Below are 111,556 nucleotides of genomic sequence, written 5' to 3'. Positions count from 1 at the left end.
CTGGTGAGGGCGGCCCTGCCACAGGCGCGGGTCGTGCCTGACCTGGTTTTCGTTGGCCTGGCAATGGCCTGCCCATTGGATTGAGGTGCCTATGCGCTGGTTGTTTCTGCTGTTACTGGTGCTCAACGTCTTTTACTACGTATGGCATCAGCAGGAAGCCCCGCTGAAGGTCAAGGAAGTCGCCCCATTGTCGCTGTACAAGGGGAATCAGCAAGAAATCCGTCTGTTGCGTGAGACAGGTGTGTCGGCACCGCCCAAGCGTCGTGATGAATGCCTGGTAGTCGGAGGCGTGAAGGGGCAGGAGCAGTTGGATGCGCTGCGTCAACGCCTGCTGAGTCTGGATATTGCCACCTCGCCGGTTGCAGGACAGCTGCCTGGGGCGGATGGTCGCTGGCTCAAGGTTGCTCCAGAAAGCGAGCGTTTGTTGGACCAAACGGTGCTCTTGGCTCTTTCCAATGATTTCAAAGACTTAAAACATAAAATTATTTTCTGCCAGGGTATTGCAACTGGCGAATAGCTTGATAGAATGGCGCCCGCTTCACAGGGAACACCACTCAGGTGGTAGAGCTGGAAGCGGTGTCAAAGCAGCTAAGTTTCAGATTTGATTGAAAAAATTTGAAAAAACGCTTGACACTAGGGCGGCAGACAAATAGAATGCCGGCCACATCTGGAGGGATTCCCGAGCGGTCAAAGGGGACGGACTGTAAATCCGTTGCGAGAGCTTCGAAGGTTCGAATCCTTCTCCCTCCACCAGTTTTAGCGAGAGCCGCAAGCTCCGCGGGTATAGTTTAGTGGTAGAACCTCAGCCTTCCAAGCTGATGATGCGGGTTCGATTCCCGCTACCCGCTCCAAGTTTGCTGGATTTTGCACAAAGTGTTTCGCTCTTGTAGCTCAGTTGGTAGAGCACACCCTTGGTAAGGGTGAGGTCAGCGGTTCAAGTCCGCTCAAGAGCTCCATATAAACAAGGCAGATATGAAAATATCTGCCTTTGTTTTATCAGCGCAAGACTATTTCTTCTGCGGAGGATTGTATCGATGGCTAAGGAAAAGTTTGATCGTTCCCTTCCCCACGTTAACGTCGGCACTATCGGCCACGTTGACCACGGTAAGACCACTCTGACCGCAGCTCTGACTCGCGTTTGCTCCGAAGTTTTCGGTTCGGCAATCGTTGAGTTCGACAAGATCGACTCGGCTCCGGAAGAAAAAGCGCGCGGTATCACCATCAACACCGCTCACGTTGAGTACAACTCGACCATTCGTCACTACGCTCACGTTGACTGCCCAGGTCACGCTGACTACGTGAAGAACATGATCACCGGTGCTGCCCAGATGGACGGCGCGATCCTGGTTTGCTCGGCCGCCGATGGTCCGATGCCACAAACCCGTGAGCACATCCTGCTGTCCCGTCAGGTAGGCGTTCCGTACATCGTGGTCTTCCTGAACAAGGCTGATCTGGTGGACGACGCTGAGCTGCTGGAACTGGTCGAGATGGAAGTTCGCGACCTGCTGTCCACCTATGACTTCCCAGGCGACGACACCCCGATCATCATCGGTTCGGCTCGTATGGCGCTGGAAGGCAAAGACGACAACGAAATGGGCACTACCGCTGTTAAGAAGCTGGTAGAAACTCTGGACAGCTACATTCCTGAGCCAGTTCGTGCTATCGACCAGCCGTTCCTGATGCCGATCGAAGACGTGTTCTCGATTTCGGGTCGTGGTACCGTTGTTACCGGTCGTATCGAGCGTGGTATCGTCCGCGTTCAGGATCCGCTGGAAATCGTTGGTCTGCGTGACACCACCACCACCACCTGCACCGGTGTTGAGATGTTCCGCAAGCTGCTGGACGAAGGTCGTGCTGGCGAGAACTGCGGCGTTCTGCTGCGTGGCACCAAGCGTGACGACGTTGAGCGTGGTCAGGTTCTGGTCAAGCCAGGTTCGGTCAAGCCGCACACCAAGTTCACCGCAGAAGTCTACGTCCTGTCGAAGGAAGAAGGCGGCCGTCACACTCCGTTCTTCAAAGGCTACCGTCCACAGTTCTACTTCCGTACCACTGACGTGACCGGTAACTGCGAACTGCCGGAAGGCGTTGAAATGGTAATGCCAGGTGACAACATTCAGATGACTGTTACCCTGATCAAGACCATCGCAATGGAAGACGGTCTGCGCTTCGCTATCCGTGAAGGCGGTCGTACCGTCGGCGCCGGTGTCGTAGCAAAAATTATTGAATAAGTAGTTGATTTACTTGATCAGGCCGGTATAATGGCCGGCCTGATACAGCGTTACAGGTCAGTAGCTCAATTGGCAGAGCGACGGTCTCCAAAACCGTAGGTTGGGGGTTCGATTCCCTCCTGACCTGCCATTTCACCTCGGTGTGATGGCTTTCTTCTTACAGGATCCTCCTCGATGACCCCCAAAACTGAAGCCCAAGAATCGCGTTTTGATCTGTTCAAGTGGCTGGCTGTAGTGGCTTTGGTGGTTGTTGGTGTCGTGGGTAATCAATATTACTCCGCCTCTCCAATCCTGTATCGCGTTCTTGTGCTTCTCGTCCTTGCTGCTGTCGCGGGCTTTGTAGCTCTGCAGACTGCGAAGGGCAAGTCGTTCTTTGCGTTGGCGAAGGAAGCTCGTACCGAGATTCGTAAAGTCGTGTGGCCGACCCGCCAGGAAACCACCCAGACCACGCTGATTGTCGTGGCTGTCGTGCTGGTTATGGCACTGCTGCTGTGGGGGCTCGACTCCCTGCTCGGCTGGGCGGTCTCCTTGATCGTTGGCTAAAGGTGTCCCGTGGCTAAGCGTTGGTATGTTGTGCATGCTTACTCGGGTTACGAGAAGCATGTAATGCGCTCCCTCATCGAGCGCGTCAAGCTGGCTGGCATGGAAGACGGTTTCGGCGAGATCTTGGTCCCGACCGAAGAAGTCGTCGAAATGCGCAATGGCCAGAAGCGCAAGAGTGAGCGTAAATTCTTCCCTGGCTATGTGCTGGTCCAGATGGAGATGAATGAAGGGACTTGGCACTTGGTCAAGGACACCCCTCGCGTGATGGGCTTTATCGGCGGTACTGCTGACAAGCCTGCGCCGATTACCGATAAAGAAGCTGAGGCCATCCTGCGTCGCGTTGCCGACGGTAGCGATAAGCCGAAGCCCAAGACGCTGTTCGAGCCAGGTGAAGTGGTTCGAGTCATTGATGGTCCGTTCGCTGACTTCAATGGTAGTGTCGAAGAAGTTAACTACGAAAAGAGTCGCCTGCAGGTTGCGGTGCTCATTTTCGGTCGCTCTACTCCGGTGGAGCTCGAGTTCAGCCAGGTCGAAAAGGTCTAGGCGGACGAAGCATCCCATACCCCGCAGCCCTGTGTGCTGCGGGGTTTTGTCGTCACTGGGATAAAACGCAAGTCATCCGGGGAGCCATCAGGCGTTCGTACCCGATTTTGGAGTAGCTCATGGCTAAGAAGATTCAGGCTTACATCAAGCTGCAAGTTAAGGCCGGCCAGGCCAACCCAAGCCCACCCGTTGGTCCAGCTCTGGGTCAACATGGTGTGAACATCATGGAATTCTGCAAGGCCTTCAACGCCCGTACCCAGGGTCAAGAAGCCGGCCTGCCGACTCCAGTGATCATCACTGTCTACAGCGACCGTAGCTTCACCTTCGAGACCAAGAGCACCCCTGCCTCGGTTCTGCTGAAGAAAGCTGCTGGCCTGACCAGTGGTTCGGCTCGCCCGAACACCGTTAAAGTCGGTACCGTTACCCGTGCTCAGCTGGAAGACATCGCGAAAGCCAAACAGGCTGACCTGACTGCCGCTGACCTGGACGCTGCTGTACGCACCATCGCTGGCTCTGCCCGCAGCATGGGCCTGAACGTGGAGGGTGTGTAATGGCTAAGCTGACCAAACGCCAAAAGGCAATCGCCGAGAAAATCGAAGCAGGCAAGGCCTACAACTTCGAAGAAGCGGCAACTCTGCTGGCCTCGCTGCCTGCTGCCAAGTTCGTCGAGTCCTACGACATCGCTGTTAACCTCGGTGTTGACCCGCGTAAATCCGACCAGGTCGTACGTAGCGCTACCGTGCTGCCACACGGCACTGGCAAGACCGTTCGCGTTGCTGTCTTCACCCAGGGTCCAGCTGCTGAAGCTGCTCTGGCTGCCGGCGCTGATCGCGTAGGTATGGACGATCTGGCTGCCGAAATGAAAGGCGGCGACCTGAACTATGACGTCGTTATCGCATCGCCTGATGCCATGCGCGTTGTAGGTCAGCTGGGTCAGGTTCTGGGTCCTCGCGGCCTGATGCCTAACCCGAAAGTTGGTACCGTGACCCCAGACGTAGCCACTGCCGTGAAAAACGCCAAGGCTGGTCAGGTTCGCTACCGTACCGACAAAAACGGTATCATCCACACCTCCGTTGGCAAGATCGGCTTTGAAGCTGACAAGCTGAAGGAAAACGTTGAAGCCCTGATCGCTGACCTGAAGCGTATCAAGCCAGCTTCCTCGAAAGGTATCTACGTTAAGCGCGTTACCCTGAGCACCACCATGGGCCCAGGTCTGGTCATCGATCAGAGCTCGCTGAACGTGTAAGAACATGGCGGCGCGACCAGTCGCGCCACCAGCAAAAATTGGGGTCCCTGCCTGGCGGGGGCTATCCAAGACCGTAGGCGGCGCAAGCCTTAAAATATCAGCCCACGCAGATGGTGCTCCCGATTCGTTACCGAATCAGACACCAAAACGACATCCGGCCTCGGCCAGATGAAACGGTAAAAACCAGGAGTAAACCCGTGGCAATTAAACTCGAAGACAAGAAGGCCATCGTCGCTGAAGTCAACGAGGCTGCCAAAGTCGCTCTGTCCGCTGTCGTGGCTGATGCCCGTGGTGTGACTGTAAGCGCAATGACCGGACTCCGTAAAGAGGCCCGCGAAGCTGGCGTATACGTACGTGTAGTGCGTAATACCCTGCTCAAGCGCGCTGTTGAAGGCACCGAATTCTCGATCCTCAACGACGCGTTCAAAGGCCCGACCCTGATTGCTTTCTCCAACGAACACCCGGGCGCTGCTGCTCGTCTGTTCAAAGAGTTCGCCAAGGGTCAGGACAAGTTCGAGATCAAGGCAGCTGCGTTTGACGGCAATTTCATTGCAGCGAACCAGATCGACGTGTTGGCTACCCTGCCGACCCGCGACGAAGCTATTGCACGACTGATGAGCGTTATTCAAGGCGCCACCAGCAAGCTGGCTCGTACTCTGGCAGCCATTCGCGACCAGAAAGAAGCTACCGCCGCCTAAGGCGTGCGAACTCTTTCAAAATCATACGTTTAATTTGATGGCTGCGTAGGCTGTCACCCCAATACAGGATTGAGTCATGTCTCTGACTAACGAACAAATCATCGAAGCAATCGGCCAGAAAACCGTTCTGGAAGTTGTTGAGCTGATCAAAGCAATGGAAGAAACCTTCGGCGTTACCGCTGCTGTTGCCGCTGCTGGCCCAGCTGCTGCTGCTGCCGTTGTTGAAGAGCAGACCGAGTTCAACGTTGTTCTGGTTGAAGCCGGCGACAAGAAAGTGAACGTGATCAAAGCCGTTCGCGAACTGACCGGTCTGGGCCTGAAAGAAGCCAAAGAGAAAGTCGATGGCGCTCCTCAGGTTGTAGCTGAAGGCGTTTCGAAAGAAGCCGCTGAAGACGCTAAGAAGAAGCTGGAAGAAGCAGGCGCTAAAGTCGAGCTGAAGTAATCTCGACCTTGCGATGCCAGCCTGAGCGTTGAGCGAAAGGCTGATGGCTGGTGGCTTATGCCACCGGCCTTTTTCCGTTATTGGTGGCCGGTCAGGCCGGTCCCGATAACGAGCTGCAAGACACCCATGTGGGTGGCGCAAACCAAGGGGTTTGCACGATTTTCTGGCTGCTCCCGCCGGGAGAAGCCAAACAAGCAGGTGACCAAGCTGGGGAACGCTGATGGCTTACTCATACACTGAGAAAAAACGTATCCGCAAGGACTTTAGCAAGTTGCCGGACGTCATGGATGTGCCTTACCTCCTGGCCATCCAGCTGGATTCGTATCGCGAATTCCTGCAAGCGGGAGCATCCAAGGATCACTTCCGCGACGTCGGCCTGCACGCGGCCTTCAAATCGGTATTCCCGATCATCAGCTACTCCGGCAATGCTGCCCTGGAGTACGTAGGCTATCGCCTGGGCGAACCCGCCTTCGATGTGAAGGAATGTGTCCTGCGTGGCGTGACCTTCGCGGTCCCACTGCGGGTCAAGGTGCGCCTGATCATCTTCGACAAGGAATCGTCGAACAAAGCGATCAAGGACATCAAAGAGCAAGAAGTCTACATGGGTGAAATCCCCCTGATGACTGAGAACGGTACCTTCGTTATCAACGGTACCGAGCGTGTGATCGTTTCCCAGCTGCACCGTTCGCCTGGTGTGTTCTTCGACCACGACCGTGGCAAGACCCACAGCTCGGGCAAGCTGCTGTACTCCGCTCGCATCATCCCTTACCGCGGTTCCTGGCTGGACTTCGAGTTCGACCCGAAGGACTGCGTGTTCGTGCGTATCGACCGTCGCCGCAAACTGCCGGCCTCGGTGCTGCTGCGCGCCCTGGGTTACAGCACTGAAGAAGTGCTGAATACCTTCTACACCACCAACGTGTTCCACATTTCCGGCGAAAAACTCAGCCTGGAACTGGTGCCACAGCGTCTGCGTGGTGAAGTTGCGGTCATGGACATCCATGACGAAACCGGCAAAGTCATCGTCGAGCAAGGCCGCCGTATTACCGCGCGCCACATCAACCAGCTCGAGAAGGCCGGCGTCAAGCAACTGGACGTTCCAATGGAATACGTCCTGGGTCGCACTACCGCCAAGGCTATCGTGCATCCGGCTACCGGCGAAATCCTCGCCGAATGCAACACCGAGATGACCACCGAGCTGCTGATCAAGGTCGCCAAGGCGCAGGTTGTCCGTATCGAGACCCTGTACACCAACGACATCGATTGCGGTCCGTTCATCTCTGACACTCTGAAGATCGATACCACCAGCAACCAGCTGGAAGCTCTGGTCGAGATCTACCGCATGATGCGTCCAGGCGAGCCGCCAACCAAGGATGCAGCCGAGACCCTGTTCAACAACCTGTTCTTCAGTGCCGAGCGTTACGATCTGTCCGCCGTAGGCCGCATGAAGTTCAACCGTCGTATCGGTCGTACCGAGATCGAGGGTTCGGGCGTGCTGAGCAAGGAAGACATCGTCGAGGTTCTGAAGACCCTGGTCGATATCCGTAACGGCAAAGGTATCGTCGACGACATCGACCACCTGGGTAACCGCCGCGTACGTTGCGTCGGCGAGATGGCCGAGAACCAGTTCCGTGTTGGCCTGGTGCGTGTCGAGCGCGCGGTCAAGGAACGCCTGTCGATGGCGGAAAGCGAAGGCCTGATGCCGCAAGACCTGATCAACGCCAAGCCGGTAGCGGCGGCGGTGAAAGAGTTCTTTGGCTCCAGCCAGCTGTCCCAGTTCATGGACCAGAACAACCCTCTCTCGGAGATTACCCACAAGCGCCGCGTCTCTGCACTCGGCCCTGGCGGTCTGACCCGTGAGCGTGCCGGCTTCGAAGTCCGTGACGTACACCCGACCCACTATGGCCGTGTGTGCCCGATCGAGACCCCTGAAGGTCCGAACATCGGTCTGATCAACTCCTTGGCGGCCTACGCCCGCACCAACCAGTACGGCTTCCTGGAAAGCCCGTACCGCGTGGTTAAGGAAGGCGTTGTCAGTGACGACATCGTGTTCCTGTCGGCAATCGAAGAGGCGGATCACGTCATCGCACAGGCTTCGGCCGCGATGAACGACAAGAAGCAACTGATCGATGAGCTGGTAGCAGTTCGTCACCTGAACGAATTCACCGTCAAGGCGCCGGAAGACGTCACCCTGATGGACGTTTCGCCGAAGCAGGTTGTTTCCGTTGCAGCGTCGCTGATTCCGTTCCTCGAGCACGACGACGCCAACCGTGCGTTGATGGGTTCGAACATGCAGCGTCAGGCTGTACCAACCCTGCGTGCCGACAAGCCGCTGGTAGGTACCGGCATGGAGCGCAACGTTGCCCGTGACTCCGGTGTCTGTGTGGTTGCTCGCCGCGGTGGTGTGATCGACTCGGTCGACGCTAGCCGTATCGTTGTTCGCGTTGCCGACGACGAAGTGGAAACCGGCGAAGCAGGTGTGGATATCTACAACCTGACCAAGTACACCCGTTCGAACCAGAACACCTGCATCAACCAGCGTCCGCTGGTGAGCAAAGGTGACAAGGTTCAGCGTGGTGACATCATGGCCGACGGCCCGTCCACCGACATGGGTGAGCTGGCTCTGGGTCAGAACATGCGCATCGCGTTCATGGCGTGGAACGGCTTCAACTTCGAAGACTCCATCTGCCTGTCCGAGCGTGTGGTTCAGGAAGATCGCTTCACCACCATCCACATTCAGGAACTGACCTGTGTGGCGCGTGACACCAAGCTCGGCCCAGAGGAAATCACTGCGGACATCCCGAACGTGGGTGAAGCCGCACTGAACAAGCTGGACGAAGCCGGTATCGTTTACGTAGGTGCTGAAGTTGGCGCTGGCGACATCCTGGTTGGCAAGGTCACGCCAAAAGGCGAAACCCAGCTGACTCCGGAAGAAAAACTGCTGCGCGCAATCTTCGGTGAGAAGGCCAGCGACGTTAAGGACACCTCCCTGCGTGTGCCAACCGGCACCAAGGGTACTGTCATCGATGTACAGGTCTTCACCCGTGATGGCGTGGAGCGCGATAGCCGCGCGCTGGCCATCGAGAAGATGCAGCTCGACGAGATCCGCAAGGACCTCAACGAAGAGTTCCGCATTGTTGAAGGTGCAACCTTCGAGCGTCTGCGTTCTGCCCTGAACGGCCAGGTGGTTGATGGTGGTGCGGGCCTGAAGAAAGGCACCGTGATCACTGACGAGGTGCTGGACGGTCTGGAGCACGGCCAGTGGTTCAAACTGCGCATGGCTGAAGATGCACTGAACGAGCAGCTGGAAAAGGCTCAGCAGTACATCGTCGACCGTCGCCGTCTGCTGGACGACAAGTTCGAAGACAAGAAGCGCAAGCTGCAGCAGGGCGATGACCTGGCACCGGGCGTACTGAAGATCGTCAAGGTTTACCTGGCAATCCGCCGTCGCATCCAGCCGGGTGACAAGATGGCCGGTCGTCACGGTAACAAGGGTGTTGTCTCGGTCATCATGCCGGTTGAAGACATGCCGCACGATGCCAACGGTACTCCGGTTGACGTCGTACTGAACCCGCTGGGTGTACCTTCGCGTATGAACGTTGGTCAGATCCTTGAAACCCACCTGGGCCTCGCGGCCAAGGGTCTGGGCGAGAAGATCGACCGCATGCTCGAAGAGCAGCGTAAAGCTGCTGAGCTGCGCGTGTTCCTGACCGAGGTCTACAACGAGATCGGCGGTCGTCAGGAAAACCTCGACGAGTTCACCGACGAAGAGATCCTGGCCCTGGCTAACAACCTGAAGAAAGGCGTGCCGATGGCTACCCCGGTCTTCGATGGTGCCAAGGAGCGCGAGATCAAGGCCATGCTGAAGCTGGCCGACCTGCCAGAGAGCGGCCAGATGGTGCTGTTCGACGGCCGTACCGGCAACAAGTTCGAGCGTCCTGTGACCGTTGGTTACATGTACATGCTCAAGCTGAACCACTTGGTGGACGACAAGATGCACGCGCGTTCCACTGGTTCCTACAGCCTGGTTACCCAGCAGCCGCTGGGTGGTAAGGCGCAGTTCGGTGGTCAGCGTTTCGGGGAGATGGAAGTGTGGGCGCTGGAAGCATACGGCGCGGCATACACCCTGCAAGAAATGCTCACAGTGAAGTCGGACGACGTGAACGGCCGTACCAAGATGTACAAGAACATCGTGGATGGCGATCACCGTATGGAGCCGGGCATGCCCGAGTCCTTCAACGTGTTGATCAAAGAGATCCGTTCGCTCGGTATCGATATCGATCTGGAAACCGAATAACACGTGACGCGAAGGGGAGTGGGGCAGGTAATGCCCGCTCCCTGCTCCGCCAGGAGGAAAGGCCTTGAAAGACCTACTGAATTTGCTGAAAAACCAGGGTCAAGTCGAAGAGTTCGACGCCATCCGCATCGGTCTGGCGTCGCCTGAAATGATCCGTTCGTGGTCGTTCGGTGAAGTTAAGAAGCCGGAAACCATCAACTACCGTACGTTCAAGCCTGAGCGTGACGGCCTGTTCTGCGCCAAGATCTTTGGCCCAGTCAAGGACTACGAGTGCCTGTGCGGCAAGTACAAGCGCCTCAAGCACCGCGGCGTAATCTGCGAGAAGTGCGGCGTTGAAGTTGCCCTGGCGAAGGTTCGTCGTGAGCGCATGGCGCACATCGAGCTGGCCTCGCCGGTTGCCCACATCTGGTTCCTGAAGTCGCTGCCGTCCCGTATCGGCCTGCTGATGGACATGACCCTGCGTGATATCGAGCGCGTGCTCTACTTCGAGAGCTATGTCGTTATCGACCCGGGCATGACTACCCTGGAAAAGGGTCAGCTGCTGAACGACGAGCAGTACTTCGAAGCGCTGGAAGAGTTCGGTGACGACTTTGACGCCCGCATGGGTGCCGAGGCTGTCCGCGAGCTGCTGCACGCTATCGACCTGGAGCACGAGATCGGCCGCCTGCGCGAAGAAATTCCGCAGACCAACTCGGAAACCAAGATCAAGAAGCTTTCCAAGCGTCTGAAGCTGATGGAAGCTTTCCAGGGCTCGGGCAACCTGCCTGAGTGGATGGTCCTGACCGTCCTGCCAGTGCTGCCGCCGGACCTGCGTCCGCTGGTTCCGCTGGATGGTGGCCGTTTCGCGACTTCCGACCTGAACGACCTGTATCGTCGGGTGATCAACCGTAACAACCGTCTGAAGCGCCTGCTGGATCTGTCGGCGCCGGACATCATCGTGCGCAACGAAAAGCGCATGCTGCAGGAAGCGGTCGACGCCCTGCTGGACAACGGCCGCCGTGGTCGCGCCATCACTGGCTCGAACAAGCGTCCGCTGAAGTCCCTGGCCGACATGATCAAAGGTAAGCAAGGTCGCTTCCGTCAGAACTTGCTCGGTAAGCGTGTTGACTACTCGGGCCGTTCGGTAATTACCGTAGGTCCGACCCTGCGTCTGCACCAGTGCGGTCTGCCGAAGAAGATGGCCCTCGAGCTGTTCAAGCCGTTCATTTTCGGCAAGCTGGAAATGCGTGGTCTGGCGACCACCATCAAGGCTGCCAAGAAGATGGTCGAGCGCGAGCTGCCAGAGGTGTGGGACGTTCTCGCCGAAGTGATTCGCGAACACCCCGTACTGCTCAACCGTGCACCGACTCTTCACCGTCTGGGTATCCAGGCGTTTGAACCCGTACTGATCGAAGGTAAGGCTATCCAGCTGCACCCGCTGGTCTGTGCTGCGTACAACGCCGACTTCGACGGCGACCAGATGGCCGTTCACGTGCCGCTGACCCTGGAAGCCCAGCTCGAAGCGCGTGCGCTGATGATGTCGACCAACAACATCCTGTCGCCAGCCAACGGTGAGCCAATCATCGTTCCGTCGCAGGACGTTGTACTGGGTCTGTATTACATGACCCGTGAAGCGATCAATGCCAAGGGCGAGGGTCGCGTGTTCGCCGACCTGCAGGAAGTCGACCGCGTATTCCGCGCCGGCGAAGCCGCCCTGCACGCGAAAATCAAGGTTCGTATCAACGAAACCGTGAAAGAGCGTGATGGCTCGGTGGTCAAGAACACCCGCATCGTCGACACCACCGTCGGTCGTGCGCTGCTGTTCCAGGTTGTGCCAGCAGGTCTGCCGTACGACGTGGTCAACCAGCCGATGAAGAAAAAGGCGATCTCTAAGCTGATCAACCAGTGCTATCGCGTGGTTGGTCTGAAAGAGACCGTTATCTTCGCCGACCAGCTGATGTACACCGGTTTCGCTTACTCGACCATTTCCGGCGTTTCCATCGGTGTTAACGACTTCGTTATCCCGGACGAGAAAGCCCGCATCATCGGTAACGCTACCGACGAAGTGAAGGAAATCGAGAGCCAGTACGCCTCCGGTCTGGTAACCCAGGGCGAGAAGTACAACAAGGTCATCGACTTGTGGTCGAAGGCGAACGACGAAGTGTCCAAGGCGATGATGGCCAACCTCTCGAAAGAGAAGGTCATCGACCGCGAAGGCAAGGAAGTCGAGCAAGAGTCCTTCAACTCGATGTACATGATGGCTGACTCGGGTGCGCGGGGTTCCGCAGCCCAGATCCGTCAGCTGGCCGGTATGCGTGGTCTGATGGCCAAGCCGGACGGCTCCATCATCGAGACGCCGATCACTGCGAACTTCCGTGAAGGTCTGAGCGTACTTCAGTACTTCATCTCGACTCACGGTGCTCGTAAGGGTCTGGCGGATACCGCACTGAAAACCGCTAACTCCGGTTACCTGACTCGTCGTCTGGTGGACGTTGCCCAGGATCTGGTTGTGACCGAGATCGACTGCGGCACCGATCAGGGCCTGGTGATGACGCCACACATCGAAGGCGGCGACGTTGTAGAGCCGCTGGGTGAGCGTGTATTGGGTCGTGTCATCGCCCGTGACGTGTTCAAGCCAGGCACCGAGGACGTTATCGTTCCGGCCGGTACCTTGGTCGACGAGCAGTGGGTTGAGTTCATCGAGCTGAACAGCATCGACGAAGTGATCGTGCGTTCGCCGATCAACTGCGAAACCCGCTACGGCATCTGCGCCAAGTGCTACGGTCGTGACCTGGCTCGCGGTCATCAGGTGAACATCGGTGAAGCTGTCGGCGTTATCGCTGCCCAGTCGATCGGTGAGCCGGGTACCCAGCTGACCATGCGTACGTTCCACATCGGTGGTGCCGCAAGCCGTACTTCGGCTGCCGACAGCGTCCAGGTGAAGAATGGCGGTATGGTGCGTCTGCACAACCTGAAGCAGGTTGAGCGTGCCGACGGTAACCTGGTTGCCGTATCGCGTTCGGGTGAGTTGGCGATTGCCGACGAGTTCGGTCGTGAGCGTGAGCGCTACAAGCTGCCTTACGGTGCGGTGATTTCGGTCAAGGAAGGTGAAAAGGTCGAAGCTGGCGCCATCGTTGCCAAGTGGGACCCGCACACTCACCCGATCGTTACCGAGCTGAAAGGTACCGTGACCTTCGTGGGCATGGAAGAAAACATCACCATCAAGCGTCAGACCGATGAACTGACTGGCTTGACCAACATTGAAGTACTGGACGTCAAGGATCGCCCTGCCGCAGGCAAGGAAATCCGTCCAGCAATCAAGATGGTCGATGCCTCAGGCAAGGACCTGTACCTGCCAGGTACCGACGTACCTGCCCAGTACTTCCTGCCAGCCAACGCCCTTGTCGGTGTGGCTGACGGTGCGCAGATCGGTGTTGGTGACGTTATCGCGCGTATCCCGCAAGAAACGTCGAAGACCCGTGACATTACCGGTGGTCTGCCGCGTGTTGCCGACCTGTTCGAAGCGCGTCGTCCGAAAGAAGCCTCGATTCTGGCTGAAGTCAGCGGCACCATCGCATTCGGTAAAGAGACCAAGGGCAAGCGTCGCCTGGTAATCACTCCGACCGACGGTAGCGATCCGTACGAAGAGCTGATTCCGAAGTGGCGCCACCTGAACGTCTTCGAAGGTGAACAGGTAAACCGCGGCGAAGTTATCTCCGACGGCCCGAGCGATCCGCATGACATCCTGCGTCTGCTGGGTGTGAGCGCGCTGGCGAAGTACATCGTCAACGAGATCCAGGATGTTTACCGTCTGCAAGGCGTGAAGATCAACGACAAGCACATCGAGACCATCCTGCGTCAGATGCTGCGCAAGGTCGAGATCTCCGAGTCGGGCGATTCCAGCTTCATCAAGGGCGACCAGATGGAACTGACTCAGGTGCTGGTAGAGAACGAGCGTCTCGCTGGCGAGGACAAGTTCATCTCCAAGTTCACCCGTGTGCTGCTGGGTATCACCAAGGCCTCGCTGTCCACCGAGTCGTTCATCTCCGCGGCTTCCTTCCAGGAAACCACCCGCGTACTGACCGAAGCGGCTGTAACCGGCAAGCGCGACTACCTGCGCGGCCTGAAAGAGAACGTGGTCGTGGGTCGTCTGATCCCGGCTGGTACTGGTCTGGCCTACCACAGCGAGCGTAAGCGTCGCCGTGATGCCGACAAACCGCTGCGTGTAAGCGCCAGTGAAGTGGAAGCTGCACTGACCGAAGCGCTGAATTCCAGCGGTAACTAAGTACAGGGCAAGGCCCCGGCAAGCCTCGGGCGAGCATCGGCGACATGAAATGTTGCCGATGATCGGGCGGGGAGGGCCGGGGCCTCGTCTTGACTGGGTGCAAGATCCTCTTTAGACTTTTGTACCCTTAAATTTGGTGAGGCTCCGTCTCGCCAATTTTTGGCTTTCTTGCAAGACAATAGAGTCGCAAGACAATCAGTGGAGCTAGTAGATGGCAACTATCAACCAGCTGGTACGTCAGCCGCGTAAGCGTTCGGTCGAGAAGTCCGACGTTCCTGCGCTGCAGAACTGCCCGCAGCGTCGTGGCGTGTGCACCCGTGTGTACACCACCACGCCGAAAAAACCTAACTCGGCACTGCGTAAAGTATGCCGTGTGCGTCTGACCAACGGTTTCGAGGTTTCCTCGTACATCGGTGGTGAAGGCCACAACCTGCAAGAGCACAGCGTCGTCCTGATTCGTGGCGGCCGTGTAAAAGACTTGCCAGGTGTTCGTTACCACACCGTTCGCGGCTCTCTGGATACTTCGGGCGTTAAAGGCCGTAACCAGGGTCGTTCGAAGTACGGTACCAAGCGTCCGAAGTAATCGGTCGTTTGCAGACATCCATTTTTTTGAGTCGATAAGAGTAAGGTCGGGCGTGGGTCGAATGACCTGGTCCCGGGCTAACCTGAAGACCGTTTGAGGGCTTATCATGCCAAGACGTCGTGTAGCAGCAAAACGTGAGATCCTTGACGATCCGAAGTACGGATCCCAGATCCTCGCGAAGTTCATGAACCACGTGATGGAAAGCGGCAAGAAGGCCGTAGCCGAGCGCATCGTTTACGGTGCCCTGGATACCGTCAAAGCACGCAAGAACAGCGACCCCCTGGAAATCTTCGAGAAAGCTCTCGACGCCATCGCTCCGCTGGTCGAAGTAAAGTCCCGTCGTGTCGGCGGTGCCACTTACCAGGTTCCGGTTGAAGTTCGTCCATCCCGTCGTAACGCTCTGGCAATGCGCTGGCTCGTAGACTACGCCCGCAAGCGCGGCGAGAAGTCGATGGCTCTGCGTCTGGCCGGCGAGCTGCTGGATGCTGCCGAAGGCAAGGGTGCTGCAGTCAAGAAGCGTGAAGACGTTCACCGTATGGCTGAAGCCAACAAAGCGTTCTCGCACTACCGCTTCTAATTCAAGCATCAATCTTTTTGCGAGGGCTTTATGGCTCGTACTACAGCAATTAACCGCTACCGTAACATTGGTATCTGTGCCCACGTTGACGCGGGCAAGACCACCACTACCGAGCGGATCCTGTTCTACACAGGTCTGAGCCACAAAATGGGCGAGGTGCATGACGGCGCCGCGACCACCGACTGGATGGTGCAGGAGCAGGAGCGGGGTATCACCATTACCTCCGCTGCCGTTACCACCTTCTGGAAGGGTTCCCGTGGTCAGTATGACAACTACCGCGTAAACGTCATCGATACCCCTGGCCACGTTGACTTCACCATTGAAGTAGAGCGTTCGCTGCGTGTACTCGACGGCGCGGTCGTTGTGTTCTGTGGCACCTCCGGCGTTGAGCCGCAGTCCGAAACCGTATGGCGTCAGGCCAACAAGTACGGCGTTCCGCGTGTTGTTTACGTGAACAAGATGGACCGTGCTGGTGCAAACTTCCTGCGCGTCGTAGGTCAGATCAAGAACCGTCTGGGTCACACTCCGGTTCCTGTTCAGCTGGCCATCGGTTCGGAAGATAACTTCCAGGGTCAGGTTGACCTGATCAAGATGAAGGCTATCTACTGGAACGACGACGACAAGGGTACTACCTACCGCGAGGAAGAAATTCCTGCGGATATGGTCGAGCTGGCTAACGAATGGCGCAACAACATGGTTGAAGCCGCCGCCGAAGCCACCGAAGAGCTGATGAACAAGTACCTTGAAGAAGGTGAGCTGTCCGTCGAAGAGATCAAGGCAGGCCTGCGCGCGCGCACCCTGGCCAGCGAGATCGTTCCGGCTGTCTGCGGTTCGTCGTTCAAGAACAAGGGTGTTCCCCTGGTTCTCGATGCCGTTATCGACTTCCTGCCAGCTCCGACCGAGATCCCTGCGATCAAGGGTATCCACCCTGACCTGATCGACGTGCCTAAGGACGAAGTCAAGCCAGAGCAGTTCGACGAGCGTCATGCTGACGACGACGAGCCGTTCTCGGCCCTGGCCTTCAAGATTGCCACCGACCCGTTCGTTGGTACTCTGACCTTCGTTCGCGTTTACTCGGGCTTCCTGACCTCCGGTGACTCCGTCATCAACTCGGTCAAAGGCAAGAAAGAGCGCGTTGGTCGTATGGTCCAGATGCACGCCAACCAGCGTGAAGAGATCAAAGAAGTACGTGCAGGCGACATCGCTGCTCTGATCGGCATGAAGGACGTCACCACTGGTGATACCCTGTGCAACGCCGACAAGCCGATCATCCTTGAGCGTATGGACTTCCCTGAGCCTGTGATTTCGCTCTCTGTAGAGCCGAAAACCAAGCAGGACCAGGAGAAGATGGGTATCGCACTGGGCAAGCTGGCTCAGGAAGACCCATCGTTCCGCGTCAAGACCGATGAAGAAACCGGTCAGACCATCATCTCCGGTATGGGTGAGCTGCACCTGGATATCCTCGTTGACCGCATGAAGCGCGAATTCAACGTCGAAGCCAACATCGGCAAGCCGCAGGTTTCGTACCGCGAGAAGATCACCAAATCCAACGTCGAGATCGAAGGCAAGTTCGTTCGTCAGTCGGGTGGTCGTGGTCAGTTCGGTCACTGCTGGGTTCGCTTCTCCGAGCCGGACGTGGACGACAAGGGCAACATCACTGAAGGTCTGGTGTTCTCCAACGAAGTCGTTGGTGGTGTGATTCCTAAGGAATACATCCCTGCGATCCAGAAGGGTATCGAAGAGCAGATGAAAAACGGAGTTGTTGCCGGTTATCCTCTGATCGGCCTGAAGGCCGCGGTATTCGACGGTTCGTACCACGACGTCGACTCCAACGAAATGGCGTTCAAAATCGCTGCTTCGATGGCGACCAAGCAACTGGCCCAGAAGGGCGGTGGCGTGGTTCTCGAGCCGATCATGAAAGTCGAAGTTGTAACCCCGGAAGACTACCTGGGTGACGTGATGGGTGACCTGAACCGTCGTCGTGGTCTGGTCCAGGGTATGGATGAGTCGGTCTCTGGCCGTGTCGTCCGTGCTGAAGTACCGCTCGGAGAAATGTTCGGTTACGCAACCGACGTTCGTTCCATGTCTCAGGGTCGCGCAAGCTACTCCATGGAATTCTCCAAATACGCCGAAGCTCCGTCGAACATCGTCGAAGCACTCGTTAAAAAACAAGGCTAATCCCCTTTAGGCAAGAGGTTCACTGTCGTGGCTAAAGAAAAATTTGATCGTTCCCTTCCCCACGTTAACGTCGGCACCATCGGCCACGTTGACCACGGTAAGACCACTCTGACCGCAGCTCTGACTCGCGTTTGCTCCGAAGTTTTCGGTTCGGCAATCGTTGAGTTCGACAAGATCGACTCGGCTCCGGAAGAAAAAGCGCGCGGTATCACCATCAACACCGCTCACGTTGAGTACAACTCGACCATTCGTCACTACGCTCACGTTGACTGCCCAGGTCACGCTGACTACGTGAAGAACATGATCACCGGTGCTGCCCAGATGGACGGCGCGATCCTGGTTTGCTCGGCCGCCGATGGTCCGATGCCACAAACCCGTGAGCACATCCTGCTGTCCCGTCAGGTAGGCGTTCCGTACATCGTGGTCTTCCTGAACAAGGCTGACCTGGTAGACGACGCTGAACTGCTGGAACTGGTCGAGATGGAAGTTCGCGACCTGCTGTCCACCTATGACTTCCCAGGCGACGACACCCCGATCATCATCGGTTCGGCTCGTATGGCGCTGGAAGGCAAAGACGACAACGAAATGGGCACTACCGCTGTTAAGAAGCTGGTAGAAACTCTGGACAGCTACATTCCTGAGCCAGTTCGTGCCATCGACCAGCCGTTCCTGATGCCGATCGAAGACGTATTCTCGATCTCGGGTCGTGGTACCGTTGTTACCGGTCGTATCGAGCGTGGTATCGTCCGCGTTCAGGATCCGCTGGAAATCGTTGGTCTGCGTGACACCACCACCACCACCTGCACCGGTGTTGAGATGTTCCGCAAGCTGCTGGACGAAGGTCGTGCTGGCGAGAACTGCGGCGTTCTGCTGCGTGGCACCAAGCGTGACGACGTTGAGCGTGGTCAGGTTCTGGTCAAGCCAGGTTCGGTCAAGCCGCACACCAAGTTCACCGCAGAAGTCTACGTCCTGTCGAAGGAAGAAGGCGGCCGTCACACTCCGTTCTTCAAAGGCTACCGTCCACAGTTCTACTTCCGTACCACTGACGTGACCGGTAACTGCGAACTGCCGGAAGGCGTTGAAATGGTAATGCCAGGTGACAACATTCAGATGACTGTTACCCTGATCAAGACCATCGCAATGGAAGACGGTCTGCGCTTCGCTATCCGTGAAGGCGGTCGTACCGTCGGCGCCGGCGTTGTGGCCAAAATCATCGAGTAATCACTCGACCGATTGAAAAAAACCCCCGCTCAGCGGGGGTTTTTTTTATTGGGTTGACACTAATTGGGGGCGTCTATAGAATCACGCCTCCTTTTAGCGGGCGTAGTGCGTCCGTTGGGAACAGCCTGGAGTCTGAAATCCAATGCAAAATCAGCAAATCCGTATCAGGTTGAAGGCTTTCGACCATCGCCTGATCGACCAATCCACCCAGGAAATCGTGGAAACCGCGAAACGTACTGGTGCACAAGTGCGTGGTCCAATTCCACTGCCTACCCGCAAAGAGCGTTTCACCGTTCTGGTCTCCCCGCACGTCAACAAAGACGCGCGTGACCAGTACGAGATTCGCACTCATAAGCGTGTTCTGGACATCGTCCAGCCAACGGATAAAACCGTTGACGCGCTGATGAAGCTTGATCTGGCGGCAGGTGTGGAAGTACAGATCAGCCTCGGCTAAGACTTCGGTCTAGTCGTGTAACGCTCTGAAATGGGCGGCCATAGCGGGTGAAAGCCCCGTACACTCATGAGGTTTACAACATGACTATTGGTGTAATCGGTCGCAAGTGCGGTATGACCCGCATTTTCACCGAAGAAGGTGTCTCCATTCCGGTCACGGTCATTGAGATCGAGCCGAATCGCGTCACCCAGTTCAAAACTGAAGAAACCGATGGCTACCGTGCAGTGCAAGTCACTGTCGGCGAGCGTCGTGCTTCGCGTGTGACTGCCGCTCAGGCAGGCCACTTCGCCAAGGCCAACGTTGCCGCTGGTCGCGGTGTTTGGGAGTTCCGTCTTGAAGAAGGCGATTTCCAGGCTGGCGATCTGATCAAAGCTGAACTCTTCACTGCAGGCCAGCTGGTTGACGTTACTGGTCAGTCCAAAGGTAAAGGCTTCGCCGGTACCATCAAGCGCTGGAACTTCCGTGGTCAGGACAACACCCACGGTAACTCCGTGTCGCACCGTGTTCCTGGTTCCATCGGCCAGTGCCAGACTCCTGGTCGTGTGTTCAAGGGCAAGAAAATGTCCGGTCACATGGGCGCCGAGCGCGTGACTGTTCAGTCCCTGGAAGTAGTTCGCGTAGACGCTGAACGCAACCTGCTGCTGATCAAGGGTGCCGTACCTGGCGCTACTGGCGGCGACGTGGTTGTACGTCCAGCTGTCAAGGCTCGCGGTTAAGGGGAAACTGACATGCAACTTAATGTAAATGACGCTCAGGCGATCGAAGTTTCCGAACTGACTTTCGGTGGCGAATTCAACGAGACGCTGGTTCACCAAGCAGTCGTGGCCTACATGGCTGGCGGCCGTCAGGGTACCAAGCAGCAGAAGACCCGTTCCGACGTGGCTGGTGGCGGTAAGCGCCCATGGCGTCAGAAGGGTACTGGCCGTGCTCGTGCTGGTACCACTCGTGGTCCGATCTGGCGTGGCGGTGGTGTAACCTTCGCAGCTCGCCCTCAAGATCACTCGCAAAAGCTCAACAAGAAGATGTATCGCGCAGCTCTGCGCTCCATCCTCGCTGAGCTGGTGCGTAGCGACCGTCTGGTCGTGGTTCAGGACTTCGCTGTTGAAGCACCGAAAACCAAAGATCTGCTGAACAAGCTGAACGGCATGGGTCTGAGCGACGTATTGATCGTTTCCGACGCTGTTGATCAGAACCTGTACCTGGCTGCTCGTAACCTGCCGCACGTCGATGTACGTGACGTACAAGGTTCCGACCCGGTCAGTCTGATCGCATACGAGAAAGTGTTGATCACTGTCTCGGCCGTGAAGAAATTCGAGGAGCTGCTGGGATGAACCAGGAACGCGTATTCAAAGTCCTCCTTGGCCCGCACGTTTCCGAGAAGGCTACCGTTCTGGCTGAGAAAAAAGGCCAGTTCGTATTCAAGGTTGCTACTGATGCAACCAAGCTGGAAATCAAGAAAGCTGTCGAAGGCCTGTTCAACGTAAAAGTTGAAAACGTGTCGACTGTTAACGTTCTGGGTAAAACCAAGCGTACCGCACGTGGTCTGGGCAAGCGTAATGACTGGAAGAAGGCGATCGTCTCCCTTCAGCCAGGCCAAGATCTCGATTTCAGCAGCAGTGCTGAGTAAGGAAGGGGTGCATCATGGCAATCGTTAAATGCAAACCGACTTCCCCTGGCCGCCGTTTCGTGGTCAAGGTGGTCAACAAGGAGCTGCACAAAGGCGCTCCTCACGCACCGCTGATCGAGAAAAAATCGAAGTCTGGTGGTCGTAACAACAATGGCCGCATTACCACTCGTCACGTTGGTGGTGGTCACAAGCAGCATTACCGTCTGGTCGACTTCCGTCGCAACGACAAAGATGGCATTCCAGCCACTGTCGAGCGTATCGAATACGATCCAAACCGTACTGCTCACATCGCCCTGCTGTGCTACGCAGACGGTGAGCGTCGCTACATCATCGCGCCTAAAGGCGTGAGCGCTGGCGACCAGCTGATCGCAGGTGCCCTGGCCCCAATCAAGGCCGGTAACTCCCTGCAGCTGCGCAACATTCCAGTAGGTAGCACCATTCACGGCATCGAACTGAAGCCGGGTAAAGGTGCTCAGATCGCTCGTTCCGCTGGTGCTTCGGCTCAGCTGATCGCTCGCGAAGGTGTCTACGTGACCCTGCGTCTGCGCTCTGGTGAAATGCGTAAAGTCCTGGCTGAGTGCCGTGCGACCCTGGGCGAAGTCTCGAACTCCGAGCACAGCCTGCGTTCGCTGGGTAAAGCTGGTGCCAAACGCTGGCGCGGCGTTCGCCCAACCGTTCGTGGTGTTGCCATGAACCCGGTTGACCACCCACACGGTGGTGGTGAAGGTCGTACCTCCGGTGGTCGTCATCCGGTATCGCCATGGGGCTTCCCAACCAAGGGTGCTAAAACCCGTGGTAATAAGCGTACCGACAACATGATCGTCCGTCGTCGCAAGTAACTAGAGGGATACGACAGTGCCACGTTCTCTGAAAAAAGGTCCTTTTATCGATCTTCACCTGTTGAAGAAGGTCGAAGTGGCGGTGGAGAAGAACGATCGCAAGCCAGTTAAAACCTGGTCGCGCCGTTCGATGATCCTGCCACAAATGGTCGGTCTGACCATCGCGGTTCACAACGGTCGCCAGCATGTTCCAGTTCTCGTGAACGAAGACATGGTCGGCCACAAACTGGGCGAGTTCGCCGGTACCCGCACCTATCGCGGGCACGTGGCTGACAAGAAAGCCAAGCGTTAAGGGGTAAGGAAATGGAAGTAGCCGCTAAGTTGTCGGGCGCTCGCATCTCCGCCCAGAAAGCCCGCTTGGTCGCCGACCAGATCCGCGGGAAGAAGGTGGGCGAAGCGCTCAACCTGTTGGCCTTCAGCAGCAAAAAAGCCGCTGAAATCATGAAGAAAGTCCTCGAGTCGGCCGTAGCCAACGCCGAACACAACGAAGGCGCAGACGTTGATGACCTGAAGGTCTCCACCGTCTTCGTCAACGAAGGGCGTTCGCTGAAGCGCATCATGCCACGTGCCAAAGGCCGTGCTGATCGCATCGTCAAGCGGTCTTGCCATATCACTGTCAAGGTTGCGGACAAGTAACGGAGTCGATCAGATGGGTCAGAAAGTACATCCCACTGGCATTCGCCTGGGAATCGTCAAGGAGCACACCTCCGTCTGGTACGCAGACGGTGCTACTTACGCAGATTACCTGTTGAAGGATCTGAAAACGCGTGAGTACCTCCAAGACAAACTAAAAAGCGCGTCCGTAAGCCGTATCGATATTCATCGTCCGGCTCAAACTGCACGCATCACCATCCACACCGCTCGTCCCGGTATCGTTATCGGTAAGAAAGGTGAAGATGTCGAGAAGCTGCGTCAGGACCTGACCAAGCAGATGGGTGTGCCTGTGCACATCAACATCGAAGAGATCCGCAAGCCGGAACTCGACGCTATGCTGGTTGCGCAGAGCGTAGCTCAGCAGCTGGAACGCCGTGTAATGTTCCGTCGCGCCATGAAGCGCGCGGTACAGAACGCCATGCGTATTGGTGCCAAGGGCATCAAGATCCAGGTGAGCGGTCGTCTCGGCGGTGCTGAGATTGCTCGTACCGAGTGGTATCGCGAAGGTCGTGTGCCTCTGCACACCCTGCGTGCCGATATCGACTACAACACCTACGAAGCTCACACCACTTATGGTGTGATCGGTGTGAAGGTTTGGATCTTCAAAGGCGAAGTTATTGGTGGTCGCCAAGAAGAACTGAAACCACAAGCACCAGCGCCTCGTAAAAAAGCTGCTAAGTAAGGGGTACGCCAAATGTTGCAACCAAAGCGTACAAAATTCCGCAAGCAGATGACTGGCCACAACCGTGGTCTGGCACTGCGCGGTAGCAAAGTCAGCTTCGGCGAATTCGCCCTGAAAGCTGTTGCTCGCGGTCGCCTCACCGCTCGCCAGATCGAGTCCGCACGTCGTGCGCTGACCCGTCACGTTAAGCGTGGCGGTAAGATCTGGATCCGTGTGTTCCCGGACAAGCCGATCTCCAAAAAACCTCTTGAGGTTCGTATGGGTAAAGGTAAGGGCTCCGTGGAATACTGGGTTGCCCAGATTCAGCCAGGCAAAGTCCTGTACGAGATCGAGGGTGTTTCTGAAGAGCTGGCGCGCGAAGCTTTCGCCCTGGCTGCTGCAAAGCTGCCTCTCGCCACCTCCTTTGTTAAGCGGACGGTGATGTGATGAAAGCGAATGAACTTCGTGAAAAATCGGCACAGCAACTGAACGAGCAACTGCTCGGCTTGCTGCGCGACCAGTTCAATCTGCGTATGCAGAAAGCAACTGGCCAGTTGGGGCAGTCGCACCTGCTCTCGCAAGTTAAGCGTGACATCGCTCGCGTGAAAACTGTGCTCAACCAGCAGGCAGGTAAGTGATCATGGCTGAAGCTGAAAAAACCGTCCGTACGCTGACTGGCCGTGTCGTCAGCGACAAAATGGACAAGACCATCACCGTTCTGATCGAGCGTCGCGTAAAGCACCCGATCTACGGTAAATACGTTAAGCGTTCGACTAAGCTGCACGCGCACGACGAAGCCAACCAGTGCAAGATCGGCGACAAGGTTTCCATCCGTGAAACCCGTCCGCTGGCCAAGACCAAGTCCTGGGCACTGGTTGAAGTCCTCGAACGCGCTGTTGAAGTCTAAGGGCTAGGGGTCGGAGAAATTTTATGATTCAGACTCAATCCATGCTCGATGTGGCCGATAACAGCGGCGCTCGTCGCGTCATGTGCATCAAGGTACTCGGCGGTTCGCACCGCCGTTACGCCGGTATCGGTGACATCATCAAAGTAACCGTCAAGGAAGCAATTCCGCGCGGTAAGGTCAAAAAAGGCCAGGTGATGACCGCTGTCGTCGTACGTACCCGTCATGGTGTTCGTCGCGCTGACGGTTCCATCATTCGTTTCGACGGCAACGCTGCTGTTCTGCTGAACAACAAGCAAGAGCCGATCGGCACTCGCATCTTCGGGCCAGTGACCCGTGAACTTCGTACTGAGAAGTTCATGAAGATCGTCTCGCTCGCCCCTGAAGTGCTGTAAGGAGATCCGACATGCAAAAGATTCGTCGTGACGACGAGATCATCGTGATCGCCGGCAAAGACAAAGGTAAGCGCGGTAAGGTGCTGAAGGTTCTGGCTGATGACCGTCTGGTTATCGGTGGCGTGAACCTGGTCAAGCGTCATACCAAGCCTAACCCGATGGCGGGCGTACAGGGCGGTATCGTCGAGAAAGAAGCGCCTCTGCACGCTTCCAACGTTGCCATCTTCAACGGTGAAACCAACAAGGCTGACCGCGTTGGTTTCAAAGTAGAAGACGGTAAAAAAATTCGTGTCTTCAAGTCGACCCAAAAAGCGGTTGATGCTTGAACACTGCTAGGTAGAAGACCATGGCACGACTGAAAGAGATTTACCGGAACGAAATCGCTCCTAAGCTTAAGGAAGAACTTAAGCTGTCGAACGTGATGGAAGTTCCGCGCGTTACCAAGATCACCCTGAACATGGGTCTGGGCGAAGCGATCGGCGACAAGAAAGTCATCGAGCACGCTGTTGCCGACCTGGAAAAGATCACCGGTCAAAAGCCGGTCGTGACTTTCGCTCGCAAATCCATCGCTGGCTTCAAAGTCCGCGAAGGCTGGCCGATCGGCGTCAAGGTGACCCTGCGTAGCGACAAGATGTACGAATTCCTGGACCGCCTGCTGGCGATCTCCCTGCCTCGGGTTCGCGACTTCCGCGGCCTGAATGCCAAGTCCTTCGATGGTCGTGGCAACTACAGCATGGGCGTGAAAGAGCAGATCATCTTCCCGGAAATCGACTACGACAAGATCGATGCTCTGCGCGGTTTGGACATCACCCTGACCACCACTGCTCGTTCGGACGACGAAGGCCGCGCTCTGCTGCGTGCTTTCAAGTTCCCGTTCCGCAACTGATTGGAGTAGGAAAATGGCCAAGAAGAGCATGAAAAACCGCGAGCTGAAGCGTCAGCTCACGGTAGCAAAGTTCGCTAAGAAGCGTGCTGAGCTGAAAGCGACCATCGTCAACCTGAACGCCTCTCCAGAAGAGCGTTTCGCTGCCGTTGTCGCTCTGCAGAAGCAGCCACGCGACGCTAGCGCCTCGCGCCTGCGCAACCGTTGCCGCCTGACCGGTCGTCCTCACGGTGTATACCGTAAGTTCGGCCTGGGCCGTAACATGCTGCGTCAAGCTGCAATGCGCGGTGACGTACCAGGCCTGGTCAAGGCCTCCTGGTAATCGCTGCAGGCAAGGCACGGGTGGAAGGGGAGCAATCTTCCGACCGCCGGTGACCTTGCCAACAAACAAGCCCCTATATGGGGCTTGTTTCGTTTCTGCCTTGTGTCTAGAATGACCGGCTCACCTGAGCCTGGGTTTTTGCCCAAACCGTTCGGGTGGTTGTCATAGCCGCAAGGCTAATAATTCTTGTATCAGGAGCATCTAGCCCATGAGTATGCAGGACCCGTTAGCGGACATGCTAACTCGCATCCGTAATGCCCAGATGGCTGAAAAGTCCGTCGTAAGCATGCCTTCCTCTACCCTGAAGGTCGCGGTTGCCAAAGTTCTGAAGGACGAAGGTTACATCGCTGGCTACCAGGTAACTGGTGAGGCCAAGCCTTCCCTGTCGATCGAACTGAAGTACTTCGAAGGCCGTCCGGTCATCGAGGAACTGAAGCGCTCCAGCCGTCCAGGCCTGCGCCAGTACAAGGCCGTCACCGATCTGCCGAAAGTACGTGGCGGTCTGGGCGTGTCTATCGTCTCCACCAACAAAGGTGTGATGACTGATCGCGCTGCGCGCGCTGCCGGTGTCGGCGGCGAAGTTCTGTGCACAGTGTTCTAAGGGGGGATAGACATGTCTCGCGTCGCTAAGAACCCCGTTAAGCTGCCATCCGGTGTCGAAGTCAAATTCGCCGGTCAGCAGCTTTCGGTGAAGGGTGCCAAAGGTACTCTCGAACTGAACGTTCACTCGTCTGTTGAAGTTACCGAAGAGTCTGGTGAGCTGCGTTTCGTCGCTCGCAATGGTGACCAGCAAGCTCGTGCCATGGCCGGTACCACCCGCGCTCTGGTCAACAACATGGTCCAAGGCGTAAGCCAAGGCTTCGAGCGCAAGCTCCAGCTGGTCGGTGTTGGTTACAAGGCACAGGCTAAAGGCACCGTCCTGAACCTGGCCCTGGGCTTCTCTCACCCAGTGGACTACGAACTGCCAGCCGGTATCACCGCTGAAACACCTAGCCAGACCGACATCCTGATCAAGGGTATCGACAAGCAGCTGGTAGGTCAGGTGGCCGCTGAAATCCGCGACTTCCGTCCGCCAGAGCCTTACAAAGGTAAAGGTGTGCGTTACGCGGACGAAGTAGTCCGTCGTAAAGAAGCCAAGAAGAAGTAGGGCCTAGTAAATGACCGACAAAAAAGTTATTCGACTGCGTCGCGCTCGCAAAGCACGTCTCAAGATGCACGAACTCGAAGTCGTGCGCCTGTGCGTGTTCCGCTCCTCGCAGCACATCTACGCCCAGGTCATTTCGGCCGACGGCAGCAAGGTTCTGGCAAGCGCCTCGACCTTGGACAAAGACCTGCGTGATGGCGCCACTGGCAACATCGACGCGGCCACTAAGGTTGGCAAGCTGGTAGCTGAGCGTGCGAAAGCCGCCGGTGTATCTCAAGTTGCCTTTGACCGTTCCGGCTTCAAGTACCATGGCCGCGTCAAAGCGCTGGCTGATGCTGCTCGTGAAGGCGGGCTGGAGTTCTAAGTTATGGCAAATAACGATCAAAAGCGCGACGAAGGCTACATCGAGAAGCTGGTTCAAGTTAACCGCGTTGCCAAAACCGTAAAAGGCGGCCGTATCTTCACCTTCACCGCGCTGACCGTGGTTGGTGATGGTAAAGGTCGTGTTGGCTTCGGCCGTGGCAAGTCGCGCGAAGTACCAGCCGCGATCCAGAAGGCCATGGAAGCTGCTCGCCGCAACATGATCCAGGTTGACCTGAAGGGCACCACCCTGCAGTACGCCACCAAGGCTGCCCACGGCGCCTCGAAGGTTTACATGCAGCCTGCCTCGGAAGGTACCGGTATCATCGCCGGTGGCGCAATGCGTGCTGTCCTGGAAGTTGCTGGTGTTCAGAACGTTCTGGCCAAGTGCTACGGTTCGACCAACCCGGTGAACGTGGTTTACGCCACCTTCAAGGGTCTGAAAGCCATGCAATCTCCTGAATCCATTGCCGCCAAGCGTGGCAAGAGCGTCGAGGAGATCTTCTGATCATGGCAACCGTAAAAGTAACGCTGATCAAGAGCGTCTCGGGCCGTCTGCCTAACCACAAGCTGTGTGTTAAAGGCCTGGGTCTGCGTCGCATCGGTCACACTGTAGAAGTCCAGGATACTCCCGAGAACCGCGGGATGATCAACAAGGCTTACTACATGCTGAAGGTCGAGGGCTAATCGATGAAACTCAATGATCTGAGTCCAGCGCCGGGTTCCCGTCGCGAGAAGCATCGTCCAGGTCGTGGTATCGGTAGCGGTCTGGGTAAGACCGGCGGCCGTGGCCACAAAGGTCAGACTTCCCGTTCGGGTGGTTCGATCGCTCCTGGCTTCGAAGGCGGTCAACAGCCGCTGCACCGTCGCCTGCCGAAGTTCGGCTTCGTTTCCCTGAAGGCCATGGACCGCGCTGAAGTGCGTCTGTCCGAGCTGGCCAAAGTGGAAGGCGACGTGATCTCCGTGCAATCCCTGAAGGATGCCAACGTGATCAACCAGCACATTCAGCGTGTGAAAATCATGCTGTCTGGCGAAGTTACTCGCGCAGTCACCATCAAGGGTATCGCAGCCACCAAGGGTGCGCGTGCGGCTATCGAAGCAGCTGGCGGCAAATTCGAGGAATAAATGGCTAAGCAAGGTGCTCTCTCTTCGCTCGGTAAGGGCGGGATGTCGGAACTCTGGGCTCGTCTGCGCTTTCTGTTCATGGCGATCATCGTCTATCGGATAGGTGCGCATATCCCGGTTCCCGGCATCAATCCGGACCGTCTGGCGGATCTGTTTCGGCAGAATGAGGGGACCATTCTTAGCTTGTTCAACATGTTTTCCGGTGGCGCGCTCGAGCGCATGAGCATCTTTGCACTGGGGATCATGCCGTACATCTCGGCATCGATCATCATGCAGTTGATGACGGCGGTCAGCCCGCAACTGGAGCAGTTGAAGAAGGAAGGTGAAGCTGGCCGTCGCAAGATCAGCCAGTACACCCGCTACGGCACCGTTATCCTGGCACTGGTCCAAGCCATTGGCATGTCCATTGGCCTGGCCAACCAGGGCGTGGCGTTTTCTGCAGGCCTGGGCTTCCACGTCGTCGCTGTTTCCACTTTCGTGGCAGGCGCGATGTTCATGATGTGGCTGGGCGAGCAGATCACCGAGCGCGGTGTGGGCAACGGTATCTCGATGTTGATCTTCGCAGGTATCGTTGCCGGTCTTCCGAGAGCAATCGGGCAGTCTTTCGAGTCTGCACGCACAGGCGATATCAACATTTTCGCCTTGGTCGCCATCGGTTTGCTGGCAGTAGCGATTATCGGTTTTGTGGTGTTCATTGAGCGTGGTCAGCGTCGTATCGCCGTTCATTACGCCAAGCGTCAGCAGGGCCGCAAGGTCTTCGCTGCGCAGACTAGCCACTTGCCGCTGAAGGTGAACATGGCGGGGGTTATCCCGGCCATTTTCGCGAGCAGCATTCTGCTGTTCCCGGCTTCGCTGGGTGCCTGGTTTGGTCAGTCCGAAGGTATGGGCTGGCTGCAGGACATCTCGCAGTCGATCGCTCCTGGTCAGCCGTTGAACATTCTGCTGTTTAGTGCAGGGATCATTTTCTTCTGCTTCTTCTACACAGCGTTGATGTTCAACCCGAAAGACGTAGCGGAAAACCTGAAGAAGTCCGGTGCCTTTATTCCGGGTATCCGTCCTGGTGAGCAGTCGGCGCGCTACATTGATGGCGTTCTGACCCGTTTGACCATGTTCGGTGCTCTTTACATGATGGCCGTCTGCCTTCTGCCCCAGTTCCTGGTGGTGGCAGCAAATGTGCCGTTCTACCTTGGCGGGACCTCGTTGCTGATTGTGGTAGTGGTTGTGATGGACTTCATGTCCCAAGTACAATCGCACCTCGTTTCGCACCAGTACGAATCCCTGATGAAGAAAGCCAACCTGAAAGGCTACGGTGGCAGCGGTTTGCTGCGCTGATACGCCCCTAAGGTTCGAGGAGTCGGTAATGAAAGTTCGTGCATCGGTGAAAAAGCTGTGCCGTAACTGCAAGATCATCCGTCGCGAAGGCGTCGTACGAGTGATCTGCAGCGCGGAACCGCGTCACAAACAGCGCCAAGGCTGAGTGTGATCTGCGCTTCAAACCCAGCAGCTAGTGTGCTGCTGGGTTGATTATTCGTTTCTACAGCGATATTATCTCGCGCCCTATTTCTTGGCTTCCGGGGCGTAGGTAGCTGTCAATTGGAGTCCCACTGAATGGCCCGTATTGCAGGCGTCAACATTCCAGATAACAAGCATACTGTTATCTCGCTGACCTACATCTATGGTGTCGGTCGCACAACTGCACAGAAGATTTGTGCAGACGCTGGTGTAAACCCAGCCGCTAAGATCAAGGATCTGAGCGACGAGCAAATCGAAACCCTGCGTGGCGAAGTCGCGAAGTTCACCACCGAAGGTGACCTGCGTCGTGACATCAACATGAAGATCAAGCGCTTGATGGACCTGGGTTGCTACCGCGGCCTGCGTCATCGTAAAGGTCTGCCGGTTCGCGGTCAGCGCACCAAGACCAACGCACGCACCCGTAAGGGCCCGCGTAAGCCGATCCGCAAGTAATCGCCCAGGAATATAGACATGGCAAAACCTGCTGCTCGTCCTCGTAAGAAAGTCAAAAAGACAGTGGTTGATGGCATCGCCCACATCCATGCTTCTTTCAACAACACCATCGTGACCATCACCGACCGTCAGGGCAATGCGTTGTCCTGGGCGACCTCCGGTGGTTCGGGTTTCCGTGGTTCGCGCAAATCCACCCCGTTCGCAGCTCAGATCGCTGCTGAGCGTGCTGGTCAAGCTGCGCTGGAATACGGTCTGAAGAACCTCGACGTTAACGTCAAGGGTCCAGGTCCAGGTCGTGAGTCCGCCGTTCGTGCATTGAACAGCTGCGGCTACAAGATCGCCAGCATCACCGACGTGACGCCAATCCCGCACAACGGGTGCCGTCCGCCGAAGAAGCGTCGCGTGTAATCAGGAGACAGAAGAATGGCACGTTACATTGGTCCAAAATGCAAACTGTCTCGTCGTGAAGGCACCGATCTGTTCCTGAAGAGCGGCGTTCGCGCTCTGGAATCGAAGTGCAATATCGAAGCAGCCCCAGGTATCCACGGCCAGCGCCGTGGCCGTCAGTCCGACTACGGCACCCAGCTGCGTGAGAAACAAAAAGTCCGTCGTATCTACGGTGTTCTGGAGCGTCAGTTCCGCGGTTACTACCAAGCTGCTGCCTCGAAAAAAGGCGCAACCGGTGAGAACCTGCTGCAACTGCTCGAGTGCCGTCTGGATAACGTCGTTTACCGTATGGGCTTCGGCTCGACTCGTTCCGAGTCCCGTCAGCTGGTTTCGCACAAAGCGATCAGCGTCAACGGTAAGACTGTAAACATTCCATCCTACCAAGTTCGTCCGGGTGACGTGGTCGCAGTCCGCGAGAAATCGCTGGGCCAGTTGCGCATTGTTCAAGCCCTTGAACTGTGCGCCCAGCGTGGCCGCGTTGAGTGGGTTGACGTGGATGCTGCTAAAAAGTCGGGCGTTTTCAAGAACGTTCCTGCTCGCAGCGACCTGTCTGCCGACATCAACGAAAACCTGATTGTCGAGCTCTACTCCAAGTAAGGGCTAGAAAATAGGTGCATCCATGCAGATTTCGGTAAATGAGTTCCTGACTCCCCGCCACATTGATGTGCAGGTAGTCAGTCCGACCCGCGCCAAAATTACGCTCGAGCCTCTCGAGCGTGGTTTCGGCCATACCCTGGGCAACGCGCTGCGCCGCATCCTGTTGTCCTCCATGCCTGGCTGTGCAGTAGTCGAGGCCGAGATCGATGGCGTACTCCATGAGTACTCCGCGATCGAAGGTGTTCAGGAAGACGTAATTGAAATCCTGTTGAACCTGAAAGGTCTCGCTATCAAACTGCATGGTCGTGACGAAGTTACGCTGACCTTGTCGAAAAAGGGTTCGGGGGTGGTTACCGCTGCCGATATTCAGCTGGATCACGATGTCGAGATCGTCAACCCCGATCACGTAATCGCGAACCTGGCGTCGAACGGCGCTCTGAACATGAAGCTCACTGTAGCTCGTGGTCGTGGTTACGAGCCGGCCGACTCCCGTCAAACCGACGAAGACGAAAGCCGTAGCATTGGCCGTCTGCAGTTGGACGCCTCCTTCAGCCCGGTGCGTCGTATCGCCTATGTGGTCGAGAACGCCCGTGTTGAACAGCGTACCAACCTGGACAAACTGGTCATTGATCTGGAAACCAACGGCACCCTGGATCCTGAAGAGGCTATCCGCCGCGCTGCGACCATTCTGCAACAGCAGCTGGCCGCGTTCGTCGACCTCAAAGGTGACAGCGAGCCTGTCGTAGTCGAGCAGGAAGACGAGATCGATCCGATCCTGCTGCGTCCGGTTGACGACCTGGAACTGACTGTACGTTCGGCCAACTGCCTCAAGGCGGAGAACATCTACTACATCGGCGACCTGATTCAGCGTACCGAAGTAGAGCTGTTGAAGACTCCTAACCTGGGTAAGAAGTCCCTGACTGAAATCAAGGACGTTCTGGCCTCTCGTGGTCTGTCTCTCGGCATGCGCCTCGACAACTGGCCGCCTGCAAGTCTTAAGAAAGACGACAAGGCGACCGCCTGATCGTCGTAATCACCGAACGTAGTGTTTGGTAAGGAATGAATCATGCGTCATCGTAAAAGTGGACGTCACCTGAGCCGTACCAGCTCTCACCGCAAGGCTATGTTCCAGAACATGGCAGTGTCGCTGATCGAGCACGAGCTGATCAAAACCACCCTGCCGAAAGCCAAGGAACTGCGCCGCGTTGCCGAGCCGCTGATCACCCTGGCCAAGGAAGACAGCGTTGCTAACCGTCGTCTGGCCTTCGACCGTACCCGTTCGAAGTCCGCTGTTGGCAAACTGTTCAACGACCTGGGCAAGCGTTACGCCACCCGTCAGGGCGGCTACCTGCGCATCCTGAAGTGCGGTTTCCGCGCTGGCGACAACGCGCCTATGGCGTACGTCGAGCTGGTTGATCGTCCGGTCGGCGGTGCTGTAGAAGCTGCTGAGTAAGACGTTCTGTCTGCTACAGAAAACCGGGCCTAGTGCCCGGTTTTTTGTTTTTACATCTATTGTTTATTTCTATTGATGTAAGTCATGTAATGAATTTGTTCCTGTAATCTTGCTCGTCAATACTCTCTCTACAGCCGATTAGCCGGCCCTTGAAGACCGAAAAGGAGAGCCCATGAGCAAGATTCTCACCACCGCCAGCGGTGCACCTGTAGCCGACAACCAGAACTCCCGCTCCGCCGGCCCGCGCGGTCCGCTGTTGCTCGACGACTTCCACCTGATCGAGAAGCTCGCCCATTTCAATCGCGAGAACATTCCTGAGCGTCGCGTCCATGCCAAAGGCTCGGGCGCCTACGGTACCTTTACCGTTACTCACGATATCACCGGCTATACCAGCGCCAAGCTGTTCGAAGAGGTCGGTAAACAAACCGAGACTTTCTTACGCTTCTCCACCGTTGGTGGCGAGCGCGGCTCTGCAGATACCGAGCGTGACCCGCGTGGCTTCGCGGTGAAGTTCTACACCGAGGAAGGCAACTGGGACATCGTCGGTAACAACACGCCAGTGTTCTTCATTCGCGACCCATTGAAGTTCCCGGACTTTATCCACACCCAGAAGCGCCACCCGCAGTCCAACCTGAAGAACGCTCAGATGATGTGGGACTTCTGGTCGCATTCCCCAGAAGCGCTGCACCAGGTCACCATCCTCTTTTCCGATCGTGGCATTCCGGACGGCTATCGCCACATGCATGGCTTTGGCAGCCACACCTACAGCCTGATCAATGCAAAGGGTGAGCGCACTTGGGTCAAGTGGCACTTCAAGACCCAGCAAGGCATCAAGAACCTCACCCCGACAGACGCTGCACGCCTGGCAGGTACCGACCCGGATTACGCTCAGCGCGACCTCTTCGAGGCCATTGAGCGTGGCGACTACCCGCGCTGGACTGTCTGCATTCAGGTGATGAGCGAAGCCGAGGCTGCCAGCCGCGACGAGAACCCATTCGACGTGACCAAGACCTGGTCGCAGAAGGATTATCCGCTCATCGAGGTGGGTGTGCTGGAGCTCAACCGCAACCCGCTCAACTATTTTGCAGAGGTCGAGCAGGCCGCGTTCGGCCCGAGCAATATGGTGCCCGGCGTCGGTCTTTCACCGGACCGCATGCTGCAAGGCCGTGTATTCGCCTACGCCGACGCGCACCGCTATCGCGTTGGCACCAACCACCAGCAATTGCCAGTCAACGCGCCACGTTGCCCGGTCAACAGCTATCAGCGCGACGGCTCGATGGCCACCGGCAGTTACGGTAGTGCACCGAACTACGAGCCAAACAGCTACAGCGATGCCCCGAAACAGTCGCCACGTCATGCTGAGCCAGCATTGGCCCTGAATGGTTCGGCTGATCGCTACGATCACCGTGAGGACACTGACTACTTCAGTCATGCCGGCGCGTTGTTCCGTTTGATGAGCGATGAGCAGAAAGCCCTGCTGATCAGCAACATCGCCGGTACCATGGCCGGTGTCAGCGAAGACGTGATTCAGCGTCAGCTACAGTACTTCTTCAAGGCGGATCCGGCCTATGGCGAAGGGATTGCGAAGGCTTTGGGCATCAATATCGCCTAAGTCGAAGTGATAAGAAGAACCGCCCTCATTTGGGCGGTTTTTCAATGAATATCACTACTGTTTAACCGATTTTTTGCGTCTGATTGCGCGTTTTTCAGTGACCATAGGCAAAAGCTGGTTCACACTATGTGGCATAGACGTTTTCACATGGAGAATCAGGGCGATGCAAGGCCACCCGGATGTAATCAACTATCTCGTCACGCTGCTGAAGGGCGAACTGGCGGCACGCGACCAGTACTTCATTCATTCGCGCATGTACGAAGACTGGGGCCTGTCCAAGCTCTACGAGCGCATCAACCACGAGATGGAGGAAGAGACGCAGCACGCCGATGCCCTGATGCGTCGTATCCTCATGCTCGAAGGGACCCCTGACATGCGTGCGGATGACCTGGAGGTCGGTAGCACCGTGCCGGAAATGATCGAGGCAGACCTCAAGCTCGAATACAAGGTGCGCGGTGCGCTTTGTAAAGGCATCGAGCTATGCGAACTGCACAAGGACTACGTCAGTCGTGACATCCTGCGTGCGCAGCTGGCCGACACCGAAGAAGATCACACCTACTGGCTTGAGAAGCAGCAGGGCCTGATCAAGGCCATCGGGCTGGAAAACTACCTGCAGTCGCAGATGTAAGTTACCCACAGGCTCAAGTAAAAGCCCCTGGCACCCTCGGTACCAGGGGCTTTTTCATTGCGCTGGCAACACTTAGGCCCGGTCCCGCTCCAGCAATGGTTTCAGGTAATGGCCGGTATATGACTGCTTCATCTCGCTCAGCTCTTCTGGCGTACCGCAGGCAATGATCTGCCCACCCTTGGAGCCGCCCTCAGGCCCCAGGTCAACCAGCCAGTCGGCAGTCTTGATCACATCCAGGTTATGCTCGATCACCACCACGGTATTGCCGTGGTCGCGCAGGCGATGCAACACATCCAGCAGCTGCTGGATATCGGCAAAGTGCAGACCGGTAGTAGGTTCGTCGAGGATGTACAAGGTCTTGCCGGTATCGCGCTTGGACAGTTCGCGCGACAGCTTCACCCGCTGCGCCTCACCGCCGGACAACGTGGTCGCTGATTGCCCCAGTTTGATGTACGACAGGCCCACATCCATCAACGTTTGCAGCTTGCGCGCCAGCGCCGGCACCGCATCGAAGAACTCTCGGGCATCCTCGATGGTCATTTCCAGCACCTCGTGGATGTTCTTGCCCTTGTACTTGATCTCCAGGGTTTCGCGGTTGTAGCGCTTGCTCTTGCACACGTCACACGGCACGTAGATGTCCGGCAGGAAGTGCATTTCCACCTTGATCAGGCCATCGCCCTGGCAGGCCTCGCAACGGCCCCCCTTGACGTTGAATGAGAAACGCCCCGGACCATAACCACGCGAGCGTGACTCCGGTACACCGGAGAACAGCTCGCGGATCGGGGTGAAGATGCCGGTGTAGGTCGCCGGGTTGGAGCGTGGTGTGCGGCCGATCGGGCTCTGGTCGATATCCACCACCTTGTCCAGGTGCTGCAGGCCGTCCATGCTGCTGTGCGGTGCGGCTTCCAGACTGCTTGCGCCATTGAGTGCCGTGGCGGCCAAGGGGAAAAGGGTGTTGTTGATCAGCGTCGATTTGCCCGAGCCGGATACACCAGTCACGCAGGTCAGCAGGCCGATTGGTACTTCCAGGTCGACGTTCTGCAGGTTGTTGCCACGCGCGCCTTTGAGCTTGAGCTGCAGCTTCTTGTTGCGCGGCGTGCGCTTGGCCGGCACGACGATCTTCTTGCGCCCGGACAGGTACTTGCCAGTCAGCGAATCGGGATGGTTCATGACCTCCTGGGGCGAGCCCTCGGCGACGATCTGCCCACCGTGAACACCGGCGCCTGGGCCGATATCGACCACGTAGTCGGCCAGCCGAATGGCGTCCTCGTCGTGTTCCACCACGATCACCGTGTTGCCCAGGTCGCGCAAATGGTTGAGGGTGGCCAACAGGCGGTCGTTGTCGCGTTGATGAAGGCCGATGGACGGTTCATCGAGGATGTACATCACCCCCACCAGACCGGCGCCGATCTGGCTGGCGAGTCGGATACGTTGCGCTTCACCGCCGGACAAGGTGTCGGCGCTACGATCCAGGGTCAGGTAGTCGAGGCCGACATTGACCAGGAACTGAAGTCGTTCGCAGATTTCCTTGAGGATTTTTGCCGCGATTTCGCCACGGCGGCCGGTGAGGGTCAGTTGACCAAAGTAGTTGCTGGCTTCACCGATCGGCAAGTTGGTTACCGCCGGCAGGGTTTTCTCGCCCACCCACACATGGCGCGCCTCGCGGCGCAGGCGCGTACCCCGGCAATCCGGGCACGGTTGCGTACCAAGGAACTTGGCCAGTTCTTCACGCACTGTGGCCGATTCGGTTTCGCGGTAACGGCGCTCAAGGTTCGGCACAATGCCTTCGAACGGGTGCGATCGCTTGACGATATCGCCTCGGTCGTTGAGGTATTTGAAGTCGACACTCTGCTTGCCGCTGCCCTGCAGGATCACCTTCTGGTGTTCGGCCAACAGCTCACCGAAAGGCTCCTCCAGGCTGAAGCCGTAGTGCGCTGCCAACGAACCGAGCATCTGGAAGTAGTACACGTTACGCCGGTCCCAGCCGCGGATCGCGCCTTCGGCCAAGGTCAGTTCGGTGTTGACCAGGCGTTTGGTGTCGAAGAACTGCTTGACCCCCAGGCCGTCGCAAGTCGGACAGGCGCCCGCCGGGTTGTTGAAGGAAAACAGCTTCGGTTCCAGCTCGCTGATCGCGTGGCCGCACACCGGACAGGCGAAGCGCGCGGAGAAGATCGTCTCTTCGCCTTGTTCGTCGTCCATCGGTGCCACCAGGGCAATACCATCGGCCAGCTTCAACGCGGTTTCGAACGATTCGGCCAGGCGCTGTTGCAGGTCGGCGCGGACTTTGAAGCGGTCCACCACCACATCGATGCTGTGCTTCTTCTGCTTGTCCAGCTTGGGCAACTCATCGAGTTCGTAGAGCTTGCCGTTGACCCTGGCCCGCACGAAGCCCTGGGCGCGAAGCTCGTCAAACACCGCCAGGTGTTCGCCCTTGCGCTCGCGCACCACCGGCGCGAGCAGCATCAGCTTGCTGCCTTCCGGGCGCTCCAGCACCAGGTCGACCATCTGGCTGATCGTTTGCGCCTCCAGCGGGATATCGTGGTCCGGGCAGCGTGGAGTACCGACGCGGGCGTACAACAGGCGCAGATAGTCGTAGATTTCGGTGATGGTGCCGACCGTGGAGCGCGGGTTGTGCGAGGTCGACTTCTGCTCGATGGAAATCGCCGGCGACAGGCCTTCGATGGTGTCGACGTCGGGCTTTTCCATCATCGACAGGAACTGCCGGGCGTAGGCCGACAGCGATTCCACGTAGCGGCGCTGGCCTTCGGCGTACAAGGTATCGAACGCCAGGGACGACTTGCCGGAACCGGACAGGCCGGTGATCACGATCAACTTGTCCCGGGGCAGGGTCAGGTCGATGTTCTTCAGGTTGTGGGTACGTGCCCCACGAATCAGGATCTTGTCCACTGCGGCCTCGCTTGGCGGGCATAAACAAGGAAGTATACGGCGCGCCAGTATGACGCGGCAAAGCGTCGCGTTGATGCCGTCAAGCTGTCGGACTGATAGAATCGCCGCCGGTTCACACGAGGTTAATCCATGCACGACACCCACAACGAGCGCATGAGTGGCGGCGAAACCCGCGCCGCTGGCGGCCTTGCCCTGGTCTTTGCCTTTCGTATGCTGGGCATGTTCATGGTCTTGCCGGTACTGGCCACCTACGGCATGGACCTGGCTGGTGCCACGCCTGCCCTGATCGGCCTGGCCATTGGTGCCTATGGCCTGACTCAGGCGGTATTGCAGATCCCGTTCGGGATGGTTTCTGACCGCATCGGTCGCCGACCGGTGATTTATCTGGGGCTGGTGATCTTTGCCCTGGGCAGTGTGCTGGCGGCCCAGGCTGACTCTATCTGGGGCGTGATTGCCGGGCGCATCCTGCAGGGCGCGGGGGCAATTTCTGCCGCGGTGATGGCACTGCTGTCGGACCTCACCCGCGAACAACACCGGACCAAGGCCATGGCCATGATCGGCATGAGCATCGGGCTGTCGTTTGCTGTCGCCATGGTCGTTGGTCCATTGCTGACAAGTGCCTTTGGTTTGTCAGGTTTGTTCCTGGTTACGGCCGGGCTTGCCTTGGTCGGCATCCTGTTGATCGCGTTTGTCGTACCCAACACCCACAGCATTTTGCAGCACCGCGAGTCGGGGGTGGCGCGCCAGGCCATCGGCCCGACACTGCGTCATCCGGACCTTCTGCGCCTGGACATAAGCATTTTCATCCTGCACGCCGTCCTCATGGCCAGCTTCGTTGCGCTGCCACTGGCGTTCGTCGAGCGTGGCGGCCTGCCCAAGGAGCAGCACTGGTGGGTGTACCTGACTGCGCTGTTCATCTCATTTTTTGCAATGGTCCCGTTCATCATCTACGGCGAAAAAAAGCGCAAGATGAAACGAGTGTTGGCCGGCGCAGTCAGTGTCCTGCTGCTGACAGAGATATACTTCTGGGAGTGGGCTGACGGTTTGCGCGGACTGGTGATTGGCACCGTGGTATTCTTTACCGCATTCAACCTGCTGGAGGCTTCGCTGCCTTCTCTGGTGAGCAAGGTATCGCCTGCCGGTGGCAAGGGGACGGCAATGGGGGTGTATTCCACCAGCCAGTTCCTCGGTGCAGCGTTAGGCGGGATCCTTGGCGGCTGGTTGTTCCAGCACGGTGGGCTGAACACGGTGTTCCTCGGTAGCGCGGTGCTGTGTGCTATCTGGCTGATCGTCGCCTTGCGCATGAACGAGCCGCCATATGTGACCAGCCTGCGCATGCCCCTGACGCCTGAGGCGGTCCGGGAAGCCGGCCTGACCGAGCGCCTGATGGCCGTGCCGGGTGTGACCGACGCTGTGGTGGTGGCAGAAGAAGCCGCCATCTATATCAAACTGGATACGAAAATTTTGGACCGTGCGACCCTCGAGCGACTGGTGAATCCAGCCTCTTCGGCGTGCGAAGCCTAGGAGAACGTTATGGCCCGTGGGGTTAACAAAGTCATTCTGGTCGGTACCTGTGGCCAGGATCCCGAAGTCCGCTACCTGCCCAACGGTAACGCCGTGACCAACCTGAGCCTGGCCACCAGCGAGCAGTGGACTGACAAGCAGTCGGGCCAGAAGGTCGAGCGTACCGAGTGGCACCGTGTGTCGCTGTTCGGCAAGGTTGCCGAAATCGCTGGCGAGTACCTGCGCAAGGGTTCGCAGTGCTACATCGAAGGCAAGCTGCAGACCCGCGAGTGGGAAAAAGACGGCATCAAGCGCTACACCACCGAGATCATCGTCGACATCAACGGCACCATGCAGCTGCTCGGCGGTCGTCCGCAAGGCCAGCAGCAGGGCGGCGACCCGTACAACCAGGGTGGCGGCAATTACGGTGGCGGCCAGCAGCAACAGTACAACCAGGCACCGCCACGCCAGCAGGCCCAGCGCCCGCAGCAGGCCCCTCAGCGCCCAGCGCCGCAACAGCCTGCGCCGCAGCCGGCGGCTGACTTCGACAGCTTCGATGACGATATTCCGTTCTGATCAGAGCGGTAAGGCGTTGAGCAAGACCAGAAACCCAGGGCAATTGCCCTGGGTTTTTTTTATGGACAGCACCGCGTATCTGGCATCGCTTTCAGTAGAACAACCGCGGCTCCGCCGAATCCAGCAGGCTTGCCAGCTTGGTCAGGGCAAAGCCCAGTGCCTGGCGGCTGGGTGTCATCAGGGCGATGCGCACACCGCTGGTGGGGTGGCTGCGTTCTGGCAGGAACTGGCTGCCGCTGACCACCGTTACGCCGTTATCACGCGCCAGGTTGGCAAACTCGTCGCTGGTCCACGGTTCTGGCAGCTCCAGCCAGATATGGAAGCTGTGAGGCTGGGTGCGGATCTTGTATTGGCCAAGAATCTCCCGGGCCATGTGCTGGCGCGCGGCCGCCTCCTGTTGCTGCATACGCACCAGCTGGTCGGCCTTGCCGCTGTTGATCAGATTACTGGCCAGTTGCGCCATCAGTGGCGATGGCATCCACACGCTGCTGCGTACCATCGATGATAACCGCGACAGGGTTTGCGGCGGGGCGTACAGGTAGCCGATGCGCAGTGCCGGCAGCACGCTTTTGGACAGGCTGGTGAGGTACACCGAGCGTTCAGGCGCATACGCTGCAAGCGGCTTGTAGCCCGGGTCGGGCTCGAGAAAACCGTAGATATCGTCATCCACGATGAACAGGTCGAACTCACGGGCGATCTCGGCGATAGCCTGGCGCCTTGCTGGGGGCATGATCGAGTTGGTCGGGTTCTGGTGCGTGGTGACGCACACCAGCAGGGAAGGGCGGTGTTCCAGGCAGGCCGCGCGCAATGCCTCCGGGATGAGCCCGTGTTCGTCCATGGCGACGCCGCGCAGGCGCCGGCCCAGGCTGTGGGCCAGGGATATGATGCCCGGGTAGCAGAGCGACTCGCACAGCACCACATCGTCACTCTTCGACAGGCTGCTGATGGCCACCAGCAGCCCATGCTGGGCGCCAGCAGTCAGTACCACCTGCTGCCAGCGAGCATCAGGCAGCCAGCGCTGTATCCAGGTCGCACCGGCTTGTTTGTGGGACGTGTGGCCACCTTCTGTCACATAGTCGAGTACCTGCCCCAAGTCCGAGGAGGCGGCCAGTTCGCGGATAGCCGTGCCTAGCCACTCGCTCATGTGAGCGTCGTTGGGCTTGATGATCGAGAGGTCGATCTGGCTACTCTCGCCGGCAACGGGTGTGGGCACCGACGGGGCGGGTAATGGCTGCCGCAGTTGCCTGACAAATGTGCCTCGGCCTACCTCGCCAGCCACCAAACCACGCTTGGCTGCTTCGTCGTAGGCCCTGCCAACCGTGCCGGGGGTTACATTCAGCGCCTCGGCGAGGTCCTTGAGCGTGGGTAAGCGATCGCCTTCTGCAAGCCGACCACGTTCGATGTCCTGTTCAAGGGCATCAGCGATCATCAGGTAAACCGGCTGTGTTTGATGGCTGTATTGGGGGACCCACATGGAGATGGCACCAGGCTCTGCAAGAGCGCGAAAGCCTAGCATGAAAGCTCGGATGCAGGTAATGATGGTAATTGGTTAAATTGAGTTGAATTTATTTTAGATTGAATCGATTCAATTTTTGAAATTACAATCATCGCACCGATCAGGCCAGCCGCTCTCAGGCTGCGCCTGGCATAACGCTCCACTGGATGGACTTTGCTATGGACATGTTGGGTTCTTACTGGGCGGAGCACGGGTTGCTGGCAATCCTCATGCTTGGCGCGATCGCTTTTGTTGCGGGCTTCGTTGACAGCATTGCCGGGGGTGGAGGTTTGTTCCTGGTGCCGGGTTTTCTGCTGGTTGGCATGCCGCCCCAGGTGGCACTGGGCCAGGAAAAACTGGTCAGTACCCTCGGCACGCTGGCGGCTATCCGCAACTTCCTGGCCAACAGCAAGATGGTCTGGCAGGTAGCGTTGGTGGGGGTGCCGTTTTCGCTATTAGGCGCCTACCTGGGGGCACACCTGATCGTATCGATCTCGCAGGAAACGGTGGGCAAGATCATCCTGGCACTGATCCCGCTCGGCATTCTCATTTTCCTTGCCCCCAAGGATCGTCCGGTCGAGGAGCGCGAGCTGTCTTCGCGAATGCTGTACACCGTAGTGCCGTTGACTTGCCTGGTCATCGGCTTCTATGACGGCTTCTTCGGCCCCGGTACCGGCAGCATGTTCATCATCGCTTTCCATTACCTGTTGCGCATGGACCTGGTCTCCAGTTCAGCCAACTCCAAAACCTTCAACTTCGCTTCCAACATCGGTGCTTTGGTGGCGTTCGTCAGCGCAGGCAAGGTCGTCTACCTGCTGGCATTGCCACTTGTGGCCTGCAACATCCTCGGTAACCACCTGGGCAGTTCCCTGGCCTTGCGTAAAGGCAACGACGTGGTGCGCAAGGCGTTGGTGTTCTCGATGCTCTGTCTGTTCATCAGCCTGGGCGTGAAGTACCTGACCTGACCCATTGATAGGAGATAACCAATGAAAACCGCATTTGTAACCGGTGCTTCCTCAGGCTTTGGCCGCGCCATCTGCTGCACCCTGATCGGCAAAGGCTACCGGGTGATCGGTGGCGCCAGGCGCATGGACAAACTGAAAGCACTGGAGGCCGAACTGGGCGTAAATTTCATTCCGCTGGCGCTGGATGTCACTGACCCCGTGTCGCTTGAGAAGGCGGTCGAGCAGCTGCGTGAGGCGTCGCTGCAGATCGATCTGCTGGTCAACAATGCGGGGCTGGCGCTGGGCGTGGACCGTGCCCAAACCAGCAGTGCCGCAAACTGGCAGCAGATGATCGACACCAACATCACCGGCCTGGCCATGGTCACCCACAAAATCCTGCCGCAGATGGTGGAAGCCGATAGCGGCATGATCATCAACATCGGCTCGATCGCCGGCACTTACCCCTACCCGGGCGGTAACGTGTATGGCGCCAGCAAGGCGTTCGTCCGCCAGTTCAGCCTCAACCTGCGTGCCGACCTGGCTGGCACCCGCGTGCGGGTGAGCAACATCGAGCCGGGGTTGTGCTCTGGCACTGACTTCTCGGTGGTGCGCCTCAATGGCGACCTGGACGCCGTGCAGGCCTTGTATCGGGATGTAGAGGCCCTCCTGCCGGAGGACATCGCAGCAACGGTAGCCTGGGTTGCCGAGCAGCCGGCGCACGTGAATATCAATACCATCGAGATCATGCCTGTGGCGCAGAGCAGTGCGGCGCTGAATGTGGTGCGCAACTTGCCACGTGCCTGATCGGGGCCGCACCACTGACCCAGGTCATCGCACCTTCTGGATTCTTGACTAGTCTTATCCTTTGGCGGCCATCAATTGGCCGCCACCGTGACTACCAAGAGGCGCCGGCAATGTTCCGCGCGTCCACCACCTGATCAGGAGTGCACGATGGACCTGAACCGTCGGCAGTTCTTCAAGGTCGCCGCCGTCGGCCTTGGAGGCTCGAGCCTTGCGGCGTTGGGCATGGCCCCAACGCCGGCATTCGCCGAGCAGGTGCGTCACTTCAAGCTGGCGCATACCAAAGAAACCCGTAACACCTGCCCCTACTGTTCGGTCGGCTGCGGCCTGATCCTGTACAGCCAGGGCGATGCGGGGAAAAACGTCAAACAGAACATCATCCATATCGAAGGGGACGCCGACCACCCGGTCAACCGCGGCACACTTTGCCCGAAAGGCGCCGGCTTGCTGGACTTTATCCACAGCCCGAGCCGCCTGCAGTACCCCGAGGTTCGCAAGCCGGGCAGCAAAGAGTGGGTGCGGGTCAGCTGGGACGAGGCGCTGGACCGCGTCGCCGACCTCATGAAGCAGGACCGCGATGCCAACTTCATCGAGAAGAATGCCCAAGGCCAAACGGTCAACCGCTGGCTCACCACCGGTTTTCTTGCCGCTTCCGCTGCTTCCAGCGAGGCTGGCTACCTGACCCACAAGGTCATCCGCGCAACAGGCATGCTGGGGTTCGATAACCAGGCACGTGTCTGACATGGCCCGACGGTGGCAAGTCTTGCCCCGACGTACGGCCGTGGCGCCATGACCAACCACTGGTCCGATATCGCCAACGCGAATCTGGTCCTGGTGATGGGTGGCAACGCAGCAGAAGCGCATCCGTGCGGCTTCAAGTGGGTGACCGAGGCCAAAGCGCACAACAAGGCGCGGCTTATTGTGGTCGACCCGCGGTTTACCCGTACCGCTTCGGTGGCGGACTACTACGCGCCGATCCGTACCGGCACCGATATCGCCTTCATGGGCGGGCTGATCAACTACCTGCTCAGCAACGACAAGATCCAGCACGAGTACGTGCGCAACTACACTGACGTGTCGTTCATCGTCAAAGAGAACTATGGCTTCGAGGATGGCCTGTTCAGCGGCTACGACGAGGCCAAGCGTGTGTACGCCGACAAGTCCGGCTGGGGTTACGAGCTGGGTGAGGACGGCTATGCCAAGGTCGACCCGACACTGCAGCACCCTCGCTGCGTGTTCCAGCTGATGAAGCAGCATTACAGCCGCTATACCCCGGAACTGGCGAGCATGACCTGTGGCATGCCACAGGACGCCATGATGAAGGTCTGGGAAGAGATCGCCTCCTGCTCGGTTCCGGGCAAGACCATGACGATCCTTTATGCGCTAGGTTGGACGCAGCATTCGATCGGTGCGCAGATTATCCGCAGTGCGGCCATGGTCCAGCTGCTGCTCGGCAATGTCGGCATGCCCGGTGGCGGGGTCAATGCCCTGCGCGGGCACTCCAACATCCAGGGCCTGACCGACCTCGGCCTGCTGTCCAATTCGCTGCCGGGCTACCTGACCCTGGCCGGTGACGCCGAGCAGGACTACGCCGCCTACATCGACAAGCGCGCTTCCAAGCCGCTGCGGCCTGGGCAGTTGTCGTACTGGCAGAACTACGGCAAGTTCCACGTCAGCCTGATGAAGGCCTGGTACGGCGCCAACGCCACGGCGGAAAACAACTGGGGTTATGACTGGCTGCCCAAACTCGATGTACCGGCCTACGACGTGCTGCGCATGTTCGAGATGATGGGCCAGGGCAAAGTCAATGGTTATATGTGCCAGGGCTTCAACCCGATCGCCGCGCTGCCGGACAAAAACCGCGTCACTGCGGCACTGGGCAAGCTCAAGTGGCTGGTGATCATGGACCCCTTGGCCACCGAGACCTCGGAATTCTGGCGTAACGTCGGGCCGTTCAACGATGTCGACACGGCCTCTATCCAGACCGAAGTAATCCGCTTGCCCACGACCTGCTTTGCCGAGGAAGACGGCTCGCTGGTCAACAGCAGCCGCTGGCTGCAATGGCACTGGAAGGGCGCAGACGGCCCGGGCGAGACGCGCACCGACGTGCAGATCATGAGCGAGCTGTTCCTGCGCCTGCGCCAACGTTACCAGGCCGAAGGGGGGGCCTACCCTGACGCGATAATGAATATCAGCTGGCCGTACAAGATCCCTGAAGAGCCCTCCCCGGAGGAGCTGGCCAAGGAGATGAACGGCTGGGCGGTGGCCGATGTCACCGACCCGACTGGCGCGGTGATCAAGGCGGGCCAGCAACTGGCGGGCTTCGGTCAGCTCAAGGACGACGGTAGCACCGCGTCTGGCTGCTGGATCTTTGCCGGTAGCTGGACCGAACAGGGCAACCAGATGGCTCGCCGCGACAACAGCGACCCGTATGGCATGCATCAGGTGCAGAACTGGGCCTGGGCCTGGCCGGCCAACCGCCGCATCCTTTACAACCGTGCCTCCAGCGACCCGCAAGGCAAGCCGTGGGACCCGGAGAAAAAGCGCCTGGTATGGTGGAACGGCAAGGCCTGGACCGGCACCGACGTGCCGGACTTCAAGGTCGACTCGCCGCCCGAGGCGGGGATGAACCCCTTCATCATGAACCCCGAAGGCGTGGCGCGTTTCTTCGCCATCGACAAAATGGCCGAAGGCCCGTTCCCCGAGCACTATGAGCCCTTCGAAACGCCGATCGGCATCAACCCGCTGCACCCGCAGAACAAGAAGGCCACCAGCAACCCGGCCGGGCGCATCTTCGATTCTGTGTGGGACACCCTCGGCACGCACGATGAGTTCCCTTATGCGGCGACCACCTACCGGCTGACCGAGCATTTCCACTTCTGGAGCAAGCATTGCCGGCTCAACGCCATTGCCCAGCCCGAGCAGTTCGTCGAGATAGGCGAGGTGCTGGCCAACGAGAAAGGCATCAAGGCCGGCGACCGGGTACGGGTGTCGAGCAAGCGTGGGCATATCGATGCGGTGGCGGTGGTGACCAAGCGGATTCGCCCGCTGCAGGTCAACAATCAGACCGTGCACCAAATCGGCATTCCGCTGCACTGGGGCTTCACCGGCGCTACCCGGCATGGCTACCTGACCAATACCTTGGTGCCGTTCCTCGGTGACGGCAATACGCAGACGCCAGAGTCCAAGTCGTTCCTCGTGAAAGTGGAGAAACTCTGATGGCCAGCCAAGACATCATCGCCCGCTCGGCCACCACTACCGTGCCGCCCTCGGTGCGTCAGCAGGAGGAGGTCGCCAAGCTGATCGACACCACCAAGTGCATCGGCTGCAAGGCCTGCCAGGTGGCGTGCTCGGAGTGGAATGAACTGCGTGACGAGGTTGGCCACAACCACGGCACCTACGACAACCCCCAGGACCTCACTGCCGAGACCTGGACACTGATGCGCTTTACCGAGCACGAGCGCGACGACGGCAACCTGGAGTGGCTGATCCGCAAGGACGGCTGCATGCACTGTGCCGACCCAGGTTGCCTGAAGGCCTGCCCGAGCCCGGGCGCGATCATCAAGCACGCCAACGGTATCGTCGATTTCAACCAGGACCACTGCATCGGCTGCGGCTACTGCATCACCGGCTGCCCGTTCAACATCCCGCGCATCTCGCAGAAAGACCACAAGGCGTACAAGTGCACCCTGTGTTCCGATCGCGTGAGCGTGGGGCTGGAGCCGGCGTGCGTGAAAACCTGCCCGACCGGGGCGATCGTGTTCGGCAGCAAGGACGAGATGAAAGTGCATGCGGCCGAGCGCATCGTCGATCTGAAGTCGCGGGGCTACGACAAGGCCGGGTTGTACGACCCGGATGGCGTCGGTGGTACCCACGTGATGTACGTGCTGCACCATGCCGACACACCGAAGCTGTATGCCGGCCTGCCGGACCAGCCAGTGATCAGTCCGTTGGTGGGGTTGTGGAAGGGCTTCACCAAGCCGCTGGCGCTGTTGGCCATGGGCGCGGCGGTGCTGGCGGGGTTCTTCCACTATGTGCGGATCGGCCCACAGCGTGTCGAGGAGGATGAACACCCGACACCGCCGGACGAAAGCGTGCATCAAGTGGACCCGTCGGTCCATGTCTATGATCCGAAGCAGCCCGGTGGGCAAGGGGAGCAGCGGCCATGAACGACAACAAACCCATCCTGCGCTACAACGCCAACGAGCGTAGCAACCACTGGGTGGTGGCGATCCTGTTCATCCTGGCTGGGCTGTCGGGGCTTGCGCTGTTCCATCCGGCGCTATTCTGGCTCAGCAACCTGTTCGGCGGCGGGCCGTGGACGCGCATTCTGCATCCCTTCATCGGGGTGGCGATGTTCGTGTTTTTCCTCGGCCTGGTATTGCGCTTCTGGCGGGCCAACTTCATCACCGCCAATGACCGCCTGTGGCTGCGCCGGGTGGACCGGGTAATGCGCAACGAGGAGGAGGGCGTACCGCCGATCGGCAAGTACAATGCCGGGCAGAAGCTGCTGTTCTGGACCCTGCTGGTGTGCATGCTGGTGCTGCTGGTCAGTGGCGTGGTGATCTGGCGCGCATACTTCAGCCATTGGTTTGGCATCGATGTCATTCGCTTGTCTGCGCTGCTGCATGCGCTGGCGGCCTTCGTGCTGATTCTCAGCATCATCGTGCACATCTACGCCGGCATCTGGATCAAGGGCTCGATCGGCGCCATGCTGCATGGCTGGGTCAGCCGCGCCTGGGCCCGCAAGCATCATGAATTGTGGTACCGCGAAGTGACCGGCGACAAGACGCCGGGTGATCACGGACGAAAAGAAGGATGAGCGCTTGAGCATCATACTTGAACCCGGGCAGATCGAAGCGTCGGCAGTCACGCCGTCATTTCTGCACCTGCCTGCCGCCAACCTGTTTGAACTGCGCGCCGCCCGCCTGGAGCAACTGGCTGAGGGCAACGCGCTTGGCGACTACCTGAGGTTGATTGCGCGGTTATGCCGCATCCAGCAGCAGCTTGTGGATAACCCGCCCGGCGGCATGCCGGTGGCCGAGGCGCGTCAGCGCCTGTGCATGGATCATGGTTTGCCGCCGCTGGCGGCTGACAGCCTGGTGCGTGAAGGGCCATGGCTGGTCTGGTTGCAGGCACTGCTAGAGCACCTCAGCGGCGAAACCCGTGGCCCGATGGGTGAGGCCCTGCAGGTGCTACGAGGCAGTGATGACAATCAGCGCAAGGGCTGGGGCATTGCTTTGCTGGCAGGCCAGTACGATGGTGTGCCTGCAGCACTGGTGCCGTTTCTCGGTGCCGCGTTGCAGGCGGCCTGGTCCAGCTGGTTGCTGGCGCTGCCCGCACACCAGCTCAAGCCTGCCGGCAGCCTGGCCCAATGCCCAGCTTGTGGTTCGCCGGCGATGGCCGGGGTGGTGCGCAACCGTGGAAAGCACAACGGCTTGCGTTACCTGGCCTGTTCGTTGTGTGCCTGTGAGTGGCATGTGGTGCGGGTCAAGTGTGTGTACTGCGAGTCGAGCAAGGATTTGCGTTACACCAGCCTTGAGGATGATCGCCATGCGCCAGGCAAAGCGCCGCTGCGCGCGGAATGCTGCCCCGGGTGCGACAGCTACCTGAAGCAGAACTACCTGGAGAACGATGCGGCGGCCGAGCCGCTGGCCGATGATCTGGCCAGCCTGGCCCTGGATATACGTCTGGACGGGGAGGGCTTCCATCGCCTGGCGCCCAACCTGATGCTCGCGCCCGGTGGTGGGTGAGTGTCTACACTGAAAGATCGACTTGCCTTCTTCGCGGTCAAACCCCTGCCTACAGGTAATTGCGCCAACCCGCTGTACTTGTAGGAGCGGGTTCACCCGTGAATGGGCCAGCACAGACAACGGATCAGTCCAAGGTAGTACCGCATGTCCAACAGCCTTGCCAGCGACACCCCACGCCTGCCGTCCATCGATACCCTCCTTCGCCACCCGGCTTGCCTCCCTCTGATCGATCGCCACGGCCGTGACGCCGTGCTGAATACCCTGCGCCAGTTGCTCGACGACCTGCGCGAGCCCGCCCGTCATGGCGAACTCGGCAGCGCCGAACTGGCTCCGGAAATCCTCCTTGGCCGCAGCGGCGAACGCCTCGCCCTCCAGCAACGCAGCCAGGTTCGCCGCGTGTTCAATCTCACCGGGACCGTGCTGCACACCAACCTGGGCCGCGCCTTGCTACCGGAAGAAGCCATCGAGGCCATGCAGACCGCCGCTCGTTACCCGCTCAACCTGGAATTCGACCTGGCCACCGGCAAACGTGGCGACCGTGATGACCTGATCGAAGGCCTGATCCGCGAGCTGACCGGCGCCGAAGCCGTCACCGTGGTCAACAACAATGCCGCCGCCGTGCTGCTAGCGCTCAACAGCCTGGGCGCGCGCAAGGAAGGTATCATCTCTCGCGGCGAACTGATCGAGATCGGTGGTGCCTTCCGCATTCCCGACATCATGGCCCGTGCCGGTGTGAAGCTGCACGAGGTTGGCACCACCAACCGTACTCACGCCCGCGACTACGAGGCGGCCATCGGCCCGCGCACTGGCCTGCTGATGCGGGTGCATTGCAGCAATTACAGCATCCAGGGCTTCACTACCCAGGTGCCTACTGCCGAGCTGGCACGTATCGCCCACCAACATCAACTGCCACTGCTTGAAGACCTGGGCAGCGGCAGCCTGCTCGACCTTACCCGCTGGGGCCTGCCCGCTGAACCCACGGTACGCCAGGCCCTGGCCGATGGTGCCGATATCGTCACCTTCAGTGGCGACAAGCTGCTGGGGGGGCCGCAAGCCGGGATCATTGTCGGCCACAAGGACTTGATCACCAGGATCAAGAAAAATCCGCTCAAGCGTGCCTTGCGCGTCGACAAGATCACCCTCGCTGCACTCGAAGCGGTGCTGGCGCTGTACCGCAACCCCGATCGCCTGGCCGAGCGCCTGCCCAGCCTGCGCCTGCTGACCCGCAGCCAGGCCGAGATCCAGGCCCAGGCTGAGCGCCTGGCGCCTGAGCTCCAAGCGCGCCTCGGCGAGCAATGGGCCATCCGTGTAGAGCCTGCGTTGGGCATGATCGGCAGTGGCAGCCAGCCGGTTGCGCGCTTGCCCAGTGCCGCGCTGTGCCTGCGCCCGCAAGTGTCGAAGAAGTTGCGCGGGCGCAGCCTGCATGTGCTGGAGCGCGCCCTGCGCGACCTGCCGGTGCCGGTGCTGGGCCGCATTGACGACGATGCCCTGTGGCTGGACCTGCGCCAGCTGGATGACGAAGCCCAGTGGCTGGCCCAGTTGCCAGCCCTGCAGCTGGGGCCGGTGCAGTGATCGTTGGTACCGCTGGCCACATCGACCACGGCAAGACCGCACTGCTGCTGGCGCTGACCGGCCAGGCCGGCGACCAGCGGCAAGAAGAGCGCGCCCGCGGCATGACCATCGACCTTGGCTACCGCTATGCGGCGCTGAGCGAAGGCGCGCCGCTGACCGGCTTCATCGATGTGCCGGGCCACGAGCGTTTTATCCACAACATGCTGGCCGGCGCCCATGGCATCGACCTGGTGTTGTTGGTAGTGGCGGCCGACGACGGTGTCATGCCACAGACCCGTGAACACCTGGCGATCATCGAGCTGCTGGGCATTCCCCACGCTTTGGTGGCGATCAGCAAATGCGACCGGGTCGAGCCGTCGCGTCTGGCCGAGGTGCAGATGCAAGTCAGTGAATTGCTGGCGCCTGGGCCATATGCCGGTGCGCGGCAGTTTCCGCTGTCGAGCATCAGCGGGGAGGGCGTGGAAGCGTTGCGCCAGGCCCTGCTGGAGGCCGAAGCAGGTACACGGCAACGCAGTGTGCACGGTGGTTTTCGCCTGGCCGTCGACCGTGCCTTTGCGGTTACCGGCGCCGGTGTGGTGGTCACCGGCACGGCACTGGCCGGGCGGGTCAGTGCGGGTGATACGTTGTTGCTGGGCAAGGCCGGCAAGGTGGTACGCGTGCGTGGCCTGCATGCACAGAACCAGGCCGCGTTGGTGGCAGAAGCAGGCCAACGGGTGGCGCTGAACATCGCTGCCGAGCGCCTGGCCGTGGAGCAGGTGCACCGGGGCGACTGGCTGGTGCCCGAATGGTTGCATGCGCCCAGTGTTCGGGTGGATATCGAGCTAAACCTGTTACCTGCCGAGAAGCGTGCTTTCGAACATTTCAGTGCTGTGCATGTGCACCTCGGCACCCAGGATGTAACGGCCCGGGTCGCCTTGCTCGAGGGCGAAAGCCTGGCTGCCGGCCAACGCATGTTTGCCCAGTTGTTGCTCAACGCGCCGTTGCAGGCCGTGCACGGCGACCGCCTGGTGCTGCGCGATCAGCGCGCCCAGCGCACACTGGGCGGCGGCAAGGTGCTCGACCCGTTCGCCCCAAGCCGCCAACGCCGCAGCGATGCCCGTCTGCAGCAGTTGCAGGTGCTGCGCGATGCAGCGGATCTGGAGCAGGCACTGCCAGCACTGCTCGCCAGTGCACCGGGCGGCATTAGCCCGCAGCGACTCGAGCGGCAGTTCAACCGCCTGCGGGAAACCTGGCAGTTACCGGATGATGTGCGGGTGGTGGCCACCCGGCAGGGCCAACTGCTGTTCGCCAACGCCCAATGGCAGGCGCTCAAGCAGCAGGTTCTGGAACAGCTGGCGCGCTTTCACGAGCAAGAGCCCGACCAGCTCGGCCCGGACCGCGATCGCCTGCGGCGCTTTGTAGCCTTGCCCCTGGAACGGCCGGCTTTCGTCAGCCTGCTGGATGAACTGCTCGACGACAGCGCCATCGCCAGCAGCGGGCCATGGCTGCATCTGCCCGACCACAAGGTGCAGTTGAGCGAAGCCGACAGTGCATTGTGGGCACGTCTGCAGCCGAAGTTGATCGCAGGGCAATACGACCCACCTTGGGTCAGGACGCTGGCGGGTGAGGAGAACCGTGCCGAAGCCGATGTGCGCCTGTTACTGCGCAAGTTGGCCCGGCTGGGCCTGGTGCATCAGGTGGTGCGCGACCTGTTCTATCCAGAGGCTACGCTGCAGCGCATGGCAGCGTTGATGCTGGGGCAGGCCAGCGAAACGCAGATAGTGCAGGTTGCCGCGTTTCGCGATATGTTGGGCATCGGTCGCAAGCGCAGTGTGCAGATTCTGGAATACTTCGACCGCATCGGTCTGACCCGGAGGGTGGCCGACCAGCGTCACATCCGCGCCGACAGCGCCCTGGCCCAACAGCAGGCCAGGCACTGAGTTCAAGGAAGGCAATCGCGCCCGGTGGCGCGGCCGGGCTTCAAACCCGGTTGGGGACGGCAGCCGTTCCCGGGCAGGTTCGACTCCCGCTGCCTTCCGCCATTTTTTCACCCTTTAGGGCCTCTTCGCGGGTGAACCCGCTCCTACACAGGAAACGCAATCGTCGTAGGCGCGGGTTTACCCGCGAAGAGGCCCTCAAAGGCGCTGATCAAGCCCGTTCGCCACACAGGTCCAGGACAAACCAGCGGTCCGCTGCGTCAGCATCCAACCCTGCGCCCAGTAGCGCCACCATCTTGCCCAGCGCTGCTTCACGGGTCATGCCACCGCCACTGACCAGGCCGGCCCCGCGCAAGCGGTTGCCCGCTGCATAGGTGTCGAACACCACCGAGCCTTCCGGGCACTGGCTGATAGCCGCCAGCATCACGCCGCGCTGGCGCGCTGTGCTCAGCACATTCAGCAGCGCCTGGTCATCCGATGGCCCGGTACCGCTGCCGTAGCACTCCAGCAGCAAACCCTGCACACCACTGTCGATCAAGGCCTGCAAATGCCCGGCCTGAAGCCCCGGGAACACCGGCACAACCGCCAGGTTGACCGGTTTGCGCGGTTGCTTGTAGCCCAGCTCGGCAGGGATCGTATCGGCCCGCTCAGCGTCACGGTGGCGTGGCAGCGCAGCAAAGGCATCGAACGCTTCGCTGCGTAGCTTCGACGCCCGACAGCCATGCAGCAGCTGACCGTGGAAGTACAGCTGCACGCCATCTTCCAGGCCGTGTTCGAACTGGCGCAATGCGCCGCACAGGTTGTCCCAGGCATCGCTGTCCGGGGCACCTGCCGGCAGCATCGAGCCGGTCAGCACTACCGGTGCTGGCAGGCCCAGCAACAGGAACGACAACGCAGCAGCGCTGTAGGCCATGCTATCGGTACCGTGCAGCACCAACACGCCATCGTGGCCCGCGACATCCACCGCCGCGACGATGGCATCGCGCATCGCCAGCCAGTTGTGCTGTTGCATATTGGCGCTGTCGAGCAGCGGGTTCAGCTCGTGCAGTGTCCATTGCACCTGGGGTGCATTGGCCATCTGGGCAAAGTGTTCACGCATCCGCGCGTCAAAACCACCGGCCGGTGCCAGGCCTTCGGGGGTTTCGAGCATGCCGATGGTGCCACCGGTATAGAGAACGAGAAGATTCTTTACTGCGCGCATGGAAAGCATCCGTAGCGGTGAGCGGACAAAGAAAAGCCGCCCGCGGAAGGGGCGGCTGGGCAGGGGAGGATATCAGCGCTGCGTCTGAACTTGGCCGACTGCGTTGTCAGTGGCTGTTTCCGCCTGCGGATTGGCAGGCCAGGCATTGCGGTCCAGGTCCAGGTCGGCAAACTTGGACGAGTCGAACACAGGCTGCTTTACACCGGCCTTGCGCTGGTCGTCATAGTCGCGCATGACTCGCAGGCCGACCTTGAACAGCAGGGCCAGGGCCACCAGGTTGACGAAGGCCAGGCAGGTCATGGTGATGTCGGCGAAGGCGAACACGGTCGACAGGTCTTGCATCGAACCCCACACGACCAGTGCCAGCACCAGGCCACGGAACACCATCAACACTGCGCGGTTACGGCTGAGGAATTGCAGGCTGTTCTCGCCGAGGTAGTAGTTGTAGAGGATGCAGGTGAAGACGAACAGCGACAGCGCCACGCTGACGAACACGCGCCCCCAGTCACCGACTACGGCGGCCAGCGAGTTCTGGGTCAGGACGATGCCGTCACCTTCGAAGCCCGGGGTGTAGAAGCCCGACAGCAGGATCAGCAAGGCGGTACAGGTGCAGATCACGAAGGTGTCGAGGAACACGCTGAAGGCCTGGACCACGCCCTGCGCGCCCGGGTGTTTCACGGCAGCCACGGCAGCGACGTTCGGTGCACTGCCCAGGCCTGCTTCGTTGGCGAACACGCCACGTTTCACGCCCATGACGATGGCGCTGCCGAGCAGGCCGGCAAACGCCGGGTCGAGGCCGAAGGCGCTCTTGAAGATGGTTTCCAGCATGGCTGGCACGTGTTCGATCTGGGTGCCGATCACGTACAGGGTCACGCCGATGTAGGCCAGGGTCTTGACGGGTACCAGCAGGTCCGACACTGCCGCGATGCGCTTGATGCCGCCGATGAAGGTGATGGCCAGCAGTACGGCCAGCACAATACCGGTGTGGCTTGGGTCGAAGGCAAAGGCATTCTGCAGCGAGTGGGTGACGGTGTACGACTGCAGGCCGATGAAGGCGAAGCCGTAGGTGACCAGCAGCAAGATCGAGAACACGATGGCCATGCTCTTGCGCTTCAGCCCGTGCTGGATGTAGTAGGCCGGGCCGCCACGGTACAGGCCGTCGCCATCAGCGCGCTTGTACACCTGGGCCAGGGTGCACTCGAAGAAGCTGCTGGACATGCCCACCAGTGCGGTAACCCACATCCAGAACACGGCACCAGGGCCACCCAGGGTCACTGCGATACCGACACCGGCGATGTTGCCGGCACCCACGCGGCCGGCCAGGCTCAGCATCAGGGCCTGGAAGGAGCTCAGCTGGCCTGCCTGGCCACGCAGCGATTCCTTGAACACGCTGAACATATGGGTGAAGTGGCGGAACTGGACGAACCGGGAGCGAATGGTGAAGTAGCTACCCAGCCCGACGATCAGCACGATGAGGAGTTTCCCCGAAAGGAAATCGTTGATTACTTCGAGCATTGGAAAATGACCTCGATTCTTATTCTTCGTGTGGAAAGACCAGCGGACGGCAGGCGCACCGCTATTCGTTGGGGCGCATGGTTGGCTATGACAAGAGTGGTTACAATTTCGCGGATTGCTCTGACTTGATGCGACTTGATGCTACAATGGCGTCATTCGCGTCACCTGGATTCCGCATATGAGCGATCACTTCGCTACAAACCTCAAACTTGCCTGCAGTCACTACCGCTCTATTTCCGAAGTTTGCCGCCAGCTGTCGATCAACCGCGCGCAGTTCAACAAGTACCTGAGCGGGCAAAGCCGTCCGACGGCTTTCAACCTGAAGCGTATCGGCGACTTCTTCGGTGTCGAGGATTACGAACTGAACCTGCCCGCCGAGCAGTTCGCCCGTCTGATCGGTGCGCGGGTATCGCCCCAGGCCCAGCAGCCCAGTGACCCGATCAGCGAGTTGTTCCGCCCGTTGCACGAACATGGCGGCAACCTTTCGCGCTATTGCGGTTACTACTTCGAGTACTCCAACTGCATGTCGGTGCCGGGCACGACCCTCGTGTCGCTGGTGCACCTGTGGGAAGAGCGCGGCCGTTTTCTGTTCGAGCGCCAGGAACGGCAGGAGCGCTCCAGCGCCACCGATCAGCATGCCGAGGTACGCTGCCGCTACTTGGGTGCGGCGTTCCAGCTGCAGGACCGGATGTTCCTCATCGACTACGAGTCGCTGACATTCAACGAAATGAGCCAGACCATCCTCATCCCCAGCTTCAAAAGCCGCATTACCCGGCTGAATGGCCTGAAGGCCGGCGTATCCAGCGGCGACCGGCGCAACCCGGCCTGTACCCGGGTGGTGTGGGAATACCTGGGCGAGGAGATCAATCGCATCAATGCGTATAGGCAGGTGAAACTGTACCGGCCGGATGATCCGCGCATAGATGACGATGTGCGTGAGCGGTTGAGTGTGGCGCCGTTGCGCAACGGTCTGTTCGAGATCGAGTAATGCTCAACGCCTCAAGCATTGTCGAGGATGAACGTTGCTACTGCGTCCGCAACCTGGTCCGCTATTGTTGGAGTACTGCGCAAATGAGCCGCGATGCCATGGTCGCAGTCGGTAAGAAACAGGCATTGCAAACGTGACGCTGAAACTGCTCGCATCAAGGCGAGGGTAACTTCTTCAGGAATCGGGCTATAGCGTTCAGTGCCAGCAAGCCACAGGTTGCCAGCGCTGGTGCCGGGGCCTTTGCCGAATCGCTGGGAGTTGAGCCCGTCGTACTCGCCGATCACCATCAATACTCTTCCTCGAAACTGGTTGAGGAAGGTGTAGCTATCGCTCTCCAGAAAACCGAAAGGCTTGTTGATGGCGGCAGTGAATGCCGGGCCGAACGGCGCCTGGTGGGCATCGTCTGGATAAACAGCAGGGCAGATCAATACGATGTTGTCCACTTGTGGCAACTGTGCTGCAAGCTTAAGCGTAATGGCCGCGCCAAGGCTGTGGCCAATGAGTGTTCGGCATCGAGGCGCGATATGCGCGTGGAAACGCTTTGCTTCATCAAGGTTCGTCGCCAGTGACGGCGCCGTTGCGCCTGGCTCGCTGGCGAGGCTATGACCTGACAGATTGCCAGTGAGTGAACCAATGCCTGCGGTTTGCAGGCGATAAAGCAGAGGGTTGAGCCGGGTAAAGTCGGAACGCGCGCCCCCCAAAACGAATGCGGGGGCTGCGCGCTCGATATCAGGTACCAGCAATCGCGCCTGTTGCTGGTAGTTTTCAAAGACTTCATTGATGAACAGCTCTTTGCCCGGAGCGGGCTCGTCAAACTGCCACTTCACGCGCTGCGGGGAAGCCTTTTGAATGTGCATGGTGCTCTCTAGAAGAACTGGTTGAGCCAATCGCCGAGCGGGTTGCCGGTATCGAGCAGCAGTTTGAGTGCCATGATGCAGCAGACGCTGACCAGCAGCGGTTTTATGAGGCGTGAGCCGAAGCGAACTGCGCAGCGAGCCCCCAATTGTGCGCCCAGAAAGGCGGCGAGCGCCATTGCCAGCGCCAGCGGCCAGATGATCGCCCCGCTGAGAGAAAAAACTGACAATGCGCCCAGGTTACAGGCCGCGTTCAAAAGCTTGCTGGACAAACGTCAAGTCGATTTCGATTATGGAGTATTTTTCTGTGCTCAACCACGGACCAGCAGCGGGTCTTCAGTGAGCACCTTTCTCGAGTTGATCGGCGAATATACGAGCACTGAAGTGCCACTCCTTTAGCCTCCGCTCCACCCAAATCAGCAAGGGTTTGGCTTGCAAAGGCTATGGCTTGGCTTTGCTCTGGGTAGAAATCCAGGTAGGCAGCTTCCGAATGAAGCATTGAACGTTCCTTGTCGTTTTTAGGTGAAACTCCCTGGCTGGCAAGTGGGGAGTCGACTATTCAATGCAGTTATGCCGAGACGTGGTAGTCAGCCCATTCCTCGTATGTCGTAGGAGATTTCTGTCTGTGGCGGTATTGAGCAGTGAAACGGTGGAATCACCCCCTGTGGCATCGAACGGGTCCGGTGTTGGACTTCCCGGGCAGGAAACCGCAAAATGACTCTTTTTTCTCATCAACCTCTCCGGATCTGCTGACTCTATGCGTATGCGCCTAATGCTGTTGGGTGGTGGCAATGCCCTCGGGCAAGCGCTGATTCGTCTTGGGGCCGAGGAGGACATCGCATTCCTGGCACCGCGCCCGCCCGAGAACGGCTGGGCGCCCTCAAGCCTCACTCAGCTGCTCGATGACCATCGCCCCGACGTGCTGGTCAACCTGGCCTATTACTTCGACTGGTTCCAGGCCGAGTCGGTCAGCGAGCAGCGCCTGGCTCAACAGGAGCGGGCGGTGGAGCGGTTGGCAGAGCTGTGCCAGCACCATCAGATCACCTTGGTGCAGCCCTCCAGCTACCGTGTGTTCGATGGTTCGCGGGCCACGGCCTATAGCGAAAAGGACGAGCCAGTGCCGCTGGGCTTGCGTGGCCAGGCCCTATGGCGCATAGAGCAGAGCGTGCGTGCGGCCTGCCCGCAGCATGTGTTGCTGCGCTTTGGCTGGTTGCTGGACGAGAGCATCGATGGCGCGTTGGGCCGCTTCCTGACCCGTGCCGAGCAACCACAGGAACTGCTGCTGGCCGATGATCGACGTGGCAACCCGACGCCGGTTGATGATGCCGCCCGAGTGATCCTGTCGGTGCTCAAGCAACTGGATTGCAATGCGCCGCTGTGGGGCACCTACCATTACGCCGGCAATGAGGCGACCACGCCGCTGGCGCTGGGCCAGGCGATCCTCGCCGAGGCCGGTCAATACCGCCAGCTGGCCGTTCAGGCCCCCACGCCGCAGGCCCATGCCGCGCGCCCGGATGCCAGCGAAGAGCCACAGCACGCGGTACTGGCCTGCAAGAAAATCCTTCATACCTTCGGTATCAAGCCGCGTGCCTGGCGCGCTGGTTTGCCACCTCTACTGGACCGGTTCTACCGCCATGGCTGACGCCCCCATCCTGATCACCGGCGGTGCCGGCTTCATTGGCTCCCACCTGTGCGATGCGTTGTTGGACAAAGGCTACGCCGTACGCATTCTCGACGACTTCTCCACCGGCCGGCGAAGCAATCTGCAGGTCGACCACCCACGGCTGGAACTGATCGAAGGTGATGTTGCCGATGCAGGGCTGGTCACTCAGGCTGCGGCTGGCTGCCGTGCTGTGGTGCATCTGGCGGCGGTAGCGTCGGTTCAGGCCTCGGTCGAAGACCCGGTGCGTACCCACCAGAGTAACTTCATCGGTACCCTCAACGTTTGCGAAGCCATGCGCGTGCATGGCGTGCGCCGGGTGCTCTTCGCCTCCAGCGCAGCGGTGTACGGCAACAATGGTGAAGGGGAGTCGATTTCCGAAGACACGCCCAAGGCGCCGTTGACCCCTTATGCCGTGGACAAGCTGGCCAGTGAGCAGTACCTGGACTTCTACCGTCGCCAGCATGGTCTGGAGCCGGTGGTGTTTCGCTTCTTCAATATCTTCGGGCCACGGCAGGACCCTTCCTCACCGTATTCCGGGGTGATCAGCATCTTCTGCGAGCGCGCTGTGCAGGGCTTGCCGATTACAGTGTTCGGTGACGGCGAGCAGACCCGTGACTTCCTTTACGTGGGCGACCTGGTGCAGGTGATGGTGCAGGCACTGGAGCAGCCGCAGGTCGAGGAGGGGGCGGTGAATATCGGGCTGAACCAGGCGACCTCACTGAACCAGTTGCTGGCTGCGCTGGAGAAGGTTGTAGGGAGCTTGCCAGCGATCAGCTATGCGGCGGCGCGATCGGGTGATATCCGCCATTCGCGAGCGGATAACCAGCGGTTGTTGGCGCGGTTCAAATTTGCGCAGGTAACGCCGATGGTTGAAGGCCTGACAAAGCTTCTCGGTAAAGGCTGAGCCCCGCGGGGCTGCTCAGCAGCCCTGACATCACCCATGCCGCACCCTTCTGCGCTGGCAATCTTCGGGATGTAAGCCCCGCCCATCCTGGGCGCGGACCTGCAATATCTCAAGCGCCTGCCCCGTCACGCCGTCCACCAGTTCCGAACGCGCTTCTCCCGCCTCGAACAGAAACCGCTCCCCCCACTGCCTCAAACCAACCACCACTGGAAACACCGACCGCCCTTTGTCGGTCAGCACATATTCTTTATAGGCACTGCCATCCGACGCCGGCTGTGTCATCAGCAACCCACTTTCCACCAACAGCTTTAGCCGCGAGGTGAGGATGTTCTTCGCCAGCCCCAGGTTCTTCTGAAATTCACTGAAACGCCGTAGGCCGTCAAAGGCATCGCGCAGGATCATCAGCGCCCAACGGTCACCCAGCACCTCCAGAGCCCGGGCCACGGGGCACTGCGCATTGTTTTCATCGAGCATGGGGCAAGCCTGTCTTGATTATCTGGTTGCAGATTAAAACCACATTTGCTAAATAGCCAGCATGTGGTTTCAAATTGAAACCAGATTCCAGAGGCTTTGCCGGATGACACCTTCGCTGACACGCTGGATAACCCTGTTGCTTGCCACCACCAGTGCGATGGCTGTGGCGACGGTGTACTTCGCTCAACCGCTGCTTGAGTCGATGGCTGCTGAGTTGGGGGTGGCGCAGCAGCAGATTGGCTGGGTCGTTGGCGCGACCCAGGGGGGTTACGCCCTGGGGCTGCTACTGATTGTGCCCCTCGGGGACTTGGTCGACCGTAAACGTCTGTTGCTTGGCCAGTTGCTGTTCTCGGCGCTTGCGCTGGTCGGCGTTGGCATGGCGCCGAACTGGGCAATATTGCTGCTGGCTCTGGCTATCGCCGGGTTGATGGCAGTCATGGTGCAGGTGATGGTGGCTCATGCCGCGAGCCTGGCCTCACCTGGCCAGCAAGGGCAGGCGGTAGGCACCGTCACCAGTGGTGTGGTGCTGGGTATTCTGCTGGCACGGCTGGCTTCGGGCGGGCTCGCTGACCTGGCCGGTTGGCGAAGTGTGTACCTGGTCGCCGCAGGGCTCTTGATGGTGTTGGCGCTGGTGCTGTGGCGCAGTCTGCCCGGCGGGCAGCCGATGAGGAGTCGGCCGGGTTACCGGGCGCTGATCATGACTCAGTTCAGCCTGTATCGGCACGACCGGTTGCTGCGCCAGCGCGGCGTGTTCGGTGTGTTGATCTTCGCCGCATTCAGCGTGCTGTGGAGTGCCATGGTCATGCCGCTCAGTGCTGCGCCGCTGGCGCTGAGCCATACCGAGATCGGCCTGTTTGGCCTGGCAGGTGTCGCGGGTACGCTGGCGGCTTCGCATGCCGGTCGTCTGGCCGACCTTGGAAGGGGGGAGCGTACGACCGGGGTGTCGTTGGCCCTTCTGACGCTGTCGTGGCTGCCAACAGCGTTCGTCGAGCATTCATTGCTGGCCTTCGTGCTGGGTGTGCTGATGCTGGACTTTGCCGTGCAGGCAGTGCATGTCACCAACCAGAGCCTGTTGCTGGCCGGACGTGGTGCGATGGCTAGCCGATTGATCGGCGCCTACATGTGTTGCTATTCGCTGGGCAGCGGTTTGGGGGCGGTGTTGGCGAGCTGGGTGTTTGCACACTGGGGCTGGGTTGCCGTGTGTGGGCTTGGCGTGGGCATCAGTGCCGTCGCACTGTGCTACTGGCTATGGCTGCAACGCGCGAGGGCGGCCGAGGCCGCCCTGCAATGTTCAGGTCAGAACTTGTAGCCAAGGCCGACCATGTATACCCATGGGTCGACGTCGACGTTGACCTTGGTCTTGCTGTAGCCAAGGGCGGTCGGGCCGTTGACGCTGGCCTTGGTGTCGATGTCGACGTACCAGACCGAGGCGTTTACCAGCAGGTTGTCGGTCAGCAAGTAGTCCATGCCCAGTTGGCCGGCGATACCTACCGAATCCTGCAGCTTGAGGTTGCTGAAGCCTTGTTGCTTGCGTGCGCTGCTCAAGTCTTCGTCAAAGAACAGGGTGTAGTTGATACCGACGCCAGCGTACGGCTGGAAGCGCGAATTCGGTTCCATTGGGTAGTACTGCAGCGACAGCGTCGGTGGCAGTTGCTTGATGTCTGCCAGCTTGCCGTCCAGCCCGCCGCCCAGGCCTTTTACGGCGACGGTGTGCTTGAACGGGGTAGCTGCCAGCAGCTCCAGGCCGATGTGGTCGGTGAGCATGTAGGCAAAGGTCAGGCCCAACTGGGTATCGCTGTCCAGGGTCGCCTTGGTGCCCGACACCTTGTTGCCGTCGAACTTGAGGTCGCCGCTGCTCTCGTTCGGGGCGGTGGTGATGGCGCCTGCGCGCAGGATCATGTCCCCCGCCTGATAGGCGTGGGCGGCAGGGGCGGCGAGCGCAAGGGCCACAAGCGAGGCACCCAGCAAGGACTTGTTCATGGAAGCTCCCAAAGGACGTTATTAATCGAGTGGTCCAATGGTACGGAGCTGGTTAAACGGAAAGTTTGACCCAGCTCAAAGAAGCGTCTTCACGAATTCGAAACAGTTCTCATCTCAGCTCATAAGCGTAGATTTTCTCGGCTTCCATCTGGTAGCCGGCGTCGGCCAACTCGCTGCTGGAAGCTCTAACCTGCATCTTTCCCTCGATCCAGTAGGGCTGGTAGAGGTCTTCGACGCGCACGCCCATCTCGCTGAAAATGTGCACGATCTGGTTCGGCGGTGGCGGCGGCACGTGGATGCACGCGCCATAGTAAGGGACCAGCAGGAATTCGGTGGTGCGGCCTTCTTCGTTGACCTCCAGTGGCACGATGTAGCCGGGTAGTTTGACCTGTTGGCCGTCGAGGCTTTTTACCACTGGCGCGTCGGGCGCCTGTTGGCGCGCGGGTGGGGCGGATTCGGCAGACAGGGCGTTGCTGAGCTGTGACATGTCGTGCAGCGGGGTGAGTTGCGGCGGGATGACCGGGGCGCCTTCGGGGATCAGGGCGGGCCAGTCGAGTTCGCGGGGTTCCGAAGCCCACAAGGGCATCGCTACGGTAATCAGCAGGCTCAGTAGTATCTGCAGTGCTGGCCTCTTCGCGGGTGAACCCGCTCCTACAAGGGGAACACGACCCGGTGTAGGAGCGGGTTTACCCGCGAAGAAGTGCAGGAGGTAATGGATCATTCCGCGCTCTCAGAGGTGTAGGGTCAAACCATCGGCCAGCGACTGCCGATAGGCCCGCCATGCCGGCACGCTGCCCATCAGCAACGCTGCGCCAAGGATAATCGCTAGCAAGGTCCACTCATGAATGCTCGGCAGCGCCAGCGGCAGATACAAACCGTAGTTGGCCTGCACATACCCCTGCGCCAGGGCGATACCCGCATATAGCAAGCCAAGCCCGGCCACGATCCCGACCGAGGCCAGTGACAGTGCTTCCAGTACCAGCAACCCCGCAATATGCCAAGGCCGGGCCCCGACCGAACGCAGTATCGCCATCTCTCGGCGGCGTTCGTTGAGGCTGGTGAGAATCGCCGTGAGCATGCCGATCAAACCGGTCAGCACCACGAACAGTGACACCACGAACAATGCCTGTTCTGCAGTGCCCATCAGGCTCCACAGCTCCTGCAGGGCGACCCCTGGCAGGATCGCCAGCAGCGGCTCGCTGCGGTACTCGTTGATCTCTCGCTGCAAACTGAAGGTTGCGATCTTGCTGTTAAGGCCAAGCATGAACGCAGTGATGGCGGCAGGTTGCAGGTCCATGGTACGGGCCTGCTCGGCGCTGATGCGGCCGGCGCCACGGGCGGGTACGCCGTTGTGCCAGTCGATATGGATCGCTTCCATGCCGCCCAGGCTGATATGCAGGGTGCGGTCGACGGGTGTGCCGGTGCGCTTGAGTACGCCGACCACGGTAAACGGCTTGTCGTCGTGCTTGACCAGGCTGATTGCGGCCACACCGTGGGCCAGCACCAGCTTGTCACCCAGCTTGTAGTGCAATGCCTCGGCCACTTCGGCGCCGAGCACCACTTCGAACGGGTCGTTGGCGAACGTACGCCCCTGGCTCAGTTCCAGGTGCTGGCGGCGGCCGTACTGGTAATGGCTGAAGTAATCCGTGGTGGTACCCATCACTCTGTAACCGCGGTGCGAGTCGCCCAGCGAGATCGGGATTGCCCACTTCACCCGTGGGTCCTGTGCATAGTGCTGGAAGCTGTCCCAGCGGATGTTGTTGGTCGCGTTGCCAATGCGGAACACCGAGTACAGCAGCAGGTTCACCGAGCCGGAGCGTGCACCGACAATCAGGTCGGTGCCGCTGATGGTGCTGGCGAAGCTGGCACGGGCTTCGGTACGGACCCGCTCAACAGCCAGCAGCAGGCACACCGACAGGGCAATGGCAAAGGCGGTCAGAAACGCCGTGAAGCGGCGGTTGGCCAGGCTGGCCAAGGCAAGGCGGAGCAGGTACATCAGGCCTCCTGGGGCTTGGCAGCGCGGTTCAGTTCGGCAAGCGACAGGTGGCGGTCGAACAGCGGTGCCAGGCTCTGGTCGTGGCTGACGAACAACAAGCTGGCACCGGCGGCACGGCACTCATCGAACAGCAGGCGGATGAACGCTTCGCGGGTGTCTGCATCCAGTGCCGAGGTCGGTTCGTCGGCAATCACCAGCTCAGGCTGGCCGATCAGTGCGCGGGCGGCGGCGACCCGTTGCTGTTGGCCGATCGACAGGCTGTCGGCGCGGCGGGCGAGCATGGCAGGGTCGCCCAGGCCCAGGTGGGTCAGCAGCGTGCTGGCCGCCTGGTCAACACTGCCATGGCGCTGCTCGGCGCGGGCCTTGCGGCTGCGCGAGAAGCGGCAGGGCAGCTCGACGTTTTCACGTACCGAGAGGAACGGCAGCAGGTTGAACTGCTGGAAGATATACCCGGTGTGATCGACCCGAAAGCGGTCGCGGGCGCCCTGGCTCAGGCTGCCAAGGTCCTGACCGAGCAACTGGATGCGGCCCTGGACCGGCACGTTCACCCCGCCCAGCAGGCCCAGCAAGGTCGTCTTGCCACTGCCGCTGGGGCCCTTGAGAAACAGCGCTTCACCAGCGTCCAGGCGTAATGCCGGAATATCCAGCAGCGGCGGGTGACCTGGCCAGGCGAACATCAGGTCATGCAGATCGATCAACGGCTGGTTCATTCAGAAGGCGACCGTTGCCTTGGCCGGCGTGGTTTCCACGCCTTTCTGGCCATTGGGGCCGATCAGTTGCACGTTGATTTTCTGGGTGGCGGGGAAGGCCTTGAACAGCGGCGCCAGGTCCAGCTCTGTCAGTTTGTCGGGGTTGGCGCAAGTCAGCTGATAATGGGCGCCGATGTCGCTGTGCTGATGGCCGTGCTCGTGCTCGTCACCCTCGTCGTCGGCCTTGGAGGCGTCACCGAAGAGAGGGCTTTCCAGTGCCTGTTGGTCTTCCTTGCAGCCTGCGGCGGCGGAAAGGCCGAACAGCTTCAGTGGTTGTTCAAGTTGCTGGCGCACGGCGGCGACTTTGGCCTTGTCGGCATCGCTGCTGGCGGCATGCTCGAAGCCGACCAGGTTCATTGCCGGGCTGTCCAGTTCCAGTTCCAAGGTATTGCCATCGAGCACTGCGTTGAGCTTGGCTACGCCATGCTCGTGGGCGCCGAGGGAGCCGTGGGTGTGGTCATGATCATGGTCATCGTGAGCATGGGCCACGGCCAGTGGCAGCAAAGCGAAGGGCAGGGCGAGCAGCAGGCGACGCATGGACGACTCCGGAGCGGGCTGAAAGATAGAGTTATGTTATAACAGCTTCTTGGCGTGCCGCCAGCCTGTGTGGCGCATGTTTCATGTTGCGGTAGCATGGCTGCATTGATTTGGGCTCAAGGAATGCATCATGAGAATTCGTGGACAGATTGGTGATTGGCCGGTGGACCTGACCATCGAGCTGACGCCTGAAGAGTGGGCGCAACTGGGGCGGCAGACCGAGGTGCCGATGGTAGCCCAGGCGGCTGCGACAGCTGCGGTGGTCGCGCCGCGCCAAGATGACGGTCAGTGGGCTGCGGCGCGTGATGTGTTGCGTCTGGCAGGACAGATGAGCGGGCCGGAATTGCTGGACCGGCTGGAAGGGTTGGCGGGGAGTACGGCGGCGGGTAAACGGTTGCTGGTGCGCTTGCGGCACAGCAGTGAGGTAAAGGTAGAAAGTGGCGTGGATGCGCCGATGTATCACTGGGTGGGGTGAGTGCTGTTTTCGCTGTTGGAGCCAAGCCTGCGCGCTCGCCTGTAGGAGCGGGTTTACACGCGAACACCGGCAGAGCCGGTGCCAGCCACTGCGTTGGCTTCTTCGCGGGCATGCCCGCTCTCAAATTCTGAAAAGCCTGCGCGCTCGCCTGTAGGAGCGGGTTTACCCGCGAACACCGGCAGAGCCGGTGCCTCCACTGCGCTGGTTCTTCGCGGGCATGCCCGCCCACTGGTCCAGCGCAGGCTTCAAGGTCACTCAGAACATCGCCGCCGACAGCTTGCGACGATAAACACCAACCAGCGGGTGATCGCCACCCAGCAATTCGAACACCTGCAACAGCGCCTTCTGCGGCAGCCCGTTCTCGTAGCCACGGTTACGCTGGAACAGCTTCAGCAGCCCGTCCAGCGCCGCCTCATACTGCTGGCGCGCCAGTTGCTGAATGCTCAGCTGATAAGCCGCCTCGTCGTCTTGCGGGTTCTGCGCCAGACGGCTTTTAAGGTCTGCCACTTCCGGCAGGCTGGCAGCCTGGCGCAGGAAGGTCAGCTGGGCCTTGGCACCGGCCAGTGCAGCTTTGTGTTCGTCAGTCTTGACCGCATCCAGCACCACTTGCGCTTCGCCCAGCTCGCCACGCTCGGCCAGGCAGCGGGCATACAGGATCAGCGCCTCGACATTGCTGTTGTCCTCACCCAGCAGCGCCTGCAACAGCGCTTCGGTTTCGGCAAAACGGCTTTCGGCAAACAGCGCCTTTGCCTGCTCCAGTGGCGAGGCGGTGGGCGCGGCTGGCAGTTGTACATGCGGCTCGAGCATGGCGCGGATCGCCGACTCCGGTTGCGCCCCGGCAAAACCGTCCACCGGCTGACCGTCCTTGAACAGCACCACTGTCGGCAGGCTACGGATGCCGAACTGGGCAACCACCTGTTGCTCCACGTCGCAGTTGATCTTGGCCAGCAGCAGTTCGCCCTGGTAACCCTCGGCAATCTTTGCCAGCAATGGCATCAGCGCCTTGCACGGCGCGCACCACTCGGCCCAGAAGTCCACCAGCACTGGCTTGTGGAAGGAGTTCTCGATCACCAGTTGCTGGAAGTTGGTATCGGTGGCGTCGAAAATGTAAGGCGTGTCTTGGGTCATCGCGACTCTCGCAAACTCGTGTATGGCACCACTATAAGGTGTCGCGGCTGGCGTGGTACAGGCTGACCCGGCGGAATTCGTGTGGCTCGGCCAGGTCCGGCAGGGTCAGTGCTTCGAGCACGCCCAATTGCTGGTACAACGGGTGGTGAAAGTCACGTACCCGCGAGTCGGCCACCAAGGCCTGTCGACCGCGGCTCAGGAAGGCATCCAGCAGCGGCAGGTTGGCGCGGTCGTACAGCACATCGGCAACCAGGATCAGGTCGAAGCGGTCTTCCTCGGCAAAAAAATCGCTGCTGTAGCGTAATGTCACCCCGTTCAGTGCTGCATTCGCACGGCAGGCATCGAGGGCCAGCGGGTCGAGGTCGCAGGCCACCACTTCCCGTGCACCGGCGCGTGCAGCAGCAATGCCGGCGATACCAGAGCCGGCGCCAAAGTCCAGCACGCGCTTGCCCGCCACCCACTCCGGGCGTTCGGCCAGGTAGCGGGCCATTGCCAGCCCGCTGGCCCAGCAGAAGCTCCAATAGGGAGGTTCTTCAAGAATGCGCCGGGTTTCTTCGCTGCTGAAGGCGCGATCCATGTTCTGGTCGTCGATCAGCCATAGCTTCAGGTCACAGTCGGGCAGTTCGCTGACGATCAGGCGTGCTTCGCCGATCAGGCCGCTGAGGGCCTGTTGCAGGGCCAGCGGCATCACTTAAGGCGCCTTCTCGAAACGCAGCGGGCCGGTGGCCTGGGTTTGTGCTTGGGTAATGCGCACCGGGGGCAGGTGCATGATCAGCTGGCCGGAGTTGCTGGCGCGGCCACGCAGTTCGACCCGGGCACCGGGCGGGAAGGCTTCGGGGTTGAAGCGCAGGTGGTAGGGCAGTGCCTGGCCGGTACCGGTCAGATTACTGCTGGCCAGCAGGCGCTGTGGGCGGTCGCGTTCGTCGATCACCAGCAAGGCCAGTTCCACCTCGGCACCCGCCGGAATTTCCAGCAAGGTGCCGCTCAGCTCGCGCTGGTAGGCCGGCAGCGGGCCCAGCACTTCGGCCTTGGCCGAAGGGGCTGGCGCGGGCACTGGGTTGTCGGTCTTTGGCCTGTCGCTGCCGCAGGCGGCAAGCAGAGCGGCGCAGCACAGCACGACGAGCGCTCGGTAGTGCATGGGGGAGTCCTTCACGGGCATATTTCCCATGGATGTTAACCCCTTTGGCTTGTCTTGCCAGTGCAATGCGCTACCATGGCCCTCCCTTTTTTTGTTGCCTGCCACCATGCACTGTCCCTTTTGCGGTGCCAACGACACCAAGGTCATCGACTCTCGCCTCGTCGCCGAGGGCGAGCAGGTGCGCCGCCGCCGTGAATGCGTGGCCTGCGGCGAGCGCTTCACCACCTTCGAAACCGCCGAGCTGGTGCTGCCCCGGCTGATCAAGCAGGACGGCACGCGCCAGCCCTTCGACGAAGAAAAGCTGCGCGCTGGTATGCAACGGGCCCTGGAAAAGCGTCCGGTCAGCGTCGAGCGCCTGGAAGCTGCGCTGGCGCACATCAAGAGCCGGCTGCGTGCCACAGGCGAGCGCGAAGTCAAATCGCTGGTGGTCGGTGAAATGGTCATGGCCGAGTTGCGCAAACTCGATGAAGTGGCCTATATCCGCTTTGCTTCGGTGTACCGGCGCTTCCAGGACCTCGACGAGTTCCGCGAAGAAATCGACCGCCTGGCCCGTGAGCCAGCTAAAGAGTGAACATGCCCAGCCAAGCTGCCATTCTCGACGCTCACTACATGGCCCGCGCGCTGGAGCTGGCGCGTAAAGGCCTGTACACCACCCACCCGAACCCGCGCGTAGGCTGCGTGATCGTGCGCGATGGCGAAGTGGTCGGTGAAGGCTGGCACGTGCGCGCCGGCGAGCCCCATGCCGAAGTGCATGCTCTGCGCCAGGCCGGTGAACTTGCCCGCGGTGCTTGTGCCTACGTCACCCTGGAACCATGCAGCCACCATGGCCGTACGCCACCGTGTGCCGAAGCACTGGTCAAGGCCGGCGTGGCGCGCGTAGTAGCCGCCATGCAGGACCCTAACCCACAAGTGGCGGGGCAGGGCCTGCGGCGCCTGGCCGAAGCCGGAATCGAAGTGGCCAGCGGGGTGCTCGAAGCCGAGGCCCGCGCCCTCAACCCAGGCTTCCTCAAGCGCATGGAGCACGGCCTGCCGTTCGTTCGCGCCAAGCTGGCCATGAGCCTGGATGGCCGCACTGCCATGGCCAGTGGTGAAAGCCAGTGGATCACCGGGCCGGCCGCGCGCTCAGCCGTGCAGCGCTTGCGCGCCCGCTCCAGCGTGGTGCTGACCAGCGCCGCCAGCGTGCTGGCAGACAACGCACGCATGACCGTGCGTGGCGCCGAGCTGGGCCTGGATGCCGAAACAACCGCCCTGGCACTCAGCCGCACACCCTTGCGGGTGCTGGTCGATGGCCGCCTGCGCCTGCCACTGGCGGCGCCGTTCTTCCAGGCGGGCCCAGCGCTGGTGGTGACTGCTGTCGCAGATGACCCGCGCTATGCCGCTGCCGGCCACGAATTGCTCAGCTTGCCGGGCGACAATGGCCAGGTCGACCTGGCGGCGCTGCTTCGCGCCCTGGCTGCCCGCGGCGTCAACGAAATCCTGCTGGAAGCCGGTGCCGGCCTGGTCGGTGCCTTCGCACGGCAAGGCCTGGTCGACGAGTACCAGCTGTTCGTCGCTGGCACCTTCCTCGGCTCTCAGGCCCGGCCACTGCTGGACTGGCCGATGGACAAGATGAGCGAAGCACCACGGCTGAAAATTACCGAAATGCGCGCAGTGGGCGATGACTGGCGGGTCACGGCCATCCCCCTGCCAGCGCCCGGCGTATAATGCCGGGCTTGCCCCGCGCAAACCGTTTTTGAGGAAGACCCCATGTTCACCGGCATTATCGAATCCATCGGCACCATCCGCAGCCTGACTCCCAAGGGTGGTGACGTGCGCGTCTACGTAGAAACCGGCAAGCTCGACCTGGGGGACGTCAAGCTCGGCGACAGCATCGCCGTCAACGGTGTATGCCTCACGGCCGTAGAACTGCCGGGCGACGGCTTCTGGGCCGATGTCAGCGTCGAAACCCTCAAGCGCACCGCCTTCATCGACCTCAAGAGCGGCAGCAAGGTCAACCTGGAAAAAGCCCTGACCCCCACCACCCGCCTGGGCGGGCACCTGGTCAGCGGCCACGTCGACGGGGTTGGCGAAATCATTTCGCGCAGCGATAACGCCCGCGCCATCCAGTTCCGCGTGCGTGCACCGAAGGAACTGGCCAAGTACATCGCCCACAAGGGTTCGATCACCGTCGACGGCACCAGCCTGACGGTCAATGAGGTCAATGGCGCCGAGTTCGAGCTGACCATTGTCCCGCACACTCTGTCCGAAACCATCATGGCCGATTACCGTGCAGGGCGTCGGGTAAACCTTGAGGTCGACCTGCTGGCCCGTTACCTGGAGCGCTTGCTACTGGGTGACAAGGCCGCCGAACCGAGCAAGGGCAGTGGCATTACCGAAAGCTTCCTGGCCGCCAATGGCTTCTTGAAATCCTGATTGAGAAGGGGGTGCCGCGTGGCGCTCAACAGCATCGAAGAACTGGTCGAAGACATCCGCCAGGGCAAAATGGTCATCCTGATGGATGACGAAGACCGCGAGAACGAAGGCGACATCATCATGGCGGCCGAATGCTGCCAGCCGGAGCACATCAACTTCATGGCCAAGCACGCCCGTGGCCTGATCTGCATGCCGATGACCCGCGAGCGTTGCGAAACGCTGAAGCTGCCGTTGATGGCGCCGCGCAACGGCTCGGGCTTCGGCACCAAGTTCACCGTGTCGATCGAGGCCGCCGAAGGCGTCACCACCGGTATTTCCGCCGCCGACCGCGCCCGCACTGTGCAGGCTGCCGCTGCCAAGGACGCCAAGGCCGAAGACATCGTCAGCCCTGGTCACATCTTCCCGCTGATGGCCCAGCCAGGCGGTACGCTGGCGCGTGCCGGCCACACCGAAGCCGCCTGTGACCTGGCGCGCATGGCCGGTTTCGAGCCAAGCGGCGTGATCTGCGAAGTGATGAACGACGACGGCACCATGTCGCGCCGCGCCGAACTGGAAGTGTTCGCCGCCGAGCACGGCCTGAAGATCGGCACCATCGCCGACCTGATCCACTACCGCATGATCCACGAGCGCACCGTGCAGCGTGTTTCCGAGCAATCGGTGGAGAGCGAGCTGGGTGAGTTCAACCTGGTCACCTACCGTGACGCGGTCGAAGGCGACGTGCACATGGCCTTGACCCTGGGCAAGATCTGCGCCGAAGAGCCGACCTTGGTACGGGTACACAATATGGACCCACTGCGTGACCTGCTGCTGGTCAAGCAGCCAGGCCGCTGGAGCCTGCGCGCGGCCATGGCCGCAGTGGCCGAAGCCGGCAGTGGCGTGGTGTTGCTGCTGGGGCACCCGCTGGACGGCGACGTGCTGCTGGCGCACATCCGCGAAAGCGCGGGCGATGCGCCGGCCAAGGCACCGACCACCTACAGCACTGTGGGGGCCGGTTCGCAGATCCTGCGCGACCTCGGTGTGCGCAAGATGCGCCTGATGAGTTCGCCGATGAAGTTCAACGCGATATCCGGATTCGATCTGGAAGTTGTAGAATACGTGCCCTCCGAGTGACTTGAGGCGGCATTGACGCCCTCTGCTCGAGTCCAGACCCCTGTCGAGGCCGCTTGTATGCGGCCTCGCTCTTGAAGATGAGAATATCGGAATGACCCTGAAGACCATCGAAGGTACCTTCATCGCCCCCAAAGGTCGCTATGCTTTGGTGGTTGGCCGCTTCAACAGCTTCGTTGTCGAAAGCCTGGTAAGCGGTGCCGTTGATGCCCTGGTACGCCACGGTGTCAGCGAAAGCGACATCACCATCATCCGTGCCCCGGGTGCATTCGAGATCCCGCTGGTGGCACAGAAGGTCGCCCAGCAAGGCGCCTACGACGCGATCATCGCCCTGGGCGCCGTGATCCGTGGCGGTACCCCGCACTTCGAATACGTGGCGGGCGAGTGCACCAAGGGCCTGGCCCAGGTGTCCATGGAGTTCGGTGTTCCGGTGGCCTTCGGCGTACTGACCGTCGACTCCATCGAGCAAGCCATCGAGCGTTCTGGCACCAAAGCCGGCAACAAAGGTGCTGAAGCTGCCCTGTCCGCACTGGAAATGGTCAGCCTGCTGGCGCAGTTGGAGGCCAAGTGATTAGCGACGAAAGCGATCGTTTCAACCCGCGCGATCCAAAACCTGCGGATGCCGGCAAGCCCTCGAAGAGCGCCAAGCGCCGCGAAGCCCGCAAGCTCGCGACCCAGGCCCTCTACCAGTGGCACATGGCCCAGCATTCGCTGAACGAGATCGAAGCGCAGTTCCGGGTGGATAACGATTTCACCGATGTCGACGGTGCCTATTTCCGCGAGATCCTGCATGGGGTCCCGGCAATCAAGGGCGAAATCGACAAAGCGCTGGTGCCTTGCATGACCATCGCACTGGAAGAGCTCGACCCGGTCGAGCTGGCCGTGCTGCGTCTGTCCACCTGGGAACTGATCAAACGCGTCGACGTGCCGTACCGCGTCGTGATCAACGAAGGCGTGGAGCTGGCCAAGGTCTTCGGTGCCACTGACGGCCACAAGTTCGTCAACGGCGTGCTCGACAAGCTAGCCCCGGCGCTGCGTGAAGCAGAAGTCAAGGCGAACAAGCGCTGATCCTGGCGCTGCCTGGTCATGGGTGAGTTCGAGCTGATCAACCATTACTTCGCCGCTGCGCCCTGTGCGCAGGGTGGCGAGGGCGTGGCGCTGGGTATCGGCGACGACTGTGCCCTGCTGGACCTTCCCCCCGGTGAGCAACTGGCGGTGTCGACCGACACCCTGGTCGCCGGGGTGCACTTTCCTGCTGTTTGCGATCCGTTGCTGCTTGGCCAGCGATCGTTGGCTGTGGCGGCCAGTGACCTGGCAGCCATGGGCGCGACTGCAATCGGCTTTACCCTCGCACTGACCCTCCCTGACGTTGGCCCTGACTGGCTGGCGGCCTATGCCGACGGCCTTGGTCGCATGGCCCACCGTTGCCGCATGAGCCTGATCGGTGGTGACACGACGCGCGGCCCCTTGAGTATCACCGTCACCGTGTTCGGCCGCGTGCCGGCTGGCCAGGCCTTGCGCCGCAGCGGTGCAAGGCCGGGTGACCTGTTGTGTGTCGGCGGTTCGCTGGGCAAGGCCGCCGGTGCCTTGCCCTTGGTGCTGGGCGAGCGCGAGGCGCCTGCCGCGCAGGCCGAGCCGCTGCTGGCCCATTACTGGTCACCGATGCCGCAGCTCACCCTCGGTGCCCTGCTGCGTGGCCGGGCCACGGCGGCGCTGGACATCTCCGACGGGCTGCTCGCCGACTGTGGGCATATTGCCAAGGCATCCGGTGTCGCGTTGGAGGTGAACCTGGCGCAAGTGCCAGTGTCTCCTGCTCTGGAGGCCTTCCTCGGCCGTGAAGCAGCCGTGCAGGCGGCGCTTACCGGTGGCGACGATTACGTACTGGCCTTCACCTTGCCACCCGAGGCGCTGGCGCCCTTGGCAGCCTTCGATTTTATCGAAGTGCATACCGTCGGTCGTGTGCTCGAAGGGCAAGGCGTGACCTTGCGCGACGCGCAGGGCCAGGACATAACCCCCGTCCAGCGGGGCTATCAACACTTTAGGGAGAGACCGTGACCGATCACCCCAACCAGGTGCCTGCGGAGTTCGTTCCGCCTTCGGTCTGGCGCAACCCGTGGCACTTCATCGCTTTTGGCTTCGGTTCTGGCACCTTGCCCAAGGCGCCAGGTACCTGGGGCTCGCTGGTGGCCATACCGTTTATCCCGCTTTGGCAGATGTTGCCCGACTGGGGATACTGGCTGTTGCTCGGCGTGAGCATGCTGTTTGGCTTCTGGTTGTGCGGCAAAGTTGCCAATGACTTGCGTGTACACGACCATGAAGGCATTGTCTGGGACGAGATTGTCGGCATGTGGATCACCCTCTGGCTGGTGCCGGAGGGCTGGCAGTGGCTGTTGGCAGGGTTCCTGATGTTCCGCTTCTTCGACATCCTCAAGCCGTGGCCGATCCGCTGGATCGATCGCCATGTGCACGGGGGCGTCGGCATCATGCTCGACGATATCCTGGCCGGCGTGTTTGCCTGGCTGGGCATGCAGGTTCTGGTGTGGGCGGTTGCCTGAAACAGGGAGTGCGTGAATGGCCGTAAGGACTGTACTGCTGGCAATGCTGCTGAGTATTGCCCCGTGGGTAACGGCTGCCGAGGGTATCCCGAAACAGATCCATCTGGTTAGCGAGGAGTGGCTCGACTACACCAATGCCGACGGTACCGGGGTGGCCTGGGATGTGCTGCGCAAAGTGTTCGAGCCGGCCGGCGTCGAGGTGGTTACCCAGAGCGCGCCCTACAGCCGGGCGGTTGGCCTGGTCAAGCGCGGCGAGGCTGATGCCTGGGTTGGCTCGTACAAGGAAGAGAACGACGACAACCTGTACCCGCGCTGGCACTTCGACATGGACCACATTTATGCCCTGGGGCTGGCCAGCAAACCTGCGCCTACCCTGGATACCATCGGCAAGTACCGGTTGGCTTGGGTGCGTGGTTATGATTACGGCAGCTACTTGCCCAATGTGCACGAATTCCGCGAAATCCAGCGTCGCGAGGGCATTTTGCCGATGCTCGAGCACGACCGGGTGGACTACTACATCGACGCACTGACCGAGGTCGACTACGTGCTAGGGCAAGCCTCCCAGCCTGAGCGCTTCCGCCGTACCCACGTGGCCGAGTTGCCGTTGTACCTGGCTTTTGCCCGTAACGACCAGGCCAAGGCCCTGTGCGACCTGTTCGACAAGCGCATGAAGGAGCTGGTACGTAGCGGCGAACTGAAACCGATTTTCGAGCACTGGAAACAGCCCTATCCGTTCAACGCCGGTAGTCACCCGCACTGAGGCTGAATACACCAAGGTACATCGCGGCCCCCTGTGGCAGCGGGCTTGTGATTGAGCGATGGCTTTTTAATAAGTATCGAACTTTTCGATCTTAAGCCACCGTATACAGCCAGCCCACATCCCCCAACCTGCTGATACAATCGGCCCACGAGAAATTTCCTACTTATTCCAGGAGCACAACGTGCCCGTCGTCTTTGTTGCCGCCTCTAAACTCCCGACGCCCTTCGCGACCTTCACCATGCATGGCTTTCTCGACGAAGCCACAGGCCGTGAGCATGTGGTGCTCAGCCTGGGTGATATCGCGGACGGCCAGCCGGTACTGGGGCGCCTGCATTCCGAGTGTCTGACCGGCGATGCACTGTTCAGCCAGCGCTGCGACTGCGGCTCGCAGCTGGAAGCCGCGCTGCAGGCCATCGCCCGCGAAGGCCGTGGGGTGCTGTTGTACCTGCGTCAGGAAGGCCGTGGCATCGGCCTGCTGAACAAGATCCGCGCCTACGAGCTGCAGGATGGTGGCGCCGACACCGTCGAAGCCAACGAACGCCTGGGCTTCGCTGCCGACCAGCGTGACTACGCCATATGCCTGCCGATGCTCGAGCACCTGGGCGTGAAGTCGCTGCGCCTGATGACCAATAATCCGCGCAAGGTCAAAGCCCTGACCGACATGAACATCGTGGTTGCCGAGCGTGTGCCGCTGCACACCGGGCATAACCCGCACAACCGCTACTACCTGGCGACCAAGGCCGGCAAGTTGGGCCACATGCTGGGCAACGAACACCAGGGCGAGGTGCCCCAGGCGTGACTCGCGCCGAGGTCAAGCGGCGCCTGGCGCTGGCCTGGTGGCAGTACCTGGCGGTGGGCCTGGTGCCGCTGCCAGTCATGGCTTGGGCCTTTGGGGGCGGTGATGCACTGATCCCGGTGTTGGCCATGCCACTGTTCATCGCCGGTGCGGCCACCATGTTCCTCAGCCTGCCGCGCTTCGGTGCCTACAAGCGCGCACTTATCGCCACCTCAAAGGTGCTCGGTACGGGCGAAGAAGCCGCTGCCTGGATCGAACTGGCGCGGGTGCGGCGCATGGCCATGCTGTATGCCTGCTTCCCGGCTTGGGTCGCCGCACTGTCGGTGCTGGTCGGTCTGGAGGCAGTGCCGCAGATCCTCCTCGCATTGTCTACCGTTGTAGTGCTGTACCTCTATCGCATTCCGCGCCAGCTCGGCTGATGCGACTGCTACCTGGCCTGCTGGCGTTGTTCGCCTGCACTGTACTGGCTGCAGAACCGCTGCGTGTCGTCAGTCTGGCCCCCTCGATGAGCGAGATCATGCTTGAGCTGCAGGCAGACGACCTGCTGGTGGGCGTGCTCGACGGTGGCGAACGGCCGGCTGCGCTGCGCCATTTGCCTTCGGTCGGGCGCCAAGGGCAACTGGACATGGAGCGCCTGCTCAGCCTGCGCCCCGACCTGTTGCTGCTGTGGCCAGGCAGTGTGCCACCGGCCCAGCGCGACCAGCTCAAGCGCCTGGGTATGGCCACCTTCAGCGCCGAACCCCACGACATCAGCCAGCTGATCGAGCAGATCGAGGCCATTGCCGAGCGTATCGGGCGTGCCGAGCAGGGTCATTCATACGCGCGAGCCCTGCGTGAGCGGCTGCAGCAGCTGCGCCAGCAGTATCGGCGTGACGAACCCTTGCAGGTGTTTTATCAAGTCTGGGATCGGCCGTTGTACACGCTCGGTGGCCGCCAGGTGGTGACCGACGCCCTGGCCGTGTGCGGGGCGCGCAATGTGTTCGCCGACCTTGGCCAGCCAGCGCCACAGGTGAATGTGGAGTCCGTGCTGCTGCGTAATCCGCAGGTCATCCTGGCAGCTGATGAGGCGCAACTGGCCAGCTGGAAGGCTTGGCCGCAGATTCGAGCGGTGGCTGATGGGCGCCTGCTGGTGGTGCCGGACAAAGGGCTGGAGCGCCCCAGCGGGCAGATGATCGAAGCCACCGCCCGCTTGTGTGCGTTGCTGGACGCTAAAGCGCCGGTGTCCAGGTGATGCTGAAGAGCACAGTGCGGCCCTCTTCGCGGTAAGGGTGATACGCACCCTCGTAGCTATAAAGGGCGCGGCTGTAGCTGCGGTCCAGCAGGTTATCCAGCTTGGCTTCGAGTTTCAGTTCGTCGCTAGCCGCCCAACTGCCGCGCAAACCTAGCAGGCCATAGCCACCGATGCGGTTACGGTTGGCCTCATCGTCATAACTGCTGCTGACCGCCTGCCAGCTGGCACCCGCGCTGAAACGCCCGAACTCACGGTCCAGGTCCAGGCTCAAGGTGCGGCGGGCGCGGCGGGCGAGGGTGTGGCCAGTGTCGCGGTCGCGTGGGTCGATCAGCGCCAGGCCAAGCTGGCTGTGCCAGGCGCCCCATTGCTGCGCCAGCGCCATTTCCACGCCATTGATTCGTGCCGAGGCGACGTTACGGGGTATCGAGTCCTGGCCAAAGATGATCGCGTCGCGCAGGTCGGTGCGGTATAGCGAAGTCTCCAGCCGGCTCTCTGCAGTCAGCTGGCTGCGCCATTGCAGCTCGTAGCTTCTGGAGTGCTCTGGGTCCAGGTTCGGGTTGCTGAACTGTGGGTAATACAGGTCGTTGAACGTTGGCGCGCGGAAGCCTTCGCTGTAGGACAGCAGCACATCGTTGTGCGCGTTCAGCGGTACGGTCAGGCTGCCGCTCCAGGTGGTCTGGCCACCAAACTGCTGGTTGCGGTCATGGCGCACCCCCAGCTCAGTGGAAATCTGCTCGCCCTGGTAGCGGTGCTGGGCGAACACGGCACGGTTCCAGCGGCTGTCCTCAGTGAAGTCGGTACTGCCGTGTACGCGGTCTTCGTACCAGTCGCCACCGATCAATATGGTGTTCTGTTCGCCGAGGGCCAGGTCGTTCTGCCAGGTGGCCTGATCGCGATAGGTGTTGAACACGAAACGCTCAGCGCTGAGCTTGTCGCGTTTGTCGTCTCGGTTCTCGCCATGGGCCAGTTCAAGGCGTGAATGCCAGGTTTCGGTGACCTGAACGTCAACGTAACTGCCCAGGCTGCTGACGCTGAAGTCGGTGTAGGGTTGTTGACCGAAGCTCTCGAAGGTAACGGGGTCGAAGCCGCCGAACGGGTTGTCGTACTCGCTGCGCCCACGGCTGTCGAGCAGGTTCAGGCCGGCCTCGAAGCGCTCACCGAAGGTGTGGCTCAGGCTCAGGTTCAACGCCTTGTTGCGGTAGGCGTCGTGGTCACCATCGCTGGCGAAGGATGGCCCGGTCGAGTCGATGCCGGCAGTTTCGTCCAGGCTGGCGCCAAGGTTGAAGCGGGTCGTGTCGTTGCCGCCAGAAAGCCCCAGGCTGCGTTGGAATGTCTGGTTGCTGCCGGCGGCCATGCGCAGGCGTGGCTGCAGACCGGGGCCACTGCTGCGTCGGGTGAAGATCTGGATCACCCCGCCAATGGCATCGCTGCCGTACACCGCTGAGCGCGAGCCGCGCAGTACTTCGATGCGCTCGATCTGGTCGATGTCCAGAAACTGCAGGCCGCTGTCGCCCGAGGTGGCATTGGCGATGCGCACGCCATCGACCAGCACCAGGCTTTGCGCGGCCTTGGTGCCACGGATATAGATGCCCGGCAGGCTACCACGGCCACCGGTAGGTGCCACTTGCACGCCCGGCACGCGGGAGAGCAGGTCGGTAACGCTGGTGGGTTGCAGGCGGTCGATGTCGGTGCGGGTGAAGACCGTGTTGGCAGCGCTGGTGGCGGTACGCGATTCGACCTGGCGGCTGGCGCTGATCAGCACGTCGGGGAGTTTGAGGGCGTCGTCGCGCTCAGCGGCCAGAAGGAATGTAGGGGTACAGAGAATCGTGGCACAGGCTAATTTTTTCATGGGCAGTTCCAAAGGATTTCCACAGCACTGTGCTGTCCCCGTAGGAGCGGGTTTACCCGCGAAAGGGCCGGGCCTGCAGGCCAATTTTCACCCGCCGTTCACCGTTGTTGCCGCTACCGTATTCGCGGGTAAACCCGCTCCTACAGTGAGCACACATCGGTGATCGGGCGCAGGCCGTCGTAGGAGCGGGTTCACCCGCGAAAGGGCCGGGCCTGCAGGCCAATTTTCACCCGCCGTTCACCGTTGTTGCCGCTACCGTATTCGCGGGTAAACCCGCTCCTACAGTGGGCACACATCGGTGATCGGGCGCAGGCCGTCGTAGGAGCGGGTTCACCCGCGAAAGGGCCGGGCCTGCAGGCCAATTTTCACCCGCCGTTCACCGTCGCCGCCGCTACCGTATTCGCGGGTAAACCCGCTCCTACAGTGGGCACACATAGGTGATCGGTCGCAGGCCATCGTAGGAGCGGGTTCACCCGCGAAAGGGCCGGGCCTGCTGGCCAATTTTCACCAGTCGTTCACCGTTGCCGCCGCTACCGTATTCGCGGGTAAACCCGCTCCTACAGTGGGCACACATCGGTGATCGGGTGCAGTCCGTCGTAGGAGCGGGTTCACCTGCGAAAGGGCCGGTCCTGCTGGCCAATTTTCACCAGTCGTTCACCGTTGTCGCCGCTACCGTATTCGCGGGTAAACCCGCTCCTACAGTGGGCACACATAGGTGATCGGGCGCAGGCCGTCGTAGGAGCGGGTTCACCCGCGAAAGCACCCTAGAGCCCGAGCTTGACCATGCGGGCCTTCACCGAAGCCTCGATCCCGGCCGCATCCAGCCCGCACTCAGCCAGCATTTGCGCAGGCTTGGCATGCTCGACATAGATATCCGGCAGCCCCAGGTGCAGAAGCGGCTTGAGCACTGCCTGGCTGGCAAGGAACTCACCCACCGCAGCGCCCGCGCCACCCATGATGGCGTTTTCTTCAATGGTTACCAGCAGTTCATGGCTGCCTGCCAGCTCCAGCACCAGCGCCTCGTCCAGCGGCTTGACGAAGCGCATGTCGACCACCGTGGCGTTGATCTGTTCGGCCACTTGCATGGCCTCGGCCAGTTGTACGCCGAACACCAGCAAGGCCACTTTCTCGCCTTGGCGGCGGACCACACCCTTGCCGATCTCCAGTGGTTGCAGGTCACCGCTGATCGGCGCATTCGGGCCGGTACCACGCGGGTACCGTACAGCGGCCGGACCGTTGTACAGGTGGCCGGTGCTGAGCATCTTGCGCAGTTCGTTCTCGTCGCTGGGGGTCATCACCAGCATGCCCGGGATGCAGCGCAGGTACGACAGGTCGTAGCTGCCGGCGTGGGTCGGGCCGTCCTCGCCGACCAGGCCGGCGCGGTCGATGGCGAACAGCACGTCGAGGTTCTGCACCGCCACGTCGTGGATCAGCTGGTCGTAGGCGCGCTGCAGGAAGGTGGAGTAGATCGCCACCACCGGCTTGCTGCCCTCGCAGGCCATGCCGGCCGCCAGGGTCACGGCATGCTGCTCTGCGATCGCAACGTCGAAGTAGCGCTCAGGGTAGCGCTCGCTGAAGTCGACCAGGTCCGAGCCTTCCTTCATTGCCGGGGTAATGCCCACCAGGCGGTTGTCGGCGGCGGCCATGTCGCACAGCCACTGGCCGAACACTGCGGAGTATTTCGGACCGCTGGCTTTCTTCGGCGCAGCTGGCTTGTCGGCCGGCTCCAGCTTGGTAATGGCGTGATAGCCGATCGGGTCAATCTCGGCAGGGGCGAAGCCTTTGCCCTTCTTGGTCACCACATGCAGGAACTGCGGGCCTTTCAGGTCACGCATGTTGCGCAGGGTGGCGATCATGGTGGGCAGGTCGTGGCCGTCGATCGGGCCGATATAGTTCCAGCCCAGTTCTTCGAACAGTGTGCCTGGCACCAGCATGCCCTTGGCGTATTCCTCGGTACGACGGGCAATTTCCCAGGCGCCTGGCAGTCGCGACAGCACTTTCTTGCTGCCTTCGCGCATGCTCGCGTAGGTGCGGCTGGAGAGGATCTTGGCCAGGTAGTTGGACAGGCCGCCGACGTTGCGCGAAATCGACATGTCGTTGTCGTTGAGGATCACCAGCATGTCGGCATTGACTTCCTGGGCGTGGTTCAACGCCTCGAACGCCATGCCGGCGGTCAGCGCGCCATCACCGATCACCGCGATCGACTTGCGTGCGCTGTTCTGCAGACGGGCAGCAATGGCCATGCCCAGCGCGGCGCTGATCGAGGTGCTGGAGTGGCCAACGCCAAAGGTGTCGTACTCGCTTTCGCTGCGGCGCGGGAAGGCCGCGATGCCGTCCTTCTGGCGCAGGCTGAGCATGCGGTTACGACGCCCGGTGAGGATCTTGTGCGGGTAGGCCTGGTGCCCTACGTCCCACACCAGCCGGTCGTCCGGGGTGTCGAACACGTAGTGCAGAGCGATGGTCAGCTCGATCACGCCCAGACCGGCACCAAAGTGCCCACCGGTCTGCCCGACGGTGTAGAGCAGTTCCTGGCGCAGTTCGTCGGCCAGCGTCTCCAGGTCGGCTTCGGCCAACCGGCGCAGGCCGGCAGGCGTGTCAGCGCGGTCGAGCAACGGCGTGACCGGGCGTTCGCGGGGGATCTCTTGAAACGTCGTGGGCATCAGGCGAGTCGTTATAGGTGTGTGAAGACGCGGCAGTTTACCCCATTGTGGGAAAAGTGCCCATTCGACCACAGGTTACGCGGTCCCCTGTGGGGGCGGGTTTACCCGCGAATGCGTCGGCAAATTCAAGATCGCATTCGCGGGTAACCTGCTCCTACAGGGATCGGTGAAGCTGTTTAGTTACGGCGTTCGACGATGTAACGCGCCAAGGCCCGCAGCGGTTCGGCCGTTTCGCCGAACCCTTGCAGTGCAGCCAGCGCCTGGTCGCGCAGTTCGATTGCATAGACTTTGGCGGCTTCCAGGCCCAGCAGGGCCGGGTAGGTCGGTTTGTCACGCGCTATGTCTGCACCTTGGCGTTTGCCCAAGGTAGCAGTGTCGCTTTCCACGTCGAGGATGTCGTCCTGCACCTGGAATGCAAGGCCAATGGCCTGTGCATAAGTCTGCAGGGCATCCAGCTGCGCCTGTTCGGCACGGGCACTGGCCAGGGCGCCGAGGCGTACGCTGGCTTCGATCAGCGCGCCGGTCTTGTGCCGGTGCATGAACTCCAGCGCCTGCTGGTCCAGCTTCTGGCCCACCGAGCCGAGATCGATCGCCTGGCCGCCAACCATGCCGGCCGGGCCGGCAGCTTTGGCCAGTACCTGAACCATGGCCAGGCGAATGCTGTCGATCTGAGGGCTCAGGCATGGGTCGAGCAGGGCACTGAAAGCCAGGCTCTGCAAACCGTCGCCCGCGAGGATTGCGCACGCTTCGTCAAACGCCTTGTGGGTGGTCGGCTGGCCGCGACGCAGGTCGTCGTCGTCCATGGCCGGGAGGTCGTCATGCACCAGCGAGTAAGCATGGATCAGCTCTACCGCGCAGGCTGCGCCGTTGGCTTGTTCGGCCGGGGCGCCCAAGGCTTCGCAGGCCGCATAGGCCAACAGCGGGCGCACGCGTTTGCCGCCGTTCATCACGCTGTAGCGCATGGCGGCGTAGAGGCGTTCCAGCTCTTTGCTCGGGGCGATGAACAGCGGTTCGAGGGCTGCGTCGACTCGGGCCTGGCAACTGGCCTGGTAGGTGCCAATCATGCTTCCGGCTCCGCGTCGAAGGGCTGGGCAGCCAGTTCACCGTCGCGCTCCAGCAGAATTTGCACCTTCTGTTCGGCCTGGGCCAGGGCGCCCTGGCAGTCACGGGTCAGGGCGATGCCTTGTTCAAAGGCGGCCAGCGACTCTTCCAGCGACAACTCGCCGTTCTCCAGGCGCTCGACCAGTGCTTGCAGGTCTGCGAGGGATTGCTCGAAATCGAGGGAGGCTTTTTTGCGGGCCATGGCGACTGTCTCGGTGGCATTCAGAACGGCGCGACACTAGCAGAGCGGGGCGGGGGGAGCAAACTTGTGTGGAGCACGCCTCTGGCGCGAACCTCGAGACGGAATGGAACAAACAAGGCGATCGCGCGCTCAGGCAAAGGTGTTACTGGCCCGAGAAAAATGTAGGAGCGAGCTTGCTCACGATACGCCGCGCGGGCGGCGCTCGTTTTCAGCGCCGCCATCTACCTCAAGTCAGGCGCAGGAAACCATCAAGCCGTAGCAGCTTCCCGTTCCATCATGGCTTCACGGTACCGCGCCAGCTCCTCGATGGTCAGCACCGGCAAATTGTACTGCCGTGCATATACCGCCACCTGCTCGCCACGGGCCATGCTGCCATCGGGGTTCATCAGCTCGCACAAGACCGCTGCCGGGCGCAGGCCGGCCAGGCGCGCCAGGTCTACCGAACCTTCGGTGTGCCCACGGCGGGTCAGCACACCGCCATTGCGGGCGCGCAGCGGAAAAACATGCCCCGGGCTGACGATATGGCGCTGTTCGGCGCTGGAACGCAGTGCTGCGTCAATGGTGGTGATGCGGTCCTGAGCGCTAACCCCGGTGGTGATACCTTCGGCCGCCTCGATGGTGACGGTGAAACCGGTGCCGTGGCGGGCCTGGTTGTTCTGCACCATGGGTGCCAGTTGCAGTTCGTCGACGGTGGCTTCGTCCAGGCACAGGCAGACGATGCCGCTGCAATCGCGAATCATCATGGCCATGGTCTGCAACGTAATGTTCTCGGCGGCGGCAATGATGTCCGCTTCGTCCTCGCGGTCGTCATCGTCGAGCAACAGTACAGGGCGCCCGGCCTGGAAGGCGGCGATGGCGGCGGAAACAGTGGGAAATTGCGTGTGGTGCTGGGTGAACATGAAACGCTCCTCGTGAATGATCGATGAACGTCTCGGGGCGAACAAAATGCGCGCGCAAGGGCGCCCGGATGGCCCCTGCATGACGCCTTCTTTCATCCGGACTATGACCGTCGGCTCTGGAGTTGCACCAGATCTGCTGACCCCCGACATGGTCGGGGCGCTCGCGGGCTCATCTTTCGATTTACCGCCGGTGGGGACTTACACCCCGCCCTGAAGACCGACCAAGCATACAGCACAGGGCCACCCCAGTGGCAACCCGCGGTTCTACTACCTTCGACGAGACTTGCAGCAGTAACCATCTACCCCTTTGCACTTGCCGCAGCGCTTACCTTCGTGACGGTCACATTGGCAAACCTAGGAAACGAACCGTCATGTCCTCTCTCTATCCTTTTACCGATACCGATCTCCATCTCGCATTCAGAAAGGTCGTCGACACTTTGTTCGACAAGAAGCGCGACTACGTCGACGGCGTGCTCAAGCCCAAAATGCTCATCATTGCCGGTACACAAGGCTCGGGTAAGACGTACTTGCTGGAAAACACGCTGCTGAAGAGCGGGCGCTACGACAATTATGTTCGCCTTTACGAAACCCATTTTCGTGAACTGCACCCTCATTATCGGGCGATGGAAGACAAAGGCGTGCTGCATGTCTATGAGCATACCGAGTCGTTCATCTGGCGGCTGGGGGCCATGATTTGCACGTATGCGATGGAAAACAAATACAACATCATCATGGAGACCGCGCTCGACAGCCCTCATTTCGCTGATTTTCCACCTGAAGCCGCCCGGCAGGGCTATCAGAGCGAGGTCCATCTGATAGCGTGTCAGAAAGAGTTCAGCCACTGGTCGACCCTGGACCGTGTGGTCAACAGCGTTGGCAATCATGAGATCGAGCGTGTGGTCAGCCTGACGCAGATCGAAGAGGCGCAAATCAATGGCAGGTCCATCATCGATGCTTTCGAAAACGCCTGTATCGAGGTACCGGGTTCCGAAATCGTGATCTATCGACGTGGCCTGGAGACGGAAAAGAACAGCCTGCCGGTCTGTCACAGCACCTGTCCTGAAAAAGGGCTCCTCGTGCCCCAGCAGACCTACCAGGGCAGAGCATTCTTCCGCGGGGCAGACCTGAAGATCAACTTCAAGGTCCAGCGCAGTCCCCAGGCCGATTTCCCCTGTTCCTATATTCAGTATGCGCAGGTGGTGCATGCCGGCCTGCTGGGTTCGGAACACCGTCGGGCGATGGCCGAACTCAATTGCAAAACCCTCGGCCAGGCTCAGAGGCTGATGTCGCAGTTGCCTGTCGATGTCTACCGCGAGCTGTGCCTGTACGTGCTCAAGTACGCGCAACGTTGAGCCGGGCAGGCACAGGGCTGGTCACTGGCCAGACATGCCTTCGATCACCCTGCGCAGGGAGGCGCCCAGCATGGGCCCATGCCCCAGACCCTCGAAGCGCTCAAAGCGCACGTCGAGGCCTTTGATCGCGGCCAGATCTGCCGCCAGTTGGCGCGCAGGCAACTCGTCGTTCTCGTGCGGCGAACCATGCGGGCTGGCGGGCTCCTGCCCGCCGCGCATCAGCAACAGGTGCGGGCGCGCCTCCCCCAGGCGTGAGGAAAGTCCTTGCGCCTCCCGGACAATCACACCATCGCGCCACCACAGTGACGGGCTGGCAGCAGCGTAAAGGCTGAATTCGCCGGGGCAGGTAAACAGTGCGTGAAGCACAGCCAGGCCACCATAGGAGTGCCCCCACAGCGTCTGTCGTTGCGGATCGATCGGCGCCACAGCCGACACCATCGTGCGCATGCGCCCGGTCAGAAGCTTCAGGAACGCATCGACCCCGCCGCTGGGCTGGCCGGTCAGCGGATCACGCTGCTGCACCTGCTCCGGCAGCGCCGGGGTGTAGTCCAGCGTGCGGCCGGCCCTGTCGATGCGCAGTTCGGTCCGGTAACCCACCGCCACCAGCAGGGGCGCCTGGCCCGCGGCGAGCCTGTCCAGTTGCTGCTGATCCAGCGTCCCCAGTGCAGCATTCCCATCGAGCATCCACAGCACCGGGTACCCCGATGCTGGCGCTGGACGATTCGGCTTGCCAACCCACAGGCGGTAGTGACGCAGGCCATCGGCCGAGTCCAGATCAAGCTGGCTGAAGTGATAGGCCAGGTCCTGGCGCTGTAACACCGACGTGTCCATCTTCTGGTCATGCTCGGGCTGGGCCAGGACAAGAGGGGCCGCCAGGGCAAGTGCCAAGGCCAGCATCAGGGTCTTCTTGCTCATCGGGCGTCTCGTCAGGGCTTTGCAAGGAGCGCAAGGCTTGAGCGCCCAGATGATAACCAGTCCCGATCGAGCGTAAAGCGCATTAACTTTCTAAACAGTCTCAGGCCGCAGGCAAGGTCATGTGCAGGCACAGGCCCGGGTGCTCATTGCTGGCCCACAACCGCCCGCCTTGCAGTTCGATGGCGCGGCGGGCGATAGCCAGGCCCAGGCCGAAGCCTGCGCCACTGTCGGCCAGGCGCTGGTAGGGCTTGAAAATGCGCTCAAGGTCGGTATCCGGTACGCCTGGCCCTTGGTCGCTCAGGCGCAGGTGCCAGCATGCGCCCTCGCGCCAGCCATCAAGGCTGACCCGGCCTTCGGTCGGCGAGTGGCGAATGGCATTGCGCAACAGGTTTTCCAGGGCCTGGGCCAGACTGTCCAGATGGGCCTGCAGCAGGCAGTCAGTGCCAAGTGAACACGGCAGGCGCGCACGGTCCCAGCCGCTTTCGAAACAGACGTCCTCGCACAAGGCTTCCCACACGGAAAGCACCAATACCGGCTCGGTCGACAGGCTGGGTTGTTCGGTGTCCATCCACGCCAGGTCGAGGGTGTTTTCCAGCAACTTCTGCATGTCGGCCACCTCACGGTCCAGGCGCTCGCGCAACTGCGGCGGTGGCAAGTCGCTGTCATGGGCGATGCGCAGCCGCGCCAGCGGCGTGCGCAGTTCGTGAGACAGCGTGCGTAACAGCAGGCGCTGTTGCTCAAGGCTCTGGCGCAGGCGCCCGGCCATGTGCTCGAAGGCCTGAGCCAGTTCACCCAGCTCATCACGGCGTTGCTGCAGGGGCAGGGCGGGGCTGTCCAGGTCATCGGCCCGCAGGGCGTCGGCGCGGTCGCGCAGGCGGTTCAGCGGCACGACAAGGTGCCGGTATAGCGCAAGGCCCAGCAGCAGGGCCAGCAGCGCGGGGGCAACGCCATGAGTCACCACATGGGTCCAGGGTGTCAGGCCTGTGGGTAGCAGCCGTTCGGGCAATTGCAGCACCAGGCGGCCATGCTCGGGGTGTTGCGGAAATTCGATGCTGACGTATGGCAATTCATCCTGCAGGCGCCGGCTCATCGGCCAGTCGAGCTTGCGCATGAATGTCAGGTGGCTGGCTTCCTCGGCGCTCAGCGGGGTGGTGCCAAGGCTCTGAAGGTGTGGGCCTATCACGGCCACCCAGGTGTCCTCGGCCAGTGCCACCTGCTTGCGCCAGGCTTCGGTGCCGGCTGCGCCGTCCTGCTCCCACGCCTGTTCGGCCTGTTGAGCATAACGCGCCAGGTAGTCCTGGTCGGCCTGGGACAGAAAATAGGTACTGCGTTCCACCGAAAGGCCCCAGGTCCAGATGAGCCAGATCAGCAACAGGCAGAAGCTGACTTGCAGCAAGGCCAGTTTCCACAGCAACGGGTGGCGACGCATCAGGTCTGCTCCGTGTCGACCAGGATGTACCCTTGGCCACGCACGGCCTGGATCTGCAGGTGCTGGGCGTTGATGTCGGCCAGTTTGCGGCGCAGGTTGCACACATGCACATCCAGGCCTCGGTCCAGTCGGGTATAGGCCCTGTGCAGCACGGTCTGGTACAGGAAGGGCTTGCTCAACGCTTCGTCGGGGTGGGCCAGCAGCGTGACCAGCAAACGGAATTCGGAAGCGGTAAGACCAGCGGCGTTGCCGTTGTGGATAACGTCCTGGCGGTCGTGGTCCAGCATCACCTCCCCCACGTCGGGACGCAGCGCCGTACCACGATCGAATGCCACGCGACGCAGCAAGGCATCTACCCGTGCGTCCAGCTCTGCCAGGCTGAAGGGCTTGGGCAGGTAGTCGTCTGCACCACGGGTGAAGCCGCTGATGCGATCCTGCTCGGCCCCTAGTGCCGACATCAGCATGACCGGCACGGCCTGCTGGCGGCGCAGGGCGTCGAGCAGGCTGAGGCCGTCGATGCCTGGCAGCATGATGTCCAGCAGCACCAGTTCAAACTGCGATTGCTGTATGGCATTCAGGGCCTGGGTGCCGCTGGCGCAGGCGTGCACCTGGAAACCGCGGTTGCGGAAATGACGGTCCAGGTCCTGAAGCAGGCGTGGGTCGTCTTCGGCAAGGAGAAGTGAGGTGGGCACGGCGAGCCTTGATGAGAACTTTTATCAGTTGCGAATCATCCCACTGGCTGCAGGGAAAGGGCAACGCCTTGATGTGTTAAGAAGGTTAATCCTGCTGCACCCTGGTTTTCGCTCCGGTATCGTTCGCAAAAAGCAACTTGTTTCGTTTGCGATTCAATATCATTTGGGCGAAGGGTGTGTCATGACCGGTTTCAAAAGTGTGGGCAGCTTACAGCGGGTTCGGGGATGGCTGGCGCTGGGGTTGCTGGCGCCGTTTTCTTTATCGGCAGTGGCCGAAACGGTAGCGGCCCAGGTGGCGGCCGAAGACAACTCGCTTGATCTGCCTGCATTGACCATCGAAGGCAACCGCCTGTACGACATGCTGCCTTCGGAAGAAACCGGCGGTTACAGCGTCGATGCCGCTACCGTGGGCACCAAGACGCCGGCAGCGCTCAAGGACATCCCGCAGTCGATCACCGTCTACACCCAGGACTACGTCAAGGATCGCCAGTTCGTGCACCTGGATGACCTGGCCAAGTACACCGCTGGCCTGCGCACCCTGACCAATGACAGCGGCCGCTCGTCGATCTACGCCCGTGGCTACGAGTACAGCGAGTTCAATATCGACGGCCTGCCGGCGCCCATGGCCAGCATCTTCGGTACTGTCCCGTCGTTGGCGGCGTTCGACCGCGTCGAAATCATGCGCGGGCCGGCCGGGCTGTTCAGCAGTACCAGCGAGCTGGGTGGCATCGTCAACATGGTGCGCAAGCGCCCGACCGCCGAGTTTCAGGGGCATATCGAAGGCAGCTACGGCACCTGGGACACCAATCATGAGGAAATCGACCTGAGCGGGCCGCTGGACGAGGCCGGTCGCGTGCGCGGGCGCTTCATCGCATCCCGTGACGACACCAATGGTGAAGTGGACTACAACGCCAACACCAGCAACACCTACTACGGTGCGCTGGACATCGACCTGGACGACGCCACCACCCTGTCGTTCGGCCTGATGCATGAAGTGAAGAACATCACCCCGCACAACGGCTACCCGGCCACGTTGTCCGGCGAGGTGCCCGACTTCAGCCATTCGCGTTTCCTGGGCGCCGACTGGAACTACTTCGACGGCAAGACCACCGACTTGGTCGCCGAGCTGACACACCGCTTCGACAATGGCGGTTACGGCCGTGTCGCGGCCCGTGGCTCGCACCGCGACACCAACTATCTGTACGCCTTCACTGCAACCAATGCCACCACAGGCGCCAACTCCGAGCGCGCCAGCGCCCGTGATTTCACGCAAGACACTTATTCGCTGGACGCCAGCTACAGCCAGCCGTTCGAGACCTTCGGGCAGGTAAGCGAGTTTGTAGTCGGGAGTGACTACAAGAACTACGACACCGAGTACCTCAACGGCACCACCAATCTCGGCGCGATCAACGTGAATACTTACTCGCCGAAGCAGTTCGCCAAGCCGTCGCCCAACTACAGCACCGAGACCGGCATGCAGGAAGAGGAGTACGGCCTGTACTCCAAAGTGACCTTCCGCCCGGTGGAACGCCTGGCACTGATTGCCGGTGGCCGCTTCAGCTGGTATCGCGGTGACTTCTACACCACCACCCTTAGCAGCGGCGCCACCACCAATGACAGCAAGCGCGTCGACGGCCACTTCACCCCTTATGGTGGCCTGGTCTATGACCTGACCGACAACCACGCGCTGTACGCCAGCTATTCGCAGGTGTTCAAGCCGCAGTCCGACACCGACAGCAATGGTCGGGTGCTGAAACCGCGTGAAGGCGAGCAGTACGAGTTCGGCCTCAAGAGCAGCTACTTTGGCGGCGACTTGAATACGCGCTTCTCGGTATTCCGCCTGACCGACAAGAACCGCGCTACCACTGTGTACGATGCTGATGGTGTGGCCACCACCGACTCTGTTGCATCCGGCAAGACCCGCGTGAAGGGCGCGGAAGTGGAAGTGAGCGGCAAGCTGACGCCAAACTGGGAACTGCTGGCTGGCTACACGTGGATGGAGACCGAAACCGTCAAGGGGGACGCCGAAACCACGTTCTTCATCATGCCGCGCAACCAGGCTTCGCTTTGGAGCAAGTACACCATCAGCCAAGGGCCGCTGACTGGCTTGGCCGTGGGTGGCGGTATATCGGCGATGAGCAACTTCCATTCCGAGAGTGGCGGCGTGCGTATCGATGCACCGGGCTATGCCACGGTGGACGCGATGCTGTCTTACCCGGTGACTTCGAAGCTGACGGCCACCCTCAACGTCAACAACCTGTTCGACCGGGACTACCTGTCGCGGGTGGGGTCTACCTCGACGTTCAACTTCTACGGGCCGTCGCGCAGCATGATGGTTGGGGCGCGGTATGACTTCTGACGAAGTCTGTGGCTGCTAAGTGCGCCATAAAACAAGGCCGCGCCGGCAAAGGGCGCGGCCTTCAGGCTGAATGATGAGAAGCGTGGGAGCGTATCTGCACCCTCGGGTATCAGGGCCATAAAATTGTGAGGCCGCGTGTTAATAAGTAGCGTGCTTTTAATTCAAGAAAATTAAATCTACGCGGGGTGCCATTGATGCTTTATTTCCTGCCATTGGGTGTCTGACAACCACTTGTCTGCCACCGGAAAGAAAATATTCTCCTCGGCATCCATATGGTCATAATATTTCTTGATGAAGTCTTCGATCGTGTCGGCGATTACTCTCGCTTCTTGCGTTGACTGCTCCAACATCTTGAGCTGTCCGGCAATTCGCTTGAAGGCTTTATGATCTTGCTCGATAGCCATGACCCGTTGGTGAATCGGTGCGTCGGTTGCCAGCAAGGCCAGCCGAATAAGCTCTTCATTTTCATGGTGGTGTCGCTCTGCATCACCATGCAAGGCTTCCAGCTGCTTAAACAACAGCTTGCAGTCATCGGCACCCGCGGATCCGTGCCTTATCCTCTCCAGTAACTCTTTGATCTGAGTAATTTTGGTAGCCACCTCATGATGATAGGCGTGCAGCTCTTTCAACATGGCGTTCATGCTAAGTCCTCATCACTACACCAAGCCGTTACAGATTAAATATTATTATTAAGCAATCTCCAAGGATAGCTGCACGTGTCGGCCTACATCTAATCCTTTAATTATAGTCTAGTGCGAAACGCTCACCTTCAAAAAAGCCGCCCCCTTGGAAGATTTCGAAATATCAATTTGATGTCTCTATGCATTGCAAGAAGACGCAGGCACACCAGGATCGCTTGCGTGCTGTCCTTGAACAGCGGGGGGCTGAGCACAACAGGAGGTGCAAGGGGCTGCGTGCTATGCACGTAGGTCGGGGGTGGATACCCGCGGATTGTGACTGCTGTTTTTAAAGGCTTGTTAAATTAAGAAGCCGGCTTATGGTTGGTTTTTAAAAACTATCCATATGATTAGTATTGGTTTTTAACCTTTTTAAAGCGTTGAAACCCGCCACTTTTGGGTCGTTTTTGACCGGCTTTTTCTGCGACTTATGACGGCTGATTCATGGGAGGATCGTAATCAGCCTTCATGGGTATGCTCCGCACCATCACGGTGAATAGGCTTCTTCTGAGCCGGCTTTGAGTGGTGATCACTGCCGGTTTCGTCATGGCCGTGGTGTTCAGGTGCGGGCTCTGGTGATGGTGATTTGGGATGGTGTGCCTCTGCATGTCCCCTGTCATGATGATCTCTCCCCGAGACTGCCTCTGCAGGGTGATTGGGCACGTTGTCGCCGTGTTGGCCTTCATGGCTGTGCATTTCACTTTCACCTCCACCATGCTGGTGACCGCCACTGATCGCTACCATCGCGTTGTACTGTTGGGCGTTCATCTGGGGTAGTTGATCCAGAAATGCAACGAGTCCCCAGATGTACTCATCGCCCATGCTCTTGCCCCAGGCAGGCATGCCAGAGGCTTTGATGCCGTGCTTGATGGTCCAGAATGCTACGGCGGGTTTACCACCGACCCCAAGCTTGCCAAGGTTGGGAGGAGACGGATAAAGCGCCTGGCTGAGCTCTGTTTTCTCGACGCCAGGGGCAAGATGGCAACCGATGCACATGGCGTTGTAGTTGCCGGCGCCGACACGAATCAGGTTTTCATCCTTGAGGTTCGGTACCTCGATGTTTCTTGCGCGTACCTCAATGGAGCGATCCCGAGCCATGACCAGAAATGCATGCACTGCAGGGAAATGCGGATCGTCAGCGCCGACGTTGACCAGGCCAAGGTAAGCTGCACCCAATACCCCTGCACTGGCCGCGGCACCCGCTACTACGAGCGTTGTAATTGTTCTTTTCATGTAAGGCTCTCAAAACCACATGCGGATACCGGCAACGAAACGCGCTTCATCCACATCCCCACCCTCATCGCGGATGAAGTCTGCGGTCTTGCCGTAGGAGCGGCTCCAGGTGACGCCTATGTAGGGTGCGAACTGACGGACGATTTCATACCGTAGCCGCAGTCCGACTTCGGTATTCGCGAGGCCGGAACCTACGTCGCGCGCGGGATCGTTCTTGCCATAGAAATTGGCTTCAACTGTTGGCTGCAGGACGAGGCGATTAGTCAGGAGAATGTCGTAGTCGCCTTCCAGACGAGCGGCGGTCTGACCGTTTTCACCGATGAATGCAGTGGCTTCGGCTTCGAAGTCGTAAAGTGCCATACCCTGAATACCGAACGCCGCCCAGGTCTGGGGGGATTCGGGTTTGAAGTCCTGGCGCACCCCGGCAACCACATCCCACCAGGGGCTTATAGAACGGCCATAGAGGACTTGCAACTCGGCATCTTCAGTGACGCCGTTAGTGCGTTCACCTTCGGAGCGGAGCCAGAGCCGGTTGATATCGCCGCCTATCCAGCCAGAAGCGTCCCACGACAGCGCACTGCCGTCGTCTGCGTCCTGATACTCCAGTTGATCCAGCAAGAAGAAGCTGTTGATCGCGCTGTCGTGCATCTGATGCCCGCCCAGTGGGGGGAAGGCCGCTTGGCGGTCCGCGTCCGTTAGTTCGGGAATCGGGGTACGGCTGCTGGTCGCAGGCTCGCCAGAGCCATGGTTCATCGTAGAGTGATCCATCGCCCCATGGTCCATGCCTGGCATCGAGTCATGCGACGGGGCCCTGCCCATTTTCATGGACCCGTGCCCCATTGCCGAATGGTCCATTTCGTCAGCGGCAAAGCTGGGCACAGCGCCTAGCATGCCGGCTGAAAGGGTCAAGGCCAGCAGCGATGGTCGCGCCAGGCTATTGGCCATCTTTCCCTGCCTTAGCTTTGTCGCTGCCATGTGATTCCATCATTTTTTTGTGGTCCATGCCCTTCATCGAGTCATGGTCCATACCCATCATGGATTCATGATCCATGCCCTTCATCGAGTCATGATCCATACCCATCATGGATCCATGATCCATGCCCTGGGAACCTTTGCCTTTCGCAGCATCGGCAGTTTTCTGGGCGTGCTGCTCATGGTCATCGCTGGACCACGACAACGGGGCATAAATAGCAAACAGGCCAGCCATCGCAGCGGAGAGGAAAAACGTGCTTCGTTTCATTGGTTTGCTCATCTCGGATCTCCCGTTCATTCGTCCACACGGACTTCTCGGAACATGCCCGTTTCCATATGGAACATGAGGTGACAGTGATAGGCCCAACGCCCCAAAGCATCCGCAGTTACGCGATAGCTTCGTTTTGAGCCTGGTGGCATGTCGATGGTGTGTTTTCGAACCATGAAGTTGCCGTTCTCATCCTCCAGGTCGCTCCACATCCCATGAAGGTGGATGGGGTGAGTCATCATGGTGTCGTTAATCAAGGTGATACGAAGGCGCTCTCCGTACTTGAGGCGCAGGGGGGCAGCATCGGAAAACTTGATGCCGTCGAAGGACCAGGCGAATTTCTCCATGTGACCCGTCAGGTGCAGCTCGATATTCCGGCTAGGCTCTCGTCCATCTGGGTCGATGAAGGTGCTCCGCAGGTCTGCATAGGTCAGGACGCGGCGGCCGTTGTTACGTAGCCCGATGCCCGGGTCATCCAATTTTGCCGTCGGGGTCATCGTCTGCATGTCGACCAATGGGTTGTTGAGCTCTGAGTCTGGATGACTCTGCATTTCCTTACTCATGCCGGCCATGCTGCCGTGGTCCGTGCCAGCCATCTTGCTGTGATCCATGCCGGCCATGCTGCCGTGGTCCATGCCAGCCATCTTGCTGTGATCCATGCCGGCCATGCTGCTGTGGTCCATGCCCATATCATTCATGGAAATGAGGGGGCGTGGGTCAACGGTTGGAACAGCAGCTTGCAAGCCTTCACGGATGGCCAGGGTGCCCCTGGAAAAGCCCGTACGGTCCATGGATTGAGCGAAGATGGTGTATGCCTGTTCGTCTTCTGGCTCAACAATGACATCGTAGGTTTCGGCTACTGCGATACGGAACTCGTCGACCGAGACCGGATGGACATACTGCCCATCCGCTGCAACCACTGTCATTTTCAGGCCAGGAATGCGTACATCGAAATACGTCATGGCGGAGCCGTTGATGAACCGAAGCCGGATTTTCTCGCCAGGCTTGAAAACACCCGTCCAATTTCCATCCGGAGCCTGGCCGTTCATGAGGTAGGTGTAGGTATACCCGCTCACATCCGCGAGATCAGTGGGGCTCATCTTCATCTCGGCCCACATCTTGCGATCGGCCATCGCAGCAGACCAGCCCATTTCGCTTACGTCGTTGACGAAGTCACCCACGGTCCGCTTGTGGAAGTTGTAGTAGTCAGACTGCTTCTTAAGCTTGGATAGAACGTGGGCAGGGTCCTCATCCGTCCAGTCGCTTAGCATAACCACGTAATCCCGGTCATAGGCGAAAGGCTCGGGTTCTTTCGCGTCGATGACCAGTGCGCCATACACCCCGACTTGCTCCTGGAAGCCAGAGTGGCTGTGGTACCAGTAGGTGCCGTTTTGATGGAGTTTGAACTTGTACTCATACATGCCATCTGGTGCGATGCCATGGAAGCTCAGGCCTGGGACACCGTCCATGTTCGCCGGCAGGATGATGCCGTGCCAGTGGATCGAGGTGTCCTGTTTCAAGCGGTTGCGCACACGAAGCGTAACGATATCGCCTTCACGCCACCGAAGCGTTGGGCCAGGTACAGAACCGTTGATTGCCATGGCTGTCCGTTTTGCACCTGTGATATTCACCGGCAGTTCACCGATGTAGAGATCAAAGTCGGTGCCCGTCAGCACATTCGGCTGGCCAGGACTGGTCAACGCCCACACTGGCATGCGCCACATACCCAACCCGCCGAGTATTCCGGTAGCAGCCAGGCCTTTGACGAAGGAGCGTCTGGTGGTTTTGCTTTGCATGCCGTTGCGTCCACTCATATGGATTGCTGGTGTCCAGGCTGCTGGATGTAGCAACCTACGGTTTCAATAGCGCTCCCATCAGCCTCGACGACGTTCAAAAGAGCACAAGCTTTACGGGGGAAAGAAGCTCGACGCTGCCATCGTTTTGATGCTGGGGTAATTACATTTTTGGAAGCGCGTCTCAGCAACTCGTGTGCCGGTTTGCTTGCCTTCCTAATCAAGCGGACAGGCCTGATGGCGCTATGCTCAAGGACAATCTAGCTACCTGATGCTGTCAGATAACTGAGCCCGACATTACTTTTCTGTCAGCTTCCCGTTGGTTGCGTTACTTGCTGCAAACTGAAAGGGCCAAGAGCAGGGGGCAATTTCTTCATTGCGAGTAATGGGCAGGGCTTCCCCTTGGCGCAACGGGTAAAGAAGACCGAGTAACCTCGTACCAAGGAACAGCACTTCGCTTGCGCCTCAATACGCAATCACTCACAAACTACGATGAAATGCTGACGCGATTCCGTCGTGTATCACGCTGCTCGACAGTTCTGAGGTGATCAAGCTATTGAGCCGTCATTGGCTTCGACGATGCTATCCCGAGATTTTCAGGCCAAGTGAGAAATAACTTGCCTTCACTCTCATGCCGACTTGGCACAGATAGATGCGGGGGATGTGCTTAGACAGAGCATGGGCTGACCTTGGCCTAGCACAAATTCTCTTTTACTTCAGAGGGTTAGGAATTAAAAAGCCGGCTTGTGGCCGGCTTCTCGGGGACGCTTCCGACTAATTTATGGTAAGCCGCAATCGCCTTAACTGTGTGGCCATCAAGGGCCTGAAAGAGATGGCAGATGCCCGTGTGGGATATCGCCGAGCCCTCTGGAACGCGGCTCGCGCCGGTCGGGGCTTAATGTGCGGCGTAGCATACAAGGGCGGGCGGCGGATGCCCAGCAAAAAATTGCCCAGGGCGCTTCAACTGGGCCGCTGCTGGCGGAAATGTGACCAGTGGAACACCCAGCCAAGAATTTCCAGGCCCTGCGCCTGACGCTGGGCAGCGGTGTAGCGTTCGACCGTGTAGTTGCGCCGGTCATGGCTGTGCAGGTACAGGGTGCCGTGCGGGCCAAGACTGAGGTTGTTTACCCTGAGCATGCCGTTTTGCAGCAGGGCATAGGTTTCGCCCTCGACCACCCGGGTCATGCCCAGATCAATGGCCAGGGTAGCTTCCAGGGGAATCAGCGGGAGCATGTTGCTGGCCGGCATTGCCAGGCAGATTGCGTTGCCGGCTTGCACACCCAAACCCTTCAGGGCTTTTGCCGGCAAGCGCAGGTGCTTGCTGCTCACTGGCGACAGCAAGCCGTTGCTCACTTCGTAGTAGGGCACCTTCAATAACCGGCCACGATGGCCCGACAGCGGGGTAAGCGGGTTGGCGGGCACTGGCCGTGGAAGGCCGTTGCGCAGGAGTGGATTGGGGTGTTTGGGGCCTTCACCGGTGCGCAGCCAGCGTCGGTGCACACAGAACAGATCGGCCAGTTCATCCAGCCGGGCCAAAGGTACACCGCGTTTGAACCAGTTGTTGACGTGCTGTGCTGTGACGCTGCGCTGGGCGGCGAAATCGGAAGGGGTCAGGCCACATTCTTGGAGCAGGGCCCTGAGGCGGTCGCCGGAAGTGTTCATGGCGGCGAGTGTAGCGGCGAATTGCCAGACAGGATATGAACCGGATGTTGACGGGGTTTGTATGAAAAGTGGTTGTTTGTAAGGCTCTGGTGTAGGACGGCGTAGGATTTATTACCAGTAATGTGCGTATTGCCCATTCCTGCATAAAAAAACCCCGCCTAAGCGGGGTTTCTCCTGCAATCGGAATCAGCCCTTGTAGGCAGCGACCGATTTGGTGATCGCGGCACGGGCGGCGTCGGCGCCTTCCCAGCCTTCGATCTTGACCCACTTGCCCTTCTCGAGATCTTTGTAGTTGGCAAAGAAGTGCTCGATCTGCTGGATCAGCAGGGCTGGCAGGTCGGTGTATTCCTTGACGTCAACGTACAGCTGCGACAGCTTGTCGTGAGGAACAGCGATGACCTTGGCGTCGCCGCCACCGTCGTCGGTCATGTTCAGCACGCCAACCGGACGGGCGCGGATAACCGAGCCTGGGGCCACTGGGTAAGGGGTAACCACCAGCACGTCCAGCGGGTCACCGTCGTCAGCCAGGGTGTTCGGGATGAAGCCATAGTTGGCTGGGTAGAACATTGGGGTAGCCATGAAACGGTCGACGAACAGCGTGTCGCTGTCCTTGTCGATTTCGTATTTGATCGGCGCGTGGTTGGCCGGGATCTCGATGGCGACGTAGATGTCGTTCGGCAGGTCTTTGCCCGCCGGAATCTTGCTGTAGCTCATTGGGCAGTGCCCCCGTGTTTGACCAAAAAGTGGCGGCGATTATAGGCACATTCTGCCGGGGCATGCCACGCTTGGCCTGATGTGCGGGCCCGTCAGGCGTGGCTTTCGCGGTACTCGGGGTGTTCCGCCTGCAGCTGGCACAGGCGCGCCAGCGGGTCTTGCCGGTAGAACAGCGACAACTGGCGGTAGACCTGTGGATAAGCCTGATGAAGCAGGTCGGGGGCACTAAAGAAGTACTCGCTGGTAACGGCAAAGAACTCTGCCGGGTTTTCCGCAGCGTAGGGGTCGATGGCGGTTTCGGCGTCGGGGTTGGCGTCCAGTTGCTGGTTGAGGTCGTCGTAGGCCTGCTGCATGGCTGTTGCCCACTCATCAACTGGCATGCTGCTGTGCAGCGGTGGCAGGCCGTTGGCATCGCCATTGAGCATGTCGAGCTTGTGCGCCAGCTCATGGATGACCAGGTTGTAAGCCTCCCAGCCACCACTGGCCTGCACGCCGTTCCAGGCCAGGATGATCGGCCCCTGTTGCCAGGCTTCGCCGCTGTGTTCGCCGTCCCACACATGTTCCACGCCACTGGCATCGCGGTGGCGCTGGGGGCTCTTGAAGTCGTCGGGGTACAGGATGATTTCGTGGAAGCCTTGGTACCAGTTCAGCTCACCCAGGTGAAGCAGGGGTAACTGTGCCTGGGCAGCCAGCAACAGGCGCTGCTCGTCGTCCAGTTCGACACCGGGCAGGCAGGTGAGGTGCTTGTCGAGCAGGAACAGGATGCAGGCTTCGCGCAGCCAGCGGTCTTCAGCGTCGCTGATGCCGTCCAGCATCGGCAGCCGCTCGCGTACGGCCTGCCATTGCTGTGGCGTGATCGGGTAACGCGCCAGAGTACGCTTGCGCCGCCAGGCGCTGAATGACCACATGCCGTTTGTTCTTTACCTGTTCAGTGAGCCTTGGCCGTACGGCCCAGGCGCCCACGCAGCAAGCCGAGAATCATCGGCACCAGCGACAGGATGATGATGCCCACCACCATCAGCGACAGGTGCTGCTTGATGAACGGCACGTTGCCGAAGAAGTAGCCCAAGGTGACCAGGCCGCCGACCCAAAGCAGCGAACCGGCAACGCTGAAGCCGAGGAAGCGTGGATAGTGCATGTGAGCGATGCCCGCGACGAACGGTGCGAAGGTGCGCAAGATGGGCAGGAAGCGCGCCATGGTCACGGTCTTGCCGCCATGGCGTTCATAGAAATCGTGGGTACGCTGCAGGTAGTCGCGGCGGAAGATCTTGGAGTTAGGGTTGTTGAACAAACGCTCGCCGGCTGTTCGGCCTATCACGTAATTGGTGCTGTCGCCCAGGATTGCAGCGGCCATCAGCAGGCCGGCCAGCAGCACCGGGTCCATGCCGCCACCCGCCGCCACGGCGCCGGCGATGAACAGCAGCGAGTCGCCTGGCAGGAATGGCATCACTACCAGGCCGGTTTCGCAGAAGATCACGGTGAACAGGATGGCGTAGATCCAGGGACCGTAATTGGTGACCAGCAGATCGAGGTAGGCATCGAGATGCAGGATAAGGTCCAGCGGGTTGAAATCCATGTACAGCACCTGTGTTCTTGGGCGTAGGCTTGGTTACCGGGGGGAGGGTAAATTTTCACACATGACAGGTGAGCCATTATACGGCTAAGTCAGGAACATGCCCGGAGAGTTTGTAGCGGGGGGTTACGGTAGAGGGGTATTCCTTTGCCAACCGCTTCGCGGGCACGCCCGCTCCCACAAGGATCACTACCTTGCTTGTGGAAGCGGGCGGTGCCAGTCAATCCTGGCTGATTGGCAGGATGTAGCTCTTGAACTCGGTATCCTCACGAAACCCGATGGATTCGTAAGTCTTGTGCGCCACTTCATTGTTCGCGCTGGTTGACACGCGCATGCGCACGGCATTGGTCTCTTTGGCCATTTTCTTCGCTTCGCGAATCAGGTGGTCGGCGACCAGCATGCGCCGGGAGTCCTCGGCTACATAGATATCGTTGAGAATCCATACCCGCTTCAACGACAGCGACGAGTAGCTTGGGTACAGCTGGCAAAAGCCCAGCAGTTTGCCGTCGTCATCATCCGGAAGTGCCAGGTAAATCACCGATTCGTCCCGCTTCAGGCGCTTTTCCAAAAAGCTGCGCGAGCTGTCGGGGTAGGGCAGTTGCCCGTAGAACTCACGGTATTTGACGAACAATGGGGTGAGCAGGTCGAGGTGTTCCAGGGTTGCTTTGATGATGCGCATGTGCGGCCCTCAGAGTCCATTTGGGAAACAGCGGAATGCCAGCAGCGTTCAAGGGCATGCTGCCCAATGCACGGCACAAGTGCAATCCGCCTTCCGTGACAGGTTTTTTACTCTTTGCCGAGCAGGAAGTTACCTTTCTGGCTGGCGCTGTCTTCATTCTCCAGGCTATGGACCTCGGCTTCGTCCTTCAGATTCACCCCGGAAAGCTGGCGCCGGCAGGCTTCGCGCATCAGGTACAACAGGCGGTGCGCCGCCATGCCATAGCTCAGCCCCTCCAGGCGGATATTGGAAATGCAGTTGCGGTAGGCATCGGTCAGGCCAACCTTGGGTGCGTAAGTGAAATACAGGCCAAGGCTGTCGGGCGAGCTCAGCCCCGGGCGCTCGCCGATCAGCATCACCGTCATCCGGGCGCCCAGCAGCTCGCCGACCTCGTCGGCCACTGCCACGCGGCCCTGCTGCACCAGTACCACCGGGGCGCTGGTCCAGCCGTCGGCGGCAGCCTGTTCGTCGAAGCGGGTCAGGAACGGTAGCGTGTGGCGATGCACGGCCAGTGCCGAGAGGCCGTCAGCCACCACGATGGCCAGATCGACGCCGCCGGGGTTGGCCTGGGCGTGCTGGCGAAGCGTCGTAATCGAGTCTTCGTTCAGCCGCCGTCCAAGGTCCGGGCGCTGCAGGTACTGGTGGCGGTCGCTGGCAGCGCTGTGCAACACCAGGCTTTCGCGCCCGCGGTCACTCAGCTGGCTGGCCAGGCCGGCGTGGTCGAAAGCCAGGTGCACGGCATCTCGTGCCTGGGCATGGGCGAACTGGAAGTCCAGCTGCGCCCCGGTCGGCAGGCTGGTGCCGGTGCGGCCCAGGGCGATGCGCGCCGGGGTCAGGTTGCGCAGGGCCAGCCAAGGGTTGTCGGGGGTAGGCGTGCGATGGTCCATGGTCGTCCCTATGCAAGCTGTGCCAAGGCCTGGCGGAAAGCCGGCGGCAGGTTGTCACCGAAGCGCACCCGGCCATCGGCCTGGGTGAAGATGCCGGTGCGGGCCAGCCATGCCTCGAATTCCGGGCCGGGCTTCAGGCCCAGGGTCTGGCGCGCGTACAACGCGTCGTGGAACGAGGTGGTCTGGTAGTTGAGCATGATGTCGTCGGAGCCGGGGATGCCCATGATGAAGTTGATGCCGGCCACACCCAGCAGCGTCAGCAAGGTGTCCATGTCGTCCTGATCGGCTTCGGCATGGTTGGTGTAGCAGATATCGCAACCCATCGGCACGCCTAGCAGCTTGCCGCAGAAATGGTCTTCGAGGCCAGCGCGGATGATCTGCTTGCCGTTGTAGAGGTATTCCGGGCCAATGAAACCGACCACGGTGTTGACCAGGAACGGCTTGAAGTGGCGAGCCACGGCATAGGCGCGGGTTTCGCAGGTCTGCTGGTCGACGCCGTGGTGGGCGTTGGCCGAGAGCGCGCTGCCCTGGCCGGTTTCGAAATACATCAGGTTCTGCCCGAGGGTGCCACGTTTCAGCGACAGCCCTGCTTCGTAGCCTTCCTGCAACACGTTCAGGTTGATGCCGAAGCCGGCGTTGGCCGCCTCGGTTCCGGCGATGGACTGGAACACCAGGTCCAGTGGCACGCCGCGGTTGATCGCTTCGATCGAGGTGGTGACGTGGGTCAGCACGCAGGACTGGGTGGGGATGTCGTAGCGCTGGATGATGGCGTCGAGCATTTCCAGCAGGGCGCAGATCGAAGCGATGCTGTCGGTGGCCGGGTTGATGCCGATCATGGCGTCGCCGTTGCCGTACAGCAAGCCGTCGAGAATGCTGGCGGCAATACCGGCCGGTTCGTCCGTCGGGTGGTTGGGTTGCAGCCGGGTCGACAGGCGCCCGCGCAGGCCCATGGTGCCGCGGAACCGGGTGACCACGCGGATTTTCTGCGCCACCAGCACCAGGTCCTGCACGCGCATGATCTTCGAAACGGCAGCGGCCATTTCCGGGGTCAACCCGGGCGCCAGGGCGCGCAGGCTGTCTTCGTTGGCTTCCTCGCTCAGCAGCCAGTCGCGCAGGCCACCCACGGTCAGGTGGCTGACCGGGGCGAAGGCCTGGGCATCGTGGGTGTCGATGATCAGGCGGGTCACTTCATCTGCTTCGTAAGGGATCAGTGCTTCATTGAGAAAGTGCGTCAGCGGAATATTGGCCAACGCCATCTGCGCGGCGACGCGCTCACCGTCGTTGCTGGCCGCGACACCTGCCAGGCAGTCCCCGGAGCGTGCCGGGCTGGCCTTGGCCATCACGTCCTTGAGGCTGTCGAAGCGGTAGACCAAGTGGCCGACCGTGTGTACGAAACTTGCCATACAGAATCTCCAGAGCCGCGGGTTGCCCCGCGGCGGGTGGCGGCGATCAGTGCAGGGCCTCTTCGGCCTTCTGGATCGCGGCGAATTCCTCTTCCGGTGTGCCCGCAACCAGGTGGTGGCGGCTGTAGAAAGCAAAGTAGGCAATTAATACCGCATAGATCACTGCAGCGCCAATGACTACCCGCGGGTCAACCAGGAATCCGGCGACCACGGCGATGCACGCCAGCACCAGCGCCAGGCCGGATGTGAAGATGCCACCCGGGGTGCGGTAGGGGCGTTCCATCTTTGGCCGGCGGATGCGCAGGGTGATGTGCGCAGCCATCATCAGCACGTAAGACAGGGTAGCGCCAAACACTGCCACCAGGATCAGCAAGTCACCCTGGCCCGTCAGCGACAGGGCAAACCCGATGATGCCAGGGATGACCAAGGCCAGTACCGGGGCCTTGCTCTTGTTGGTTTCCGACAGTTTGCGCGGCAGGTAACCGGCGCGGGACAGGGCGAAGATCTGCCGGGAATAGGCATAGATGATCGAGAAGAAGCTGGCGATCAGCCCGGCCAGACCGACCAGGTTGACGAACCCGCCCATCCAGGTGGAGCCGCCGTAGGCCTTCGACAGGGCTTCGACCAGCGGGTTACCGGAGGCCTTCAGCGCCTCGGAGCCTGCGCCGCCTGGGCCGACCACCAGGATCAGCAAGGCGAAGGCCAGCAGTACCAGCATGGCGCCGATCAGGCCGCGTGGCAGGTCACGCTTGGGGTTCTTGGTTTCTTCTGCGGCCAGCGGCACGCCCTCGACGGCAAGGAAGAACCAGATGGCGTAGGGGATGGCTGCCCACACGCCGACATAGCCAAACGGCAGGAAGCTGCTGGCGCCGACGGCGTCCGTTTTGGCGATGTCGAACAGGTTGGCTGCATCAAAATGGGGCACCATGCCTATCAGGAATACGGCCAGGGCAATGGCGGCGATGGCGGTGATGATGAACATCAGCTTCAGTGCCTCACCCACGCCGAAAATGTGGATGCTGATGAACACGATGTAGAACGCCAGGTAGATCATCCAGCCGCCGATACCGAACAGCGATTGGCAGTAGGCGCCGATGAACACCGCGATGGCGGCAGGGGCGATGGCGTATTCGATCAGGATCGCCGTGCCGGTCAAAAAGCCGCCCCAGGGGCCGAAGGCACTGCGGGCAAAGCCATAGCCACCGCCAGCGGTGGGGATCATCGACGACAGCTCGGCCAGCGAGAAGCACATGCACAGGTACATGGTTGCCATCAGCAAGGTGGCCAGGAACATGCCGCCCCAGCCGCCCTGCGCCAGGCCGAAGTTCCAGCCGGCGTAATCGCCGGAAATGACGTACGCCACGCCCAGGCCGACCAGCAGTACCCAACCGGCGGCGCCTTTTTTCAGTTCACGTTGCTGGAAATAGTCAGAGCCGACTTTCTCGAAGTCGACGGAAGAGCCTGCCGGCGATCCGGCGGAATGTTCGCTTGGCATAGATTCACCTGTTTTTTTTCTTGGTGGCCGGAAGGGTTCCGGGCCGATGGTGATGGGTGCTGCAGGAAGCGAGCCAGAGCGGTTGGTGCACGGTTACCGCCCTGGGTTTAAGGTATGCCGGCCTGGCCGCTCCGCGGGTGAACCCGCTTCTACAGGGATTGCGCAACATTCAAGACTCGCGCAGGACCTGTAGGAGCGGGTTTACCCGCGAAGAAGGCGACGCGGTCTAGAAGAAGCCCAACGGATTGATGTCGTAGCTCACCAGCAGGTTCTTGGTCTGCTGATAGTGATCCAGCATCATCTTGTGCGTCTCACGCCCAACCCCCGACTTCTTGTAACCGCCGAACGCGGCATGCGCCGGGTACAGGTGGTAGCAGTTGGTCCACACACGGCCAGCCTTGATGCCGCGGCCCATGCGGTAGGCACGGTTGATGTCGCGGGTCCACACGCCAGCGCCCAGGCCGAACTCGGTGTCGTTGGCAATCGCCAGTGCTTCGGCTTCGTCCTTGAAGGTGGTGACGCTGACCACCGGGCCGAAGATTTCTTCCTGGAACACGCGCATCTTGTTGTTGCCCTTGAGCAGGGTCGGCTGGATGTAGTAACCGGTAGCCAGCGAACCTTCCAGCTTCTCGACCTTGCCGCCGGTGAGCAACTCGGCGCCTTCGTCCTGGGCGATCTGCAGGTACGAGAGGATCTTTTCGAACTGCTGCTGCGAGGCCTGGGCGCCGACCATGGTGTCGGTGTCCAGCGGGTCGCCGCGCTTGATCTGCAGCACCTTCTTCATCACCACTTCCATGAACTGCGGATAGATCGATTCTTGCACCAGGGCACGCGACGGGCAGGTGCACACTTCGCCCTGGTTGAAGAACGCCAGCACCATGCCTTCTGCCGCCTTCTCGATGAAGCTTGGCTCGGCCTGCATGATGTCTTCGAAGTACACGTTCGGCGACTTGCCACCCAGTTCGACGGTGGACGGGATGATGTTCTCGGCGGCGCATTTCATGATGTGCGAGCCCACCGGGGTAGAGCCGGTGAAGGCGATCTTGGCGATGCGTTTGCTGGTGGCCAGGGCTTCACCGGCTTCGCGGCCATAGCCTTGCACGACGTTGAGCACGCCAGGTGGCAACAGGTCGCCAATGACTTCGAGCAGCACGGTGATGCCCAGCGGCGTCTGTTCGGCAGGCTTGAGCACCACGCAGTTACCAGCGGCCAGTGCCGGGGCAAGCTTCCAGGCAGCCATCAGGATCGGGAAGTTCCAGGGGATGATCTGCCCGACCACGCCCAGTGGCTCGTGGATATGGTAGGCCACGGTGCCTTCATTGATTTCGGCAGCGCCGCCTTCCTGGGCGCGGATGCAGCCAGCGAAATAGCGGAAGTGGTCGACCGCCAGCGGAATGTCGGCGTTGAGGGTTTCGCGGATCGGCTTGCCGTTGTCCCAGGTTTCGGTAATGGCCAGCAATTCGAGGTTCTGCTCGATACGGTCGGCGATCTTCAGCAGCACGTTGGAGCGATCCTGCACTGAAGTGCGGCCCCAGGCGTCGGCCGCAGCATGGGCGGCATCCAGGGCCTTCTCGATGTCTTCGGCAGTAGAGCGGGGGAATTCAGCGATCAGCTTGCCATTCACCGGGGAGGTATTTTCGAAGTACTGCCCCTTTACCGGAGTAACGAACTCACCACCGATGTAGTTGCCGTAGCGGCTCTTGAAGGAAACCTTCGCGCCTTCGGTACCGGGATGTGCATAACGCATGGTGTGTCTCCTTGGTATTGTGCTTTTTAGGGAGTTGGAAAGCATAGAGCAAGGGTTGGGCCAGTGTTGGCCACGCCAGGCAAATCAATGACTTGAGTCATTTTTACGGGACTGATCAAGGGCCGCTGTACCGGTGCCGGTACGCCTGGGGTGACATTTTGTGCCGTTTGCGACACATCACAGGCGTGTGCATTGCAAAGCCTACCCGGGTGGAGGATGCTGGGCTGACGCTCTATCTGCGGAGAATTACAACAATGCAGAGCAATCACTTCACGCGCCATGCCCGTCAGGTGCATAGCGTTGCCCATGGTGGGGCCGGGGAGGGCGGCAGTGACCCGTCCATCGCCCGCTCCTGGCTGCGCTGCCTGGAGGATTACCACCTCGACCCGGCGGTGATCGAAGCGCCGGTGGTGCTTGAGCATGGGCGCCTGCTGGAAAGCCGCGAGCGCCTGCATCAGGTGCTGCAAATTGCCGACCATGAAATGAACAGCCTGCACCAGCAGCTTTCCGGCGCAGGCCACGCGGTGCTGCTGACCGACGCTCGTGGGGTGATCCTCAATTGCGTCAGTGCCCCCACCGAGCGGCGCAGCTTCGAGCGTGCGGGGCTGTGGTTGGGCGCTGACTGGAGCGAGGCGCGCGAGGGCACCAATGGCATCGGCACCTGCCTGGTCGAGCGCCAGGCGCTGACCATCCATCAGAACGAGCACTTCCGTGGCCGTCACACCGGGCTGACCTGCTCGGCCAGCCCGGTGTTCGACCCGCATGGCGACCTGCTGGCGGTACTCGACGTGTCCTCTGCGCGCCCCGACGTATCGCGGCAAAGCCAGTTCCACACCATGGCGTTGGTCAACCTGTCGGCAAAGATGATCGAAAGCTGCTATTTCCTGCGCCATTTCGAGCAGCAATGGTTATTGCGTTTTCACCTGCAAGCCGAGTCGGTCGGCCTGTTCAGCGAAGGCTTGCTGGCGTTCGACGGCGATGGGCGCATTTGCGCTGCCAACCAAAGCGCACTGAACCTGCTGGGCACGGTACGGGGCGGCGTGCTGGGCAAACCGTTGGCGTGCTTTTTCGCGTGCAGCCATGACGAAATGTTCAGCCGTGCCACGCCCGGCGGCAGTACTGCCTGGCCGCTGCGCACCCTTGACGGTCGCCAGGTGTTCGCCAGCCTGCGGGGGCAGGCCCGGGCGCCGGTGTGGTCGGTGCCGGCCGCCCAGCCGCGGCCCGCAGGTGAAGTGGAGCCGCTGGTCTGTCTGCTGGACCCTGCGTTGCAAAATGATTTCCGCCGCAGCGTGCGGGTGTTCGAGCGCGATGTACCATTGCTGCTGCGCGGCGAGACCGGCTGTGGCAAGGAGGCCTTCGCCCAGGCTGTGCATCAGGCCAGTGAGCGGCGCGGCAAGCCGTTTGTCGCCATCAACTGCGCGTCTATCCCGGAAAGCCTGATCGAGAGTGAGCTGTTCGGGTACCGCGGCGGCAGTTTTACCGGCGCGCGCAAGGAGGGCATGCGCGGCAAGCTGTTGCAGGCCGACGGCGGCACCTTGCTGCTGGACGAGATCGGCGATATGCCGCTTGCCCTGCAAACCCGACTGCTGCGGGTACTGGAGGAGCGCCAGGTGGTGCCGATCGGGGGAGAGCCACAGGCGGTGGACGTGCGCATCGTCAGCGCTACGCACCGTGACCTGCTGGAACGGGTTGAACAGGGCAGTTTCCGCGAGGACCTGTATTACCGCCTCAATGGCCTGGAGGTAGCGCTGCCGGCGGTGCGCGAACGCAGTGACAAGGCGCAGTTGCTGGACTTTCTGCTACGCCAGGAGACGCAGGGGCAACGCATAGACATCGAGCCCAGGGCGCGGCAGGCGCTGCTCGCATTTAACTGGCCGGGGAACGTGCGGCAGATGCGCAATGTGCTGCGTACCCTGGTGGCGCTTTGCGAAGATGCCCGCATCACCTTTACGGACCTCCCCGCAGTCATTCGCGCCAGCCCACCTCCCGTGGGGGCGGGCGAGCCCGCGAAGATGTCCGACCAGGCAATAGAGGGCGAGGGCGTTGCCCTCGTTCGCGGGCAAGCCCGCCCACACAGGTCCGGCGGTGCCGCTGAGATTGTGGGTGAATCTGCAGGGACCGAGGTTCTGCTCGACGCAGAGCGGCAAGCGCTGAAGGAGGTACTGGAGGCAAAACACTGGCATCTCACCCGTGTCGCCGAGCACTTGGGCATCAGCCGCAATACCTTGTATCGAAAACTGCGCAAACACGGCATTACCAGGGGTGACTGAGCGAAACAGCGGGTGCGATTTGTCGCGCCCTGGGCTACCCTGCCTCGATGTTTTGCGAGGTCGACCATGCATATTCACATTCTCGGTATTTGCGGCACTTTCATGGGTTCGCTGGCGGTGCTGGCCAAGGAACTTGGCCACCGCGTCACTGGCTCCGACGCCAACGTCTATCCCCCAATGAGCACCCAGCTCGAAGCCCAGGGTATCGAACTGACCCAAGGCTATGACCCGGCCCAGCTGGATCCGGCGCCAGACCTGGTGGTCATCGGCAACGCCATGTCGCGCGGCAACCCAGCGGTTGAATACGTGCTGAACAAGGGCCTGCCCTACGTCTCCGGCCCGCAGTGGCTGGCCGACCACGTGCTGCAAGGCCGCTGGGTGCTGGCCGTTGCCGGTACTCACGGCAAGACCACCACCAGCAGCATGCTGGCCTGGGTGCTGGAGCACGCCGGCATGAGCCCGGGCTTCCTGATTGGTGGCGTGCCGCAGAACTTCTCGGTGTCGGCCCGCTTGGGCGACACGCCGTTCTTTGTGGTGGAAGCCGACGAGTACGACAGCGCCTTCTTCGACAAGCGCTCGAAGTTCGTCCACTATCACCCGCGTACCGCAATCCTCAACAACCTTGAGTTCGATCACGCGGACATCTTCCCGGACCTGGCCTCGATCGAGCGGCAGTTCCACCACCTGGTGCGGACTATCCCCAGCGAAGGCCTGGTCATCCACCCGACCACCGAGCAAGCGCTGGAGCGTGTGATCGGCATGGGCTGCTGGACCCCTGTGCAAACCACCGGGGAGGGCGGCCAGTGGCAAGCCCGCCTGCTCAGCCCAGATGGCTCGCGCTTTGAAGTCCTGTTCGAGGGCGAAGTGCAGGGTGTGGTGGACTGGGCGCTGACCGGCCAGCACAACGTCGCCAATGCCTTGGCCACCCTGGCAGCAGCGCGTCATGTAGGCGTGGTGCCGGCCATGGGTATCGACGGCCTGAGTGCGTTCAAGAGCGTCAAGCGGCGCATGGAGAAGGTTGCCGAAGTACAAGGTGTGACCATCTACGATGACTTCGCCCACCATCCGACCGCCATTGCCACCACGCTCGACGGCCTGCGCAAGCGGGTGGGGGAGGCGCCTGTGATCGCGGTGATCGAGCCTCGCTCCAACTCGATGAAACTCGGTGCCCATCGTGACGGCCTGCCAGAAAGCGTCAACGACGCCGACCAGGTGATCTGGTATGCACCGGCCAACCTCGGCTGGGACCTGGCCGCCACCGCTGCGCAGTGCAAGGTACCCAGCGTGGTGGCCGACAGCCTCGAAGCGATCATCGAGCGGATCAAAGGCCAGGCTCGCCCAGGCACTCATGTGGTGATCATGAGCAACGGCGGCTTCGGCGGCCTGCACGGCAAGCTGGCCGAGGCGCTGAAGTGAACGGGCCGGAACGCATCACCCTGGCCATGACGGGCGCCTCGGGTGCCCAGTATGGCCTTCGCCTGCTCGATTGCCTGGTACGCGAAGACCGCGAGGTGCACTTCCTGATCTCCAAGGCCGCACAGTTGGTGATGGCCACCGAGACGGATGTTGTGTTGCCGGCCAAGCCCCAGGCGATGCAGGCCTTCCTGACTGAATACACCGGCGCGGCCGATGGGCAGATCCGTGTGTATGGCAAGGAAGACTGGATGTCGCCGGTAGCCTCGGGTTCTGGCGCCCCGGCGGCAATGGTGGTGGTCCCCTGTTCCACTGGCACCTTGTCGGCCATCGCCACTGGCGCCTGCAACAACCTGATCGAGCGGGCTGCCGACGTCACCCTCAAGGAGCGTCGCCAGCTGATCCTGGTGCCACGCGAAGCGCCGTTCTCCACCATCCACCTGGAAAACATGCTCAAGCTGTCGCAAATGGGCGCGGTGATCTTGCCGGCGGCTCCGGGGTTCTATCACCAGCCGCAGACCATCGACGACCTGGTCGACTTTGTCGTGGCGCGTATCCTCAACCTGCTGAACATCCCCCAGGATATGTTGCCGCGTTGGGGCGAGCACCACTTCGGGGTGGATGATTGAAGCGAGCACTGGCGGGATTGCTGGCGCTGGTGATGCTGGGTGGGTGCGCCACGGTGCGCACGCTGGATGCCAACAAGCCCGGCGCACCGGTGGTGTATGCCGGTACCCGGCTGGATTGGTATGTGATCAATGGCGGGTGTTGCCCGCGGGATCATTACGGGGCGGACGCTCCGGCGTATCCGCGCCTGGATCTGCCCGGCAGCATGCTGCTCGATACCCTGCTGCTGCCGTTGTCTTTGCTGACAGCGGCCGGCATAGGCTTCCAGGCTAGCGGCGGTCTGTGATGGCCCTTCGCGCGCACGCCCTCTTCCACAGGATCTCCGTAATCTTCTGGTGACTACTCACCAGTGGGAGCGGGCGTGCCCGCGAAGAGGCCAGCACAAGCGAAGCCTAGATCTTGCCCAACCTGCGCAACTCATCCGACTCCACAACCCGCACGCCGTCTTCTTCCTCCAGCGCCAGCCGCCACAGTGCTCGCGCCAGGGTACAAGCCTCGATTCCCCGATACTTCCCGGGTATCAACCTGGAAAATGGCGCAACAAGCTGTTCAGTGAGCCGTGGCTCCAGCCGCTCGCCCAGCAGGAACGAGGGCCGCACGATGGTCAACTGTGGCCAGTCCTGAGCCTTGAGCGCTTCTTCCATCTCGCCCTTGACCCGGTTATAGAAAATTGACGACTTAGGGTCGGCGCCCACTGCACTGACCACCAGCAGATGCCGTGCGCCCATTTCTCGGGCACGCTTGCTGAAGGCGACCACCATGTCCAGATCCACTGCGCGGAAAGCCGATTCGGAACCCGCCTGCTTCAGTGTGGTGCCCAGGCAGCAGTACGCGATGTCGACCCGCCCGGCCAGTTGCGGAAGGAATACCGCCGGGTCGCCCACCGGGTTTTCCAGGTGCGGGTGCTCGGCCAATGGCCGGCGTGTAGGCGCCAGGACACGGGTGATGGTGGGCTCGTTGAGCAGGCGGTCTAGCAGGTGTTCACCGGTCAGGCCGGTGGCTCCGGCAAGCAGGACATGCTGAGGCGTCAAGTACATGATGTCTCTCCCTTGTTACACACAAGTCTAGTGAGTGCCGGGCATTTTTGCCTGTTCCCTCACGTTGGCCTGTGTGGCGTTACGCAACGCTTCTTCGGCTTGTTGCTGGCGCAGGTGATGCCAGTGCTCAAGCACGGCCGGCGGTGCCCACAGCTGCGGCTCGGAGGCCTCGAAGCCTTCCCTTTGTTCTCTTTCGGCAACGCTGGCACGTGCCAGTTCAAACGCCTGTTTCAGGTCGTCGGTCTGGTTCAGCGCTTCAGCGAACAGGGCATCGCCAAAGTAGGTGAAGTCGGCTTCCTCCGAGCAACCGAAGGAGACGCGGTCGGCCCGGGCAGCGGTCATGATGAGCGTGCGCTCGTCTTTGAGCGGAGCGATATAGCCCCCTGAATAGCAGGCGGAGATGACGATGACCTTGTCGCGATCCTTCAGCGGCGCCAAGGCAGTGGCCAGCTCGTCAGCGGCCAGGTCGGCCAGTTGCAGACGGGGCTGGTCGAGCACCAGCTGGTGGTCCTGGCTGCCATGGCTGGTGAGGTAGATGAACACCAGGTCTTCGGGGCCGCTGCGCTCTGCCAGGGTGGCGGCAGCGCGGGAGAGGTTTTCGCGGGTGGCCATGGGGCGTGTGGCCATGTGGTCGCGGTGGTTGACCAGGGTCACTTGGCCACGGGCGCCAAAGCGCACCTTTAGCAGGTTGCTGACGTAGTCGGCTTCGCGCAGGAATACGCTTTGCTGGCCATCGCCGGCCACTACCAGGCTATACAGCTGGATCGGTGGCGCCGAGCGAGGTACCCGAGC

At 60.5% G+C, this 111,556-nt stretch carries 116 protein-coding genes, 5 tRNA genes, 1 pseudogene and 1 riboswitch (2 of these 123 running past the window's edge); of the genes and pseudogenes, 83 read left to right on the top strand and 39 right to left on the bottom strand.

What is annotated here, in order from left to right:
- The 49 genes from V6093_RS15625 to bfr all read left to right on the top strand — a co-directional run.
- Positions 1-84, top strand: the final stretch of a protein-coding gene (locus V6093_RS15625) for a pantothenate kinase (protein WP_004575793.1). 666 nt of this gene lie to the left of the window's left edge; 84 of the gene's 750 nt are visible here — the last part of the coding sequence; its start codon lies off the left edge, out of view; it ends in the stop codon at positions 82-84.
- Positions 85-91: 7 nt separating this feature from the next.
- Complete coding sequence (locus V6093_RS15620) at positions 92-517, top strand: hypothetical protein (RefSeq protein ID WP_003255504.1); 426 nt, start codon at positions 92-94, stop codon at positions 515-517.
- Positions 518-669: 152 nt separating this feature from the next.
- A tRNA-Tyr gene (locus V6093_RS15615) sits at positions 670-753 on the top strand.
- 24 nt (positions 754-777) lie between these two features.
- Positions 778-851: transfer RNA gene (locus V6093_RS15610), tRNA-Gly, on the top strand.
- A 29-nt stretch (positions 852-880) separates the two neighbouring features.
- Positions 881-956: transfer RNA gene (locus V6093_RS15605), tRNA-Thr, on the top strand.
- A gap of 78 nt (positions 957-1,034) precedes the next feature.
- The gene (gene tuf, locus V6093_RS15600; protein ID WP_003255489.1) at positions 1,035-2,228 is read left to right on the top strand and encodes an elongation factor Tu; all 1,194 of its coding nucleotides are present in this window, start codon (positions 1,035-1,037) and stop codon (positions 2,226-2,228) included.
- Positions 2,229-2,282: 54 nt separating this feature from the next.
- A tRNA-Trp gene (locus tag V6093_RS15595) sits at positions 2,283-2,358 on the top strand.
- A gap of 44 nt (positions 2,359-2,402) precedes the next feature.
- Positions 2,403-2,771 carry a preprotein translocase subunit SecE gene (gene secE, locus V6093_RS15590; RefSeq protein ID WP_003255502.1) on the top strand — a complete coding sequence of 123 codons (369 nt, stop codon included), beginning with the start codon at positions 2,403-2,405 and terminating at the stop codon, positions 2,769-2,771.
- Positions 2,772-2,780: 9 nt separating this feature from the next.
- Complete coding sequence (gene nusG, locus V6093_RS15585) at positions 2,781-3,314, top strand: transcription termination/antitermination protein NusG (RefSeq protein WP_003255501.1); 534 nt, start codon at positions 2,781-2,783, stop codon at positions 3,312-3,314.
- A 119-nt stretch (positions 3,315-3,433) separates the two neighbouring features.
- On the top strand, positions 3,434-3,865 hold the full coding sequence (rplK, locus tag V6093_RS15580) for a 50S ribosomal protein L11 (RefSeq protein ID WP_003255500.1): 432 nt from the start codon (positions 3,434-3,436) through the stop codon (positions 3,863-3,865).
- The gene (gene rplA / locus V6093_RS15575) at positions 3,865-4,560 is read left to right on the top strand and encodes a 50S ribosomal protein L1 (RefSeq protein ID WP_003255499.1); all 696 of its coding nucleotides are present in this window, start codon (positions 3,865-3,867) and stop codon (positions 4,558-4,560) included. The genes rplK and rplA overlap by 1 nt, the downstream gene beginning before the upstream one ends.
- Before the next feature lie 197 nt (positions 4,561-4,757).
- The gene (gene rplJ / locus V6093_RS15570; protein ID WP_003255497.1) at positions 4,758-5,258 is read left to right on the top strand and encodes a 50S ribosomal protein L10; all 501 of its coding nucleotides are present in this window, start codon (positions 4,758-4,760) and stop codon (positions 5,256-5,258) included.
- 76 nt (positions 5,259-5,334) lie between these two features.
- Positions 5,335-5,700, top strand: a complete 366-nt coding sequence (rplL, locus tag V6093_RS15565; RefSeq protein WP_003255496.1) for a 50S ribosomal protein L7/L12 — start codon at positions 5,335-5,337, stop codon at positions 5,698-5,700.
- A gap of 220 nt (positions 5,701-5,920) precedes the next feature.
- Positions 5,921-9,994 (top strand): DNA-directed RNA polymerase subunit beta, encoded by a 4,074-nt coding sequence (gene rpoB, locus V6093_RS15560; protein WP_003255495.1) that lies wholly within the window; start codon positions 5,921-5,923, stop codon positions 9,992-9,994.
- 64 nt (positions 9,995-10,058) lie between these two features.
- Positions 10,059-14,258: a DNA-directed RNA polymerase subunit beta' gene (rpoC, locus tag V6093_RS15555; protein WP_003255493.1), complete on the top strand. Its 4,200-nt coding sequence runs from the start codon at positions 10,059-10,061 to the stop codon at positions 14,256-14,258.
- A 211-nt stretch (positions 14,259-14,469) separates the two neighbouring features.
- Positions 14,470-14,841 (top strand): 30S ribosomal protein S12, encoded by a 372-nt coding sequence (gene rpsL, locus V6093_RS15550; RefSeq protein ID WP_003255492.1) that lies wholly within the window; start codon positions 14,470-14,472, stop codon positions 14,839-14,841.
- Between the two features lie 106 nt (positions 14,842-14,947).
- Positions 14,948-15,418, top strand: a complete 471-nt coding sequence (gene rpsG / locus V6093_RS15545) for a 30S ribosomal protein S7 (RefSeq protein ID WP_003246741.1) — start codon at positions 14,948-14,950, stop codon at positions 15,416-15,418.
- Between the two features lie 30 nt (positions 15,419-15,448).
- The gene (gene fusA / locus V6093_RS15540; RefSeq protein ID WP_003255490.1) at positions 15,449-17,596 is read left to right on the top strand and encodes an elongation factor G; all 2,148 of its coding nucleotides are present in this window, start codon (positions 15,449-15,451) and stop codon (positions 17,594-17,596) included.
- 27 nt (positions 17,597-17,623) lie between these two features.
- Positions 17,624-18,817, top strand: a complete 1,194-nt coding sequence (tuf, locus tag V6093_RS15535; protein ID WP_003255489.1) for an elongation factor Tu — start codon at positions 17,624-17,626, stop codon at positions 18,815-18,817.
- A 142-nt stretch (positions 18,818-18,959) separates the two neighbouring features.
- Positions 18,960-19,271, top strand: coding sequence for a 30S ribosomal protein S10 (gene rpsJ, locus V6093_RS15530; RefSeq protein WP_003186070.1), 312 nt, complete (start codon positions 18,960-18,962; stop codon positions 19,269-19,271).
- An 80-nt stretch (positions 19,272-19,351) separates the two neighbouring features.
- A complete protein-coding gene (gene rplC / locus V6093_RS15525; RefSeq protein ID WP_003255486.1) occupies positions 19,352-19,987 on the top strand; it encodes a 50S ribosomal protein L3 in 636 nt (211 codons plus the stop codon).
- A 12-nt stretch (positions 19,988-19,999) separates the two neighbouring features.
- Positions 20,000-20,602: a 50S ribosomal protein L4 gene (rplD, locus tag V6093_RS15520; RefSeq protein WP_003255485.1), complete on the top strand. Its 603-nt coding sequence runs from the start codon at positions 20,000-20,002 to the stop codon at positions 20,600-20,602.
- On the top strand, positions 20,599-20,898 hold the full coding sequence (rplW, locus tag V6093_RS15515) for a 50S ribosomal protein L23 (protein ID WP_003255484.1): 300 nt from the start codon (positions 20,599-20,601) through the stop codon (positions 20,896-20,898). Before rplD ends, rplW begins: the two co-directional genes overlap by 4 nt.
- A gap of 14 nt (positions 20,899-20,912) precedes the next feature.
- Positions 20,913-21,737 (top strand): 50S ribosomal protein L2, encoded by an 825-nt coding sequence (rplB, locus tag V6093_RS15510; protein WP_003255483.1) that lies wholly within the window; start codon positions 20,913-20,915, stop codon positions 21,735-21,737.
- Between the two features lie 16 nt (positions 21,738-21,753).
- Positions 21,754-22,029, top strand: a complete 276-nt coding sequence (rpsS, locus tag V6093_RS15505; protein ID WP_003255482.1) for a 30S ribosomal protein S19 — start codon at positions 21,754-21,756, stop codon at positions 22,027-22,029.
- A gap of 11 nt (positions 22,030-22,040) precedes the next feature.
- Positions 22,041-22,373, top strand: a complete 333-nt coding sequence (rplV, locus tag V6093_RS15500) for a 50S ribosomal protein L22 (RefSeq protein ID WP_003103908.1) — start codon at positions 22,041-22,043, stop codon at positions 22,371-22,373.
- Positions 22,374-22,386: 13 nt separating this feature from the next.
- Positions 22,387-23,073, top strand: a complete 687-nt coding sequence (gene rpsC / locus V6093_RS15495) for a 30S ribosomal protein S3 (protein WP_003255481.1) — start codon at positions 22,387-22,389, stop codon at positions 23,071-23,073.
- Between the two features lie 12 nt (positions 23,074-23,085).
- Entirely contained in the window at positions 23,086-23,499 is a 414-nt protein-coding gene (rplP, locus tag V6093_RS15490; RefSeq protein ID WP_003255479.1) for a 50S ribosomal protein L16, read from the top strand.
- Positions 23,499-23,690, top strand: coding sequence for a 50S ribosomal protein L29 (gene rpmC / locus V6093_RS15485; RefSeq protein WP_002555481.1), 192 nt, complete (start codon positions 23,499-23,501; stop codon positions 23,688-23,690). The genes rplP and rpmC overlap by 1 nt, the downstream gene beginning before the upstream one ends.
- A 2-nt stretch (positions 23,691-23,692) precedes the next feature.
- On the top strand, positions 23,693-23,959 hold the full coding sequence (rpsQ, locus tag V6093_RS15480) for a 30S ribosomal protein S17 (protein ID WP_003255478.1): 267 nt from the start codon (positions 23,693-23,695) through the stop codon (positions 23,957-23,959).
- A 23-nt stretch (positions 23,960-23,982) separates the two neighbouring features.
- Positions 23,983-24,351 (top strand): 50S ribosomal protein L14, encoded by a 369-nt coding sequence (rplN, locus tag V6093_RS15475; protein WP_002555479.1) that lies wholly within the window; start codon positions 23,983-23,985, stop codon positions 24,349-24,351.
- 11 nt (positions 24,352-24,362) lie between these two features.
- Complete coding sequence (gene rplX, locus V6093_RS15470) at positions 24,363-24,677, top strand: 50S ribosomal protein L24 (RefSeq protein ID WP_003255476.1); 315 nt, start codon at positions 24,363-24,365, stop codon at positions 24,675-24,677.
- A gap of 20 nt (positions 24,678-24,697) precedes the next feature.
- Complete coding sequence (gene rplE, locus V6093_RS15465; protein ID WP_003255474.1) at positions 24,698-25,237, top strand: 50S ribosomal protein L5; 540 nt, start codon at positions 24,698-24,700, stop codon at positions 25,235-25,237.
- A 13-nt stretch (positions 25,238-25,250) separates the two neighbouring features.
- Positions 25,251-25,556: a 30S ribosomal protein S14 gene (gene rpsN / locus V6093_RS15460; RefSeq protein ID WP_003255472.1), complete on the top strand. Its 306-nt coding sequence runs from the start codon at positions 25,251-25,253 to the stop codon at positions 25,554-25,556.
- A 208-nt stretch (positions 25,557-25,764) separates the two neighbouring features.
- A complete protein-coding gene (rpsH, locus tag V6093_RS15455; RefSeq protein WP_003255471.1) occupies positions 25,765-26,157 on the top strand; it encodes a 30S ribosomal protein S8 in 393 nt (130 codons plus the stop codon).
- A 12-nt stretch (positions 26,158-26,169) separates the two neighbouring features.
- Complete coding sequence (gene rplF / locus V6093_RS15450; protein ID WP_003255469.1) at positions 26,170-26,703, top strand: 50S ribosomal protein L6; 534 nt, start codon at positions 26,170-26,172, stop codon at positions 26,701-26,703.
- Between the two features lie 10 nt (positions 26,704-26,713).
- Positions 26,714-27,064, top strand: coding sequence for a 50S ribosomal protein L18 (gene rplR / locus V6093_RS15445; RefSeq protein ID WP_003255467.1), 351 nt, complete (start codon positions 26,714-26,716; stop codon positions 27,062-27,064).
- A 3-nt stretch (positions 27,065-27,067) separates the two neighbouring features.
- The gene (rpsE, locus tag V6093_RS15440; RefSeq protein WP_003255465.1) at positions 27,068-27,568 is read left to right on the top strand and encodes a 30S ribosomal protein S5; all 501 of its coding nucleotides are present in this window, start codon (positions 27,068-27,070) and stop codon (positions 27,566-27,568) included.
- A gap of 2 nt (positions 27,569-27,570) precedes the next feature.
- Positions 27,571-27,747 carry a 50S ribosomal protein L30 gene (gene rpmD, locus V6093_RS15435; RefSeq protein ID WP_003255463.1) on the top strand — a complete coding sequence of 59 codons (177 nt, stop codon included), beginning with the start codon at positions 27,571-27,573 and terminating at the stop codon, positions 27,745-27,747.
- Between the two features lie 3 nt (positions 27,748-27,750).
- Positions 27,751-28,185 (top strand): 50S ribosomal protein L15, encoded by a 435-nt coding sequence (rplO, locus tag V6093_RS15430; protein ID WP_003255461.1) that lies wholly within the window; start codon positions 27,751-27,753, stop codon positions 28,183-28,185.
- On the top strand, positions 28,186-29,517 hold the full coding sequence (gene secY, locus V6093_RS15425; RefSeq protein WP_003255459.1) for a preprotein translocase subunit SecY: 1,332 nt from the start codon (positions 28,186-28,188) through the stop codon (positions 29,515-29,517). It abuts the gene before it with no gap.
- A 28-nt stretch (positions 29,518-29,545) separates the two neighbouring features.
- A complete protein-coding gene (gene rpmJ, locus V6093_RS15420; protein WP_002555468.1) occupies positions 29,546-29,662 on the top strand; it encodes a 50S ribosomal protein L36 in 117 nt (38 codons plus the stop codon).
- Between the two features lie 131 nt (positions 29,663-29,793).
- Positions 29,794-30,150, top strand: a complete 357-nt coding sequence (gene rpsM / locus V6093_RS15415; RefSeq protein ID WP_003255457.1) for a 30S ribosomal protein S13 — start codon at positions 29,794-29,796, stop codon at positions 30,148-30,150.
- Between the two features lie 18 nt (positions 30,151-30,168).
- The gene (gene rpsK, locus V6093_RS15410) at positions 30,169-30,558 is read left to right on the top strand and encodes a 30S ribosomal protein S11 (protein ID WP_003255454.1); all 390 of its coding nucleotides are present in this window, start codon (positions 30,169-30,171) and stop codon (positions 30,556-30,558) included.
- 15 nt (positions 30,559-30,573) lie between these two features.
- Positions 30,574-31,194 carry a 30S ribosomal protein S4 gene (gene rpsD / locus V6093_RS15405; RefSeq protein WP_003255453.1) on the top strand — a complete coding sequence of 207 codons (621 nt, stop codon included), beginning with the start codon at positions 30,574-30,576 and terminating at the stop codon, positions 31,192-31,194.
- 22 nt (positions 31,195-31,216) lie between these two features.
- Complete coding sequence (locus V6093_RS15400) at positions 31,217-32,218, top strand: DNA-directed RNA polymerase subunit alpha (protein ID WP_003255452.1); 1,002 nt, start codon at positions 31,217-31,219, stop codon at positions 32,216-32,218.
- 42 nt (positions 32,219-32,260) lie between these two features.
- Complete coding sequence (rplQ, locus tag V6093_RS15395; RefSeq protein WP_003255451.1) at positions 32,261-32,647, top strand: 50S ribosomal protein L17; 387 nt, start codon at positions 32,261-32,263, stop codon at positions 32,645-32,647.
- Positions 32,648-32,819: 172 nt separating this feature from the next.
- A complete protein-coding gene (locus V6093_RS15390) occupies positions 32,820-34,259 on the top strand; it encodes a catalase (RefSeq protein ID WP_179053407.1) in 1,440 nt (479 codons plus the stop codon).
- Between the two features lie 163 nt (positions 34,260-34,422).
- The gene (gene bfr / locus V6093_RS15385; protein ID WP_003255449.1) at positions 34,423-34,887 is read left to right on the top strand and encodes a bacterioferritin; all 465 of its coding nucleotides are present in this window, start codon (positions 34,423-34,425) and stop codon (positions 34,885-34,887) included.
- A 72-nt stretch (positions 34,888-34,959) separates the two neighbouring features.
- Here bfr and uvrA read toward each other — a convergent pair whose 3' ends face one another.
- Positions 34,960-37,794 carry an excinuclease ABC subunit UvrA gene (gene uvrA, locus V6093_RS15380; RefSeq protein ID WP_003255448.1) on the bottom strand — a complete coding sequence of 945 codons (2,835 nt, stop codon included), beginning with the start codon at positions 37,792-37,794 and terminating at the stop codon, positions 34,960-34,962.
- Positions 37,795-37,923: 129 nt separating this feature from the next.
- Between uvrA and V6093_RS15375 the strand changes: the two genes are divergently transcribed.
- Entirely contained in the window at positions 37,924-39,318 is a 1,395-nt protein-coding gene (locus V6093_RS15375; protein WP_003255447.1) for an MFS transporter, read from the top strand.
- A gap of 9 nt (positions 39,319-39,327) precedes the next feature.
- A complete protein-coding gene (locus V6093_RS15370; RefSeq protein WP_003255446.1) occupies positions 39,328-39,873 on the top strand; it encodes a single-stranded DNA-binding protein in 546 nt (181 codons plus the stop codon).
- 91 nt (positions 39,874-39,964) lie between these two features.
- Here V6093_RS15370 and V6093_RS15365 read toward each other — a convergent pair whose 3' ends face one another.
- Positions 39,965-41,347 (bottom strand): PLP-dependent aminotransferase family protein, encoded by a 1,383-nt coding sequence (locus tag V6093_RS15365; RefSeq protein ID WP_047605318.1) that lies wholly within the window; start codon positions 41,345-41,347, stop codon positions 39,965-39,967.
- A gap of 200 nt (positions 41,348-41,547) precedes the next feature.
- Here V6093_RS15365 and V6093_RS15360 point away from each other — a divergent pair, with 200 nt between their 5' ends.
- The 9 genes from V6093_RS15360 to V6093_RS15320 all read left to right on the top strand — a co-directional run bounded on the left by V6093_RS15360 (position 41,548) and on the right by V6093_RS15320 (position 52,459).
- On the top strand, positions 41,548-42,333 hold the full coding sequence (locus tag V6093_RS15360; protein ID WP_047605319.1) for a TSUP family transporter: 786 nt from the start codon (positions 41,548-41,550) through the stop codon (positions 42,331-42,333).
- Between the two features lie 21 nt (positions 42,334-42,354).
- Positions 42,355-43,116 (top strand): SDR family NAD(P)-dependent oxidoreductase, encoded by a 762-nt coding sequence (locus V6093_RS15355; protein WP_003255442.1) that lies wholly within the window; start codon positions 42,355-42,357, stop codon positions 43,114-43,116.
- Positions 43,117-43,263: 147 nt separating this feature from the next.
- On the top strand, positions 43,264-46,332 hold the full coding sequence (gene fdnG, locus V6093_RS15350) for a formate dehydrogenase-N subunit alpha (protein WP_143494999.1): 3,069 nt from the start codon (positions 43,264-43,266) through the stop codon (positions 46,330-46,332).
- Entirely contained in the window at positions 46,332-47,282 is a 951-nt protein-coding gene (fdxH, locus tag V6093_RS15345) for a formate dehydrogenase subunit beta (RefSeq protein ID WP_003255436.1), read from the top strand. The genes fdnG and fdxH overlap by 1 nt, the downstream gene beginning before the upstream one ends.
- A complete protein-coding gene (locus V6093_RS15340; protein WP_003255435.1) occupies positions 47,279-47,935 on the top strand; it encodes a formate dehydrogenase subunit gamma in 657 nt (218 codons plus the stop codon). Before fdxH ends, V6093_RS15340 begins: the two co-directional genes overlap by 4 nt.
- Before the next feature lie 4 nt (positions 47,936-47,939).
- Positions 47,940-48,866 (top strand): formate dehydrogenase accessory protein FdhE, encoded by a 927-nt coding sequence (gene fdhE / locus V6093_RS15335; RefSeq protein WP_265978269.1) that lies wholly within the window; start codon positions 47,940-47,942, stop codon positions 48,864-48,866.
- A gap of 144 nt (positions 48,867-49,010) precedes the next feature.
- The gene (gene selA / locus V6093_RS15330; protein WP_019750300.1) at positions 49,011-50,438 is read left to right on the top strand and encodes an L-seryl-tRNA(Sec) selenium transferase; all 1,428 of its coding nucleotides are present in this window, start codon (positions 49,011-49,013) and stop codon (positions 50,436-50,438) included.
- Complete coding sequence (selB, locus tag V6093_RS15325; RefSeq protein ID WP_265978266.1) at positions 50,435-52,357, top strand: selenocysteine-specific translation elongation factor; 1,923 nt, start codon at positions 50,435-50,437, stop codon at positions 52,355-52,357. Before selA ends, selB begins: the two co-directional genes overlap by 4 nt.
- Positions 52,358-52,363: 6 nt before the next feature.
- Positions 52,364-52,459: transfer RNA gene (locus V6093_RS15320), tRNA-Sec, on the top strand.
- A gap of 106 nt (positions 52,460-52,565) precedes the next feature.
- Here V6093_RS15320 and V6093_RS15315 read toward each other — a convergent pair.
- Together V6093_RS15315 and V6093_RS15310 are read right to left on the bottom strand one after the other, a co-directional pair.
- The gene (locus tag V6093_RS15315) at positions 52,566-53,564 is read right to left on the bottom strand and encodes an asparaginase (RefSeq protein WP_081384650.1); all 999 of its coding nucleotides are present in this window, start codon (positions 53,562-53,564) and stop codon (positions 52,566-52,568) included.
- 63 nt (positions 53,565-53,627) lie between these two features.
- Positions 53,628-55,070 (bottom strand): sodium:alanine symporter family protein, encoded by a 1,443-nt coding sequence (locus tag V6093_RS15310; protein WP_003255428.1) that lies wholly within the window; start codon positions 55,068-55,070, stop codon positions 53,628-53,630.
- 178 nt (positions 55,071-55,248) lie between these two features.
- Here V6093_RS15310 and V6093_RS15305 point away from each other — a divergent pair, with 178 nt between their 5' ends.
- The gene (locus V6093_RS15305; RefSeq protein ID WP_003255426.1) at positions 55,249-56,058 is read left to right on the top strand and encodes a helix-turn-helix transcriptional regulator; all 810 of its coding nucleotides are present in this window, start codon (positions 55,249-55,251) and stop codon (positions 56,056-56,058) included.
- Positions 56,059-56,069: 11 nt separating this feature from the next.
- Here the strand turns inward: V6093_RS15305 and V6093_RS15300 are convergent, their stop codons facing one another.
- Together V6093_RS15300 and V6093_RS15295 are read right to left on the bottom strand one after the other, a co-directional pair.
- Entirely contained in the window at positions 56,070-56,915 is an 846-nt protein-coding gene (locus tag V6093_RS15300; protein WP_047605323.1) for an alpha/beta hydrolase, read from the bottom strand.
- 8 nt (positions 56,916-56,923) lie between these two features.
- Positions 56,924-57,181, bottom strand: a pseudogene (locus tag V6093_RS15295) (TSUP family transporter); the annotation flags it as partial.
- Positions 57,182-57,669: 488 nt separating this feature from the next.
- Between V6093_RS15295 and V6093_RS15290 the strand changes: the two are divergent.
- Both V6093_RS15290 and V6093_RS15285 read left to right on the top strand, forming a co-directional pair.
- Complete coding sequence (locus V6093_RS15290; RefSeq protein WP_406669550.1) at positions 57,670-58,554, top strand: sugar nucleotide-binding protein; 885 nt, start codon at positions 57,670-57,672, stop codon at positions 58,552-58,554.
- On the top strand, positions 58,547-59,479 hold the full coding sequence (locus V6093_RS15285; protein ID WP_003255418.1) for an NAD-dependent epimerase/dehydratase family protein: 933 nt from the start codon (positions 58,547-58,549) through the stop codon (positions 59,477-59,479). The genes V6093_RS15290 and V6093_RS15285 overlap by 8 nt, the downstream gene beginning before the upstream one ends.
- A 30-nt stretch (positions 59,480-59,509) precedes the next feature.
- Here V6093_RS15285 and V6093_RS15280 read toward each other — a convergent pair whose 3' ends face one another.
- Positions 59,510-59,953 carry a helix-turn-helix domain-containing protein gene (locus tag V6093_RS15280; protein WP_108078542.1) on the bottom strand — a complete coding sequence of 148 codons (444 nt, stop codon included), beginning with the start codon at positions 59,951-59,953 and terminating at the stop codon, positions 59,510-59,512.
- 103 nt (positions 59,954-60,056) lie between these two features.
- On the opposite strand from V6093_RS15280, the gene V6093_RS15275 reads away from it, so the two are divergent.
- Entirely contained in the window at positions 60,057-61,262 is a 1,206-nt protein-coding gene (locus V6093_RS15275) for an MFS transporter (RefSeq protein WP_047605324.1), read from the top strand.
- Here the strand turns inward: V6093_RS15275 and V6093_RS15270 are convergent.
- The 5 genes from V6093_RS15270 to V6093_RS15250 all read right to left on the bottom strand — a co-directional run bounded on the left by V6093_RS15270 (position 61,250) and on the right by V6093_RS15250 (position 65,215).
- Positions 61,250-61,933: an OmpW family protein gene (locus V6093_RS15270; protein ID WP_003255412.1), complete on the bottom strand. Its 684-nt coding sequence runs from the start codon at positions 61,931-61,933 to the stop codon at positions 61,250-61,252. The two genes, V6093_RS15275 and V6093_RS15270, sit on opposite strands and share 13 nt — an antisense overlap.
- 109 nt (positions 61,934-62,042) lie before the next feature.
- On the bottom strand, positions 62,043-62,555 hold the full coding sequence (locus V6093_RS15265) for a DUF3299 domain-containing protein (protein WP_033726850.1): 513 nt from the start codon (positions 62,553-62,555) through the stop codon (positions 62,043-62,045).
- A gap of 108 nt (positions 62,556-62,663) precedes the next feature.
- Positions 62,664-63,929 (bottom strand): ABC transporter permease, encoded by a 1,266-nt coding sequence (locus V6093_RS15260; protein ID WP_004576905.1) that lies wholly within the window; start codon positions 63,927-63,929, stop codon positions 62,664-62,666.
- Positions 63,929-64,639: an ABC transporter ATP-binding protein gene (locus V6093_RS15255; RefSeq protein WP_014860917.1), complete on the bottom strand. Its 711-nt coding sequence runs from the start codon at positions 64,637-64,639 to the stop codon at positions 63,929-63,931. The genes V6093_RS15260 and V6093_RS15255 overlap by 1 nt, the downstream gene beginning before the upstream one ends.
- Entirely contained in the window at positions 64,640-65,215 is a 576-nt protein-coding gene (locus tag V6093_RS15250) for a DUF2796 domain-containing protein (protein ID WP_060546303.1), read from the bottom strand. It abuts the gene before it with no gap.
- Positions 65,216-65,345: 130 nt separating this feature from the next.
- On the opposite strand from V6093_RS15250, the gene V6093_RS15245 reads away from it, so the two are divergent.
- A complete protein-coding gene (locus V6093_RS15245) occupies positions 65,346-65,690 on the top strand; it encodes a hypothetical protein (RefSeq protein WP_003255407.1) in 345 nt (114 codons plus the stop codon).
- Between the two features lie 255 nt (positions 65,691-65,945).
- Here the strand turns inward: V6093_RS15245 and trxA are convergent, their stop codons facing one another.
- The 3 genes from trxA to V6093_RS15230 are packed head-to-tail and all read right to left on the bottom strand — an operon-like array spanning position 65,946 to position 67,956.
- Complete coding sequence (gene trxA, locus V6093_RS15240; protein WP_014860919.1) at positions 65,946-66,818, bottom strand: thioredoxin; 873 nt, start codon at positions 66,816-66,818, stop codon at positions 65,946-65,948.
- Positions 66,819-66,849: 31 nt separating this feature from the next.
- Positions 66,850-67,506, bottom strand: a complete 657-nt coding sequence (locus tag V6093_RS15235; RefSeq protein ID WP_003255405.1) for a methyltransferase — start codon at positions 67,504-67,506, stop codon at positions 66,850-66,852.
- Positions 67,507-67,509: 3 nt separating this feature from the next.
- The gene (locus V6093_RS15230; protein ID WP_003255404.1) at positions 67,510-67,956 is read right to left on the bottom strand and encodes a YbaY family lipoprotein; all 447 of its coding nucleotides are present in this window, start codon (positions 67,954-67,956) and stop codon (positions 67,510-67,512) included.
- Between the two features lie 106 nt (positions 67,957-68,062).
- On the opposite strand from V6093_RS15230, the gene nrdR reads away from it, so the two are divergent.
- The 12 genes from nrdR (at position 68,063) to V6093_RS15170 (ending at position 76,817) form a co-directional block, all read left to right on the top strand.
- Positions 68,063-68,527 (top strand): transcriptional regulator NrdR, encoded by a 465-nt coding sequence (nrdR, locus tag V6093_RS15225; RefSeq protein WP_003255402.1) that lies wholly within the window; start codon positions 68,063-68,065, stop codon positions 68,525-68,527.
- Between the two features lie 2 nt (positions 68,528-68,529).
- On the top strand, positions 68,530-69,660 hold the full coding sequence (gene ribD, locus V6093_RS15220) for a bifunctional diaminohydroxyphosphoribosylaminopyrimidine deaminase/5-amino-6-(5-phosphoribosylamino)uracil reductase RibD (RefSeq protein ID WP_019750311.1): 1,131 nt from the start codon (positions 68,530-68,532) through the stop codon (positions 69,658-69,660).
- A 42-nt stretch (positions 69,661-69,702) separates the two neighbouring features.
- The gene (locus tag V6093_RS15215; protein WP_003255399.1) at positions 69,703-70,368 is read left to right on the top strand and encodes a riboflavin synthase; all 666 of its coding nucleotides are present in this window, start codon (positions 69,703-69,705) and stop codon (positions 70,366-70,368) included.
- An 18-nt stretch (positions 70,369-70,386) separates the two neighbouring features.
- Entirely contained in the window at positions 70,387-71,478 is a 1,092-nt protein-coding gene (gene ribBA / locus V6093_RS15210) for a bifunctional 3,4-dihydroxy-2-butanone-4-phosphate synthase/GTP cyclohydrolase II (protein WP_003255398.1), read from the top strand.
- A 91-nt stretch (positions 71,479-71,569) separates the two neighbouring features.
- Positions 71,570-72,046, top strand: a complete 477-nt coding sequence (gene ribE / locus V6093_RS15205; RefSeq protein ID WP_003255395.1) for a 6,7-dimethyl-8-ribityllumazine synthase — start codon at positions 71,570-71,572, stop codon at positions 72,044-72,046.
- The gene (gene nusB, locus V6093_RS15200) at positions 72,043-72,543 is read left to right on the top strand and encodes a transcription antitermination factor NusB (RefSeq protein WP_003255393.1); all 501 of its coding nucleotides are present in this window, start codon (positions 72,043-72,045) and stop codon (positions 72,541-72,543) included. The genes ribE and nusB overlap by 4 nt, the downstream gene beginning before the upstream one ends.
- 18 nt (positions 72,544-72,561) lie before the next feature.
- Positions 72,562-73,530, top strand: coding sequence for a thiamine-phosphate kinase (gene thiL / locus V6093_RS15195; RefSeq protein ID WP_011953348.1), 969 nt, complete (start codon positions 72,562-72,564; stop codon positions 73,528-73,530).
- Positions 73,527-74,030 (top strand): phosphatidylglycerophosphatase A, encoded by a 504-nt coding sequence (locus tag V6093_RS15190; protein ID WP_003255391.1) that lies wholly within the window; start codon positions 73,527-73,529, stop codon positions 74,028-74,030. The genes thiL and V6093_RS15190 overlap by 4 nt, the downstream gene beginning before the upstream one ends.
- A gap of 16 nt (positions 74,031-74,046) precedes the next feature.
- Positions 74,047-74,790, top strand: coding sequence for an ABC transporter substrate-binding protein (locus tag V6093_RS15185; RefSeq protein ID WP_003255390.1), 744 nt, complete (start codon positions 74,047-74,049; stop codon positions 74,788-74,790).
- Between the two features lie 181 nt (positions 74,791-74,971).
- Positions 74,972-75,589 carry a GTP cyclohydrolase II gene (ribA, locus tag V6093_RS15180; RefSeq protein ID WP_003255389.1) on the top strand — a complete coding sequence of 206 codons (618 nt, stop codon included), beginning with the start codon at positions 74,972-74,974 and terminating at the stop codon, positions 75,587-75,589.
- Positions 75,586-76,005, top strand: a complete 420-nt coding sequence (locus V6093_RS15175; RefSeq protein ID WP_003255388.1) for a hypothetical protein — start codon at positions 75,586-75,588, stop codon at positions 76,003-76,005. The genes ribA and V6093_RS15175 overlap by 4 nt, the downstream gene beginning before the upstream one ends.
- On the top strand, positions 76,005-76,817 hold the full coding sequence (locus V6093_RS15170) for a cobalamin-binding protein (protein WP_047605327.1): 813 nt from the start codon (positions 76,005-76,007) through the stop codon (positions 76,815-76,817). The genes V6093_RS15175 and V6093_RS15170 overlap by 1 nt, the downstream gene beginning before the upstream one ends.
- On the opposite strand, the gene V6093_RS15165 is transcribed toward V6093_RS15170, so the two are convergent.
- The 5 genes from V6093_RS15165 to ribB all read right to left on the bottom strand — a co-directional run bounded on the left by V6093_RS15165 (position 76,795) and on the right by ribB (position 83,528).
- A complete protein-coding gene (locus tag V6093_RS15165) occupies positions 76,795-78,666 on the bottom strand; it encodes a TonB-dependent receptor domain-containing protein (protein ID WP_406669549.1) in 1,872 nt (623 codons plus the stop codon). The two genes, V6093_RS15170 and V6093_RS15165, sit on opposite strands and share 23 nt — an antisense overlap.
- 764 nt (positions 78,667-79,430) lie before the next feature.
- Positions 79,431-81,326: a 1-deoxy-D-xylulose-5-phosphate synthase gene (gene dxs / locus V6093_RS15160; protein WP_003255384.1), complete on the bottom strand. Its 1,896-nt coding sequence runs from the start codon at positions 81,324-81,326 to the stop codon at positions 79,431-79,433.
- Positions 81,327-81,502: 176 nt separating this feature from the next.
- A complete protein-coding gene (ispA, locus tag V6093_RS15155; RefSeq protein ID WP_014862077.1) occupies positions 81,503-82,390 on the bottom strand; it encodes a (2E,6E)-farnesyl diphosphate synthase in 888 nt (295 codons plus the stop codon).
- The gene (locus V6093_RS15150; protein ID WP_003255380.1) at positions 82,387-82,629 is read right to left on the bottom strand and encodes an exodeoxyribonuclease VII small subunit; all 243 of its coding nucleotides are present in this window, start codon (positions 82,627-82,629) and stop codon (positions 82,387-82,389) included. Before V6093_RS15150 ends, ispA begins: the two co-directional genes overlap by 4 nt.
- 248 nt (positions 82,630-82,877) lie before the next feature.
- Positions 82,878-83,528 (bottom strand): 3,4-dihydroxy-2-butanone-4-phosphate synthase, encoded by a 651-nt coding sequence (ribB, locus tag V6093_RS15145; protein WP_012051063.1) that lies wholly within the window; start codon positions 83,526-83,528, stop codon positions 82,878-82,880.
- Positions 83,529-83,608: 80 nt separating this feature from the next.
- Positions 83,609-83,750, bottom strand: a riboswitch (FMN riboswitch).
- A 149-nt stretch (positions 83,751-83,899) separates the two neighbouring features.
- Here ribB and V6093_RS15140 point away from each other — a divergent pair.
- Positions 83,900-84,880, top strand: a complete 981-nt coding sequence (locus V6093_RS15140) for a zeta toxin family protein (RefSeq protein ID WP_012051064.1) — start codon at positions 83,900-83,902, stop codon at positions 84,878-84,880.
- Between the two features lie 21 nt (positions 84,881-84,901).
- Here V6093_RS15140 and V6093_RS15135 read toward each other — a convergent pair whose 3' ends face one another.
- The 3 genes from V6093_RS15135 to V6093_RS15125 all read right to left on the bottom strand — a co-directional run bounded on the left by V6093_RS15135 (position 84,902) and on the right by V6093_RS15125 (position 87,916).
- Positions 84,902-85,795: an alpha/beta hydrolase gene (locus V6093_RS15135; RefSeq protein ID WP_047605330.1), complete on the bottom strand. Its 894-nt coding sequence runs from the start codon at positions 85,793-85,795 to the stop codon at positions 84,902-84,904.
- Positions 85,796-85,895: 100 nt separating this feature from the next.
- Positions 85,896-87,224, bottom strand: a complete 1,329-nt coding sequence (locus V6093_RS15130) for a sensor histidine kinase (protein WP_108078538.1) — start codon at positions 87,222-87,224, stop codon at positions 85,896-85,898.
- Positions 87,224-87,916, bottom strand: a complete 693-nt coding sequence (locus tag V6093_RS15125; RefSeq protein ID WP_012051067.1) for a response regulator transcription factor — start codon at positions 87,914-87,916, stop codon at positions 87,224-87,226. Before V6093_RS15125 ends, V6093_RS15130 begins: the two co-directional genes overlap by 1 nt.
- Before the next feature lie 181 nt (positions 87,917-88,097).
- On the opposite strand from V6093_RS15125, the gene V6093_RS15120 reads away from it, so the two are divergent.
- Positions 88,098-90,275, top strand: a complete 2,178-nt coding sequence (locus tag V6093_RS15120) for a TonB-dependent siderophore receptor (protein ID WP_047605332.1) — start codon at positions 88,098-88,100, stop codon at positions 90,273-90,275.
- 176 nt (positions 90,276-90,451) lie between these two features.
- On the opposite strand, the gene V6093_RS15115 is transcribed toward V6093_RS15120, so the two are convergent.
- The 14 genes from V6093_RS15115 to V6093_RS15050 all read right to left on the bottom strand — a co-directional run bounded on the left by V6093_RS15115 (position 90,452) and on the right by V6093_RS15050 (position 105,417).
- Positions 90,452-90,916, bottom strand: a complete 465-nt coding sequence (locus V6093_RS15115) for a hemerythrin domain-containing protein (protein WP_003255371.1) — start codon at positions 90,914-90,916, stop codon at positions 90,452-90,454.
- 495 nt (positions 90,917-91,411) lie between these two features.
- Entirely contained in the window at positions 91,412-92,185 is a 774-nt protein-coding gene (locus V6093_RS15110; protein ID WP_004577205.1) for a cytochrome c, read from the bottom strand.
- A gap of 9 nt (positions 92,186-92,194) precedes the next feature.
- Positions 92,195-93,130: a copper resistance protein B gene (locus V6093_RS15105; RefSeq protein ID WP_003255369.1), complete on the bottom strand. Its 936-nt coding sequence runs from the start codon at positions 93,128-93,130 to the stop codon at positions 92,195-92,197.
- On the bottom strand, positions 93,120-93,455 hold the full coding sequence (locus V6093_RS15100; protein ID WP_003255368.1) for a hypothetical protein: 336 nt from the start codon (positions 93,453-93,455) through the stop codon (positions 93,120-93,122). The genes V6093_RS15105 and V6093_RS15100 overlap by 11 nt, the downstream gene beginning before the upstream one ends.
- On the bottom strand, positions 93,452-95,221 hold the full coding sequence (locus V6093_RS15095; protein WP_103517992.1) for a copper resistance system multicopper oxidase: 1,770 nt from the start codon (positions 95,219-95,221) through the stop codon (positions 93,452-93,454). The genes V6093_RS15100 and V6093_RS15095 overlap by 4 nt, the downstream gene beginning before the upstream one ends.
- Positions 95,222-96,178: 957 nt before the next feature.
- Positions 96,179-96,880: an XRE family transcriptional regulator gene (locus V6093_RS15090; protein WP_014755193.1), complete on the bottom strand. Its 702-nt coding sequence runs from the start codon at positions 96,878-96,880 to the stop codon at positions 96,179-96,181.
- Positions 96,881-97,066: 186 nt separating this feature from the next.
- Positions 97,067-97,594, bottom strand: coding sequence for an inorganic diphosphatase (gene ppa, locus V6093_RS15085; RefSeq protein WP_003255365.1), 528 nt, complete (start codon positions 97,592-97,594; stop codon positions 97,067-97,069).
- Between the two features lie 92 nt (positions 97,595-97,686).
- A complete protein-coding gene (locus V6093_RS15080) occupies positions 97,687-98,502 on the bottom strand; it encodes a zinc-dependent peptidase (protein WP_014861393.1) in 816 nt (271 codons plus the stop codon).
- Between the two features lie 20 nt (positions 98,503-98,522).
- On the bottom strand, positions 98,523-99,170 hold the full coding sequence (locus V6093_RS15075; RefSeq protein ID WP_003255361.1) for a DedA family protein: 648 nt from the start codon (positions 99,168-99,170) through the stop codon (positions 98,523-98,525).
- Between the two features lie 217 nt (positions 99,171-99,387).
- The gene (locus V6093_RS15070; protein ID WP_003255360.1) at positions 99,388-99,846 is read right to left on the bottom strand and encodes a GNAT family N-acetyltransferase; all 459 of its coding nucleotides are present in this window, start codon (positions 99,844-99,846) and stop codon (positions 99,388-99,390) included.
- Positions 99,847-99,953: 107 nt separating this feature from the next.
- The gene (gene eutC / locus V6093_RS15065) at positions 99,954-100,772 is read right to left on the bottom strand and encodes an ethanolamine ammonia-lyase subunit EutC (protein ID WP_003255358.1); all 819 of its coding nucleotides are present in this window, start codon (positions 100,770-100,772) and stop codon (positions 99,954-99,956) included.
- Positions 100,773-100,780: 8 nt separating this feature from the next.
- Entirely contained in the window at positions 100,781-102,175 is a 1,395-nt protein-coding gene (locus V6093_RS15060) for an ethanolamine ammonia-lyase subunit EutB (RefSeq protein WP_003255356.1), read from the bottom strand.
- Positions 102,176-102,221: 46 nt separating this feature from the next.
- The gene (gene eat / locus V6093_RS15055) at positions 102,222-103,670 is read right to left on the bottom strand and encodes an ethanolamine permease (protein ID WP_003255355.1); all 1,449 of its coding nucleotides are present in this window, start codon (positions 103,668-103,670) and stop codon (positions 102,222-102,224) included.
- Between the two features lie 226 nt (positions 103,671-103,896).
- Entirely contained in the window at positions 103,897-105,417 is a 1,521-nt protein-coding gene (locus tag V6093_RS15050) for an aldehyde dehydrogenase family protein (RefSeq protein WP_004577014.1), read from the bottom strand.
- Positions 105,418-105,671: 254 nt separating this feature from the next.
- Between V6093_RS15050 and V6093_RS15045 the strand changes: the two genes are divergently transcribed.
- The 4 genes from V6093_RS15045 to V6093_RS15030 all read left to right on the top strand — a co-directional run bounded on the left by V6093_RS15045 (position 105,672) and on the right by V6093_RS15030 (position 110,013).
- On the top strand, positions 105,672-107,687 hold the full coding sequence (locus V6093_RS15045) for a sigma-54-dependent Fis family transcriptional regulator (RefSeq protein ID WP_406669548.1): 2,016 nt from the start codon (positions 105,672-105,674) through the stop codon (positions 107,685-107,687).
- A 66-nt stretch (positions 107,688-107,753) separates the two neighbouring features.
- Complete coding sequence (gene mpl / locus V6093_RS15040) at positions 107,754-109,103, top strand: UDP-N-acetylmuramate:L-alanyl-gamma-D-glutamyl-meso-diaminopimelate ligase (RefSeq protein WP_003255349.1); 1,350 nt, start codon at positions 107,754-107,756, stop codon at positions 109,101-109,103.
- Positions 109,100-109,729, top strand: a complete 630-nt coding sequence (gene ubiX, locus V6093_RS15035) for a flavin prenyltransferase UbiX (RefSeq protein ID WP_003255348.1) — start codon at positions 109,100-109,102, stop codon at positions 109,727-109,729. The genes mpl and ubiX overlap by 4 nt, the downstream gene beginning before the upstream one ends.
- On the top strand, positions 109,726-110,013 hold the full coding sequence (locus V6093_RS15030) for a YceK/YidQ family lipoprotein (protein WP_004577011.1): 288 nt from the start codon (positions 109,726-109,728) through the stop codon (positions 110,011-110,013). Before ubiX ends, V6093_RS15030 begins: the two co-directional genes overlap by 4 nt.
- Before the next feature lie 106 nt (positions 110,014-110,119).
- Here the strand turns inward: V6093_RS15030 and V6093_RS15025 are convergent, their stop codons facing one another.
- Complete coding sequence (locus V6093_RS15025) at positions 110,120-110,764, bottom strand: oxidoreductase (RefSeq protein WP_003255346.1); 645 nt, start codon at positions 110,762-110,764, stop codon at positions 110,120-110,122.
- Between the two features lie 27 nt (positions 110,765-110,791).
- Positions 110,792-111,556 carry the end of a C13 family peptidase gene (locus tag V6093_RS15020; RefSeq protein ID WP_108078533.1) on the bottom strand. The gene runs 969 nt beyond the window's last position, so the window shows 765 of its 1,734 coding nt (coding positions 970-1,734); its start codon lies beyond the right edge, outside the window; its stop codon occupies positions 110,792-110,794.

This window comes from Pseudomonas putida group bacterium ESBL64 (genome assembly GCF_045277175.1).
GTDB lineage: Bacteria > Pseudomonadota > Gammaproteobacteria > Pseudomonadales > Pseudomonadaceae > Aquipseudomonas > Aquipseudomonas alloputida.
Note: the sequence above shows the minus strand (reverse complement) of the source record. Positions and strands in the feature narration are given on the sequence as shown.

Bases quoted from the DNA above. Each gene is read 5' to 3' on its own strand.
- V6093_RS15360 (WP_047605319.1), top strand. From the start codon at position 41,548: ATGGACATGTTGGGTTCTTACTGGGCGGAGCACGGGTTGCTGGCAATC.
- rpoB (WP_003255495.1), top strand. From the start codon at position 5,921: ATGGCTTACTCATACACTGAGAAAAAACGTATCCGCAAGGACTTTAGC.
- ispA (WP_014862077.1), bottom strand. From the start codon at position 82,390: ATGATTGGCACCTACCAGGCCAGTTGCCAGGCCCGAGTCGACGCAGCC.
- V6093_RS15400 (WP_003255452.1), top strand. From the start codon at position 31,217: ATGCAGATTTCGGTAAATGAGTTCCTGACTCCCCGCCACATTGATGTG.
- ppa (WP_003255365.1), bottom strand. From the start codon at position 97,594: ATGAGCTACAGCAAGATTCCGGCGGGCAAAGACCTGCCGAACGACATC.
- V6093_RS15140 (WP_012051064.1), top strand. From the start codon at position 83,900: ATGTCCTCTCTCTATCCTTTTACCGATACCGATCTCCATCTCGCATTC.
- V6093_RS15315 (WP_081384650.1), bottom strand. From the start codon at position 53,564: ATGCTTTCCATGCGCGCAGTAAAGAATCTTCTCGTTCTCTATACCGGT.
- secE (WP_003255502.1), top strand. From the start codon at position 2,403: ATGACCCCCAAAACTGAAGCCCAAGAATCGCGTTTTGATCTGTTCAAG.
- eutC (WP_003255358.1), bottom strand. From the start codon at position 100,772: ATGGACCATCGCACGCCTACCCCCGACAACCCTTGGCTGGCCCTGCGC.
- V6093_RS15215 (WP_003255399.1), top strand. From the start codon at position 69,703: ATGTTCACCGGCATTATCGAATCCATCGGCACCATCCGCAGCCTGACT.
- rpmC (WP_002555481.1), top strand. From the start codon at position 23,499: ATGAAAGCGAATGAACTTCGTGAAAAATCGGCACAGCAACTGAACGAG.
- rpsJ (WP_003186070.1), top strand. From the start codon at position 18,960: ATGCAAAATCAGCAAATCCGTATCAGGTTGAAGGCTTTCGACCATCGC.
- V6093_RS15025 (WP_003255346.1), bottom strand. From the start codon at position 110,764: ATGTACTTGACGCCTCAGCATGTCCTGCTTGCCGGAGCCACCGGCCTG.
- rpsK (WP_003255454.1), top strand. From the start codon at position 30,169: ATGGCAAAACCTGCTGCTCGTCCTCGTAAGAAAGTCAAAAAGACAGTG.
- V6093_RS15355 (WP_003255442.1), top strand. From the start codon at position 42,355: ATGAAAACCGCATTTGTAACCGGTGCTTCCTCAGGCTTTGGCCGCGCC.
- rplK (WP_003255500.1), top strand. From the start codon at position 3,434: ATGGCTAAGAAGATTCAGGCTTACATCAAGCTGCAAGTTAAGGCCGGC.
- V6093_RS15120 (WP_047605332.1), top strand. From the start codon at position 88,098: ATGACCGGTTTCAAAAGTGTGGGCAGCTTACAGCGGGTTCGGGGATGG.
- V6093_RS15260 (WP_004576905.1), bottom strand. From the start codon at position 63,929: ATGTACCTGCTCCGCCTTGCCTTGGCCAGCCTGGCCAACCGCCGCTTC.
- V6093_RS15290 (WP_406669550.1), top strand. From the start codon at position 57,670: ATGCGTATGCGCCTAATGCTGTTGGGTGGTGGCAATGCCCTCGGGCAA.
- V6093_RS15185 (WP_003255390.1), top strand. From the start codon at position 74,047: ATGGCCGTAAGGACTGTACTGCTGGCAATGCTGCTGAGTATTGCCCCG.
- rpsC (WP_003255481.1), top strand. From the start codon at position 22,387: ATGGGTCAGAAAGTACATCCCACTGGCATTCGCCTGGGAATCGTCAAG.
- rplR (WP_003255467.1), top strand. From the start codon at position 26,714: ATGACCGACAAAAAAGTTATTCGACTGCGTCGCGCTCGCAAAGCACGT.
- V6093_RS15300 (WP_047605323.1), bottom strand. From the start codon at position 56,915: ATGCACATTCAAAAGGCTTCCCCGCAGCGCGTGAAGTGGCAGTTTGAC.
- V6093_RS15245 (WP_003255407.1), top strand. From the start codon at position 65,346: ATGAGAATTCGTGGACAGATTGGTGATTGGCCGGTGGACCTGACCATC.
- rpsG (WP_003246741.1), top strand. From the start codon at position 14,948: ATGCCAAGACGTCGTGTAGCAGCAAAACGTGAGATCCTTGACGATCCG.
- fusA (WP_003255490.1), top strand. From the start codon at position 15,449: ATGGCTCGTACTACAGCAATTAACCGCTACCGTAACATTGGTATCTGT.
- rplA (WP_003255499.1), top strand. From the start codon at position 3,865: ATGGCTAAGCTGACCAAACGCCAAAAGGCAATCGCCGAGAAAATCGAA.
- rpsL (WP_003255492.1), top strand. From the start codon at position 14,470: ATGGCAACTATCAACCAGCTGGTACGTCAGCCGCGTAAGCGTTCGGTC.
- nrdR (WP_003255402.1), top strand. From the start codon at position 68,063: ATGCACTGTCCCTTTTGCGGTGCCAACGACACCAAGGTCATCGACTCT.
- rpsD (WP_003255453.1), top strand. From the start codon at position 30,574: ATGGCACGTTACATTGGTCCAAAATGCAAACTGTCTCGTCGTGAAGGC.
- selA (WP_019750300.1), top strand. From the start codon at position 49,011: ATGTCCAACAGCCTTGCCAGCGACACCCCACGCCTGCCGTCCATCGAT.
- V6093_RS15050 (WP_004577014.1), bottom strand. From the start codon at position 105,417: ATGCGTTATGCACATCCCGGTACCGAAGGCGCGAAGGTTTCCTTCAAG.
- rpmD (WP_003255463.1), top strand. From the start codon at position 27,571: ATGGCAACCGTAAAAGTAACGCTGATCAAGAGCGTCTCGGGCCGTCTG.
- rplF (WP_003255469.1), top strand. From the start codon at position 26,170: ATGTCTCGCGTCGCTAAGAACCCCGTTAAGCTGCCATCCGGTGTCGAA.
- rpmJ (WP_002555468.1), top strand. From the start codon at position 29,546: ATGAAAGTTCGTGCATCGGTGAAAAAGCTGTGCCGTAACTGCAAGATC.
- ribE (WP_003255395.1), top strand. From the start codon at position 71,570: ATGACCCTGAAGACCATCGAAGGTACCTTCATCGCCCCCAAAGGTCGC.
- V6093_RS15045 (WP_406669548.1), top strand. From the start codon at position 105,672: ATGCAGAGCAATCACTTCACGCGCCATGCCCGTCAGGTGCATAGCGTT.
- rplO (WP_003255461.1), top strand. From the start codon at position 27,751: ATGAAACTCAATGATCTGAGTCCAGCGCCGGGTTCCCGTCGCGAGAAG.
- rplB (WP_003255483.1), top strand. From the start codon at position 20,913: ATGGCAATCGTTAAATGCAAACCGACTTCCCCTGGCCGCCGTTTCGTG.
- V6093_RS15060 (WP_003255356.1), bottom strand. From the start codon at position 102,175: ATGGCAAGTTTCGTACACACGGTCGGCCACTTGGTCTACCGCTTCGAC.
- V6093_RS15255 (WP_014860917.1), bottom strand. From the start codon at position 64,639: ATGAACCAGCCGTTGATCGATCTGCATGACCTGATGTTCGCCTGGCCA.
- bfr (WP_003255449.1), top strand. From the start codon at position 34,423: ATGCAAGGCCACCCGGATGTAATCAACTATCTCGTCACGCTGCTGAAG.
- V6093_RS15305 (WP_003255426.1), top strand. From the start codon at position 55,249: ATGAGCGATCACTTCGCTACAAACCTCAAACTTGCCTGCAGTCACTAC.
- rplE (WP_003255474.1), top strand. From the start codon at position 24,698: ATGGCACGACTGAAAGAGATTTACCGGAACGAAATCGCTCCTAAGCTT.
- trxA (WP_014860919.1), bottom strand. From the start codon at position 66,818: ATGACCCAAGACACGCCTTACATTTTCGACGCCACCGATACCAACTTC.
- V6093_RS15080 (WP_014861393.1), bottom strand. From the start codon at position 98,502: ATGTGGTCATTCAGCGCCTGGCGGCGCAAGCGTACTCTGGCGCGTTAC.
- V6093_RS15110 (WP_004577205.1), bottom strand. From the start codon at position 92,185: ATGAAAAGAACAATTACAACGCTCGTAGTAGCGGGTGCCGCGGCCAGT.
- rplC (WP_003255486.1), top strand. From the start codon at position 19,352: ATGACTATTGGTGTAATCGGTCGCAAGTGCGGTATGACCCGCATTTTC.
- V6093_RS15370 (WP_003255446.1), top strand. From the start codon at position 39,328: ATGGCCCGTGGGGTTAACAAAGTCATTCTGGTCGGTACCTGTGGCCAG.
- rplP (WP_003255479.1), top strand. From the start codon at position 23,086: ATGTTGCAACCAAAGCGTACAAAATTCCGCAAGCAGATGACTGGCCAC.
- rplQ (WP_003255451.1), top strand. From the start codon at position 32,261: ATGCGTCATCGTAAAAGTGGACGTCACCTGAGCCGTACCAGCTCTCAC.
- V6093_RS15090 (WP_014755193.1), bottom strand. From the start codon at position 96,880: ATGAACACTTCCGGCGACCGCCTCAGGGCCCTGCTCCAAGAATGTGGC.
- ribB (WP_012051063.1), bottom strand. From the start codon at position 83,528: ATGTTCACCCAGCACCACACGCAATTTCCCACTGTTTCCGCCGCCATC.
- secY (WP_003255459.1), top strand. From the start codon at position 28,186: ATGGCTAAGCAAGGTGCTCTCTCTTCGCTCGGTAAGGGCGGGATGTCG.
- mpl (WP_003255349.1), top strand. From the start codon at position 107,754: ATGCATATTCACATTCTCGGTATTTGCGGCACTTTCATGGGTTCGCTG.
- V6093_RS15135 (WP_047605330.1), bottom strand. From the start codon at position 85,795: ATGAGCAAGAAGACCCTGATGCTGGCCTTGGCACTTGCCCTGGCGGCC.
- rpsN (WP_003255472.1), top strand. From the start codon at position 25,251: ATGGCCAAGAAGAGCATGAAAAACCGCGAGCTGAAGCGTCAGCTCACG.
- V6093_RS15150 (WP_003255380.1), bottom strand. From the start codon at position 82,629: ATGGCCCGCAAAAAAGCCTCCCTCGATTTCGAGCAATCCCTCGCAGAC.
- fdxH (WP_003255436.1), top strand. From the start codon at position 46,332: ATGGCCAGCCAAGACATCATCGCCCGCTCGGCCACCACTACCGTGCCG.
- V6093_RS15250 (WP_060546303.1), bottom strand. From the start codon at position 65,215: ATGCGTCGCCTGCTGCTCGCCCTGCCCTTCGCTTTGCTGCCACTGGCC.
- V6093_RS15375 (WP_003255447.1), top strand. From the start codon at position 37,924: ATGCACGACACCCACAACGAGCGCATGAGTGGCGGCGAAACCCGCGCC.
- rpsQ (WP_003255478.1), top strand. From the start codon at position 23,693: ATGGCTGAAGCTGAAAAAACCGTCCGTACGCTGACTGGCCGTGTCGTC.
- V6093_RS15170 (WP_047605327.1), top strand. From the start codon at position 76,005: ATGCGACTGCTACCTGGCCTGCTGGCGTTGTTCGCCTGCACTGTACTG.
- V6093_RS15130 (WP_108078538.1), bottom strand. From the start codon at position 87,224: ATGCGTCGCCACCCGTTGCTGTGGAAACTGGCCTTGCTGCAAGTCAGC.
- rplL (WP_003255496.1), top strand. From the start codon at position 5,335: ATGTCTCTGACTAACGAACAAATCATCGAAGCAATCGGCCAGAAAACC.
- V6093_RS15105 (WP_003255369.1), bottom strand. From the start codon at position 93,130: ATGGCCAATAGCCTGGCGCGACCATCGCTGCTGGCCTTGACCCTTTCA.
- eat (WP_003255355.1), bottom strand. From the start codon at position 103,670: ATGCCAAGCGAACATTCCGCCGGATCGCCGGCAGGCTCTTCCGTCGAC.
- V6093_RS15310 (WP_003255428.1), bottom strand. From the start codon at position 55,070: ATGCTCGAAGTAATCAACGATTTCCTTTCGGGGAAACTCCTCATCGTG.
- rpsE (WP_003255465.1), top strand. From the start codon at position 27,068: ATGGCAAATAACGATCAAAAGCGCGACGAAGGCTACATCGAGAAGCTG.
- V6093_RS15075 (WP_003255361.1), bottom strand. From the start codon at position 99,170: ATGGATTTCAACCCGCTGGACCTTATCCTGCATCTCGATGCCTACCTC.
- V6093_RS15100 (WP_003255368.1), bottom strand. From the start codon at position 93,455: ATGAACGGGAGATCCGAGATGAGCAAACCAATGAAACGAAGCACGTTT.
- V6093_RS15165 (WP_406669549.1), bottom strand. From the start codon at position 78,666: ATGAAAAAATTAGCCTGTGCCACGATTCTCTGTACCCCTACATTCCTT.
- rpsM (WP_003255457.1), top strand. From the start codon at position 29,794: ATGGCCCGTATTGCAGGCGTCAACATTCCAGATAACAAGCATACTGTT.
- V6093_RS15235 (WP_003255405.1), bottom strand. From the start codon at position 67,506: ATGCCGCTGGCCCTGCAACAGGCCCTCAGCGGCCTGATCGGCGAAGCA.
- V6093_RS15230 (WP_003255404.1), bottom strand. From the start codon at position 67,956: ATGCACTACCGAGCGCTCGTCGTGCTGTGCTGCGCCGCTCTGCTTGCC.
- tuf (WP_003255489.1), top strand. From the start codon at position 1,035: ATGGCTAAGGAAAAGTTTGATCGTTCCCTTCCCCACGTTAACGTCGGC.
- thiL (WP_011953348.1), top strand. From the start codon at position 72,562: ATGGGTGAGTTCGAGCTGATCAACCATTACTTCGCCGCTGCGCCCTGT.
- rplD (WP_003255485.1), top strand. From the start codon at position 20,000: ATGCAACTTAATGTAAATGACGCTCAGGCGATCGAAGTTTCCGAACTG.
- V6093_RS15285 (WP_003255418.1), top strand. From the start codon at position 58,547: ATGGCTGACGCCCCCATCCTGATCACCGGCGGTGCCGGCTTCATTGGC.
- V6093_RS15115 (WP_003255371.1), bottom strand. From the start codon at position 90,916: ATGAACGCCATGTTGAAAGAGCTGCACGCCTATCATCATGAGGTGGCT.
- rplN (WP_002555479.1), top strand. From the start codon at position 23,983: ATGATTCAGACTCAATCCATGCTCGATGTGGCCGATAACAGCGGCGCT.
- V6093_RS15275 (WP_047605324.1), top strand. From the start codon at position 60,057: ATGACACCTTCGCTGACACGCTGGATAACCCTGTTGCTTGCCACCACC.
- rplX (WP_003255476.1), top strand. From the start codon at position 24,363: ATGCAAAAGATTCGTCGTGACGACGAGATCATCGTGATCGCCGGCAAA.
- V6093_RS15070 (WP_003255360.1), bottom strand. From the start codon at position 99,846: ATGCGCATCATCAAAGCAACCCTGGAACACCTCGACCTGCTCACCCCA.
- rplW (WP_003255484.1), top strand. From the start codon at position 20,599: ATGAACCAGGAACGCGTATTCAAAGTCCTCCTTGGCCCGCACGTTTCC.
- ribD (WP_019750311.1), top strand. From the start codon at position 68,530: ATGCCCAGCCAAGCTGCCATTCTCGACGCTCACTACATGGCCCGCGCG.
- dxs (WP_003255384.1), bottom strand. From the start codon at position 81,326: ATGCCCACGACGTTTCAAGAGATCCCCCGCGAACGCCCGGTCACGCCG.
- rpsH (WP_003255471.1), top strand. From the start codon at position 25,765: ATGAGTATGCAGGACCCGTTAGCGGACATGCTAACTCGCATCCGTAAT.
- V6093_RS15340 (WP_003255435.1), top strand. From the start codon at position 47,279: ATGAACGACAACAAACCCATCCTGCGCTACAACGCCAACGAGCGTAGC.
- V6093_RS15280 (WP_108078542.1), bottom strand. From the start codon at position 59,953: ATGCTCGATGAAAACAATGCGCAGTGCCCCGTGGCCCGGGCTCTGGAG.
- V6093_RS15270 (WP_003255412.1), bottom strand. From the start codon at position 61,933: ATGAACAAGTCCTTGCTGGGTGCCTCGCTTGTGGCCCTTGCGCTCGCC.
- V6093_RS15365 (WP_047605318.1), bottom strand. From the start codon at position 41,347: ATGTGGGTCCCCCAATACAGCCATCAAACACAGCCGGTTTACCTGATG.
- rplV (WP_003103908.1), top strand. From the start codon at position 22,041: ATGGAAGTAGCCGCTAAGTTGTCGGGCGCTCGCATCTCCGCCCAGAAA.
- V6093_RS15095 (WP_103517992.1), bottom strand. From the start codon at position 95,221: ATGCAAAGCAAAACCACCAGACGCTCCTTCGTCAAAGGCCTGGCTGCT.
- V6093_RS15390 (WP_179053407.1), top strand. From the start codon at position 32,820: ATGAGCAAGATTCTCACCACCGCCAGCGGTGCACCTGTAGCCGACAAC.
- V6093_RS15620 (WP_003255504.1), top strand. From the start codon at position 92: ATGCGCTGGTTGTTTCTGCTGTTACTGGTGCTCAACGTCTTTTACTAC.